At 62.3% G+C, this 83,578-nt stretch carries 85 protein-coding genes and 1 tRNA gene; 37 read left to right on the forward strand and 49 right to left on the reverse strand.

From position 1 onward, the window contains the following. Window positions 1-191: 191 nt before the first annotated feature. Window positions 192-1,346 carry an NADH:flavin oxidoreductase/NADH oxidase gene (locus ACTHLA_RS06840; RefSeq protein WP_440186537.1) on the reverse strand — a complete coding sequence of 385 codons (1,155 nt, stop codon included), beginning with the start codon at window positions 1,344-1,346 and terminating at the stop codon, window positions 192-194. 130 nt (window positions 1,347-1,476) lie between these two features. Between ACTHLA_RS06840 and ACTHLA_RS06845 the strand changes: the two genes are divergently transcribed. Next, window positions 1,477-2,892, forward strand: a complete 1,416-nt coding sequence (locus ACTHLA_RS06845; protein WP_440186539.1) for an ArnT family glycosyltransferase — start codon at window positions 1,477-1,479, stop codon at window positions 2,890-2,892. Here the strand turns inward: ACTHLA_RS06845 and ACTHLA_RS06850 are convergent. The 6 genes from ACTHLA_RS06850 to ACTHLA_RS06875 all read right to left on the reverse strand — a co-directional run bounded on the left by ACTHLA_RS06850 (window position 2,889) and on the right by ACTHLA_RS06875 (window position 7,660). Next, window positions 2,889-3,323 carry an OsmC family protein gene (locus ACTHLA_RS06850; RefSeq protein WP_440186541.1) on the reverse strand — a complete coding sequence of 145 codons (435 nt, stop codon included), beginning with the start codon at window positions 3,321-3,323 and terminating at the stop codon, window positions 2,889-2,891. The genes ACTHLA_RS06845 and ACTHLA_RS06850 overlap by 4 nt on opposite strands. A gap of 167 nt (window positions 3,324-3,490) precedes the next feature. Then, window positions 3,491-4,057: a YSC84-related protein gene (locus tag ACTHLA_RS06855; protein ID WP_440186543.1), complete on the reverse strand. Its 567-nt coding sequence runs from the start codon at window positions 4,055-4,057 to the stop codon at window positions 3,491-3,493. Between the two features lie 99 nt (window positions 4,058-4,156). Beyond that, entirely contained in the window at window positions 4,157-4,531 is a 375-nt protein-coding gene (locus ACTHLA_RS06860; RefSeq protein WP_440186545.1) for a very short patch repair endonuclease, read from the reverse strand. Between the two features lie 16 nt (window positions 4,532-4,547). Beyond that, the gene (locus tag ACTHLA_RS06865; protein ID WP_440186547.1) at window positions 4,548-5,261 is read right to left on the reverse strand and encodes a GIY-YIG nuclease family protein; all 714 of its coding nucleotides are present in this window, start codon (window positions 5,259-5,261) and stop codon (window positions 4,548-4,550) included. Next, window positions 5,258-6,403 (reverse strand): DNA cytosine methyltransferase, encoded by a 1,146-nt coding sequence (locus ACTHLA_RS06870; protein ID WP_440186549.1) that lies wholly within the window; start codon window positions 6,401-6,403, stop codon window positions 5,258-5,260. Before ACTHLA_RS06870 ends, ACTHLA_RS06865 begins: the two co-directional genes overlap by 4 nt. Before the next feature lie 93 nt (window positions 6,404-6,496). Then, window positions 6,497-7,660 (reverse strand): deoxyguanosinetriphosphate triphosphohydrolase, encoded by a 1,164-nt coding sequence (locus ACTHLA_RS06875; protein ID WP_440186551.1) that lies wholly within the window; start codon window positions 7,658-7,660, stop codon window positions 6,497-6,499. A gap of 158 nt (window positions 7,661-7,818) precedes the next feature. Here ACTHLA_RS06875 and ACTHLA_RS06880 point away from each other — a divergent pair, with 158 nt between their 5' ends. Further along, the gene (locus ACTHLA_RS06880) at window positions 7,819-8,148 is read left to right on the forward strand and encodes a HesB/IscA family protein (RefSeq protein WP_440186553.1); all 330 of its coding nucleotides are present in this window, start codon (window positions 7,819-7,821) and stop codon (window positions 8,146-8,148) included. Window positions 8,149-8,155: 7 nt separating this feature from the next. Here the strand turns inward: ACTHLA_RS06880 and hemA are convergent, their stop codons facing one another. Continuing rightward, window positions 8,156-9,379 (reverse strand): 5-aminolevulinate synthase, encoded by a 1,224-nt coding sequence (hemA, locus tag ACTHLA_RS06885; RefSeq protein WP_440186555.1) that lies wholly within the window; start codon window positions 9,377-9,379, stop codon window positions 8,156-8,158. A 197-nt stretch (window positions 9,380-9,576) separates the two neighbouring features. Between hemA and ACTHLA_RS06890 the strand changes: the two genes are divergently transcribed. From ACTHLA_RS06890 to ACTHLA_RS06905, 4 genes are all read left to right on the forward strand, one after another. Beyond that, window positions 9,577-10,125 carry a DUF1697 domain-containing protein gene (locus ACTHLA_RS06890; RefSeq protein ID WP_440186557.1) on the forward strand — a complete coding sequence of 183 codons (549 nt, stop codon included), beginning with the start codon at window positions 9,577-9,579 and terminating at the stop codon, window positions 10,123-10,125. A gap of 88 nt (window positions 10,126-10,213) precedes the next feature. Beyond that, complete coding sequence (gene hemB, locus ACTHLA_RS06895) at window positions 10,214-11,215, forward strand: porphobilinogen synthase (RefSeq protein ID WP_440186559.1); 1,002 nt, start codon at window positions 10,214-10,216, stop codon at window positions 11,213-11,215. A 3-nt stretch (window positions 11,216-11,218) separates the two neighbouring features. Beyond that, window positions 11,219-11,755 (forward strand): hypothetical protein, encoded by a 537-nt coding sequence (locus ACTHLA_RS06900; RefSeq protein ID WP_440186561.1) that lies wholly within the window; start codon window positions 11,219-11,221, stop codon window positions 11,753-11,755. 64 nt (window positions 11,756-11,819) lie between these two features. Further along, window positions 11,820-12,221 (forward strand): hypothetical protein, encoded by a 402-nt coding sequence (locus ACTHLA_RS06905; protein ID WP_440186563.1) that lies wholly within the window; start codon window positions 11,820-11,822, stop codon window positions 12,219-12,221. A 7-nt stretch (window positions 12,222-12,228) separates the two neighbouring features. Here the strand turns inward: ACTHLA_RS06905 and ACTHLA_RS06910 are convergent, their stop codons facing one another. Both ACTHLA_RS06910 and ACTHLA_RS06915 read right to left on the reverse strand, forming a co-directional pair. After that, complete coding sequence (locus ACTHLA_RS06910) at window positions 12,229-13,632, reverse strand: sensor histidine kinase (protein WP_440186565.1); 1,404 nt, start codon at window positions 13,630-13,632, stop codon at window positions 12,229-12,231. Then, window positions 13,629-14,294 carry a response regulator transcription factor gene (locus ACTHLA_RS06915; RefSeq protein ID WP_440186567.1) on the reverse strand — a complete coding sequence of 222 codons (666 nt, stop codon included), beginning with the start codon at window positions 14,292-14,294 and terminating at the stop codon, window positions 13,629-13,631. The genes ACTHLA_RS06910 and ACTHLA_RS06915 overlap by 4 nt, the downstream gene beginning before the upstream one ends. 169 nt (window positions 14,295-14,463) lie before the next feature. Between ACTHLA_RS06915 and ACTHLA_RS06920 the strand changes: the two genes are divergently transcribed. Beyond that, window positions 14,464-15,336, forward strand: a complete 873-nt coding sequence (locus tag ACTHLA_RS06920) for a DUF535 family protein (protein ID WP_440186569.1) — start codon at window positions 14,464-14,466, stop codon at window positions 15,334-15,336. A 115-nt stretch (window positions 15,337-15,451) separates the two neighbouring features. Further along, window positions 15,452-16,147, forward strand: coding sequence for a DUF1223 domain-containing protein (locus ACTHLA_RS06925; RefSeq protein WP_440186571.1), 696 nt, complete (start codon window positions 15,452-15,454; stop codon window positions 16,145-16,147). On the opposite strand, the gene ACTHLA_RS06930 is transcribed toward ACTHLA_RS06925, so the two are convergent. Together ACTHLA_RS06930 and ACTHLA_RS06935 are read right to left on the reverse strand one after the other, a co-directional pair. After that, window positions 16,144-17,013 (reverse strand): NAD(P)-dependent oxidoreductase, encoded by an 870-nt coding sequence (locus ACTHLA_RS06930; protein ID WP_440186573.1) that lies wholly within the window; start codon window positions 17,011-17,013, stop codon window positions 16,144-16,146. The genes ACTHLA_RS06925 and ACTHLA_RS06930 overlap by 4 nt on opposite strands. Continuing rightward, entirely contained in the window at window positions 17,010-17,495 is a 486-nt protein-coding gene (locus ACTHLA_RS06935; RefSeq protein WP_440186575.1) for a flavin reductase family protein, read from the reverse strand. The genes ACTHLA_RS06930 and ACTHLA_RS06935 overlap by 4 nt, the downstream gene beginning before the upstream one ends. A 158-nt stretch (window positions 17,496-17,653) precedes the next feature. On the opposite strand from ACTHLA_RS06935, the gene ACTHLA_RS06940 reads away from it, so the two are divergent. Both ACTHLA_RS06940 and ACTHLA_RS06945 read left to right on the forward strand, forming a co-directional pair. Continuing rightward, complete coding sequence (locus ACTHLA_RS06940; RefSeq protein ID WP_440186577.1) at window positions 17,654-18,559, forward strand: flagellar motor protein MotB; 906 nt, start codon at window positions 17,654-17,656, stop codon at window positions 18,557-18,559. 81 nt (window positions 18,560-18,640) lie between these two features. Further along, on the forward strand, window positions 18,641-19,372 hold the full coding sequence (locus tag ACTHLA_RS06945; RefSeq protein WP_440186579.1) for an arginyltransferase: 732 nt from the start codon (window positions 18,641-18,643) through the stop codon (window positions 19,370-19,372). On the opposite strand, the gene parC is transcribed toward ACTHLA_RS06945, so the two are convergent. The 6 genes from parC to ACTHLA_RS06975 all read right to left on the reverse strand — a co-directional run bounded on the left by parC (window position 19,369) and on the right by ACTHLA_RS06975 (window position 26,523). Further along, complete coding sequence (gene parC / locus ACTHLA_RS06950; protein WP_440186581.1) at window positions 19,369-21,591, reverse strand: DNA topoisomerase IV subunit A; 2,223 nt, start codon at window positions 21,589-21,591, stop codon at window positions 19,369-19,371. The genes ACTHLA_RS06945 and parC overlap by 4 nt on opposite strands. Before the next feature lie 75 nt (window positions 21,592-21,666). After that, a complete protein-coding gene (locus ACTHLA_RS06955) occupies window positions 21,667-22,125 on the reverse strand; it encodes a hypothetical protein (RefSeq protein ID WP_440186583.1) in 459 nt (152 codons plus the stop codon). A 69-nt stretch (window positions 22,126-22,194) separates the two neighbouring features. Continuing rightward, window positions 22,195-22,908, reverse strand: coding sequence for a DNA repair protein RecO (gene recO / locus ACTHLA_RS06960; RefSeq protein WP_440186698.1), 714 nt, complete (start codon window positions 22,906-22,908; stop codon window positions 22,195-22,197). Beyond that, complete coding sequence (locus ACTHLA_RS06965; protein ID WP_440186585.1) at window positions 22,908-24,185, reverse strand: O-antigen ligase family protein; 1,278 nt, start codon at window positions 24,183-24,185, stop codon at window positions 22,908-22,910. Before ACTHLA_RS06965 ends, recO begins: the two co-directional genes overlap by 1 nt. Beyond that, a complete protein-coding gene (locus ACTHLA_RS06970; RefSeq protein WP_440186587.1) occupies window positions 24,182-24,895 on the reverse strand; it encodes a transcriptional regulator in 714 nt (237 codons plus the stop codon). The genes ACTHLA_RS06965 and ACTHLA_RS06970 overlap by 4 nt, the downstream gene beginning before the upstream one ends. 92 nt (window positions 24,896-24,987) lie before the next feature. Next, the gene (locus ACTHLA_RS06975; RefSeq protein ID WP_440186589.1) at window positions 24,988-26,523 is read right to left on the reverse strand and encodes a GumC family protein; all 1,536 of its coding nucleotides are present in this window, start codon (window positions 26,521-26,523) and stop codon (window positions 24,988-24,990) included. Window positions 26,524-26,693: 170 nt separating this feature from the next. Here ACTHLA_RS06975 and ACTHLA_RS06980 point away from each other — a divergent pair, with 170 nt between their 5' ends. Next, a complete protein-coding gene (locus ACTHLA_RS06980; RefSeq protein WP_440186591.1) occupies window positions 26,694-27,410 on the forward strand; it encodes a polysaccharide biosynthesis/export family protein in 717 nt (238 codons plus the stop codon). A gap of 118 nt (window positions 27,411-27,528) precedes the next feature. On the opposite strand, the gene ACTHLA_RS06985 is transcribed toward ACTHLA_RS06980, so the two are convergent. After that, on the reverse strand, window positions 27,529-27,813 hold the full coding sequence (locus ACTHLA_RS06985) for a sel1 repeat family protein (protein ID WP_440186593.1): 285 nt from the start codon (window positions 27,811-27,813) through the stop codon (window positions 27,529-27,531). 415 nt (window positions 27,814-28,228) lie between these two features. Between ACTHLA_RS06985 and ACTHLA_RS06990 the strand changes: the two genes are divergently transcribed. The 4 genes from ACTHLA_RS06990 (at window position 28,229) to ACTHLA_RS07005 (ending at window position 30,944) form a co-directional block, all read left to right on the forward strand. After that, window positions 28,229-29,167, forward strand: coding sequence for an RcnB family protein (locus tag ACTHLA_RS06990; RefSeq protein WP_440186595.1), 939 nt, complete (start codon window positions 28,229-28,231; stop codon window positions 29,165-29,167). Between the two features lie 198 nt (window positions 29,168-29,365). Further along, the gene (locus ACTHLA_RS06995) at window positions 29,366-29,953 is read left to right on the forward strand and encodes a hypothetical protein (RefSeq protein WP_440186597.1); all 588 of its coding nucleotides are present in this window, start codon (window positions 29,366-29,368) and stop codon (window positions 29,951-29,953) included. A gap of 24 nt (window positions 29,954-29,977) precedes the next feature. Then, a complete protein-coding gene (locus tag ACTHLA_RS07000; RefSeq protein WP_440186599.1) occupies window positions 29,978-30,391 on the forward strand; it encodes a hypothetical protein in 414 nt (137 codons plus the stop codon). A 295-nt stretch (window positions 30,392-30,686) separates the two neighbouring features. Further along, entirely contained in the window at window positions 30,687-30,944 is a 258-nt protein-coding gene (locus tag ACTHLA_RS07005; protein WP_440186601.1) for a hypothetical protein, read from the forward strand. A 60-nt stretch (window positions 30,945-31,004) separates the two neighbouring features. Here the strand turns inward: ACTHLA_RS07005 and era are convergent, their stop codons facing one another. From era to eno, 8 genes are all read right to left on the reverse strand, one after another. Continuing rightward, a complete protein-coding gene (era, locus tag ACTHLA_RS07010) occupies window positions 31,005-31,964 on the reverse strand; it encodes a GTPase Era (protein WP_440186603.1) in 960 nt (319 codons plus the stop codon). Further along, window positions 31,961-32,671 (reverse strand): ribonuclease III, encoded by a 711-nt coding sequence (rnc, locus tag ACTHLA_RS07015; protein WP_440186605.1) that lies wholly within the window; start codon window positions 32,669-32,671, stop codon window positions 31,961-31,963. Before rnc ends, era begins: the two co-directional genes overlap by 4 nt. A gap of 10 nt (window positions 32,672-32,681) precedes the next feature. Beyond that, a complete protein-coding gene (locus ACTHLA_RS07020) occupies window positions 32,682-32,894 on the reverse strand; it encodes a hypothetical protein (RefSeq protein WP_440186607.1) in 213 nt (70 codons plus the stop codon). Between the two features lie 27 nt (window positions 32,895-32,921). After that, the gene (gene lepB / locus ACTHLA_RS07025; RefSeq protein WP_440186609.1) at window positions 32,922-33,806 is read right to left on the reverse strand and encodes a signal peptidase I; all 885 of its coding nucleotides are present in this window, start codon (window positions 33,804-33,806) and stop codon (window positions 32,922-32,924) included. A gap of 139 nt (window positions 33,807-33,945) precedes the next feature. After that, window positions 33,946-34,335 (reverse strand): holo-ACP synthase, encoded by a 390-nt coding sequence (acpS, locus tag ACTHLA_RS07030; RefSeq protein ID WP_440186611.1) that lies wholly within the window; start codon window positions 34,333-34,335, stop codon window positions 33,946-33,948. Next, the gene (locus ACTHLA_RS07035) at window positions 34,332-35,081 is read right to left on the reverse strand and encodes a pyridoxine 5'-phosphate synthase (protein WP_440186613.1); all 750 of its coding nucleotides are present in this window, start codon (window positions 35,079-35,081) and stop codon (window positions 34,332-34,334) included. The genes acpS and ACTHLA_RS07035 overlap by 4 nt, the downstream gene beginning before the upstream one ends. A 4-nt stretch (window positions 35,082-35,085) precedes the next feature. Next, window positions 35,086-35,673, reverse strand: a complete 588-nt coding sequence (pyrE, locus tag ACTHLA_RS07040; protein WP_440186700.1) for an orotate phosphoribosyltransferase — start codon at window positions 35,671-35,673, stop codon at window positions 35,086-35,088. A 182-nt stretch (window positions 35,674-35,855) separates the two neighbouring features. Then, window positions 35,856-37,133: a phosphopyruvate hydratase gene (eno, locus tag ACTHLA_RS07045; RefSeq protein ID WP_440186615.1), complete on the reverse strand. Its 1,278-nt coding sequence runs from the start codon at window positions 37,131-37,133 to the stop codon at window positions 35,856-35,858. A gap of 175 nt (window positions 37,134-37,308) precedes the next feature. Here eno and ACTHLA_RS07050 point away from each other — a divergent pair, with 175 nt between their 5' ends. Both ACTHLA_RS07050 and ACTHLA_RS07055 read left to right on the forward strand, forming a co-directional pair. Further along, on the forward strand, window positions 37,309-37,926 hold the full coding sequence (locus tag ACTHLA_RS07050) for a biliverdin-producing heme oxygenase (protein WP_440186617.1): 618 nt from the start codon (window positions 37,309-37,311) through the stop codon (window positions 37,924-37,926). Then, window positions 37,916-40,594: an ATP-binding protein gene (locus ACTHLA_RS07055; protein ID WP_440186619.1), complete on the forward strand. Its 2,679-nt coding sequence runs from the start codon at window positions 37,916-37,918 to the stop codon at window positions 40,592-40,594. Before ACTHLA_RS07050 ends, ACTHLA_RS07055 begins: the two co-directional genes overlap by 11 nt. On the opposite strand, the gene ACTHLA_RS07060 is transcribed toward ACTHLA_RS07055, so the two are convergent. The 8 genes from ACTHLA_RS07060 to ACTHLA_RS07095 form a co-directional block, all read right to left on the reverse strand. Continuing rightward, on the reverse strand, window positions 40,591-42,051 hold the full coding sequence (locus ACTHLA_RS07060) for a M23/M56 family metallopeptidase (protein WP_440186621.1): 1,461 nt from the start codon (window positions 42,049-42,051) through the stop codon (window positions 40,591-40,593). The genes ACTHLA_RS07055 and ACTHLA_RS07060 overlap by 4 nt on opposite strands. After that, window positions 42,051-42,437 (reverse strand): BlaI/MecI/CopY family transcriptional regulator, encoded by a 387-nt coding sequence (locus ACTHLA_RS07065; RefSeq protein WP_440186623.1) that lies wholly within the window; start codon window positions 42,435-42,437, stop codon window positions 42,051-42,053. The genes ACTHLA_RS07060 and ACTHLA_RS07065 overlap by 1 nt, the downstream gene beginning before the upstream one ends. 101 nt (window positions 42,438-42,538) lie before the next feature. After that, window positions 42,539-42,721: a 50S ribosomal protein L32 gene (gene rpmF / locus ACTHLA_RS07070; RefSeq protein WP_440186625.1), complete on the reverse strand. Its 183-nt coding sequence runs from the start codon at window positions 42,719-42,721 to the stop codon at window positions 42,539-42,541. A gap of 151 nt (window positions 42,722-42,872) precedes the next feature. Next, window positions 42,873-43,256 (reverse strand): RidA family protein, encoded by a 384-nt coding sequence (locus ACTHLA_RS07075; protein WP_440186626.1) that lies wholly within the window; start codon window positions 43,254-43,256, stop codon window positions 42,873-42,875. A gap of 69 nt (window positions 43,257-43,325) precedes the next feature. Continuing rightward, entirely contained in the window at window positions 43,326-45,584 is a 2,259-nt protein-coding gene (locus ACTHLA_RS07080; RefSeq protein WP_440186702.1) for a RelA/SpoT family protein, read from the reverse strand. A 219-nt stretch (window positions 45,585-45,803) separates the two neighbouring features. Next, window positions 45,804-46,163, reverse strand: coding sequence for a DNA-directed RNA polymerase subunit omega (gene rpoZ, locus ACTHLA_RS07085; protein ID WP_440186628.1), 360 nt, complete (start codon window positions 46,161-46,163; stop codon window positions 45,804-45,806). A gap of 639 nt (window positions 46,164-46,802) precedes the next feature. After that, window positions 46,803-47,828, reverse strand: coding sequence for an aromatic ring-hydroxylating oxygenase subunit alpha (locus tag ACTHLA_RS07090; RefSeq protein ID WP_440186630.1), 1,026 nt, complete (start codon window positions 47,826-47,828; stop codon window positions 46,803-46,805). After that, window positions 47,825-49,225: an APC family permease gene (locus ACTHLA_RS07095; RefSeq protein ID WP_440186632.1), complete on the reverse strand. Its 1,401-nt coding sequence runs from the start codon at window positions 49,223-49,225 to the stop codon at window positions 47,825-47,827. The genes ACTHLA_RS07090 and ACTHLA_RS07095 overlap by 4 nt, the downstream gene beginning before the upstream one ends. 144 nt (window positions 49,226-49,369) lie before the next feature. On the opposite strand from ACTHLA_RS07095, the gene leuA reads away from it, so the two are divergent. Next, on the forward strand, window positions 49,370-51,061 hold the full coding sequence (leuA, locus tag ACTHLA_RS07100; protein ID WP_440186634.1) for a 2-isopropylmalate synthase: 1,692 nt from the start codon (window positions 49,370-49,372) through the stop codon (window positions 51,059-51,061). Between the two features lie 13 nt (window positions 51,062-51,074). Beyond that, window positions 51,075-51,845 carry a glutaminyl-peptide cyclotransferase gene (locus ACTHLA_RS07105; RefSeq protein ID WP_440186636.1) on the forward strand — a complete coding sequence of 257 codons (771 nt, stop codon included), beginning with the start codon at window positions 51,075-51,077 and terminating at the stop codon, window positions 51,843-51,845. A gap of 8 nt (window positions 51,846-51,853) precedes the next feature. On the opposite strand, the gene ACTHLA_RS07110 is transcribed toward ACTHLA_RS07105, so the two are convergent. Beyond that, window positions 51,854-52,267 (reverse strand): thermonuclease family protein, encoded by a 414-nt coding sequence (locus ACTHLA_RS07110; protein WP_440186638.1) that lies wholly within the window; start codon window positions 52,265-52,267, stop codon window positions 51,854-51,856. A gap of 274 nt (window positions 52,268-52,541) precedes the next feature. Between ACTHLA_RS07110 and ACTHLA_RS07115 the strand changes: the two genes are divergently transcribed. Continuing rightward, window positions 52,542-53,507, forward strand: coding sequence for a DMT family transporter (locus ACTHLA_RS07115; protein ID WP_440186640.1), 966 nt, complete (start codon window positions 52,542-52,544; stop codon window positions 53,505-53,507). 467 nt (window positions 53,508-53,974) lie between these two features. On the opposite strand, the gene ACTHLA_RS07120 is transcribed toward ACTHLA_RS07115, so the two are convergent. Then, complete coding sequence (locus ACTHLA_RS07120; RefSeq protein ID WP_440186642.1) at window positions 53,975-54,547, reverse strand: LabA-like NYN domain-containing protein; 573 nt, start codon at window positions 54,545-54,547, stop codon at window positions 53,975-53,977. A gap of 32 nt (window positions 54,548-54,579) precedes the next feature. Here ACTHLA_RS07120 and folK point away from each other — a divergent pair, with 32 nt between their 5' ends. The 6 genes from folK (at window position 54,580) to ACTHLA_RS07150 (ending at window position 58,595) form a co-directional block, all read left to right on the forward strand. Then, on the forward strand, window positions 54,580-55,080 hold the full coding sequence (folK, locus tag ACTHLA_RS07125; RefSeq protein WP_440186644.1) for a 2-amino-4-hydroxy-6-hydroxymethyldihydropteridine diphosphokinase: 501 nt from the start codon (window positions 54,580-54,582) through the stop codon (window positions 55,078-55,080). 64 nt (window positions 55,081-55,144) lie between these two features. Continuing rightward, window positions 55,145-55,963, forward strand: a complete 819-nt coding sequence (locus ACTHLA_RS07130; RefSeq protein ID WP_440186646.1) for an exodeoxyribonuclease III — start codon at window positions 55,145-55,147, stop codon at window positions 55,961-55,963. 57 nt (window positions 55,964-56,020) lie between these two features. Continuing rightward, window positions 56,021-56,692, forward strand: coding sequence for a hypothetical protein (locus tag ACTHLA_RS07135; protein ID WP_440186648.1), 672 nt, complete (start codon window positions 56,021-56,023; stop codon window positions 56,690-56,692). An 88-nt stretch (window positions 56,693-56,780) separates the two neighbouring features. Beyond that, the gene (locus tag ACTHLA_RS07140) at window positions 56,781-57,515 is read left to right on the forward strand and encodes a hypothetical protein (RefSeq protein WP_440186650.1); all 735 of its coding nucleotides are present in this window, start codon (window positions 56,781-56,783) and stop codon (window positions 57,513-57,515) included. Between the two features lie 67 nt (window positions 57,516-57,582). After that, entirely contained in the window at window positions 57,583-58,269 is a 687-nt protein-coding gene (locus ACTHLA_RS07145) for an NnrU family protein (RefSeq protein ID WP_440186652.1), read from the forward strand. A gap of 149 nt (window positions 58,270-58,418) precedes the next feature. Next, window positions 58,419-58,595, forward strand: coding sequence for a hypothetical protein (locus ACTHLA_RS07150; RefSeq protein ID WP_440186654.1), 177 nt, complete (start codon window positions 58,419-58,421; stop codon window positions 58,593-58,595). Between the two features lie 192 nt (window positions 58,596-58,787). On the opposite strand, the gene ACTHLA_RS07155 is transcribed toward ACTHLA_RS07150, so the two are convergent. Continuing rightward, window positions 58,788-59,735: a Gfo/Idh/MocA family protein gene (locus ACTHLA_RS07155; protein ID WP_440186656.1), complete on the reverse strand. Its 948-nt coding sequence runs from the start codon at window positions 59,733-59,735 to the stop codon at window positions 58,788-58,790. Window positions 59,736-59,921: 186 nt separating this feature from the next. Between ACTHLA_RS07155 and ACTHLA_RS07160 the strand changes: the two genes are divergently transcribed. Then, window positions 59,922-60,833: a cobalamin biosynthesis protein CbiG gene (locus ACTHLA_RS07160; protein WP_440186658.1), complete on the forward strand. Its 912-nt coding sequence runs from the start codon at window positions 59,922-59,924 to the stop codon at window positions 60,831-60,833. Next, window positions 60,830-61,159 (forward strand): YnfA family protein, encoded by a 330-nt coding sequence (locus tag ACTHLA_RS07165; RefSeq protein ID WP_440186660.1) that lies wholly within the window; start codon window positions 60,830-60,832, stop codon window positions 61,157-61,159. Before ACTHLA_RS07160 ends, ACTHLA_RS07165 begins: the two co-directional genes overlap by 4 nt. Here ACTHLA_RS07165 and ACTHLA_RS07170 read toward each other — a convergent pair. The 5 genes from ACTHLA_RS07170 to ACTHLA_RS07190 all read right to left on the reverse strand — a co-directional run bounded on the left by ACTHLA_RS07170 (window position 61,156) and on the right by ACTHLA_RS07190 (window position 66,820). Next, window positions 61,156-61,920: an SDR family NAD(P)-dependent oxidoreductase gene (locus ACTHLA_RS07170; RefSeq protein WP_440186662.1), complete on the reverse strand. Its 765-nt coding sequence runs from the start codon at window positions 61,918-61,920 to the stop codon at window positions 61,156-61,158. The genes ACTHLA_RS07165 and ACTHLA_RS07170 overlap by 4 nt on opposite strands. Before the next feature lie 30 nt (window positions 61,921-61,950). Then, complete coding sequence (locus tag ACTHLA_RS07175) at window positions 61,951-63,315, reverse strand: MATE family efflux transporter (protein ID WP_440186664.1); 1,365 nt, start codon at window positions 63,313-63,315, stop codon at window positions 61,951-61,953. Between the two features lie 94 nt (window positions 63,316-63,409). Continuing rightward, window positions 63,410-64,831 (reverse strand): HD-GYP domain-containing protein, encoded by a 1,422-nt coding sequence (locus tag ACTHLA_RS07180; RefSeq protein ID WP_440186666.1) that lies wholly within the window; start codon window positions 64,829-64,831, stop codon window positions 63,410-63,412. Between the two features lie 56 nt (window positions 64,832-64,887). Beyond that, window positions 64,888-65,571, reverse strand: coding sequence for a glycosyltransferase (locus tag ACTHLA_RS07185; RefSeq protein ID WP_440186668.1), 684 nt, complete (start codon window positions 65,569-65,571; stop codon window positions 64,888-64,890). Between the two features lie 10 nt (window positions 65,572-65,581). Continuing rightward, window positions 65,582-66,820, reverse strand: coding sequence for a class I SAM-dependent RNA methyltransferase (locus ACTHLA_RS07190; protein ID WP_440186704.1), 1,239 nt, complete (start codon window positions 66,818-66,820; stop codon window positions 65,582-65,584). Window positions 66,821-66,980: 160 nt separating this feature from the next. On the opposite strand from ACTHLA_RS07190, the gene ACTHLA_RS07195 reads away from it, so the two are divergent. Together ACTHLA_RS07195 and ACTHLA_RS07200 are read left to right on the forward strand one after the other, a co-directional pair. Beyond that, window positions 66,981-67,529: a hypothetical protein gene (locus ACTHLA_RS07195; RefSeq protein ID WP_440186670.1), complete on the forward strand. Its 549-nt coding sequence runs from the start codon at window positions 66,981-66,983 to the stop codon at window positions 67,527-67,529. 205 nt (window positions 67,530-67,734) lie between these two features. After that, the gene (locus ACTHLA_RS07200) at window positions 67,735-68,226 is read left to right on the forward strand and encodes a glycine zipper 2TM domain-containing protein (protein WP_440186672.1); all 492 of its coding nucleotides are present in this window, start codon (window positions 67,735-67,737) and stop codon (window positions 68,224-68,226) included. Between the two features lie 33 nt (window positions 68,227-68,259). Here the strand turns inward: ACTHLA_RS07200 and ACTHLA_RS07205 are convergent, their stop codons facing one another. Beyond that, window positions 68,260-69,417, reverse strand: coding sequence for a glycosyltransferase (locus ACTHLA_RS07205; RefSeq protein ID WP_440186674.1), 1,158 nt, complete (start codon window positions 69,415-69,417; stop codon window positions 68,260-68,262). Between the two features lie 205 nt (window positions 69,418-69,622). On the opposite strand from ACTHLA_RS07205, the gene ACTHLA_RS07210 reads away from it, so the two are divergent. Next, window positions 69,623-70,798, forward strand: coding sequence for a hypothetical protein (locus ACTHLA_RS07210; protein WP_440186676.1), 1,176 nt, complete (start codon window positions 69,623-69,625; stop codon window positions 70,796-70,798). Between the two features lie 4 nt (window positions 70,799-70,802). Further along, window positions 70,803-72,041 (forward strand): glycosyltransferase 87 family protein, encoded by a 1,239-nt coding sequence (locus ACTHLA_RS07215; RefSeq protein WP_440186678.1) that lies wholly within the window; start codon window positions 70,803-70,805, stop codon window positions 72,039-72,041. Here the strand turns inward: ACTHLA_RS07215 and ACTHLA_RS07220 are convergent. The 5 genes from ACTHLA_RS07220 to glmU form a co-directional block, all read right to left on the reverse strand. After that, complete coding sequence (locus tag ACTHLA_RS07220; RefSeq protein ID WP_440186680.1) at window positions 72,038-73,411, reverse strand: class II 3-deoxy-7-phosphoheptulonate synthase; 1,374 nt, start codon at window positions 73,409-73,411, stop codon at window positions 72,038-72,040. The genes ACTHLA_RS07215 and ACTHLA_RS07220 overlap by 4 nt on opposite strands. A 124-nt stretch (window positions 73,412-73,535) precedes the next feature. Further along, window positions 73,536-74,861 carry an O-antigen ligase family protein gene (locus ACTHLA_RS07225; RefSeq protein WP_440186682.1) on the reverse strand — a complete coding sequence of 442 codons (1,326 nt, stop codon included), beginning with the start codon at window positions 74,859-74,861 and terminating at the stop codon, window positions 73,536-73,538. Then, entirely contained in the window at window positions 74,858-76,234 is a 1,377-nt protein-coding gene (gorA, locus tag ACTHLA_RS07230; protein ID WP_440186684.1) for a glutathione-disulfide reductase, read from the reverse strand. The genes ACTHLA_RS07225 and gorA overlap by 4 nt, the downstream gene beginning before the upstream one ends. A 216-nt stretch (window positions 76,235-76,450) precedes the next feature. Further along, entirely contained in the window at window positions 76,451-77,143 is a 693-nt protein-coding gene (gene rpiA, locus ACTHLA_RS07235; RefSeq protein WP_440186686.1) for a ribose-5-phosphate isomerase RpiA, read from the reverse strand. Then, window positions 77,140-78,498, reverse strand: a complete 1,359-nt coding sequence (glmU, locus tag ACTHLA_RS07240; protein ID WP_440186688.1) for a bifunctional UDP-N-acetylglucosamine diphosphorylase/glucosamine-1-phosphate N-acetyltransferase GlmU — start codon at window positions 78,496-78,498, stop codon at window positions 77,140-77,142. The genes rpiA and glmU overlap by 4 nt, the downstream gene beginning before the upstream one ends. Window positions 78,499-78,593: 95 nt before the next feature. On the opposite strand from glmU, the gene gph reads away from it, so the two are divergent. The 5 genes from gph to ACTHLA_RS07265 all read left to right on the forward strand — a co-directional run bounded on the left by gph (window position 78,594) and on the right by ACTHLA_RS07265 (window position 83,394). Continuing rightward, window positions 78,594-79,265, forward strand: a complete 672-nt coding sequence (gene gph / locus ACTHLA_RS07245; RefSeq protein ID WP_440186690.1) for a phosphoglycolate phosphatase — start codon at window positions 78,594-78,596, stop codon at window positions 79,263-79,265. 74 nt (window positions 79,266-79,339) lie between these two features. Next, window positions 79,340-79,414: transfer RNA gene (locus ACTHLA_RS07250), tRNA-Val, on the forward strand. 37 nt (window positions 79,415-79,451) lie between these two features. Further along, window positions 79,452-81,158 carry a DUF6538 domain-containing protein gene (locus tag ACTHLA_RS07255; protein ID WP_440186692.1) on the forward strand — a complete coding sequence of 569 codons (1,707 nt, stop codon included), beginning with the start codon at window positions 79,452-79,454 and terminating at the stop codon, window positions 81,156-81,158. A gap of 87 nt (window positions 81,159-81,245) precedes the next feature. After that, window positions 81,246-82,355 carry a flagellin N-terminal helical domain-containing protein gene (locus ACTHLA_RS07260; RefSeq protein WP_440186694.1) on the forward strand — a complete coding sequence of 370 codons (1,110 nt, stop codon included), beginning with the start codon at window positions 81,246-81,248 and terminating at the stop codon, window positions 82,353-82,355. Window positions 82,356-82,455: 100 nt separating this feature from the next. Beyond that, a complete protein-coding gene (locus ACTHLA_RS07265; RefSeq protein WP_440186696.1) occupies window positions 82,456-83,394 on the forward strand; it encodes a hypothetical protein in 939 nt (312 codons plus the stop codon). Window positions 83,395-83,578 lie beyond the last annotated feature (184 nt).

The following is an 83,578-nucleotide window of genomic DNA, read 5'->3' on the forward strand; positions in this document are numbered from 1 at the left end:
CGGCAATATGTCGAGGAGGTCGCCGCCTCCTACTGGATCTACCGCCAGCTCATGAATCAGCAGACCCCGACCCTGGCCATGGCGGCCAGCGATTCGCCGGTCATCGCCGTCGGCAAGGACGAAGGCCCCGCCGCGCCGATCCAGACGGCTTCTGTGCAATAGCTATTTAGAGCGCCGATCTGATCGGCGCTCTAAATCTTTGCTTTGTCGCTCTTCCTTATCCAAAAAATGGAACCACTTTTTGGGGAAACGCTCTTAAACAGGTCTTTGACGCCATGCGGCGCTGAACGCAGATATTGCGGCGGCGCCTCGACCTGCGCGCCCAGCTCCGCCGCAGCATGCCATGGCCAGCGCGGATCGTAGAGCATGGCGCGCGCCAGAGCCACGGCGTCGGCCTTGCCCTCGGCGATAATGTCCTCGGCCTGTTGCGGCTCGGTGATCAGGCCGACCGCGAAGGTGGTCAGTCCGGTCTGCGCCCTGACCGCCTCCGCAAACGGAAGCTGATAACCGGGACCGGCGGCGATCTTCTGATGCGGCGACAACCCGCCGGAGGATGCGTCAATGAAATCGACGCCGCGCATCTTCAGTTCATGCGCGAAAGCAAGGGTCTGCTCCAGATCCCAGCCGCCTTCGACCCAATCCGTCGCCGACACGCGCACGCCAACCGGCTTATGCGAAGGATAAGCCGCACGCACGGCGTCGAATACCTCCAGCGGAAAGCGCATCCGGTTCTCCAGCGACCCGCCATAGGCGTCGTCGCGGGCATTGGACAGCGGCGACAGGAACTGATGCAGCAGATAGCCGTGCGCGGCGTGAAGCTCAATCGCGTCGATCCCCAGCCGGTCGGCGCGGATGGCGGCCTGAACAAAGGCGTCGCGCACCCGCGCCAGCCCCGCCGCATCCAGCGCCATCGGCGCTGCATCGCCATCATGGAACGACAAAGCCGACGGCGCATGGGTGCGCCAGCCCGTCGGCGCGTCCGGCGCAATCTGCGCGCCGCCCCGCCACGGCGCCTGGCATGACGCCTTGCGCCCGGCATGCGCCAACTGCATCGCCACAGGTATGTCCGACCAGCGCCGGATCGCCGCCAGGACGGGCTTCAGCGCCGCCTCGCAGGCGTCATCGTAAAGCCCCAGATCATGCGGCGTGATGCGTCCGTCCGCCTCCACCGCCGTCGCCTCAGTGATCAAAAGCCCCGCGCCCGACAGGGCCAGATGGCCGAGATGGATCATATGCCAGTCGGTCGCACACCCGTCCTCCGCCGAATACTGGCACATGGGCGAGATCACGATGCGATTGCGCAAATTCAGGTCACGCAGAGATATGGGTGAAAACAGGACGCTCATAATCATCTCCATATTGGACTAAGGCCAGATATAGAGCTTCTCATCCGCTTGGCCAGCGCTTCAGATGAAACGGATGCGTCCAGCGGCACAGAGGATTTGCCAATCCGTGCGAAACCGGCCACAAGGGCGCATGTTCGCGCGCCTGAAAGCCATCCCCTACCTGCCTCTGCTGATCGGTCTGACCCTGTTGCGGCTGCTGGCGGCGGCGCGCGCAGGGCTCGTGCCGGACGAGACCTATTACTGGCTGTGGGCGCAGCATCTTAGCTTCGGTTATTACGATCATCCGCCGATGGTCGCGTGGTGGATCGCGGCCTTTGCGTTCGCCAGCAAGGCCGCCCTGTGCGTGCGCCTGCCCTTCATCCTCGGCTTTCTGGCCCTGTGCTGGCTGGTCTATGACACAGCCAAAGCCCTGTTCGATCAGACGATCGCCCGCCGCGCGCTGTTGTGGCTCAATGCCTGCCTGCTGCTCAGCGTCGGCACGGTGGTCGCCACCCCCGATCCGCCCAGCGTACTGATGTGGGCGGGCGGCCTGTGGGCGCTGGCGCGGCTTGTAACAAGCGGCGACGGACGCTGGTGGCTCGTCTTCGGCCTGTTCGCCGGTCTCGGCGTCGAGGCCAAATACACCAATCTGGTCCTCGGCCTCGGCGTGCTGGTCTGGCTGATCATGGACCGCGATGCCCGGCGCTGGCTGATTTCGCCTTGGCTATGGCTGGGCGGCGTGATCGCGGTCGTGACTATGGCCCCGAACCTGATCTGGAACGCGCAGCACGGCTGGATCACCGTCGCCAAGCAGTTCGGCCGCATCGAGGCAAGCCACCTAAGCGCGCGTTACCTGCTCGAATTCCTGCTCACCCAACCCCTGCTGCTCAACCCGTTCATCGCCGCCTTCGCAGGTCTGGCCATCCTTAGGTGGTTCAAGGTGAAAACTGCAGCGACGACCCTGCTGATCGCCCTGCCCCTGCCGCTGATCCTTTACCTTCTGGTCCACGTCTTCCACGACCGCATTCAGGGCAACTGGCCCGCGCCGGTCTTTCCCGGCCTCGTGCTGCTGGCGGCGTCGGCGGGCGATGCGTGGGGCTGGGCGCGCAAGGCCGCCGCGCCGTTCGGCATCGGCGTCAGCGTCCTCGCGCTCGGTTTTCTGGCGCTCGGCGATCTGGCCCCGCCTCTGGGCGCGGTGGGACAGACGCAAGGCTGGGACGGACTGTCGCAACGGATCGAAGCCGTCCGCAAAACCACAGGCGCAGACTGGATCGCCAGCACGGATTACGACCTTCAAGGCGAACTGGCCTATCATCTTGGCCCGCAGGACGTGACCGCGACGGCGGAGCGCGCGCGCTACGCCTGGGACGGACGCGATCCGGCGGGCAAGGCGCTGATCGTGGTCGCCGCCGGTCACGCGCCGAAGCTCGACCACTGTTTCAGCAACCTGCAAGACCTCGGCGCCGTCACGCGTGGGCCAACCTCCTCGCGCAAGGCCCCCTCGCATAAGACCGATGTGCGGCTTTACACCGGCCTTCCGCGCGCGCCCGGTTGCGACACCGATTAAACCAGCGTCGCTTCCAGCGTGATCGGCACGGCGGCCAGAGCCTTGGAGATCGGGCAATTGGCCTTGGCGCCCGCTGCGATATCCTGAAACTGGTCGTTATTGATGCCGGGGATTTTCGCATTCAGCTTCAGCGTAATGCCGGTGACCGAAAAACCGCCGTCGCCCGGTTGCAGATTGACCAGCGCCTCGGCATCGATGCTGTCGGCGGTGAAACCCGACGCCGCCAGCGCAAAGGCCAGGGCCATTGAAAAGCACCCCGAATGCGCCGCGGCGATCAGTTCCTCAGGATTGGTCCCGGCCTTGCCGTCGGCGTTCTCGAAACGCAGTTTGAAACTGTAGGGTTGCGCGTTCAGAACGCCGCTTTGCGTGGTCAACTGGCCTTCGCCCTGCTGGCCGTTCCCGGCCCAATGCGCTTTTGCTGTGCGGATCATCGGAGGTCTCCTTTTTGCTGACGCCGAGCTACGGGTAAGCGGTAAAGCGGGTTGGCGCAAGCGTTTGCGCCTCACAAAGCCGGGAGCGAAAAGACCCTCCGGCGCGGGGCCGGAGGGTCTTGTTTTCCACGCTGGCGTTCGGGGGCAAAACCAGGCGGCGGAAAAGCCTATTGTTTGATCTTGGAAATCTTCGTGCCTTCCAGAGCCACGCCCGCCATCAGGCCGGACTGGCTGAAGATAAAGGCGTAGGCGTCGTCCTTGAGCGTCGAGGTCGAGAGATTGCGCGCCACGCCCTGATCGACCACGACGACATTGGGGCCGACGCCGATCTCAAGGCCGGACGAGTCGTGCAGATATTTCAGCGCGTCGTCATTCATCAGAAAGACCGCGTAGGAATAGGACTGCACGCCCGCCTGCAAACCCCAGGAGCCCGAAAAGGAGTTGTAATAGTTCTCCACCCCGCCATTGACCAGCAGTTCGCCCTCGCCATAGGAGCCGCCGAAGACGAGGCCCGCTTTGACGATGCTGGGGAAGATCAGCACGGCCTTGGCGCGCGACCCGATCAGCTTGGCGGTCGGATTGCTGGCGTAAAGATTGTTGAGCGCCGCCTTGGCGTCGCGGTCGATATCGGCCTTGGTCGCCGCCTGCGCCGCCGTCGGCGCCAGGGCGGGCGCCATCGCCGCCGTGCAGAGCGCAAACGCCAGGGCCGCGCCATTGAAGTTGAGCTTGAACATGGGGGGCCTCCGCCGGGGGTGAATGATGCGACGACCCTAGGCGATGGGGCATGGCGATGCGATGCGCGCTTCCGGCGGGAAATATCAGGATAAGGTAAGTCAGGCAGCGTCGAGAAAGGCGCGCAGGCTTGCGCGCAAAATGGCCTCATCCTTCAGTTCGCATTCCCACAACACCAGAACGCGCCAGCCCTGTTCCGCCAGAGCGTTCAGAGCGCGCGCGTCGCGGTCGCGGTTGCGCCCGATCTTGGCGGTCCAGTAATGGGCATTTGTCTTGGGGACGCGCGCGCCGCGACGGCAATCGTGACCGTGCCAGAAACAGCCGTGGATGAAGATCACCTTACGGGGGCCCGCAAAGACGAGATCGGGATGGCCGGGCAGATCCCTGCGATGCAGGCGATAGCGATAGCCCATGCCGTGCAGCAGACGGCGCACGCGCAGTTCCGGCGTGGTGTCCTTGGATTTAACCGCGCGCATGGTGCGCGACCGCAAACTATCCGTCGTCGTCGCCGTCTTCCGCAACCGAGGCCGCGCCTCCCAGCGCTTCATAGCGGCGCGCCGCCAGCCACTGCAAGCGTTTGGCCTGGGTCAGCAGCACGCGCCTCAGCCCCCCTTGCACCTTACGCTCGGAAATCACCTGCGCCAAGCGCGAGATGATCAGCGAGCGCCGCGCAATGCGATAGTCGGGATGGGCGCGCAGGTCGAAGACGCGCTCGGACACCACGCGCGCCCGAAAGGATTGCGGCAGATCGACGATCATGGCGCCGGACGGCGGGTCTTTCTCGTTCAGAATCGCCTTGAAGCGCGAACGCTCGACGGCCTGCGCCGTCACCTGCCGCTCCAGCGCGTCGAGATGGGCGCGGGCGGCGGGGTCCGATGATTTGACGTTCTCAAACTGCGGCAGGGGCCAGACCTCAATCTCGAACACTTCGAACGGGTCCAGCACCGACATGGCGACCGCGTCGGTGCGCTGATTGGTCAGGTGGCGGCGGATGCGCGTGCGCAGGCGCTCATTGGTCTGGCCGACATAGATCGGTTCGCGATCGTAGTCGAAAAAGGCGTACACGCCCCAGCGGAAATGGCCGATCTTCTGCGTCGCGCCGTCCTGCGTGGTAAAAGGCGTATCGAGAAAAGCGGCGAGATTTTCGCGCAGGTCGTTCGTCTCGAACGGCGGCGCGTGGATGGTATCGGGTCCGGGCAGGGTCACGAGACCTGACGCAGCGCGGCGCTTTCCCCGGCCAGCAGCGGCTCGAACAGGTGCTGCGCCAGATGGCGCACCACCGGCACGACCACGCCGTCGCCGGTCAGATGGTAGGCTTCGTTATATTTGTGCGGCAGACGGTAGCTGTCCGGCAGGCCCATCAGCCGCGCCGTCTCGCGCGCCGAGATCAGCCTTGACCGGATCGCCCGGCCCTCGACCACCATGATCACCTGCCGCGACGAACCGCCCGCCGGGGTGCGCAGGCAGCCGGCGACGTCGTCGAAACGCACCTCGGCGCGCTGCACCTTGTCGCCGTTCTCGTTCAGGCGGGTGCGCTTATAGATGGCCCCGACCATGCGCCGTCCGGCGCGGCGGGCGGCGTCCACCTTGTCGAGATTAACCGGCGACATCATGGCCAGCAGGCGCTGCGTTTCCTGCGGCGTGTGCCAGGCGACGCTGTCGGGATGGTCCTCGATCAGGTCGGCGAAGCTGTCGGCGCGGTGCGGCGGCGTCGGCAGGTTCCACCAGACATGACGCGCGCGCACGGCTTTGGGCAGGCGCGCAATGGCGTGACGCACGGCGCGGCTGTGGAACGGATCGAGCGGCTCGCAGGCGGTCAGGGCGTCGCTGGCGACATCGTCGCGCACGCCGACTACGAACAGGCGCGGACGCGACTGCGGCACGAACAGGGCCGCGTCGATGCTTAGGGCGCCGTAACGATAGCCGGCTTTGGCGAAGGTCGCGCAGATCGCCTCGAAATCGCGCCCGCCGTGCGAGGTCAGGGTTCCGACGACATTCTCGATCACCACCAGCTTCGGCGCGCGCCCGTCTTCGATCAGGCCATGCAGCACGTCCCAGAACGGATAAAAGGCGCCGGAACGCTCGCCGCTCAGCCCCTTGCCGACGCCCGCCAGAGACAGATCCTGACACGGGAACGAACCCCAGACCAGATCGGCCTGGCCCGGCAAATCGGCGGCCCGCACCGCGCGCACGTCGCCGACGCGCAATTCGCCGCCAACGCCCCAGTTCGCCTGATAGCTCAGGCCCTTGCGCGCGTCGAAATCATTGGCGAACAGACAGTCCCAGCCTTCGCCCAGTCCGGCGCGCGCCATGCCGCCGCCCGCGAAGAATTCGTAAAAGCTGAACATCTGCGCCCTCATGCCGCAACCCTGCCCTGATTCGACCGCCGCCGAATCGTCAAAACAGAATGTTCCGCAATTGTTCTCAGGCGCCAGCGTTTGTCAACCGCCGAACGAGAACAGGCGGCGGTGCTCCTCGATGGCGAAGGCGTCGGTCATGCCGGCGATATAGTCGCAGACGACGCGGGCGCGCGCCGCCTCCGTGTCTTTCGAGCAGACGAGCTGGAACCAGGCGGTCGGCAGGGTGTCCGGCTCGTGCATGAACTGCTGGAACATCTCGTTCAGAGTGCGCTTGGCGTAGGAGCGCACGCGGTTGATCCTGTAGTGCTTGTACATGCGCTCATAAAGAAAGCCTCGCAGCCGCGACAGGTCGTCATAAACCGGCTTTGAGAAGGCGACCATCTGGCGCCTGGCGGCGCGCGCGTTCTCGATGCTCTGCACGCCGTCCTCGGCCAGCCGTCTGTGCGTCTCGATCATGACGTCCTGCATCATCACGCCGATCATGCGCCGCACGCCTTCCAGCCGCAGCATGCGCGGCTCAAGGTCGGGCCAGTCCTCGCGCACGCTGCGCAGGGCCGCGCCGATCAACGGCACCTCCAGAAGGTCGTCGATGCTGAACAGACCGGCGCGCAGCCCGTCATCGACGTCGTGGTTGTTGTAGGCGATGTCGTCGGCGATGGCCGCGCACTGCGCCTCCAGCGAGGCGAAACTGTCCGGGCGCAAGTCCCACTGGGCGTTGAAGTCGGCCAGCGCCTTCCAGGACGGCTCCTCCATATGGTGCGACACCGGCCCGTTGTGCTTGATCACGCCTTCCAGCGTTTCCCAGGTCAGGTTCAGGCCGTCAAACGCCGGATAGCGCACCTCAAGCCGGGTCAGCACGCGGAAGGTCTGGACATTGTGGTCGAAACCGCCCCACGGCGCCATGCAGGCGTGCAGTTCGTCCTCGCCCGCGTGGCCGAACGGCGGATGGCCAAGATCGTGCGCCAGCGCGATCGTCTCGGCCAGGTCTTCGTCGAGACGCAGCGAATGGGCCAGCGAGCGCGCAATCTGCGCGACTTCGAGCGAATGGGTCAGGCGGGTGCGGAAATAATCCCCCTCATTGGCGACGAAAACCTGCGTCTTGCCCTTGAGGCGGCGGAAGGCGGTGGAATGGATGATGCGGTCGCGGTCGCGCGCGAAGGCCGTGCGCGTCGGACTATCCGCCTCGGCGTGCAGACGTCCCCGGCTTGCGGCGACGTCGGCGGCGTAGGGGGCGAGTTCGGACATCACGGCTCCAGATCGGTTCGGGCCTGTGGATATACTCTAAAATGTAACCATCGCCTAAAAATAAGTCGCCTGGGTGGGTGGAATGTGCGTGTGGGGGGTGATTTTTAGGGCATTTAGGCCCATATTCTGGGCTAATTTGGTCTTTTTGCGTTAAAATCATGAGCCATAACATCACCCTCACCGCCGCCGCCGCCCGCCATCTGAACCGCCTGTCCGATGCGGCGGGCCACAAGGTCATGCTGCGCGTCCAGGTCGAGGGCGGCGGCTGCTCCGGCTTTCAGTATGTGCTGGACCTGACCGATGCAGCCAACGACGACGAAAGCCGCATCGAACATGACGGCGCGGTCGCGCTGGTCGATGAGGTGTCCGCGCCTTTAATGGCCGGGTCGATGATCGACTATGTCGAGGAGCTGGTTGGCTCGCAGTTCAAGATTCTCAATCCGCTGGCGGTGTCGTCCTGCGGCTGCGGAACCAGTTTCGCGTTATAGAATCCGCTCAGGCGACCGAAGGCAACCGCGCTACGTTACAATGCGTCCACAGCTTGTCCATCGCCTGCACCAGATGATCCATCATGCCGTCGTCATGGTCGGGCGACGGCGTAAAGCGCAGCCGCTCGGTCCCCTTCGGCACGGTCGGATAGTTGATCGGCTGGACATAAACGCCGTAGTCATTGAGCAGGATGTCCGAGATCATCTTGCAGTGCTTGGGATTGCCGACATGCACCGGCACGATGTGCGACACCGACGGCAGCACCGGCAGGCCCGCGGCGCGGAAGCGGTCTTTCAGCGCCTGGGCGCGCTCCTGATGCTGGACGCGCTTTTCGTTATGGTCTTTCAACCAATTCACCGAGGCGGCGGCCCCGGCCATGATGGCGGGCGGCAGTGAGGTGGTGAAGATAAAACCCGACGCCCACAGACGGATCGCATCGATGATGTTGGCGTTGGCGGCGATATAGCCGCCCATCATGCCGAACGCCTTGCCCAGCGTGCCTTCGATAATGTCGATCTGATCCATCACGCCGTCGCGTTCGGCGACGCCTGCGCCGCGCAGGCCGTACATGCCGACGGCGTGGACCTCGTCACTAGAGGTCAGGGCGTTGTATCTCTTGGCCAAAGCGATGGTCGCGGCGATATCGGCGATGTCGCCGTCCATCGAATAGACCGATTCAAACGCGATCAGTTTCGGCGCATTGACCGGGGCGGCCTTCAGCAGTTCCTCAAGATGGTCAAGATCGTTATGGCGATAGATGTGGCGTTCGCCGCGACCGTTGCGGATGCCCTCGATCATCGAGGCGTGGTTCAGCGCGTCGGAAAAAACGATCAGGCCCGGCAAAATCTTGTACAGGGTCGAAAGCGCCGCCTCATTGGCGACATAGCCGGACGAAAAGACCAGCGCCGCTTCTTTCTGGTGCAGGTCAGCCAGTTCGGCCTCTAAATGATTATGATACCAGGTCGTGCCGGAAATATTGCGTGTGCCGCCTGAGCCAGAGCCGACCGCGTCAATGGCGTCATGCATGGCTTTCAGCACCACCGGATTCTGCCCCTGCCCCAGATAGTCGTTTGAGCACCAGACCGTCACCGCCTGCTCGGAGCCGTCGTCCCTGATCCAGGTGGCGCGCGGGAACTGGCCCTGATGACGCTTCAGATTGGCGAAAACGCGATAACGTCCCTCGGAGCGCACCTTATCGACAGCGGCCTCGAAAGCGGCATTATAGTCCATTGCAAAACTCCGGCTGCCTGACAAAAGACAGCAATTCTAACGAGATACCCTCCGTGGCCTGTGGACACAAGCCTTCGGTCGGATAAATATCCGGGCCTTATCATCCTAAATTGCGCTATAATGTAGCAGGACGCCACAGAATTTCCACCACTCAGGATGCGCGAATTGCCGCACCCTGTCGCACCCAACGGATCAGCATGAGCGGAAAGATTTGGATCGGGCTTTTTCGCGGCGTCAATGTCGGCGGCAACAACAAGCTGCCGATGAAGGATTTGAAGGCGCTGATGGAGGCCGATGGCTTTACGGACGTGACGACCTATATCCAGAGCGGCAATGTCGTTTTCCGCTCAGGCCTGTCCGAAGCCGACACCTCCGACCGCATCGAAACCGCCATCGAAAAGCGTTTCGGCTTTCGTCCGCCGCTGTTTCTGGTCACGGCGGAACATTTGCGCAAATTATTAGCGGAAAACCCGTTCCGCGATCATGAGCACAAGGGCAAGGCGCAGCATTTCATGTTCCTGAAAGCGCCTGCGACGTCCGCCGATCTCGACGCCCTCGCCGCTTTGAAGGCCAATGAAGAGGATTTCAGACTGACCTACGACGTTTTCTATCTCTACGCTCCCGAAGGCATAGGCCGCTCGAAACTGGCCGAAAAGATCGGGCGCTACATCAAGGCCGACATGACGGCGCGCAATCTCAACACGGTCGAGACACTGCTGGAGATGGCGAAGGATCTGAAAAATTAGCAGACGCTTCGTCAAACCCTCCCTTTCATCCGCTTGAAGCCTTCCGCCAAAGCGCCTAAATCCGAAAGCCTATCGGAGTCGCGCCGCCATGACCTTCACGCCTACCCTCGCCCCGTTTCCTCTTTTGCGTCCGCGCCGTCTTCGTCAGAACGGGTGGATACGCGATCTGGTGGCGGAGAACCGGCTTTCGACCTCCGACCTGATCTGGCCGATCTTCGTACATGACCGCGATGTGGCGCGCGAAGCCATTGGTTCGCTCAAGGGCGTTGACCGGCTGAGCGTAGCGGAAGCGGTCAAGGAAGCGAAACTGGCGCGCGACCTCGGCATCCCGGTCCTGGCCCTGTTCCCGCACCTGAGCGACAGCATCCGCACATCCGACGCCAAGGCCGCCATCGACCCGAACGGCCTGATCGCGCAAACCTGCCGCGCCATCAAGGCCGAGGTGCCCGATATCGGCCTTTTGGTCGATATCGCGCTCGATCCCTATACCGATCACGGCCATGACGGCCTGATTATAGGAGATAAGATCGCCAATGACGCCACAGTCGAGATGCTGGTGCAGCAGGCGCTGGTGCTGACGCAGGCGGGCGCCGATATCTGCGCGCCGTCTGACATGATGGACGGACGCATACTTGCGATCCGCAAGGCGTTGGAGGCCGCCGGACATCAGGATACGATGATCATGTCCTATGCCGCAAAGTACGCCTCCGCCTTCTACGGCCCCTATCGCGACGCCATTGGCGTCAAGGCGTTGAAGGGCGATAAAAAGACCTATCAGATGGACTCAGCCAATACGGACGAGGCCCTGCGCGAGGTCGCTATTGATTTGCAAGAGGGCGCCGACATGGTGATGGTCAAGCCCGGCCTGCCCTATCTCGACATCGTGCAGCGCGTCTCGGATACGTTCCGCGTCCCCACCTTCGTCTATCAGGTCTCCGGCGAATATGCGATGATCAAGGCCGCCGTCGAGGCGGGCTTTATGGACCATGACAAGGGCGTGCTGGAAACCCTGCTGGCCTTCAAGCGCGCCGGGGCGTCCGGCATATTGACCTATTTCGCGCGCCATGTGGCGGAACTTTTGAAAGCCTGATCCATGACCGCTTCCGTTATCGCCAACCTGCGCCAGGCCTATGATCAGGGCGGCTATGTCCGCCTTGAAATCGAGGACGGCGGCCATGAAGGCTTCGTTGTGGGCATGAGCGCGCAGTTCGTCCTGCTGCAAGCCATTTACGAATGGCAGGACTATGGCGCCATGGTCATCCCTATCGAACGCATCGAGGCATGCGAAACCTCGGAATTTCATGACGCGCAGGTGCGCATCCTCGACTTCAACAGCGTCAAACGCACCAAACGCTTCGCCTGGGTGAAGCTGGGGGGCTATCCCGACCTGTTCCGTTCGCTCAAGGCCAAGGGTAGATTCGTCGTGCTGACGCAGGATGACGAAGCCGATGTCGGCGAAATCGTCGAGGTGACCCCGGACAGCGTGGCGCTGAAAGCGGTCGATCCGGGCGGAAACTGGATCGAGGATGAAATCGAGTTCGCCTATGATGACATCAGCCTGATCCAGTTCGACGACAATTACAGCCGTGTCCTGCAACGCTATGTCGCGCGGGCCGCAGCGCTGAATTAACCGGTTTGGGGCTGACAAAACGGCGGGCGGCGCCTACCTTAAAGGTCTTACAAAGGAGGTTCTCATGAAGATGCTCGCTCTTCTGTTCGCCCTGCTGGCCACGCCCGCCGCCGCGCAGATCACGGCGGAAAAGCTTCCGCCCGCGCAACCCTCCACGCCGCCGCCGCCGCAAACCTGGGTGCAGTGCAGCTATTTCGACTTCAACCGCAACCAGTCCTACGAGTCCAATGTCTTCAAGGTTGACGCCAACCTGAAGCCCGACGGCCCGAACCTCGCCATCTTCGCCGAAGGCTTCGAGCAGGCGATCCATGACCAGTTCAAGGTTCCCGTCGATACGCGCCCCGTCGAATGCGACACGGTCGGCGACTGGCGCGTCCAGACCGAGTTGCAGAGGCAGAAGGACATTCAGTCCGGCAAGATCACCCTGGCGCCCGACGATCACCGCGTCGCCTGGCCTGCCTCGTAAGCGCGGCTCAATCCTTCGCGCTGACGGCGAAGTGGACGACCACCCGCAAGCCGGAGCGTCCGTCGCTGCGGTCATCCAGCGATATGCGCGCCGATAGTCGCGATGCGGCCTCCTGTGCGATGGCGAGACCCAGTCCCGCACCGGCTTCGGTGTTGCCAGGCGCGCGCCAGAAACGCTCAAAGGCGTGCGCGCGTTCGCTTTCGCTCATACCCGGTCCGGTGTCGCTGATGACCAGCACACCCTTGGCCAGTTCTATGAGCGCCTCTCCGCCGTCCGGCGCATATTTGACGGCATTGTCGATCAGGTTCGCCAATAATGGATGCAGCAGCGCCTCTGGGCCGGACGTCGCATCTGTGTCATCCATTTCGACAATGATCTCAACCTGCCGACGCGCCGCCACTGGGGCTATGTCGGCGATCACGGAGGACAGAACCTCCTTCACAGGTACGGCGGTCAGGCCGATGGCGCCGGAAGCCTCGACCTGCGCCAGCGCGAGAAGTTGATCGACCATGCCCGAAACGCGCTGCGTAGAAGCGTGGACACCCGCCAGGCGTGTCTGCAATTCCTCCGGGCTCTGGCTGCGCGCGGCCAGTTGCGCTTCGATGCTGAGCCCGGCCAGCGGGGTGCGTAACTGATGCGCAGCCATATCGATAAAACGGCGCTCGCGACCGACCGCGCCCTCAATGCGATCGAACAGACGATTCAGCGTCTCGATCAGCGGATGCAGTTCGCTGGCCCAGTCCTCAGTCCGTGGACGCAGAAAAGGCGGGCGATCCTTCTGTTTGGCCAGGGCGTCGCTGAACTGATCAAGATGGCTGAGGCTGATATGCATGCCGCGCAGCAGGGCAAGGATCAACAGGATTGCGATCAGCAGAAACGGCGCAATCATTTCCAGAGCCATGCGCATGACGATGCGGTTGCGCGCGCCCAGCGGCTCTCCAACCTGCACCACCGGACCGTTGCGCGGCGCGGCGTGGGTGTAATAACGCCACGTCACGCCGTGGTCGCGAACTTCCTGAAACCGGTCATAGGTCACCGGGGCTGGCGCGGACAGGGCTGGCCCCGCGCGCGACGCCCAGCACGTCTTGCCGCCGTACCAGACGCGGAACATGCGCCAGCGCGCATAGTCGATAAAGGCGCTCCGGTCTTCGTCGGACAAGAGCGGAAAATCGCACGAAGGCGGCCTGCGCGGCGTCATAGCGCGCTGCGCCGACAGTTCATCCGCCATCAGGCTGACCAGCATCACGCCGCCCATGCGCAACTGCGAATCAAAACCGCGGTTGACCAGTGACGACAGCGTCGTAACTGCAACAGCGCTGATCAGAATCATGCCCAGAATGACGACGATCACGCCGCGCAGGAAGACGGACCGGGTCAGGGACCGCGCGCGGCGCGGCGTCGCCGGCCTCATCGCCGGACCATATAGCCAAGGCCGCGCGCCGTCAGAATGACCTCGGCGCCGAGTTTCTTACGCAGGCCATAGACCGCCGTTTCAATCGTATTGCTCTCGATATCAGCGGCGTCTTCATAGACAGCGTATTCGATATCGGGCTTGGACACCCAGCGCCCGATACGGCTTGTCAACAGCGACAGGACGCGGAACTCCCTCTGGGTCAAAAGGACGCTGCGCTCGCCTGCACGCACGACCTGACCATTGAGGTCGAGTTCATAAGGACCAAATTGCACGAAATCCGCCGCCATGCCCCACGACCGACGCAATAGCGCGCGCGTTCGGGCCGTCACTTCGTCAAGGTCATAGGGTTTGGTGACATAGTCGTCAGCCCCGGAGTCCAGACCTTCCAACCGCATCTCTCTCTGCGCCGACGCCGTGACGATCATGACTGGAACGCTTTGCCCGTCGCGCCGCAGGGTTTTGAGAAATTTCAAGCCGTCGCCATCCGGCAGGCCCAGATCGAGAAGTATGGCCGCCGGTTGATGACGACGGGCCAACACAGCATTGGCGGCATCCAGCCGATCGGCCAGATCAACGCTGTAACCCGCCTTCTGCAATCCTGTTTTCAGTCCCTCGCCCAGAATGGGATCGTCCTCAATCACCAGCAATCTTGTCGTCACGTCATGCGCCCCGTCACCGCATTTAACAATCTAAGGCTGCAATCAGTTTCACATCAGCAATGTGTCTTACTGTGCCGCCGAATTCTATCAGTCATACAGGCTAACCATGTCTTTTGTGCGTTTTCTGGCTACGGCAAAGCGTATCCGCCAGAAGTTCGGTTTCGGAAAAATGCGTTTTTTCGTCATCAAATACTGGCAGATGTATCCTTGGTCGGCGCGCTGGATCACTTACACCGAAGCCAATCATCTGCTCTACACCGGGCAGGAACCGCCCATAGAAATGCTGCGGACCAAGTTTACGCGCAGCTATTACAGCCGCAAACTGTCGCCACGTCAGAAGCTCTCCCTGCTGACCGGGCATTATAACAGTGAAGTCGACATAATGCGCCCGGACCTTATCGCAAGCCTGATGCGCGGCGACGTCATTCCGTTGGCGCGCCTTGACGACAAACAGGGCCAATCCTACAGTTTCAGCCTGCATCGACATGAACGCTACCGCGCCGAAGGCGAAATCACCCTGTTCCTAAAGGCGGACAGCGAAGATCTGGCCCTGGCGGCGCTGACCTTTCACATCGGACGCGCGGATGATGGCCGCCGCGTTCTCAGGATCGGCGGTCTGCAAGGTCCAGCCGCCGAGGACGCCAAGCAACGCATCATCGCCGCGACGCGCGCCTTGCACGGCTGGCGCCCGAAGGCGGCAAACCTCTATGTCGCCGGGGCGTTGGCGGAACTGTTCGGCGCCGAAACGCTGGAGACCATTCCCGACGCCTGGCACCCCCTACGCAATGCGCGTCACGCCTTCCTGGCCAATAATGAGCAGTTCTGGCTTGAAAACGGCGCCAAGCATCTGGCGAGCGGCTATTTCGAAAGGCCAGCGCGGCGGCCGGAAACGCGCGTCGCAGCCGACATACCGGCCAAGAAACGTAAGGACTGGCAAGCCCGACAAGCGCTCAAGGCCTCGCTCGACCAGCAGATCGCCGCCAGCCTGGCGCCGCTTCTGCTGGCGTCGCCTTTGGTCAGGTCCCGGCAGGAGGCCGCCTGACCTCCCGTCAGGATTTCCGCCGCGCCTCGGAATAGAACTGATCGACCAGCGCCGCTCGCCTGGCCGACATCATGAGCCTGTAACCTTGCGCGTCGCATGTGCGTAATGAGGATATATGCAGCGCCTTATTCCGATCCTTACCCTTATCCTGAGCGCCTGTGCGCCCGCCATTGCGCAGCCGCAGCGTCCTGTCGTCGTCGAACTGTTCACCAGTCAGGGCTGTTCGTCCTGTCCGCCCGCCCACGCCGTTCTGAACGCTCTGGCCGATGAGAAAAACGTTCTGCCGCTCAGTTTTTCCGTCACCTACTGGGATAATCTTGGCTGGAAGGATACGTTCGGCAATCCGGCCTATACGCAGCGACAATGGGACTATGCGCGCGGCCTGCGCCACGCCAATGTCTATACGCCGCAAATGGTGATTGACGGATTTCGCGACACGCCGGGGCAGAATCTGAAGCCGGTCGAAGCCCTGATTGCGCGCGCCCGGACGGAGCAAACGCCGGGACCGCAACTGACCCTGAACGCCGATCAGGTCAGCCTGTCCGCCGCGCCCGCAGGCGGCGCCTCGTCCGGCGTGGTCTGGCTGATCCGCTACGATCCGCGCCTGCAAAATGTCGCCGTCGGGCGCGGCGAGAATGGCGGCCGCACCCTGCCGCAACGCAATGTCGTGCGCCAGTTGCTCAAACTCGGCGACTGGAACGGCAAGGCGACAAGCTTTTCTTTGCAAAAAGCAAGCGATGCGCGTTTCAAGACCGCCATCCTTGTCCAGCAAGACATTGGCGGCCCCATCCTGGCGGCGGCGACGAATTAGGCGTTCTTGCGACGCGCCTCAAGCCGCGCATGCAGACTGGACGTGTCCCAGCGGCTTCCGCCCATGGCCTGCACCTCGGAATAGAACTGATCGACCAGCGCCGCGACGGCCAGATGGGCGCCGTTAGCGCGCGCTTCGTCGAGCGCGATGCCTAAATCCTTGCGCATCCAATCGACCGCGAAGCCGAAATCGTAGCGGTCCTCGCTCATCGTCTTCCAACGGTTCGACATCTGCCACGAGCCCGCCGCGCCCGCCGAAATGGCGTTGAAGACGAGATCAGCGTCCAGTCCGGCCGACCGGGCGAAGTGCAGCGCCTCGGCCACGCCCTGCACGGCGCCGGCGATGGCGATCTGGTTGCACATCTTGGCCGTCTGACCGGCGCCCGCTTCGCCCAGACGGGTGATGGACTTGGTGTAGGGCGCCGTCAGCGCCTTCATGGCCTCGAACTGCGCCGCATCGCCGCCGACCATGACCGACAACTGACCGTTCTCGGCGCCCGCCTGCCCGCCCGACACCGGCGCGTCGTAGAAGACGACGCCCTTATCGGCGCACAGGGTCGCCATGTCACGCGCTAGTTTGGCCGAGGTCGTGGTGTGGTCGATGACCAGAGCGCCCGCCTTCAGGTGCGGCAGGGCCGCCGTGATCGTCTCGCGCACGTCTTCATCACGACCGACGCACAAAAGCAGCGCGTCGGCGCCCTCGACGGCGTCGGAAATGTCCCGCGCCGCGGTTCCGCCGTATTGTGCGGCCCAGGCTTCCGTTTTAGCGAAGGTGCGGTTATAGCCCGTCACCGCATGGCCCGCCTTGATCAGATGCCCGGCCATCGGCGCGCCCATCACGCCAAGCCCCGCAAAACACAGTTTCATAACATCACTCCCGTATCGCCATAGCGCCCGCGAAAGAACAGCAGGCCCGCGCGCTGCGGATCGCTGTCGAAGGCCAGCACCCGACCGATAATGACCAGATGGTCGCCGACCTCGCGGCGTTCATAAAGTTCGCAGTCCAGAAACGCCGCAGCCTCCTTCAAACGCAGGGGTTGCGCCGCTTCGGTCAAGCCCTCGTCCGGCGTAATATGCGCGTTTTCGCGCGCAAACCGACGCGACAGCAAGGCTTGTCCGGCGCCCAGCAGATTGACGCCGAAGCGCGGCGCGTCGGCATAGACGTCGTAGCGGTGCGCCTTGAGATCGAGGCACCACTGCACCAGAGGCGGCGCCAGCGACACCGAGCTGAACGAATTGGCGGTCATGCCGATGACGTGCCCGGACCTGTGATCGGGGTCAGGGGCGGTGATGACGCAAACGCCGGTGGCGAAACCGCCGAGCGTATGGCGCAGGGCCTTTTTATCCATGATCTCAACTTAATAAAACGCCCCCTCCTGTAAGCCGTTCCGAACCCAAAAAGCAACCATTGCGGCGTGTTTTCTCATGCGTAACGGCTTTGTCTTCAACGCCCTGTTAAGGTTAAGGCGGCTAATTTGGCGAAGATTTACCAGCTTCCGCACCGGTCATGGCCAAGCAAGACGCGCCCATCATCATCAAGAAGATCAAAAAAGGCGGCGGCGGCGGTCACCACGGCGGCGCCTGGAAGGTCGCCTATGCCGACTTCGTGACCGCGATGATGGCCTTCTTCCTGCTGATGTGGCTGATCAACACCACCTCGCCGGAACAGAAGCGCGGCGTCGCCGACTATTTCGCGCCGACCAATGTGTCGCAGACCACGTCCGGCTCCGGCGGCATTCTGGGCGGTCAGGCTCTGGGTCAGGACGGCGACAAGAACGCCGGGACCATGTCCTTTATCGACCAGTTGGCGCCCAAGGCGCCGGACGTGCAGGATCCCGACGGCCAGTCGTCGCAGGCGAACGGCAAGGCCGCCAACGCCTCCGACGCCGATTCCGATCAGGAGACCGACGCCCAGAAGCGTGAACAGATGGCCTTCCAGAGCGCGGCGGAATCCCTGCGTCAGGCCTTGCAGGACATGCCGGAACTGGCGGAGCTGTCGAAGAACATCCTCGTCGATCAGACGCCTGAGGGGCTGCGTATCCAGTTGATCGACCAGGAAGGCCGCTCGATGTTCGATCAGAACTCGGCCCAGCCCAATGACCGCGCCAAACTGCTGCTGCGCGCCGTCGCCAAGATTGTCAATAAGTTGCCCAACCGCATCTCGATCACCGGCCACACCTCGGCTTCACTCGGCGCGGCGACGCAGAATCCGCGCGACTGGGCCTTATCCGCCGCCCGGGCCGACGCGGCCAGAGCCGTGCTGCAATCGGCGGGCGTCGATCAGGACCGCATCGCGCAGATTCAAGGCAAGGCCGCTTCGGAGCCGCTCTATCCCGACGATCCGTCCTTGGCTGGCAATCGCCGCATCGCCATCGTGCTTTTGCGCGAAGCCCCGGTCCTGCCGCAGAACTAATCCAAATCCGGCCTTGCCGGATGTAAGGAATTGGGTTCAAATGATCGCCTGTACGGGGCCGCTTCGGGATTCCATGGCCAGATGAGTGAGCATTTTCCAGGACGCAAACTCAGATATTATCTGACGGTCCCCGGCCCATGCCCGTATCTGCCCGGTCAGGAGGAGCGCAAGGTCTTCGTTCACCTGCCGCCGCTCGAAGCGATTGGCGTGAACGATCAGCTTTCCGCCATAGGTTTCCGTCGTTCGCAGAACATCGCCTACCGGCCCGCCTGCCAGACCTGCCGCGCCTGCCAGAGCGTGCGCATCCCGGTAAGGCGTTATGTTCTGTCGAAATCCGACCGCCGCGTGCTGCGCGCCAATGCCGACCTCTCCAAGGCGTTTGTCGAGGCCGAAGCCAGCCGTGAACAGTACGACCTGCTGCAAAAATATATGCGCGCGCGCCATCCTGACGGCGGCATGATGGATATGAGCTGGCCCGATCTGGTCGCCATGATCGAAGACACGCTGGTGCGCACCCATCTGATCGAGTACCGGCTGGGTGAGAAACTGGTCGCCTGCGTGCTGGTCGATGCGCTCAATGACGGCCTGTCGCTGGTTTACAGCTTCTACGATCCAGACCTGTCATCGCGCAGCTTGGGCCGCTATGTCATTCTCGACCATATCGACCAGGCGCGCCGCGCCGGTTACGACCACGTCTATCTCGGCTATTGGGTCAAGGGCTCGCCCAAGATGGACTACAAGGCGCGCTACTGGCCGCTGGAAGGCCTGACCGACCTCGGCTGGCAAACCCTGCCGAAGCCGGAGAAGGGTTAAATGCGCAGCCGTCGCAGTCCCCGCGGCGCGATGCGGCCCGCCGAGGCGCGGCGGCCGATATAGTCCTCCACGTCCTTGAAGTCGCGCGCCTTGCCGGAGCCGTCGTACCAGACCGCGCCCTGGCTCAGGTCGGCGACAGCGATGTCCTTGACGCCGCCATCCTTGTAGGCCTGCAACTTCACGCCCTTGCCGCGCGCCATTTCCGGCAGTTCCGACACCGGATAGACCAGAAGCTTGTTGTTCTCGCCCAGCACGATGATGTGGTCGCCATGGACCGGCAGGGCGGCGAAGGCTTCGGTTCCGTCGGTGTTCAGCACCTGCTTGCCCGCGCGCTTGTTGGCGACCGCGTCGTCCTCGTTCATCACGAAGCCATAGCCCGACTTCGACACCATGACGCGCTTGGCGCCCGGCGTCAGCATGAACAGATCGACGATCTGCGCCCCCTCGTCGATATCGAGCATCAGTCGCAGCGGTTCGCCATGCCCGCGCGCCGACGGCAGCTTATCGCAGCCGAGGGTCAGGAAACGCCCGTCCGAGGTGAAGATCAGCAGCTTGTCGGTCGTGAAGCCCGGCACCAGGAAGCCGAGTTCGTCGCCTTCCTTGAATTTCAGCTCGGACGGATCCTCGACCTTGCCCTTGGCGGCGCGTATCCAGCCGCGTTTCGACAGAATGACGGTGATCGGCTCCTTGGGCAGATAGGATTCGATGGCCGCGACCTCAAAGCCGCTTGGCGCGTCAGCGAAGGTGGTGCGGCGCGCCGACATCAGCTTCTTGCGCGCCTCGACCAGTTGCTGGTCGATGCGCTTCCACTGTTTCTTTTCGTCGCCCAGCAGGTCGATCAGTTCATCGCGCTCCTTGGACAGCTTGTCATGCTCGGCGCGGATGCTCATCTCTTCAAGCCGCGCCAATTGCCGCAGCCGCGTGTCGAGAATGTAGTCGGCCTGCATGTCGCTTAAAGCGAAGCGCGCCATCAGGGTCTGTTTCGGCGTCTCGTCCTCGCGGATGATGCGGATCACCTCGTCGAGATTGAGGAAGGCGATCATCAGCCCGTCGAGCAGGTGCAGGCGCTTTTCGATGCGGTCCAGCCGCCATTGCGACATGCGCTGCAAGACTTCGCGGCGGTGGTCGAGGAAGGCGGTCAGGCATTCGCGCAGATTCATCACGCGCGGCGTGCCGGTGGCGTCCAGCACGTTCATATTGACGGCGAAGCGCGTCTCCAGGTCGGAGATCTTGAACAGGCTCTCCATCAGCACTTCGGGCTCGATATTGCGCGATTTCGGCTCAAGGATCAGGCGCACCTGTTCGTCCGACTCGTCGCGCACATCGCCCAGCAACGGCGCCTTCTTGGCCTCGATCAGACCGGCCAGTTGTTCGATCAGGCGCGACTTCTGCACCTGATAGGGAATTTCGCGCACCACGATGCGCCAGGCGCCGCGCCCCAGATCCTCGACCTCGTACCGCGCGCGTGTGCGGATGCTGCCCTTGCCGGTGCGGTAGGCGTCGTGGATATTGGCGGGGGCTTCGACGCACACCCCACCGGTCGGAAAGTCCGGCCCCGGAATGATCTCCAGCAGTTCGTCCAGAGTGGTCGAGGGCTTGGCCAGCAGCTTGCGGCAGGCGTCGATCAGTTCAGTGACATTATGCGGCGGGATCGAGGTCGCCATGCCGACCGCGATGCCCATGGCGCCGTTGGCCAGCAGGTTCGGAAAGCCTGCGGGCAACACCACCGGCTCCTCGTCCTGCTCGTCATAAGTGGCGCGGAAATCGACAGCGTTCTCGCCGATGCCGTCCAGCAGCATCATCGCCGCCGGGGTCAGCTTACATTCGGTGTAACGCATGGCGGCGGCGTTATCGCCGTCGATATTGCCGAAATTGCCCTGCCCGTCGACGAGTTGATAGCGCTGCGCAAAGTCCTGCGCCATGCGCACCAGCGCGTCATAGATCGCCTGATCGCCGTGCGGGTGGTACGTACCCATGACCTCGCCAACCACCTTGGCGCACTTGCGCGCGGCGGCTTCCGGGGTCAGGCGCATATCGCCCATGGCGTACATGATGCGGCGATGCACGGGCTTCATGCCGTCGCGCACATCGGGCAGCGCCCGGTGCATGATGGTCGATAGGGCATAGGCCAGATAGCGGCGCGACAGCGCCTCGCTCATCGGCTCGTCCAGGATGCGACCGCCATCGTCGCCGCCCGCAGGAATCATCACATCGCTCATGCCGCGACGCTAAAACGGGAAGGTGCGGAAAACAAGAGCGGTTAAGGGTTTGGCGGCCTGAAAGCGTGGACAGGCCTAAAACAAAGCGTCCACTTCGCTTTGCAGGTCGGATTCGACGCGACCGTGAATGTGCGAGTCCATCTCGATGACCAGCGCCTTCATCTCCACCAGACGGGTCTCCAGATCGGCGCGCGCGGCGGCGTCCATCATATGCGTGCTGAGCAGAATGTTGATCGAGGAATCGAACACGCTGAGTGCGCGCGCCACCGAAGCGTCGAAGGCCTCGCGAATCTCGTGCGGCGCATAGAGATAGGCCGCGACCACCACATCCTTCTGCTCAAAACCGGAACGCTCGAAATGCTCGATATAGCCGTGCGGGCGCCAGTCGGTCAGTTCCTCGGCCATGTCCGGCATGTCGAGGCCCATTTCAAATAGCATGACCGCCTCATTGAACAGGTTGGGATAATCGGTGGCCAGTCCGGTGGCCGGATTGACATTGGCGTTGATCAACTGCTGTTCGCTGTAGGGCAGCATGGGGTCGTGATAGTCCTTATTCCTAACGCAGTTATGGCATGGTAAATCTTACCAAACCCTGACCCACCGTCAGCTTAAAGCATCCGCCAGGCGCAAACGTATTTCCGGCAACGGCTGATTGTGCGGATGGAAGACATGCCGCTCAAGGAAAAAACCTGTCAGTTTCAGGCCGTTGACGATGTCGCCCTCACCTAACCCGCCCTGACTGGACAGCATGAAACCTGGCAGAGGCAGCAGCTTGTCACGGTAAGGCGCCCCCGCCGCGCGGCTGACCGCCCTGCCCGATTTCGGGCTGACGAAGATGAGATCGTCATGACCGCCTGTAACCGCGCAGGCGCTCAGGTCCAGCCCGAAGCCGACCGCCTCCAGCAGACCCGCCTCATAGCGCACATAGATGGCGGGCCAGACCTCAGGCATCTCCATCAAGCCCAGCAGGGCCGACAGAGCGTGATAGACGCCCGGATGCGCTTCACGCTCCGGCAAGACCTGCCGTGTCATCACGCACGCCGCCTGCAAGCCGATCAGGGCCAGCGGATCGTCCAAAAGATCGGGCGTCGCCGCGGTGGCCTCCAACCGCGCCGAACCGAGATGGTCGGCGTTACGCGCCTGATACTGCATCTGCACGCGCGCGCCCGGTTGTAAAGCGGCCTTGAGCCGCCGCGAAGCGCCGCCAGCGACGTGCGCGGCCCAGACGCCGTGGCTTTCGCTCAGCAGATGAGCAACCGCGCCGGTCTCGCCGTGCAGCCGCGCTCCCAGCACAATCGCCTCGTCGTCAAACTCGATCATGACTTAAGCGCATCCTTGTCGCCCGGCAGGGACAGCTTGACCAGCACCAGCACGAACAGGCACCAGCGCACATCGTTCCAGCCCAGGGTCATGCTTTCCGTCAGGCTGGACAGGCTGTAAATGCCCAGAAACGGCAGAGCGAAATATCCGCCCTCAGCGCGCGCGGTGCGATAGAGCGCCTTGAGCCAGGCTTCCGCGAACACGCACGCCCAGACGCTTAGTCCGACTATGCCCAGGCCCAGCCAGGTCTCGTACCAGCACGAATGGGCGTGATAGGCGCGAAATCCCGCAATCTGCGTGATGCGCGCCAGCGGCGCATAGGGCGCTTCGTCGGTCCACACCACGCCATATCCATAGCCGAGACGCTGATGTCCTTCCATGACATGCGCAATCCCCTCCCAGATAAAGGTGCGTCCGGTTAGGGTGGCGTCCTTGCCTAAAAGTTTAAACGCAAAGGACGGCTCCAGCAGCAGCACGCCGCCAATCAGCAAAAGCCCGCTCAGGCTGGCCCAGGTCAGCAGGACGGCCAGAACCGGCCCGCGCCGCGCCAGCATGATCACGCCCAGCCCGGCCATGCCGACCGCCAGCGACACCAGCGCGGTCTTCGACGTGGACAGAAGCACCAGAGCCGCCATCCCCGCCGCCATGGTCCACCAGAAGATGCGGCGATGCGGATTGTTAAGCGCCGCCGCCCCCGCCGCTGTAAAGCCGATCGCCATCATGGCGCCGAAATTGTTCTTCTCGATCCACGGCCCGCGCCATGCGCCGACGAACAGATCCTGCATCCGTCCCAGATGCGGAAAAGCTATCGCCAGCACATAGGAGGCCGCCATCATGACGATAAAGGCCGCGCCCAGAACCTCGGTCAGCCGCGCCCAGGAAAACCGCGCCGCCAGCGCATAGGCGGCCAGCACGGTCATGCCGAGCGCCATCAGACGACGCAGAGTGCCGGACGGATCAATCGACCACAGATAGGACGCCGCGCACAGGCCCAGCAGACCCAGCAGCAGCGGCGTGCGCCATAGGGCGCTGGCCATCTGCCGCCAGCTCACCATGGCCAGATAGAGTCCGCCAAGATAAAACGGGTAATAGAAGGCGCGCGCCAGCCCGGAGGCGCTTTCCGGCGTGCCGTTATAGCCGAACAGGGGCGCTTCCCACGCCTGCGAAAAGGCCAGCAGCACGCCGACGCCGCACAGCAGCGACAGCCAGCCGTCGCGCCAGTCCGCGCGCACATCGCGCCAGAATGAGGCGAGACCGCTGTTAAAGCGGCTCACAGCGCGGCGGCGCGTCCCGCCGCGCCCGTCTTCAAGCGGGAAACCCGGCTGGCGCGGTTATAGACCATGCCGATCAGCCGCCCACCCGCGCGTTCGATGGCGCGGCGCAGATCGAGACGCGCCTGAACGTCGCCGTCGTCTTCGCTGACCACCAGAATGACGCCATCGGCAAGCGGCGCCAGTTGCAGACAGGCGCTGTCGCGCGCAAAGGCCGGGGTGTCGATCACGATGGTCTGAGCATGGTCGCGCAGGCCTTGCCAGTAATCGGCCTGCTCGCTCAGCCGCGCCTTGCCGCCCGGCGGCAGCTTCTCGCGCAGGAAGCGCGTGACCCACAGGCGGCGCTCCAGAAAGGGCTGGGCGATCATGAGGCGCGCATCCGGCAGAACGGCGCCGTCCCGATCGCGCGCTGGCGGGGAAACCGTGAAGAAGCTCGACCCGTCAGGCGACGCCTTGCTCAGCGCGCCCGGCGAACCGAAACGCGCCGGATCGTCACTGACGGCGCGCAACTGGCTTTGGCGGGCCAGATCGGCGTCCACCAGCCAGACCGGCCTTTTCGCATAGGCCGCCTCGCAACGCGCATATTCGCGCGCCACGGTCGAAGTTCCCTCTTCGTCAAACGCCGCCACGAACAGAAAGACACGCCCGCGCGTCTGCGCAGGCCGTCCCAGCGCCGTCATCAGCCCTGCCATTTCGTGAGTAAGATCAACCATCGGCGCGTCAGAACGATTCCAAATTTCCAGGCGACTCAAAGTGTCTGTCGAATCGCGCCGCCACTGTCGCAAAGCCGCGCGCTTGGTTCAAGTCAGGCCTTCATCCCGGCCTGCGCCAGCACCGGCAGGTCCAGCGCCCGCGACGCCGCCTCGGCGCTGACGAAGCCCTTGCGCGTATAGACCCTGAGCAAACCCGCGCACAGGGCGGTAAAGCCCGCGAACAGGAAGGCCAGGATCAGAATGACGCGCTTCAGGCTTTTCGGCTTGTCCGGCATGGACGCCTTTTCGACAACGCGCACCGTGTCGTCCAGCCCTTCCTTGGACAGGGCCTGCTGCGCGTCGTTTTCCTGAATGCGCTGCGTGAAGGTCTTGATGTTGTTTTGCAGAGCGTCGCGGTCGGCGCTGAGATTGTTGTACTGCGCCTCGATGCCAAGCAGGGCCTGCATCTTCTGAGTCGCCTGCGCGGCCTGATCCTGTAGCAAGGCGATGCGGCCCTGCTGCGAGGCGATGTCGGCCTCAAGGTTCAATTTCTGCGTCATGGCGTCCTGATAGATCGGATTGACGCCCAGCTTGTGCGCCTGTTCGCCAACGCCATGGCCGGAGTCCATCATCGCCTGATAGGCCGCAATCTGCGCGTCGAGATCCTTGACCGGCTGCGCCGTCGGCAGGTAGCGCGACAGCAACTCCTGACGCTGCTGCTTGAGCGCGAAAATCTTGTTCGGCACGGACAGGTCGAGGTCGCGCTCGGTGGACATTTCCGGCGACAACTGTTTCAGGTTCGCTTCGATCTCAGCCAGCTTGGCGCGGTCGGTCGCCAGTTGCGACTGCGCGTCGTACAGCGACTTGGTCACCGTGTCATAGACGCTGGCATAGGTCGTCTTGGCGGCCTGAAAATCGCCGACGCCATGCTCAGCCAGAAAATTTTGCAAGGCGCGGTCGGCCACGGCCAGTTGCGCGTCGAAGTCCTCTTTCTGCTTTTCCAGCAAGGGCCCGGTGGTGTCGGCGTAAACCGTGCGGCGATAGATCTGATACTCGTCGATGATGGTGTTGAGGATCAGCGCCGCCGCCATCGGATCGGAGTGCTTGAAGGTCAGGCGCACCACATTGTTCTGCGGCGCGGTCGAGGTTTCAAAACCGCTCTGCAACACTTTCAACGCCGCCTGTTCGGCCTCCTGGCGCTGGGCGTCGCTGTGCGGATTCCAGTATTGCGGGTCGTCCGGCAGAATGGTCTTGTAGCCCAGCTTGGCGATGACGCGCTTTTTCAGTTCAGTCGAGTTGAGAATTTCAACTTCCGACTGCACAACCTGGTCGATGGTGGCGATGGCGCCGCGCGCCGCGTCGCCTGTGGCCGGGTCATAGACGTAGTTCTGCGACAATTGCATCAAAAGGCTGGCGCCCGCCGTGTAGTCCGAGGGCATTTTCAACGCGACCAACGCGCCGACGCCGAAAATGACGCAGAAGACGATCAGGATCAGCCAGGTCTCGCGCAATAACATGCGCATAATATCGCCCAGTCCCAGTTGCAGAGCCGGATTGCGCTTCGACGCCGCCTGCCCGCGCGGGCGCGGCCTTATCGTCTCATCGTCCCAGCCGCTGTCCACCTGCATCCCGCCAAATCCCATCGCCATGCGCGCGTGTTTACTGCGATTCCAACGTCCCGAAACCAGCGGAAAATCCCGCCGTGGTTGCATTTAAGAATCGCCCCGCAGAGTTTGAAATTAGTCCGGCGAGCGTTAATGAATGTTTACCATTTTAGGGTTTGTTAAGGGTGTTCTCACCGCTATGGAATCGCGCCGCCATGCTGTCTCGCAGAAGCCTTCTCACCCTGTCGCTCGGCGCTGTCGGCGCGCTTGCGCTCAGGGGAGTTCCGGCGAAGGCGGACAAGCCGGTCAAGGCCAATGAGATCGCCTTCGCCAAATGGACCGATGAGGAGCCGCTTTATCTTTTTTATCCGGGCGACAAGCTGGAGATTAACGTCTCCGGCGCGCCGGAACTGAGTCGTCAGACTCAGGTTGGGCCGGACGGCCGTATTACGCTTGGCCTGATCGGCCAGATGATGGCGGCGTTCAAAAGCGTGCCGGAATTGCAGGACGATATCGAAAAGGCCTATGCCAACGTGCTGCGCGATCCAGAGGTCACCGTCTATCCGGGCGAAACCGCGCCGATGCGCGTTCTGGTCGGGGGCGAGGTGAAAAACGCCGGCTGGGTCGATATGACCGGCGATATGGACGCCTTGCAGGCGGTGATGGCGGCGGGCGGCTTCACGCACGGCGCCAAGACGCATCAGGTGGTGCTGATCCGACGGTCACGTGACGGCCACGCCATGCGCCGCATCATAGATTTACAGAAACCCCTATCGGGTCAATCGGACCGACTGGAGGCGCTGCGGCGCTTCGACATCATCTATGTGCCGCGCACCAATATCGCCGAGGCGGGCGTCTTCGTCGAACAGTGGATCAACAATCTGATCCCAAGTCCGGTGCTGAACTACTTCACCTACCGGACGTTCAACTAAGTATAGCCCGGAAACCGGACTCAAGCTTCGGCATGGAATATGCTGGCAAGCGCGACCGCGGGCCGCGCACATTTGCGCGAAAAGCCTGCGTGGCGAGTGGCCGCCAAAACATTGAGCCTCAGGCGGCGTAGCCGATGCGGCCCTGATCGAGCCACTGACGCGCAGCCTTTTGCGCTTCGGCGATGGCTTCGCGGTCCATCTCACGCGACAGTTCGCGGCGATAAACCGTCGCTTCCATCGAACCGCGCATGGCGGCCAGATTGAACATCATGTGCGCCGAGATCAGATCGACGGGCGCGCCGCCCTGCCCGGTGGAATACATCATGCCGAGGCGGAACAGGTCGTCGCCGCCCATATCCGGGGTCGGCAGAGGCAGGGTTTCAATTTCGTTCATCAAGGTCATCGTTCTGACGCCGCGCCTTATGCGCGTCTCCTTTGAGGGCTGATGAACAGATTTCAGCATTACGCCATGAAGTTAAAGTTAACAACGATATTTAGGCTAAATTTTTTGTGTAAATATTTGCATAACATTAATATTTGCATTTACTATTTGATCTATATTCATTTATTTGTTGCTAATTTTCATGTATTATTTGATTATAAATTATAAATATCCTGATTTTTGCGATCTTATATAAGGATATAAGCATTAACGCGGAAATGTTGCGCAGCAATATAAACGGATCTGACTTGCCAATGCTATCGTCTTCGTTCAGCTTCAGTTCAGCTTGCCCCTGTCATAAACGGCGCAAGACGATAGTTTTATCGCCCCGTGCGCCGGGTCCGCTTATTCGACCCGGAGAAACGATGAGGAGATTATGAACAGCACTTTCGCTAAACGCGCGACGATCTCCGGTCTGGCCCTGGGCCTCGCCCTCGGTCTGGCCGCATCGCCGTCCTTTGCGCAAAGTCGCGGCTATGGCCACGGTCAGGGTCGCGGCGAGCGATCCGAAAGCCGCCAGACCGTTACGACCGACGCCCCGGCGCCGCAACCACGCGCCGTCGCGCCAGCGCGCGTCGATAACAGCCGGGGCCGTGGCGGCGGGAACGACGGCGGTCGCCCTCAAGATCGCGGCGGTCAGCGTCCGGATCGTGGTTCCGGCGGCTGGAACGGAGGTCAGCGTCCAGATCGCGGCGACGGCGGTTGGAATGGCGGCCAGATCCGTCCGTCTCAAACTCAACCGAGCCAGACGCAGACCAATCGCGCTCAGAACGCCCATAACTGGGGCGGCGACTGGAGCCAGAATGGCGGCGATCGCGGACGCCCTGGGGGGAACAACGATGACCGTGGCCATGGTAGAGACCATGGCGGGAACGGCGGCGACCATAACTGGAACGGCGCAGGCCGTCCGAACGGCGACCACAATTGGAATGGCGGCGGGCGTCCAGGCGGCGATCACAATTGGAACGGCGGCGATCGCGACCGTGACCGCGGCCACAACTGGAATGGCGGGCGTGCGCCGCACTATGACTGGCGCACCGACCGGCGCTTCCATGGCTATAGCGGCGTGCGTTATGGATTCTACTTCTTCCCCGGCGTCGGCTATTACAATGTGCCGTCGCAATGGTACGGCCATCGCTGGTATTCCGGCGAATACATGCCGGACTTCTTCTACAGCTATCGCCTGTATGACTGGGACTATTACGGCCTGCCCATGCCGCCCTATGGCTGCGCATGGTTCCTGATCGGCGAAGACGCCGTGCTGGTCGATCTCGACACCGGACGCGTTATCGACGTCTATTACGACGTTTATTAAGCGCCTCTCATAAACTGAAAAAGCCCCGGTTCTCCACCGGGGCTTTTTTACGCCCCCGGCGCCGCCCTGATTTTTTGGCCGCAACAAGCTTATCCGAAGCTTATTTTCACGACACATTTCCGCCCGCCCGATTGCTCAGGCTCAAGCCTCGTCACGATAAAGCCGTGACCGTTCAAAAACAGATCATGAGGCTTCCCAGTGAAAAGCTTGACAACGAAATCCTCCACCCTTCTCGCCACCGCTTCGGCCATCGCCGCCCTCGCCTTCGCGCCCGCTCTGGCGCATGCCCAGCTTCTGGGCGGACAGGCTGGCGGCGGTCTGACCGGTTCGGTCACCTCCGGTCTCGGCAACGCCACGGCGGGCGCTAACGGCGCTCTGCAAGGCCAGGCCAACACGAACGCGCTCGATAAGGCCAGCGGCATGGTGGGCGACGCCGCGCAGGACGCCACTCAGGACGCCAGCCAGATCGGTCAACAGGCGGGTGGCCTGACCTCCGAGACCAAGGGCGCAGCCAGCGCCGACGGCTCGGCTTCCGGCGGAGTCAGCGGCGACCTCAAGAACGGCGTCAACGCCACCGGTCATGCTTCTGGCGACGCCAGCGTTAATGCGGGCGCGGTCACCGGAGCGGCTGGCGACGCGGTCGGCGATGTCAAAAGCGACGCCTCAACCGCCGCAGGTCAAGCCAGCGACGCCGTCAATGGCGCCGTGGACGCCGCCAAGTCCACCAACGCCACGGTGAGCGGTTCAGCCAGCGCCGACGCTAACGCCGGAGCTTCAACCAAATAAGGAATCCAAATAAGGAATATCGTCATGAAGACCCTCATTCTTCTGACCGGCGCCGCTCTGATCTTCAGCGGCGGCGCCGCCCTCGCCCAAACAACCGACATGGGCCAGGACGCCAGTCAGGCGCAATTGCAGCGTGAACACAATCGTGCGGTCAAGGCGGGCGACACCGCCAACGATCCGATGAATTCGTCCAGCAGCGACGCGCTCAATCAGCAACAATTGCAAGGGACGCCTCTCTCCGGCGGCAACGACGCCGGCGGGCCGACGACCGCGCCGAGCACACCCGACATGTCCACCTCTCCGCCCGCACCGGGCGCAGACAGCGGTATGACGCCTGATCGGCCGCCGACAACGGATAACAGCAGCTCAGCGTCGGACTCAAGCTCTTCCAATTCGACGACGACGCCCGCCTCGTCCAACTCCAGTTCGACGATGTAGCCATCGAAACAATTAAGGGTCGGCGTCCTTGCGCCGACCCTTGCAAATACAGTATCAGAAAGCCTACTTAAAATATAAATTTTCCATAAATATAGCATAATTCGAGGCATTAAGGCAAAATTTATCGCCAAATATACGCAAATAGAACAAATTTTAGCCTGAATCGACAACAAAACTGCCTATCGAAGCCGTTGTATTTAAAACAATGCACCAGCCTCACCTGCTAGCTCAGTAATTTCAAGAAATGAGCAAGGTTACAATAAGCACTAAAACCTCCATCGAAAGACATAGAGCCATGAAGTCCATTCTGCCTATCGCCGCCGCCGCTGCTTTGATCACTGGCCTGGCCGTCGCTCCGATGATTTCGGCTGCGCAAGACACCACGCCGCAAACGACGGCCCAGTCCGCCGCCAGCGACTCGTCCTCGACCACCAGCGACGCCGCTGCGAGCGATTCCACCTCGTCCTCGTCCTGGTCGGCGGACGCTTCGTCTTCGGACTCGTCCTCGTCCGCTTCAGATTCCGCCTCGGCGGATTCGTCTTCGTCGATGTAAGACGCCCCCGCTTACATCAACGAAAAGCCCCCGCGTCGCAAGGCCGGGGGCTTATCCTTTTTAGCTATCGTAATCCAGTCCGAACTGGCTGTAGAGCGCGCGGTCGTCGCTCCAGCGCTCATCGACCTGTACATGCAGGAACAGATGCACAGGCCGGTCCAGCAAGACGGCCAATTCCTCGCGCGCCTTCTGGCCGATCCATTTCAGAGTCTGGCCGCCCTTGCCCAGCACGATGGCGCGCTGGCCATCGCGTTCGACGAAAATGCTCTGCTCGATGCGCGCCGAGCCGTCGGGCATGTCCTTGAAGGCCGTCGTCACGACCGCCGCCGCATAGGGCAGTTCTTCATGCACACGCAGAAACAGCTTTTCGCGCGTGATTTCGGCGGCCAGGATGCGCACCGGCGCGTCGGCGGCCTGATCTTCCGGGTAGAGCCATGGGCCTTCGGGCATGCGCGCGGCGAGCATGTCCGACAGGTCCGCCACGCCCTGCCCCTTGTCCGCTGAAATCATCAGCACGTCGCTGAACACGCCGGTCTTGAACAGGCCGTCCGCGACCGCCAGCAGGTTCTCGCGCTTCAACAGGTCGATCTTGTTGAGCGCCAGGATCGCCCTGGCGCCGCTCTGTTGCAGCCCCTCGATAATGCTCTCAACGTCTTCGACCGCCTTGCGGTCGGCGGGCGTCGGTTTATCGCCGCCGGAGGTCACCGCTACCTGCGCCGCCGCATCGACCAGCAGCACGATGGCGTCGGCGTCCTCGGCGCCGCTCCACGCCGAGCGCACCATGGCGCGGTCCAGCCTGCGGCGGGGTTTGAAGATGCCCGGCGTATCGACCAGCACCATCTGCACATCGCCCGCAATGGCGATGCCGCGCACCGGAAAGCGCGTCGTCTGCACCTTCTGCGTCACGATCGACACCTTGGTTCCGACCAGCCGGTTCACCAATGTGGATTTCCCGGCGTGCGGCGCGCCGATAATGGCTACGAAGCCGCAGCGCTGCGCGGTGGATGTCGTTTCGGTCACGATAGGTTTTCTCTCTCAATCAGGCCCAGCGCGGCGGCCTTTTCGGCCTCCTGACGCGAGCGTCCTGTTGCGGTCTGAGGCGCCAGTCCCTCGACGACCGCCTGCATTGTGAAGTGGGGCGCATGATCCGGCCCGCGCCGTTCGATCAGCGTATAGACGGGCGCGCCCTTGCCATGCGCCGCCGCCCATTCCTGAAGATAGGATTTGGGATTGGAGCGCGAAACATTGCCGCTGTCTTTCAGCGCTTTCGCCCACAAGGGTTTAAACACGCGCTCGACCTCGGCATAGCCGCCGTCGCAATAGAGCGCCGCCATAATCGCCTCGCAGGCGTCGCCGAGAATGGTCGGATTGGTGCGCCCGCCGCTTTTTGTCTCTCCCGCCGCCAGCCGCAGCGCCGGGCCGACGCCGATGGCGCGCGCCACATCGGCGCAGGTCTCGCGGCTGACCAAAGCGTGAAAGCGGCGCGACAACTCGCCCTCGCTGGCGTCGGGAAACGCCTCCATCAGCGCCTCGGCGATCATCAGGCCCAGCACACGGTCGCCGAGGAACTCCAGCCGTTCATTGTCGGCCATCTTGCGCGCGCCCTCGGCCACACTGGCGTGAGTCAGGGCCAGCTCCAGCAGGTCCGCGTCTTTGAAGCGGTAGCCGAGCTTGTCCTGTAAGGCCGCAATGGCCTGATGACGTTGATTGTGCGCGCGGGCGGTCATCCGCCAGCGTTTACATCACCCGCCCTTTCAGAGCAAAGGCTAATGTTCTCAGGAAAAAAACCACGGAAAACACGGAAAGCACGGACGGTTCCGGTAAAGCTGGCGAATAGCGCGGTTTAAACGCAAAAAAGACGCGGCCGAAAGCCGCGTCTTCACCTGTCGCCACAATAAGCCGAAAACCGGAAAGCCGAAGTTTGCGCGTCATCGCCGCGCCAGACTCCATGTCCGTACTTTCCGTGGTTCCCCAACCTCAATGGATCGGCTTGACAAACCGGTTCCAGTGGAAGTTCAGCCAGGTCCACGGCTTCCACAGCGAAGAGCCTTCCTTCCACGACATCAGCACCAGAACAGCGCGCCCTTCGAGATTTTCTTCCGGCACCAGGCCGACGCCCGGTTCGTAGGGATCGTCCGGCGAGAAGCGGCTGTCGAGCGAATTGTCGCGATTGTCGCCCATGACGAAATAATGACCCGCAGGCACAACATATTCGCCGGTGTCGTCGGCGGGACCGTTGCTGAAAAAGTCCTGGATCGTGTGGGTGCGACCATTCGGCAGGGATTCGCGGTATTCGGTCGCCTGCCCGCCCGGCGCGTCCTCGGCGCTAATCGGCCCCAACTCGTCGCTGGGGACCAGCTTGCCGTTGATATAGAGCTTGTCCTGCTTCATCTGGATCGTGTCGCCCGGCACGCCAATGATGCGCTTGATATAGTCAATCTTGGGGTCGCGCGGCAGTTTGAACACCACGACATCGCCGCGCTCGGCCTGATGATCGAACCAGCGCCCCTTGACCACAGGGAACGGCAGCGGGAAGGAATATTTCGAAATGCCGTAATTCCATTTCGAAATGATGATGTAGTCGCCCTGATAGAGGTTCGGCTCCATCGAAGCCGAGGGAATGGTGAAGGGTTGGAACAGAAGCGTGCGCAGCACCAGAACCAGCACGAGGGCCACGGCGATGACGCCGAAAATCTCCTTGGCCTCGTCGATGGCGATCTGTTTGGCGCTGCGATTGTCGGTTTCGGGTTCAGGCTTGTCGCTAACGATCTTGGCGGTTTCGACGGTCTCGCTGCGCGCCGAAGCGGCGGCCCCCACGGCTTGTGGTTCTGAGTCCGGCGTCATGTCGTCAGGTGTGGTCATAAGCGTTTCGCCCCGTAAATCTCGCCTGCGCGCACGGTTAATGCCCGCAAAGTCCGTTTCACCTAACCACAGAATATGGCGAGGGCAAGACAATTCCCCGACGGCGCGCCCTGCCCCGGATTAAATATCCGTCACCCGATCAGAGGATTTCGATGGTGGCGAAGGCGGTGGCGTAAGGGTCTTCGTCACTCAGCGACAGGTGAATATGCGCGGTCTTTCCAGGCGGCAGCTTGCTGCGCAGCACCTCCGCCGCCCCGGCGTGCAGCACGACATGCGGCTTGCCCAGCGCATCGGAAAACACCTCGATGTCGATGAACAGAAAGCCGCGCACCCCCGTCCCCAGCGCCTTGGCCACCGCCTCCTTGGCGGCGAAGCGCTTGGCGTAACTCAGATTCGGTTTGGCGGCTTTCTGCGCATGCGCCTGCTCATCCGCGGTGAAGATGCGGTCGAGGAATTTTGCGCCGAACTTGCCGATCGACTCGGCGATGCGGCGCCCGTCCACCAGATCGACGCCGACGCCCAGGATCATGTGCGCGCCGCGTCCATCAGGTCGCGCATACGCCCGATCGCCGCTTCCAGTCCGACGAAAATCGCCTCGCCGATCAGGAAATGGCCGATATTCAGTTCGCGCACCTGCGGCAGCTTCGCGATGAATGGCACGGTGTCATAGTCGATACCGTGACCGGCGTGAACCTCGATGCCCAGTTCATCCGCCAAAGCAACCGCCGCTTTCAGACGGTTGAATTCATTTTCAAACGTGAAGTCCGCCTGATCGCGCCACGCATCGCACAGCGCGCCGGTATGGAACTCGACCACCGGCGCCTTGATTTTCGCGGCGGCGGCGACCTGCTCAGGGTCGGCGGCGATAAACAGGGAGGCGCGGATGCCTGCCTCGTTGAATCTGGCGACAGCGGCGCCGACGCTTTCGATCTGCCCGGCGACGTCCAGCCCGCCTTCGGTCGTGCGCTCCTGACGGCGCTCCGGCACCAGACAGGCGGCGTGCGGCTTCAGATCGAGCGCGATGGCCACCATCTCGTCGGTCACGGCCATCTCGAAATTGAGCGGCTTGCCAAAGGCGTCGCACACCTCTTTCAGCGCCGTGACGTCGCGGTCGAGGATGTGGCGGCGGTCTTCGCGCAAATGGGCGGTGATCCCGTCCACGCCCGCCTGCAGGGCCAGCCGCGCCGCGCGTTCAGGATCGGGCGCATGACCACCGCGCGCATTGCGCACAGTGGCGACGTGATCAACATTGAGGCCGAGGCGAATGCGGTTCATGGCGCTAAGCCTTGGCGAGGCGGCGGCTGCCGGGATCTTCGACCGGAATGGCGGCCAGTTCCGGCGGCAGGTTGTCGGCGGGATAGGCGGGAACTTCCAGCGAGGCCAGGGCGATCAGCGGCACGCCCACATCTGCCTTACCGCCGGAACGATCGACGATGCAGGCGGCTGCAACGACGTTTCCGCCTGCCTTTTGTATCGCGGCGATGCACTCGCGCGACGACAAGCCCGTGGTGACGATGTCCTCGACCATGACGACTTTTGCGCCCGGTTCGATATGGAAGCCGCGGCGCAGTTTGAATTCGCCGCCTTCCCGTTCAACATACATGGAATCGACGCCCAAATGTTTGGCGGTTTCGTAACCGGGGATGATGCCGCCGACCGCAGGCGAGATGGCGACATCGACCTCGCCCGCCTCATGCAGAATCTTCCACGCCAGCGCCTTGCACAGCCGGGCGCAGCGTTCGCCATTCATAAAAACGAGGTTCTTTTGCAGGAACATCGGCGAATGCAGACCGGAGGACAGGACGAAATGGCCTTCGCGTAACGCATTGGCGGCGCGGAATTCGTTGATCACGTCGTCTGAGGTCATGGTCATGGCGCGGCTCCTTTGCGATGGGGCGGTTTATCGCGTTACCCGCTGCGATGTAAAGGGGTCTGGGGTCAATGCCCTCAGTGCTTATCTTCAATAAAAAAAATCCTCACCCAGAGGGCGAGGCTTTTTTTACTGAAAGGGTAAAGACTTGGGGGCAATCGCCCCCAAACCCCTTTACTTTAGCAACGGATAACGCCGACGCCTGCATACACCGCCTCATCATCCAGCAGCGCTTCAATACGCAGCAGTTGGTTGTACTTGGCGATCCGGTCCGAACGCGCCAGCGAGCCGGTCTTGATCTGACCGCAGTTCATCGCCACCGCCAGATCGGCAATGGTCGAATCCTCGGTCTCGCCAGAACGGTGCGACATCACCGACGTATAGCCCGCGCGATGCGCCATATCGACCGCGTCCATCGTCTCCGACAGGGTGCCGATCTGGTTGACCTTCACCAGCAGCGAATTGGCCATGCCCTCGACAATGCCGGTCTCCAGACGGTCGGGATTGGTCACAAACAGATCGTCGCCGACCAGTTGGATGCGATCGCCCAGACGGTCGGTCAGCAGGCGCCAGCCCTCATAATCGTCCTCGGCCATGCCGTCTTCGATCGAGCAGATCGGGAATTTGTCGGCCAGACCGACCAGATAATCGACCATCTGGCCGCCATCCAGCACCTTGCCCTCGCCCGCCAGATTGTACTTGCCGTCCTTGAAGAACTCGGTCGAGGCCACGTCCATGGCCAGCCAGAAGTCGGAACCGGCCTTATAGCCCGCCGCTTCGCCCGCCTTCATGATGAAGGACAGCGCTTCTTCCGCCGAAGCCAGGTTCGGAGCGAAGCCGCCTTCGTCGCCGACATTGGTGTTGTGACCGGCGGCCTTCAGGCCCTTCTTGAGGCTGTGGAAGATTTCCGCGCCCATGCGCAGCGCTTCGGAGAAGGATTCCGCACCCGCCGGAACGATCATGAATTCCTGAATGTCGATGGGGTTGTCGGCATGCGCGCCGCCATTGATGATGTTCATCAGGGGCACGGGCAGGACGCGCGCGGACAGGCCGCCGACATACTTGTAAAGCGGCAGGCCCGACGACAGAGCGGCGGCGCGCGCCGTGGCCAGCGATACGCCTAGAATGGCGTTGGCGCCCAGACGGCTCTTGTTCGGCGTGCCGTCCAGATTGATCATCGCCTGATCGAGACGGCGCTGATCCAGCGCCTCAAAGCCCGAAATGGCGTCGAAAATCTCGCCATTGACCGCATCGACCGCGCCCTTGACGCCCTTGCCGCCATAGCGCTTGGGGTCGTTATCGCGCTTCTCCACCGCTTCGTGCGCGCCCGTCGAGGCGCCCGACGGCACCGCCGCGCGGCCGAACGAGCCGTCGTCCAGGGTCACATCGACCTCAACCGTGGGATTGCCGCGCGAGTCGAGAATTTCACGAGCGGCGATGTCGATGATTTCAGGCATGTTGGCGTCCTTGTGATGACCGGTATTCAGGAACGGAATTTTGCAGCGCCGCCTTAGCAGTATGGGGCGCGTCTGACAAGCTTGCGTAACGGCGCAGGCGATAAGCCGCATTTTATCTTTATAAAATTTCAGCGAGAGACATGGGTAACCATGAACCCGAAACACCGCCTGTTGCATGTCCGTCCTTGAGTCCCTGCGCGCCCACACCCGCCGCCAGCACGAAGCCCTGCACGTCCATCCATTGCTCAAAGGCCTGTCCGACGACAGCCTGACACTGGAGGATTTTTACGACATTCTGCTGGCTTTCAACGCCGCCTACGCCGCGCCAGAGCCCAACCTGCATAAAGTCTTTCCAGATGCGCCGAATGCGCCGGTGCGCGACTGGCTCGCGCGTGATTTAAAGCGGCATGGTCTGACGCCGCTGCGCCCGCTGCTGAAGGCGCCGCGATTTCACACGCCGTCTCGCCTGATGGGCTATCTCTATGTCAAGCAGGGCTCGACCCTGGGCGGCCACGTCATCAGCCGTCACTTACGTGATCATCTCAGTCTTGAGCCGCATGTCGATCAACACTTTTTCGCCGGTTACGGCGTCGCGACGGGCGTGCAGTGGCGCCGGTTCATGACGGCGCTGGACGCCTATGCGTCGGAATTGAACGAAGCCGAGCTTCTGAGCGCCGCCGCCGACGCATTTGATCATATCCGCGCCGCCTGCGACGCCGTCCTCGCCGCCCGCCAGACCCGCGCTACGCCCCTCCTCGCTGTCGCTGAACCCATGGCCGCCCATGGAGTTTGATCCACGCCACGAGCCGTCCGAGGCCGAACTGGAAGAAGCCCTGCGCAGTTGCGCCAGCGAGCCGATCCATATCCCCGGCTCGATTCAGCCCTACGGCATGCTGTTCGTGCTGGAGGGCGAGGCCGACCGCATCATTCAGGTCTCCAACAACATCAAGCAATGGCTGCCGCAACTCAGCGTCGAGGCCGTCCTCAGCCGCCGTCTCGGCGATGTCATCGGGCGCGAACAGGCCGACGCCATCCGGCGCATCGCCGTCGAGCGCAGCCTGCAGCCGATACAGTCAACGATGGTGCAGATTGACGAACGCTGGTTCGACGCCGTTGCGCACCGCGTCGGTCCCAATCTGGTCGTCGAGCTGGAAATCATCGACGATACGCGCTCGATGCGCCGCGACTATTTCTACGACGAACTGCGCGACTTCGCCGTCGGTCTGCGCAAGGCGGACACACTGCCCGACCTGTTCGATTTCGTCACCGACAAGGTGCGCGCCATCACCGGCTTTGACCGCGTCAAGCTTTACCGCTTCGACGAAAACTGGAATGGCGAAGTCGTCGGCGAGGCGCGCGCCGAATTCATGACGTCTTACAAAGGCATGCACTTCCCCGCCTCGGACATCCCCGAACAGGCGCGCAAGCTCTACATGACCAATTACATCCGCCAGATTGCGGACGTGAACTATGCGCCGGTGCCGATCGTGCCGCCGCTGCATCCAGAAACCGGCCTGCCGCTCGATATGAGCCTGAGCGTGCTGCGTTCGGTCTCGCCCGTGCATGTGCAATACCTGCAGAATATGGGCGTGTCGGCCTCGATGTCGATTTCGGTGATTCAGGACGGCAAGCTGTGGGGGCTGATCGCCTGCCACCATAATGACGGCTACCACGTCCCCTATCGCATCCGCATGATCGCCGAGATCATGGGCCACGTCTTTTCGGCGCAGCTTTCCTCGCTGGAATCCATGCTCGACCGCGATGAGCAGGAAAAGCGCAACCTGATCATCGAGCGTCTCTCGGCGGGGCTAAAGACCGATTTCAACCTCGAAGACCTGCTCAAGGGGCGTCAGGCTCTGGCTCTGGGCGCGATGGGCGCCGACGGCATGGCTGTGGTGTCGCGCAAACGCATCCTGCGCATCGGCGAGACGCCCGGCGAGGACGTCATCCGCCGCCTGACCCAATGGGTCCACCAGAAGGCGTCCGGCGTCTATCACACTCAGGAAGCGGCCATCGCCTGCGCAGACGATCCCGTGCTGTCCGGCCTGCGCGGCGGCTTTCTGGCCGCGCCGATCAGTCTGGTGCGCGAAGACTATATGATCTGGTTCCGCGACAGCGTGCAGCAGCAGGTCAACTGGGCCGGGTCGCCGGAAAAGCCCGTCACCCAGACCAAGGCGGGCTATCGCCTGATGCCGCGCGCCTCGTTCGATCTGTGGAAGGAGACGGTCAAGCATCGCTGCAAGCCATGGAAGCGCGAGGATGTGGACACAGCGCAGAACATCGTTCAGGTCGTGCTGGAGGGCGAACGCTTAAGCGCCGAACACGCCAACCACGCCAAGAGCGAGTTCCTGGCCAATATGAGCCATGAAATGCGCACGCCGATGAACGCCATTATCGGCATCGTCTCGCTGCTGGACCGCAGCACGGCGCTCGACGAACGCCAGAAAAAATTGCTCGGGGTTCTGCGCCTGTCGTCCGATTCGCTGCTCAATCTGATCAACGACCTGCTCGACATCGCCAAGATCGAAAGCCATGAACTGATGCTGGAGAACCAGCCGATCAACGTGGCGGACATTGTCGGCGAAGTGCGTTCGATGATGAGCCTGCGCGCGGCGGAGAAGAATCTGAGTCTGACCGCCGCCTGCGGACCGCGCGAGACGTTCGACGTCTATGGCGACGCCATGCGCGTGCAGCAGATCCTCAGCAATCTCGTCTCCAACGCGGTCAAGTTCACCGAGAGCGGCCATGTCAATATTCTGGCCCACGCCGAAGACCTGCCTGACGGGCGCGTGCAGATCGCCATCGAAGTCGCCGATAGCGGCATCGGCATGAGCCCCCAGCAGGTGACGCGTGTGTTCGAGAAATTCGTACAGGCCGATCCTTCGATTTCGCGCCGCTATGGCGGCACCGGCCTGGGTCTGGCCATCACCCGACGACTGACCGAGCTGATGGGCGGCGATATCGCGTTAGAAAGCCGCGAGGGGGCCGGCAGCCGCTTTACCCTGCGCATCCCGTTCCGGCGCGTTGAAAAGGCCACGTCAGCCGACTTGCAGGCGGTTACGCCCGCCCTGCCCGCCGCCCGGCGCGGGCGCGTCCTGCTGGCCGAAGACTATGAGGGCAATGTCATTGTCGCCGCCGCCATCCTCGAAGACCTTGGCTATGAGGTGACGGTGGCGCACAATGGCCGCGAAGCGCTGGAGCGACTGGACGGCGCGCGCTTCGACCTGATCCTTATGGATGTGCAGATGCCGGAAATGGACGGCTATGAGGCCACGCGCCGCATCCGCGAGCGGCAGGCGACCGGTTCTTTGCCGCCCGCGCCCATTATCGGCGTCACCGCCAACGCCCTGGTCGGCGACCGGCAGAAATGCCTCGATGCGGGCATGGACGACTATATATCCAAGCCCTTTACCGCCGAGCAGCTTTCCGTGACGGTCAGCCGCCACCACCCGGAAACTTAAGACCCTTTCGGAACCGTCATCGCGTCGGCGGTCAGTTCGCGCCCGCCGACCTGCATGAGCGCATGGCCGCGGAAAACGACGCCGTCCGCCGTGGTTTCGCTGGCGTCGCCGCTGAACTGCGCATGATAGGCGCGCAAGGGGTTCTCCGACTTGCCGTTCTTCCAGACCTCGAAATGCAGGTGCGGCCCTGCGCCGTCATCGCCAGAGGCGCCGAGCGTCTGATCGGCCTTGACGATATCGCCCCAATGCACGTCGATGCGGCTCAGATGCGCATAGCGCGTCTTGGCGCCGCCGCCATGGTCGATCTCGACCGTCAGCCCATAGCGGCCTTCCGGTCCGGCCATGACCACCTTGCCGCCGCCTGCGGCGTGGACCTCGGTCCCTTGCGGCGCGGCGATGTCGATGCCCTTATGGAAGGCCTGAGCGTTCGTGGTCGGATCGAGGCGCTCGCCATAGGGGCTGCTCAGACGTCCGCTCATCGGCAGATCGACAAGGGCGCCGCCCGCGCCCGCGCTTTGCGACCAGGCGTATTGCGCCGCGCCGCACGGCAGGGCCAGAAGCATCGTCATGGCATAAAGCGCCCGGCGCCGGGGCTTGCGTCCGCCCGCAGCGGGGCGCATAATCTCAGAGAGTCTCATACTGTTATCTCCAGATTTCAGAGGTGAGAAAGCCGCCGGAGCATATGGCCGTATGTCTCCGGCGGCGGTTTTCAGGACCAGGATCAGCGTCTCCGCATAGGCCCTGCGCAAGGCCGGCGCCTTCGCCGTAATGGCGGCGTCGCAGGCCAGTTCCGCCGCCAGACGGCAGCGCTGGGTTTGCTGACGCAGGAACGGGTTGAACCAGCCCACAGCCTCGGCAAACGATAAAAACACAAACCACAACGGATCGCCGCGCCGTAAATGTTCGGCTTCATGCCGCAACACCATCGCCATCTGCGCTGCGCTCAAGCCGCCCAGCAGCCGTTCTGGCAACAGGATGACGCTGCGCCCCCAGCTTAGCGGCGTCGGCGCCGCCGAACTCACCCGCACGCCCGCTCCCAGATCGTCGCGCCGTTGCGCGCGTGCGACCATAGCCTGCAACCGCGCCAGTCCGATAAGCCAGCGCGCCAGCATGGCGAAGCTGATCAGCGCATAACCGACCAGAAGCGCCTGCGGCAGCAGGCCCAGCGTCTTCGTCGCGCGCGGATGATGATGGGCGGCGTGAACGACCGCAACCGGCGGCGTCCAGCCTTCGGCCATATCGGCGACCGGCAGGGGCGCATTGATCACCAGATAAGGACCGAGCAGCCAGAGCAGAACGCCGAGCGCGACCGGGGCCAGCAACAGGACCAGAAACGCCTTTTCAAAACGATCGTCCGGCGCCTTCGGTGCGCCGCGCTCCAGCAAGGTCCGCGCTCCTGACAACAGGGCGCTCCAGATAAGCGGCAGGATCAGGATCGCCAGAGCGCGCGTCACCATCAGGCTTCACCGCCCTCCTCGTCCGCCGCCATCCGCGCCAGCAAGGCTTCCAGCGCCGCGATTTCGTCCGGTTCGACCAGTCGGCTGCCAGTAAAGGCCGCCGCGGGCAGCGGCGCGTCCAGGTCCAGCACGTCGCGGGCGAAGGCGGTCATCAAACCGGCCAAGGTCTCCAGCTTGCCCTGCGCGGCGGCGAAGGTGTTGACGCCATGGATGGGCTGACAACGGACCAAACCCTTATCCACCATGCGGTCCAGCGTCTTGCGCGTCGCCGACAGCGACCAGCCGGTCTCGTCTCGCGTCGCCTCGTGGATTTCGCGCGCGCTCAGGCGGTCATGCCGCCACAAAGTACGCAGAAGTTTCAGTTCATAGTCGCTGGGCTTCACCATGCTACACTCGTCGCATATGTGCGACAGTTGGTCAAGCGCGCCCATGAAAAAGCGCGGCGAACCTAAGCCCGCCGCGCTTCAAGCACTTGACCGGAAAGGACTTAGTCCTTCTTCGGCGTAATGACCTGACGGCCTTTGTACATGCCGGTCTTCAGATCGACATGGTGCGGACGGCGCAGTTCGCCGGTGTCCTTGTCTTCGGTGTAGCTGTTGGCGCCCAGGGCGTCATGCGAACGACGCATGTTGCGACGCGAGGGCGATACTTTTCGCTTGGGAACGGCCATGTCCGTGTCTCTCTTGGGTCAGAAGCCGAAAGCGTCCGCCTTCAGGCACAAAAATAGGATATGACCCACGCTTTGGTGAGTCAGAAGGCGCGCCTTATGCCGCAAGTCCGCATGCGGATCAAGGGCTAAATGGCGCGCAGGCGGGATTAATTCAGTCCTCGACCTGCGCCGAGGCTTCGATCTCGACCAGCCATTCCGGATTGATCAGACCCTTGATCTCGGCGAAGGTCGAGGCCGGGCGAATTTGGCCGAAAATCTCGCCATGCGCGCGCGCGGCGTCCTTCCAGAGCGAAATATCGGTCAGGAAGATGCGCGTGCGGATAATGTGTTCGGCCTTGCCGCCGGCGTCCTCAACCGCCTTGACGATGATCTCCAGCGCCGCCTTGGTCTGCTCATAGCAGTCGCCGACGCCCGCCGTTTTGCCGTCGCGAATCGGCGCCGTGCCGGAGACTTCGATGCGATTGCCGACGCGCACGGCGCGGGAGAAGCCGATCTCTCCCTCAAAAGGCGAACCGGAGGAAACGAGCTGACGCATGGGTGAAAATCCTTTTTTATGCCGTTAAATGCCGCTCGTTTGGCCATTTATGGCGTAAAATTCAAGTTTTTAATGGCCGGGTTCCACCCCACGCACCCGCTCGACGCTCTCGATCATCGGCGAGGTGCGTAAGGCGGCGGCGATATTGATGATATGGCGCGCGTCCAGCACCTCAATGTCAAAATCGATGTCGAGGAAGTCGAGCGGCTTGGCGTGGATGGCGATGCTGACAATATTGCCCCTGGCCTCGCCGATCAGCGTGCAGGCCTGGCCCAGCACGCCGGGCTTGTTCTGCATGTTCACGCGCAGGCGCGCGATCGACAAGGTGTTCTTTTCGGCGTTCAGCGTCCAGTGCAGGTCGATCCAGCGCTCCTTCTCCTCATCGAGCGCCTCCAGCTTTTCGCATTCGATGGAATGGACGTGTACGCCGTCTTCTTCGACAATGCCGACAATGCGGTCACCCGGCACCGGACGGCAGCATGTGGAGAAAAACACGCTGGAGCCATCGCGCAGCGCCGTGCCGCGCACGAAGGCAAGACCGCCCTCGCCGTCGCGGATGCGCGTCAACGTGTCGAGCGACAGGGTCATCGGCAGTTTCAGGCCGGGGAACAGGGCCTCGACCACGCGCGTGACCGGAATCTTGCCGCGCCCGCACAGTTCGTACAGTTCATCCTCGCTGGCGACATTGAACTTGTCGAAGGCCGGGCGCCAACTGATGTCGGTCAGCGATTTTTCGACCTGCGCCGCCGCGCGTTCGACCGCCATGCGGCCCAGCTTGATGAAGTCTTCGCGCTCGGACTGGCGCATATGGCGGCGAATCGCGGCGCGCGCCTTGCCGGTGACGGTCAGCGAGAACCAGTCGGCGTTGACGCGCGGTTCCAGCCCGGTGAGAATCTCGACCTGATCGCCGTTTTGCAGCACGGTGCGAAGCGGCTTGTGCTCGCCATTGATCAGGCAGCCGATGGCGGTTTCGCCAACCTCGGTATGGACCGCGAAGGCGAAGTCGAGCGGCATGGCGCCGCGCGGCAGCGAGATCAGCCGTCCCTTGGGCGAGAAGACGAAGACCTGATCAAGGAACATCTCCATCTTGGCATGTTCGACCCAGTCTTCCGAATCGCCGCCGTTTTCGACGATGGCGACGATGTTGCGAAGGCTGTTGATCGGGTTGCGCCCGCCATTGGCCATCGCGGCTTCCTCGTCGAAGCCGTAGGTCTGGTTCTTGTAGCCCCAGTGGGCGGCGACGCCCTCCTCGGCCACGCGGTCCATCTCCTCGGTGCGGATTTGCAGTTCGATGCGCGTCCCTTTGGGGCCGATGACCGTGGTGTGCAGGGATTTGTAATTGTTCGACTTCGGCGTCGAGATAAAGTCCTTGAAGCGCTCCTGCACGCACGGCCAGGTCCGGTGCAGCACGCCGAGCGCGCGGTAGCAGTCCTCGACGCTGTTCGTCACCACGCGAAAGGCGTAGATGTCGGAAAGCTGGTTGAAGCCGACGCTCTTGCGTTGCAGCTTGCGCCAGATCGAGTACGGCGACTTTTCGCGACCCGACACGCGCGCGAACATGCCCGCCTTTTCCAGCTTGGCCGCCACATCGCGCGCAATTGCTGCGACCGTGTCGCCGCGGCTTTTGCGCATGTCTTCGAGGCGGTGGATGATCGCCTGATGGCCACGCGGATTGATGAAGGAAAAGGCCAGATCCTCCAGTTCGGTCGCAAAGCGGTTGCAGCCGATGGAGCGCGCCAGCGGCGCATAGACTTCCAGCGTTTCGCGCGAAATACGCTCGCGTTTGTGCTCCGGCACGAAATGCAGGGTGCGCATATTGTGCAGCCGGTCGGCCAGCTTGATCAGCAGCACGCGCACATCCCTGGCGATGGCCAGGATGAATTTACGCAGGTTTTCCGAGGACTTGGTGTATTCCGACTGCAATTCCAGCCGGGTCAGCTTGGTCACGCCCTCGACGAGACCGGCGACCTCCTCGCTGAACTTGGCGGCGATCTCCTCGCGCGTCGCCGGCGTGTCCTCGATGGTGTCGTGTAGCAGCGCCGCCGCAATCGCCGCGGCGTCGAGCTTGTAGTCGGTCAGGATGCCGGCGACTTCGATCGGGTGCGCAAAGTATGGATCGCCAGACGCGCGCAACTGCGCGCCGTGCATCTGCATGGCATAGACATAGGCGCGGTTCAGCATCGCCTCATCGACGGTCGGATCGTAGGCGGCGACGCGCTCGATCAACTCGAACTGGCGCAGGAATTTCGGACGGCTGGGCGACGGCGCGGGACGCTCAGAGGGGGCGGCGCCGTCGGGCGGAGCATCGGCAGGCGCGGGATGCGCCATCAGCGTCTCCGCCGCGCTCATCGCCTTATCCGCCACTTTTTCGCCTTCCGACATACGCGTCCGTCCTTAACAAACCCATGCCAGATAAAGCTGTCATGGGTTAAAAGCATCTCACGAACTCGAAAATTCACAAGACTTATTCACAGTAAAAAAGGCCCGACCGCACCGGGCCGGACCTTATTTTACATGGGAAGCCAGCGATAATTCGCCAGTCCTGTTTTAGAAGCGCTCTTCCTGACCGCCATCGCGATCCGATTGCAGGGCGCGGATCAGTTCGCTTTCCGACATCTGCTGATGCTGCGGCTCGGCCAGCAGGGCCAGGGTTTCGGCCTCTTCCTCCGCCTCGGTGCGCTCATCGACCCGTTGCAGCGACGCGATCAGGCTTTCGGTCAGGGTGTCCGGCGCGATCACGCCGTCGGCGATCTCGCGAAGGCTCACGACCGGGTTCTTGTCGTTGTCGCGCTCGACCTGAATGGCCGAACCCGACGAAATGGCGCGGGCGCGGTGCGCGGCCAGAAGCACGAGATTGAAGCGGTTGTCGATCTTTTCGACGCAATCTTCGACGGTGACGCGGGCCATGAAATACCTCGGAAACAGGGACAGCTTCGCTCAGGCCCGATGTTCGTCACACCCGGCCACGGCGAAGCGGCAAGACATATTTGACGAAACCTATAAAGACCTTCGCCCATAATGACAAGGAAAATGCGATTTGCTGGTCATTATGCGCCGCCTGAGCGGAGGGAAACGCAGCAAGGGTTTATCCACAGATTACACAGATATTCTTGGCCATTCCACGCTACCGCTATCGGCGAAGAAAACTGTTATCTTGATGAGCGCTCTGCGCTCGCTATCCGGTCCATCCTGAACGATAGCGGTAGCGTGCAGTTATTCGGAACATCTGTGTAATCTGTGGATAAACCTTCTTACCCCCCCACAGCAACGCGAACACAGTCCTGAAAGATGGCCAAGACCGTCTCACGCCTCGATGATAATCTCCTCACCTGTCACGCGCCAACCTTGACGCAGTATCGCTTGTGAGAGGCGACGTAAGGTTTATCCACAGATCAGCACAGATGTTCATGGTCATTTCACGCTACCGCTATCGCCTGGGACAGCCGCTGTTCAAATGAGCGCTTTGCGCTCGCTATCCGGTCTGCCCTGAACGATAGCGGTAGCGTGCAATCCATCCAGAACATCTGGCTTATCTGTGGATAAACCTTACACTCCCACCGCCGCACGCACCCAGTTCTGAAAGGCGGCCAAAGCGGTTTCGTGTTTGGGCGATAAGCGGCCCGTGTCATAGACGCCTGCGTTCAGATTTTCCTGCACGCGCTCCGCGATCCAGACGTCTTCGGCGGTCACCTGATCGGACATGGCGAGCGTCGCTTCGGAGACGCCCTCGCCCGGCGGCATCAGGTAGACGTAGTCGAGCCGTGTCCGGTCATGCCCTATGGGCGACATGCGCTCGATCATCAGGCCGGTGCTGTAAACATTGATCCCGATATTCGGCCACACCCACCCCCACAAGCCGTCATAGACGGCGGTTTCGTCGCGCGGCGGGGCGTCGTGCAGCACGACCTTGCCGTGCACGGTGACGCAGTACTGCTCGGCCACGATCTCGGCGTCGAGCGACGGGTGCATGGCCGGGACATGGTAGCCTTCGAGATAGTTCTCGACATAGGTTTTCCAGTTGCATTTGAGGTCATGATGGCGAAGCAGGGCGACCTCAAGCCCCGACCAGTCGGCCTCGCCTAATCTCGCATCCAGCGGCGCCATCTGCGCGGCAAGCGACGGCGGATTATCCGCCATGCAGACGAAGACCAGCCCGCGCCACACCGCGACCTGGATCGCAACCAGCCCGTACTGGCGCGGATCGAAATCCGCCGCCGCGCCGAAGTCGCGGGCGCTGCGCAAGCGCCCGTCCAGCGTATATTTCCAGCCGTGATAGGCGCAGGTCAGATAGCCGTCGCACACCCCGCCCGCGTCCTTCGCCAGAGGCCCGGCCCGAGGGCGGCAGACATTGTGAAAAGCGCGCAACACCCCGTCATCACCGCGCACCGCGACCACCGGAAAGCCCGCCAGCACGTCGGCGCGATAGCTGCGCGGTTGGCGAAGCTCGCTTTCGTGCGTCAGGAACTGCCAGTTGGCCGCGAACACCGCCTGACGCTCGCGCGGCCACAGGACCGGGTCGCGATACCATTCGGCGGGCGCGGTGACAGGTGCGGAACCCAGCGGCGCGCTCATGCTTTTTTCCCGCGCCACAGGTGGACGCCGTAGATCAGCGCTCCGATCAGCACCAGCACCAGCGAGGCCACGGCCAGCTTGATAAAGGCCGCCAATGGATGCGGCTCCTCAGGGCTGGGGACCAGACTGCCTGCAATCGCGCTCAGCACCATCAGAGCGCCCAGACCGGCCCAGAACTTCGCCCATTTGCCGCCGCCCGGCGTCTGGAAATCAAGGCCCGCGCCATCGCGTTTCTGCACCAGAAAATAGGCGGCGAACATCCACAGATACGGGATCATGAAGGTGATCACCCCCATGGCCACGACGAAATCATAGGCCCCGGCGACGCTGGATCCCGCCGCGCTCAGGCCAAGCGTGGCGATGGTCAATATGGCCTGAATCCAGATGGCGTTGACCGGCGCGCCGGTTTTTTCGTCCAGCCTGCCGACAAAGGCGGGCAGCATCTTATCCACCCCGACCGCGAACGGCAGCCGCGCCGCCGCGCCGAACCAGGCGCTCAACCCGCCCAGCAAAGACAGGCCGACCAGCAGCAACAGCACGGGCTGCGCGCCCGCCAGATGGATGCGGTCCAGCGCGATCGTGATCGCATCGGGCAGGCCCCCGAGACGCGAGGCCTGCGCCTGCGGCACGATCATCAGCATGGCCGCCGTGCCGAAGCCGTAGCCGACGGCCTGAAGGACGCCCAGCAGGATCAGCGCTTTCACCACCGTCTTCACCCCGCCGATCACCTCATTGCGCATCAGGGCGACGCCTTCGACCCCGGCATAGGCGAACAGCATGCTCGACCACAGGATGGCGCCATTGGCGCTGAGCGGCGGCATATAGCTGCTGTGGGCGAAATCTGTCGCCGACGCGCCCTTGCCCGCCAGCAAGAAGCCGGTGACGAGGAAGAAGATCAGCAGGAGTATCGACATCGACGCGCCGATCACCGGCAGCAGCTTGCCGACGCCGAAGCCGCGCGCATGCATCAGCGACACCAGCACGGTCAGGCCGGAGCAGACGGCGAACGAGCCGAGCGGCTGGCTCATCCACGCCGCGAAAGCCCCGCCGACGCCCGCCGCGACGAGCGCCTTGGCGAAGATATTGACGACGAAGAACAAAAGGCTGGCGAAATAGGGCAGATTGCACGCCCAGTAGATCCAGCCGCACAGGAACCCCGCGAACGGGCCCTGCGTCTCGCGGGTCCAGGCGTAGATGGCCCCCTCCTCTGGGAAGCGCGCCGATAATTCCAGCGTACACAGCACCAGCGGGATCAGGAAGACCACCGCCGCCACGCCCCAGATCGGCAGGGACTGAGTCCCGGTCGCCGCCCCGGTCGCCAGCCACCTCACGGAAAAGTTCATCGCCGCCGCATAGAGGGCCAGCCCGATCAGTCCCGCCTGTTTACGGTTATGCATCCCGCCCTCCGCGCCTTATCCGGCAAGATGATTGCGCCCGCAACAAATCTTCGTCAAGCGCCCTCGCCGCCCTTTCACATCGCCGCCTGTGCGCCGACATGACAATTGACGACGCCGCGCGCGCGTGACACAAGCGCGGCCATTATGACCATGCTCAAGAACCCCGCCGCAAAATACGTCCCTTACGTATTTCCCTTCGATATGTCGGACCGCACCTGGCCGTCCAAGCGCATCGAAAAGGCGCCGCGCTGGCTATCGACCGATCTGCGCGACGGCAATCAGGCGCTGGCCGATCCGATGGATGTCGAGAAGAAGATGACCTTCTTCAACCTGCTGCTGAAATGCGGGTTCAAGGAGATCGAGGTCGGCTTCCCGTCGGCGTCGCAGACCGAATTCGACTTCGTGCGCAAGCTGATCGAGGAAAACCTGATCCCTGACGATGTCACCATTCAGGTGCTGGTGCAGGCGCGCGAAGACCTGATCAAACGCACGTTTGAGTCCCTGCGCGGCGCCAAGCGCGCCATCGTGCATATGTATAACGCCACCTCGCCGCTGTTCCGCCGTGTGGTGTTCAACCGCACGAAGGAAGAGGTCGTCGCCCTCTCCATAGCGGGCATGCGCCTGTTGCGCGAAGAGGCCGCCAAACAGCCCGACACCGAATGGGCGTTTGAGTACAGCCCCGAAACCTTCACCGCCACCGAGCCGGATTTCGCGCTTGAGGTCTGCGAAGCGGTGATCGGGATGGTCGAGCCGACGCCACAGAACCCGCTGATCCTCAACCTGCCCGCCACGGTCGAGGTCGCCGGTCCGCACGTCTATGCCGACCAGATCGAATGGTTCTGCCGCAACATCTCCAAGCGCGATAGCGTGGTGATCAGCTTACACCCGCACAATGACCGCGGCACGGGCGCGGCGGCGGCGGAGTTGGGTCTGCTGGCCGGGGCCGACCGCATCGAAGGCTGCCTGTTCGGCAATGGCGAGCGCACCGGCAATGTCGATCTGGTGACGCTGGCGCTCAACCTCTATACGCATGGCGTGTCGCCGGAGCTGGACTTCTCGCACATGCGCGAAGTCGTGCAGACGGTCGAATACTGCAACCATATCAAGGTGCATCCGCGCCATCCTTATGCGGGCGAGCTGGTGTTCACCGCCTTTTCCGGCTCGCATCAGGACGCGATTCGCAAGGGTTTCGCGGTGCAGGAGCAGCGCAATGACGGCATCTGGGACATGCCCTATCTGCCGATCGACCCGGCGGACCTCGGCGAATCGTATGAGGCGGTCATCCGCGTCAATTCGCAGTCGGGCAAGGGCGGCATCGCCTGGGTGCTGGAGCAGACGCACGGCCTGAAGCTGCCGCGCCGCTTCCAGATCGACTTTTCCAAGAAGATTCAGGATATTACCGACGCCTCTTCGCGTGAACTGTCATCAGCGGAAATCTGGGACGCCTTCCAGTCGAGCTATCATCTGAACGGCGAGCAGAAGTACGGCCTGATCGAGTATGAGCAGACCGGGCCGGTGCGTTCGGGCGCGTCCCGCACCTTTGTCGGGCGCATCAGCCATGACGGCGTCGAAGCCTCTGTGGTCGGGCATGGCAATGGCCTGATCTCCAGCGCGGTCAAGGCGCTCAACGACCGCTACGGCCTCGATCTCGACGTGGTGGACTATGCCGAACACGCGCTCAAACAGGGTTCAGCCATCAAGGGCGCAGAGGGGCAGGCCGCCGCCTATGTCGAGGTGCGCACGCCTGACGATCGCCATGTTTTTGGCGTAGGGATCGACGATGATGTCGCCACCGCCTCGGTCAAGGCCGTCTTGAGCGCGGCCAACGCCCTTTAGGATAAGGACATATATGAAGCTACGCGCGGCCCTTGCATCCCTCCTTCTGCTGGTCGCCGTGCTGGCGGGCCCGGCGTTCGCCCTGACGCCGCGCTACAGCGTTCAGATCGTCAAGACCTATCCGCATGATCCCAACGCCTTTACCGAGGGCCTGTTCTATCTGAACGGCGATTTCTACGAAAGCACGGGCCGCAACGGTCAGTCGTGGATTCGCCAGGTCGATCCCGCCACCGGCAAGCCCTTGCGGCAGGTCAGCGTCGATAAGCGCTATTTCGGCGAAGGCATCGCGCCGTGGAACGGCCATATCGTCAGCCTGACCTGGCAGGCGGGGACCGGTTTCGTTTGGTCGCAGTCCTCGCTCAAGCAATTGCGCAGCTTCCGCTATACCGGCGAAGGCTGGGGCATGACCGCCGACGCGAAGAACCTGATCATGAGCGACGGCACCGCAACGATTCGCTTCCTCGATCCGGTCACGCTCAAGACCGCGCGCACCATCACCGTCACGTTGGACGGTCAGCCGCTCGATCAGATCAATGAGCTGGAATGGGTCAAGGGCGAGTTGATCGCCAATGTCTGGCGCACACGGCAACTGGTGCGCATCGACCCGAAGACCGGTCATGTCACTGGCATTGTCGATCTGTTCAACCTGCCTGAAATCGCCAGCCCTCCCCCCGATCCCGACGCGGTCGCCAACGGCATCGCCTATGATCCGGTCAAGGACCGCCTGTTCGTGACCGGCAAGTTGTGGCCGCACCTCTATGAAGTGCGCTTCGTCCCCGAATAGACGACTGACTAATTATGCGGATGCGTCCGGCGCCAGTCTTCGGGGCTGTCGAAGCCGTAGGCCCAGGCGCCCTGACGATGCGCCTTCGCCCATTGCTCATCCGGCAGATAGCGTAGCGAATAATGCCGGTACGCCACGGCCAGACCGGCGCGCGCCATGACCTGTCCCAGATCCTCGCCCCCGACGCGGCAGATCGCCACCATGCGGCCATAGGGATCGACATCCTGCTGCGCGCAGCTCACGACCTGCCCTTGCAGCCGCGCGCGCAACACCCGCGTCGCCGCCTGCCCGCAGTTGAAGCGCCCGCAGGTCTGATCGTGCTCGAAGGCGTCAACGCCGAACAGGCGGATATGCCGTCCGCTGATGACGAGCGTGTCGCCGTCGATCGCATAGGCGCGTCCCGTCAGAGTTTTCGCGTTCACGCCCGTCGGCGCCATACACGCGAGAACGGTAACGCAAGTTGACGCTATCCACAGGTTGATTTCGCGCCTGCGAAAGCGTACATGCCCGGCTATCATGTTTACAAATTTCGCCAACAGCTTCGTGCTCACACGTCTCGACATCCTGTCCAACCTGATCTGGGCGGCCAAGCGCCTGCTGGCCTTCCGCAAACACCAGGGCGTTTAAGAAGACGAATTCGCGCCCGTCGTCAAATACCGGGCGCATCTGTTATCGGCGCCCTGATCAGGAAGTCCGATGTCGGCACCCCAATCATCCTCTGGCAGAAACTGGACCGGCTATGCGCTGGCCTTTTTCGGCTCCTTCCTGTTCGCCACTAAAGGCATCTGGATCAAGCTGGCCTATCGCTACGGCATTGACGCCAGCGGGCTTCTGTCTTTGCGCCTTGGCATCGCCATGCCGTTCTATATCGGCATCGGGATTGCGACCTGGCTGCGCGCCAAAAAGGCGGGCAAATCCGACCTACCGCCGGTCCTGAGCCGTCCCGGCCTCTATCTTCAGGCCATGCTGGTCGGCGCGCTTGGCTATTTCGTCGCCTCCTATACCGATTTCGTCAGTCTGAAATCGTTGTCGCCGCAGTTCGAGCGGCTGATCCTGTTCACCTATCCTCTGTTCGTCATCCTGTTCGGCGCCGCCTTTTTCGGCCAGCCTCTGCGGCTGAAGTCGATCTGGACCTTTCTGATCGCCTATGCGGGACTGGCTCTGGTGTTTCTCACCGACCTGAAAACGGGCGGTTCGGCCATCGCGGTCGGCGCCCTGTGGTGCGGCGCCTCGTCGGTCAGTTTCGCGCTTTACCTGCTGCTGGCCAAGCCGATGATCCGGCGGCTGGGGCCGTCCCTGTTCACCTCATGGGCGATGTGCGGCGCAGGTCTGGTCACCCTGATCCAGTTCTTCGTCCTGCACCCGCATGGTCTCGGCGTACCGCTGTCCATGCCGTTGCTGCTGCTCAGTCTCGGCCTGTCCCTGACCGCCACGGTCGCGCCCAGCTATCTGATCAGCTTCGCCCTCAGCCGCATCTCGTCGCAGGCTAATGCGGTGATCGGCTTCGTCAATCCAGTCTTCACCCTGATCATGAGCGTCGCCATTCTGGCCATACCGGTGACCGCGTCCGACATCAGCGGCACGGCCCTCGTCCTGCTGGGCGTCGGCCTTTATGTCTGGCTGGATTCTCGGGCGCCCCGCGCTCAAGGAGCGAAGCGTTAGCGCACTAAAAAACTGCTCAAGGAGCGAAGCGTTAGCGCACTAAAAAACTGCTCAAGAAGCGAAGCGTTAGCGCACTAAAACCTGCTCAAGAAGCGAAGCGTCGGGTCGGATCGGCATTCAGAATGCTGTCCTGAGCGAATGGCGCAGATGGCTCAGGTTTAAGAAGGGATTTTAACCACGGATGACGGCCTTCAGCCGTCTGCACGGACCGCCGCTTACGCGGCGTACACGGATGAAGATGAGCGCGCGAAAAGCGCAGCGCCTTGCCTTATCCGTGCAGATGGCCAAAGGCCATCATCCGTGGTTTCCGTGGTTAATCCAAATCTGCAAAATCTGCGTCGTCTATGACGCCAATAAGGGGTGAGGCGCAGGAAACCGAATGTCGATCCGGCCTCGCGCGCAGGCGCGTCCCAGACCGTCGCTGGAGGCGCAGACAATCGCGTAGCGGCCTGTGACGCTGAGATCCATTATTCGTAGTCGTCGTCCTGGCCCGGTCTGGGCGTGGTCTGGCTGCGCGGGCGGCCAACCACGGTTTGCAGATCGGCCAGATCGACGAAGGTGTCGGCCTGACGGCGCAGATCGTCGGAGGTCATCGGCGGCTGGGTCTTGACGGTCGAGACGACGGTGACGCGCGCGCCCTTGCGCTGCACCGATTCAAGCAGGCGGCGGAAATCGCCGTCGCCGGAGAACAGCACCAGATGGTCGCAATGTTCGGCCATCTCCATCATGTCGCAGGCGATCTCGATATCCATGTCGCCGCGCCAGCGCTTGCGGCCCTGCGCGTCGGTGAATTCGCGCGCCGTCTTTGTGATCAGGGTGAAGCCGTTATAGTCGAGCCAGTCCACAAGCGGGCGCACCGGCGAATAGTCGTCGCCTTCGACCAGAGCGGTATAGTAATAGGCGCGCACCAGCACGCCGCGCTTCTTGAACTCGTCGAGCAGCTTGCGGTAGTCGATATCGAAATTGAGCGCCTTGGCGGCGGAATAGAGGTTGGCCCCGTCGATGAAAAGCGCGATACGGTCGCTGGGATAGAAGCTCATAATATACTCTCTCGAACTATAAGCGGTTGAAAATGGCGGGAACGATTATCGTCGCCTGGGGCGCCAATCTGACGCCGCCGGGCGTGACGACTTCGCAGGCTTTTGCCGGGGTTGTCAAGGCGCTCGAAAGCCGCGGGCTGCGCATAGTGCGCGCGTCGCGGCTGTGGCGCTCGCAGGCGTGGCCGAACCCCGATGATCCGCCCTATCACAACGCCGTTCTGCTGGTTGAGAGCGACCTGGCGCCGGAAGCGGTGATGGCGCTTTTGCATGAGGTCGAAGCCGAGGGCGGGCGGCGACGCGAAGCGGGCGTCGTCAACGCGCCGCGTTCGCTCGATCTCGACCTGATCGCCTATGGAGACGTGGTGCGGCAGGGCGCGCTCACCCTGCCCCATCCGCGCGCGCATGAGCGCGGCTTCGTCATGGGGCCTCTGGCCGAGATCGCGCCCGACTGGGTGCATCCGGTCCTGCGCCGCACGGCGACGGAGCTTTATGCCGAGGCAGGCGTCGGACGCGACGCGACGCCGGTTGCCTGATATGTGAAGCCGCTCTGCGCTTCCCCGCTTGCCCGCGACGGCGAGGCTCGCTACATCTGGCGGCATGAAGCTCGCCACCTGGAACGTCAACTCCGTAAACGCCCGCCTGCCGCTGGTCCTGCAATGGTTCCGCGAGGCCATGCCCGATGTCTGCGCCTTGCAGGAACTCAAGTGCGTCGACGAGAAGTTTCCGCGCGAAGCATTTGAATCGCTTGGCTATAATTGCGCTGTCTTCGGGCAGAAGACGTGGAACGGCGTCGCCATCCTGTCGAAATATCCACTCAGCGACATTCGGCGCGGCCTGCCTCTGAAGGACGACGAGTCGGACGAGCAGTCGCGCTATATCGAGGCCGTGGTCGAGGCGCCGCAGCCGGTGCGCTTCGCCTCCATCTACCTGCCCAATGGCAATCCGCTCGGCACGGACAAGTACGCCTACAAGCTGCGCTGGCTGGAGCGGCTGCACGCGCACGCCGCGTCCTTGCTGCCGCTGGAGGAGATCACCGTCCTGACCGGCGATTTCAACATCATTCCGGGCAAGGACGACTGCTGGAGCGAGGCGCCGTGGCTGGACGACGCCCTCTATCAGCCCGCCGTGCGCCGCGCTTATCAGGGGCTGAAAAATCTCGGCTATACCGACGCCTTTGAAAGCCATTTTGAGGCAAGCCTGGCTCCTGAGGGCAATCGCTACACCTTCTGGGATTATCAGGCCGGGGCGTGGCAGAAGAATCAGGGCATCCGCATCGACCACCACCTGTTGTCGCCGCAGGCCGCCGACCTGCTGCGCGAGGTCGTGATCCACAAGGAGACGCGCGGTCAGGTCCATGACGAGGCCAAGCCGTCCGACCACGTCCCGGTTGAGATTTTCCTGCAAACGCAATCTTAACGGCTGATCCGGTAAGGATTCGTTAGTCCTGTTTTTCAGTATGGCGTGACTCCGACCATGGCCCATGCCGCGCGTGTCTTTCTGTATTTCTTTTTCGGCGGGATCGGCCTGACGCTGATCGCGTCCGGCCTGATGTGGTGGTTCGAGGCCTCGCGTCGGCTGGCGCGCGCCCTGCGCTCGTCTTTGGGCAAATCTCCCGACGCGATTGTGTATGATCTCAGCAACCGCAAGGCGGCGGGGCTGGATTTCACCGCGGGCGATCTGGCGATTCTGTGGAACACCGGCGCGCAGGGTCTGGTCTTCGCCTTCGATGAGATCGACGGCGCCGAGCTGATTGTCGATGAGCGCGTGGTGGCGCGCGCCCAGCGCGGCGAAAGCCGCAAGGTGCTGAACGAAACGCACGCTCAGGCCGCGCATGTCACGCTGCGGCTGATGTTCGACGACGTGCAGACGCCGGAATTTGAACTCAATCTCTTTGGCGACCAGATCAGCCATAGCCCGGTTCACGCCCGCACCGCCGCTGAGGCCGTGCGGCTGGGGCGCAAGTGGCTGTCGCACATCGACGCGGTGATCAAACGCACGCCGGAAGCCACGCCCGCCGTGGCGGCGCGGCCTGCGGAGGCGGCGCCTGAAGCGAAGGTCGCCGCCAAGGAGCCGCCTCCTCCCGTCGCCCAGCGCCCGCCGTGGGAAGACGATGACGATGCGGATCAGGACGATTTCCACGCCTGAGTTTCGTCAATACGGAGAAGTCCGCTTAACCTGCGCGCAAAAACATGGTTAACTCGCCGCCGGTGTGAATTTCACAGGTGTCCGAAGCGTGCCGCCGTTCCTGCCCATCCTGATCATCCTGTCCGCCGCCGTTCTGGCCATACTGGTGGTGCTTTACCGTCTGTACGAATCGCGCGTCGAGCAGCCCAAGAAGCTGGAGGACGAACTGCGCGAGGGGCTTGGCGGCTTCAAGGCGGACGTGCAGGCGCTGGAGCCGGTGCGCAAGGCGGCGGCGGCCTCGTCCTGGGACGGCGATCGCGTGGTGATCGTGCGCAATTTCGGCAAGATTCCGCACAAGCCCTATGCGATGAGCGAACTGATGGGCATTGAAATCTTCGTCGATGACAAGGTAGTCGGGCGCGTGGTGCGCGGCGGGCCGACCAAGCTGCTCGACGACATCGCCCCCAGCGTCCACCGCGTCACCATGCGGCTGATGTTCGACGATCCGTCCGATCCCGACTTTGAGCTGGTGATCTGGGATCCCAATGACGCCATGACCGCGCGCGCCGATGGGCCGCGCGCCGCGCTCAACACTGCGCGCAAATGGTTCTACCACGTCGAAGCGGTGCTGCGCCGCACCGTCACCGGCGCGCGGCCCGCCAAACCGCCGACGACGCCGTTGCCAATCTCCCCCGCGCCCACGCCATCCACCCCGTCCCCGGCGCATCCGCCACGGCTTGAGCTTTCCGACGCGCCGACGCCGCCAAAACCGGAAGCCGCCAAGCCGGAAGGCGGCAAACCTGAGGGAGACGTGCTGAACGCCCCTCTGATCCCGTATTTGTGATCTGCGGCTTGGCGCGACGGGGCGACGCATGTTAGGCAGGGTCAAGAAGTCACCCGGAGTCGTCTGAATGTGGATGCTTGCCCTGGCCTGCGCCTTCTTCCTGGCCATCCATCTGATGATCAGCGCCACTGCGCTGAAGGACCGGGTGATCGGCAGGATCGGCGGGACCGCCTATTATATCCTGTTCGCGCTTATGTCTCTGGGCGGTCTGATCTGGATGGGAATCGCCTTCGGCATGGCGCTCGGCGATCCGATGAACGTCGTCCTGTGGAGTTCGGGCGCGTTCCTGCGCGTCATCGGCATGCTGGGTAATTTTCTGGCCTTCCTGCTGGTGGTGATCGGCTACACCTCGGCGTCGCCGACCAATATGGTGGCGCTCTGGCGCATGCCCGACCATCCAGTCACCGGGATTATCCGCATCACCCGCCATCCGGTGCTGGCCGGGATCGGCCTGTGGGCGCTGACCCATATGGTGTGCAACGGCAATCTGGCGGCGTGGATCTTCTTCGGCTCGCTGCTGGCCCTGTGCGCCCTGGGCGCCAACACCATCGACCGCAAGCGCACCCTGCTGATGGGCGAGGTCTATGAGAAGATCAAGCGCCGCACCTCGATCGTGCCGTTCGTCGCTATGCTGGAAGGCCGGGTCGCTTTCGACGCCAAGGAGATCGGTATTGTGCGACCGCTGCTGGCCACGTCGATGTTCTGCGTTTTTCTCGTCCTGCACGAACTGATCTTCACCGTGCGCGCCATCTAGGCGAGGCCGGTTTACGCAACTGCGATATATTTGCCGAAACCGGCGCCTCCGGGCCGGAGTGCGACGAATTTACCGTTGATCTTGTCACGGTAATTTGAACAAATGCGGCTAGGCTATGCGGATTGCAGTGGGTGGGCGCGCGTCAGATCATGAAGCTGAATGCTTTTACATTGCTGATGTTCTTTGTGGCGGTCGCTCTGGTCAGCGCCAGCCTGATCGGCCATTTCCGCCCCGTACCTTATCTGAGCGACTATCAGTACTGGCTGATGACCGGCGGCTTCGGCGTGCTGGCCTTCGGCATGATCTTCAAAGGCCAGTCGTCCTGAGATTTTCTGACGGTTGAAGGAAAGAGGAACCGCAGATTTGCGCAGATTTTTCAGCGCTATGCGCTGTCAGTTTCAGTTTCGCGATAGAATGGACGCGGCGCGCAGACGTAAAAATCCTCACGAACAATCTGTGTCAATCTGCGTAATCTGTGGTTCCCTTACCTTATCCAACGCCATCGAGCGGTAGAAATCCTATCCCCGCATATCCGCCACGTCCGCGTCGATGGCGAGCGCCAGGTCGAGCGCGCGCAGGGCTTCTTCGCCCGTACACAGCGGCGCTTCGCGTTCGCCGCGCACGGCGGACAGGAAGCGCGACACGCTGGTTCCCAGCGGATCGCGCGCGATCTCGGCCTCGGCGAAGTCGGGATTGAGTTTGAAAGGCGTGGTGTTCTCAAAGGTGCGGTTCAGGAAGTCGATCTTCACCTCGCCCTGAGGATAGACGATGCGCATGGTGCGTTCGCGCGCCTCGGCCATACGCGAGGCGCGGAAGATCGCCTTAACGCCATTGTCGAAATCGACATCGGCCAGCACCTCATCGGCGCCGGTCGCCTGATAGCCTTCAGCTTCGCTATAGCGCGCGCTGGCCGACAGGCCGCCCGGATGCGCGCCCGCCAGCGAAATGGCCAGGTCGAGATCGTGAATCATCAGGTCCAGCACAACCGAAACGTCGAGATTGCGTGTGGACGCTGTGCCATTGCGCACCGCCTCCAGCCGCAGCGGTCGTTCCGGCGCGCCGTAAAGCCCGATCGCCTCGAACACGGCGCGCTCCTGATGACCGCACGCCAGAACCAGCCCCTTGTCCGCCGCCATGTCGACCATGCGCGCGCCGTCGTCGCTGACAATCGCCAGAGGCTTTTCGGTGTAGACATGCACGCCCTTCTCAAGCGCCTTCACGGCGATGTCGGCGTGAGCGAAGGCGGGCGCCGCGATGGTCACGGCGTCAAGCTGCGCGAGGAAGGCGTCCAGATCGTCACCGCCAAAGGCTTTGACGCCGTGCTGCGCGGCCAGAGCCTCGGCGCGCTCCGTGTCGAGATCATAGACGCCGACGAAGTCGAGATCGGGCAGTTGGCGATACTTGTTGGCGTGATAACCGCCGAATACGCCCGCGCCCGCCACGCCGACCCTGAGAATCTTCGTCATCGTTCAAACTCCTGCAACCGGGGCCCCTGATTAGCAAGCTTCGCCGGTTGAGTTCAAAGCTTAAATTGTGCAAAGGCGAAGCCGGCGGCCATTATGCCCTTTTGCGGCGCGGTCATTCGCGTTAAAAGCGCGGCCATCTTATGCGCGCTCCGTACGCGCCCTTCCCCTGCAACGCCGGAGGTTTCCGTGGCATCCCGTCTGTTTGGCGCATACGTCGTGGTCGATTACAGCGCCGCCGAAGGCAAGAAGACCGGCGAGTCCTCGATGTGGATCGGCGTGATGAAGCGCGACGTGCGCTTTCGCCTGTCCTATGAGGCGCACAATCCGGCGACGCGCGCTGCGGGCATGGGCGTCTTGCGCGAGGTGCTGGCCGATCTGCATAAGCGCGGCGACCGCGTCCTGTTGTGCGTCAACTTCCCGCTCGGTTTCCCGCGCGGCGCGGCGCAGCGCCTGAGCCTGACCGGCGCGGCGTGGTCCGCCATGTGGGACTTCCTCGCCAAAAACATCGTCGATAAGGCCGACAACACGAATAACCGCTTTCAGGTCGCCGCCAAGATGAACCGGCTGATGACCGATCAGCCCTACCCGTTCTGGGGCTGCCCGAAATCGGCGGCGCAGAAGTGGCTGGCTTCGCTCAAGCCGGACTCCTACGGCGATTTTCCCGAATTTCGCCTGACCGAAGAGGCCGTGCGTGCGCGTAAACTGCCGCTGGCGGCGCAGCCCAAGAGCCTGTGGCAGATGCACGGCGCGGGCGTGGCGGGCGGCACGGCCATGCTGGGGATCACGGCCTTACGGACTCTGCGCAACGATCTGGGCGACGCGGCGAAGATCTGGCCGTTTGAGACGGGCTTTGGCGCGCTTGATGTCGAGGCGCTGGACGGGGTTGCGACCCTGATCGCCGAGACGCATCCGCCGCTGTTTGGCGGCAAGCCCGAAACCGGCGAGGTCAGGGACGCCGCTCAGGTGCGCGCCGCCGCTACCGCCCTGGCCGAAATGGACGATAAGGGCGAACTGGGCGACGCCTTCGCTGCGCCGAAGCTGGACGAGGCCGGTCTGGCCGCCGCTGTGACGGAGGAAGGCTGGATTTTGGGAGCATGATCCGGTCGCTGATCCTTTATGCGCTGGCCGCCCTGTGCGAAATCGCGGGCTGCTACAGCGCATGGATGGTCGTGCGGCTGCATCGCTCGCCGCTGTGGCTGTTGCCCGGCGCGGCAGCGTTGTTCGTCTTCGCCGGTCTTTTGACCCTCATCGAGTCGAGCGCCGCCGGACGCGCTTACGCCGCCTATGGCGCCATCTATATCGCCGCCTCGATAAGCTGGCTGTGGCTGGTCGAAAAGCAGCGCCCCGACCTGTGGGATGCGAGCGGGCTCAGCCTGTGCCTGATCGGCGCAGCCATGATCCTATTGCCGCACCGGGGCGCCTAACCGCCGTAGAACTGACCGCCATTGATGTGGAGAATCTGGCCGGTCATGTAGCCGCTCATCGCGTCCGAAGCTAAGAACAGCACGGGGCCGACGCAATCCTCAGGCGCGCCGAGGCGACCCATCGGGATGCTGGCCTGCATGATTTTCATGCGTTCCGGCGGCGTCTGGTCATGGAACGGCGTCCTGATCACGCCCGGCGCGACGGCGTTGACGCGGATGTTCTTCTTGGCGAGGTCGGTCGCCATGTGGCGCGTGACATTGTGGATGAAGGCCTTGGCGCTGGCGTACATGCCGCTGCCGGGGCCGCCGCCATTGACGGCCGCAATCGAGCCAAGATTGACGACCGCGCCGCCGCCCGCCTTTTCCATATAAGGCGCCGCCGCCAGGGTGGCGTTCAGCACCGAGCGGACATTGAGGTTCATCACCTCGTCGAACAAAGCGTCTGTCCAGTCCATCATCAGGGTGCGCGTCATCATCGCCCCGGCATTGTTGACCAGAATGTCGAGCCCGCCAAGCTGCGCCGCCGCTTGTGCGACCATGGGCGCGGCCTGCGACGGGTCGCCAAGATCAGCCTGAATGAGATGGACTTCGCCGCCCGAAGCGCGGATGTCGGCGGCGACGGCTTCGGCCTCATCCTTGCGGCTGTTATAGTGGAGGACGACCTTCGCGCCCGCACGGGCGAAGCCCTTGGCGACGGCGGCGCCAATGCCGCTGGACGCGCCGGTGACCAGCACGCGTTTCTTCTTCAGGTCATTCAGCATCGCATCCTCCGAGTCTAATTATCGTACTTATTAGATCGGCGCGCGCCGCTTATCCAGCCATAAAAAGCGTCCGGTCTGGAAGACGCCGGAAATCAGCGACGCCACGGCGATAGCCAGCACCAGTCCCGGCACGCCGAGGCCGAAAGTCAGGCTGAACAGGAAGCCGAGCGGCAGCATGATCGCGCCATAGGAGACATAATGGATGACGGTCGGGGCCAGGATATCCTTGCGCGCGCGCAGGGCCTGCGCCGCCACGACCTGCAAACCGTCGGGGATGAAGAACAGACAGGACAGCAAAAGCCCTTCCTGCACCACCGGGATCAATTGCTGATCGTGGGTGTAGAAGCGCGTCAGAACGCCGGAAAACAGCAGGACGCTCACCACCACAAGCATCATGAATGCGCCCGCCGAGATAAAGCTGACCCGCCCGGTGCGCGCCAGCCCTTCCCGGTCGCCCGCGCCGAAGGCCCGCCCGACCAGCACCGAACAGCCCGCCGACAGGCCCATCGGCACCATGAAGACCACGCTGGCGAAGTTGAGCAGGATCGCCCAGCTTGCCGCGGCGTCCTCGCCGATATGGCCGGCGAACACGGTCATGCCGCCAAACGCCGCGACCTCGATGAAATAGGCCGCGCCGGTGGCGTAGCCGATATGGCGCTGTTCAACGGCGGCGGCGTGATCGTCCGGCTGTTTATCCTTCAGGCCATAGGGTCTGGCGGCGGGCAGCCAGATCACATAGAGCAACATGCCGATGGCCTGCGCCGTGCGCGCGATCAGGGTCGCCGTCGCCGCCCCCATCGCGCCGTGAAAGCTGACGCCGAAAATATGCGCGTGGCCGGGAACCAGCACGAACAGCAGGACGATATTGAGCGCATTGGCCAGCAGGGTGGCGATCAGCACGTCGCGCGTCCGGCCCAGCGCTTCGAGAAACTGCGAGGCGACTGCGCCGCACAGAAAGACCGGCATGGAGGCGGCGAACAGGATCAGCGGCAGGTGCGAGCCCTGCGCAATCTCCGGCTGGACGGTGGCGCGCAGGAACGGCGGGCCGATCAGCAGCAGCAGGGTCATGAAGCCGAGGCCGAGCGTCAGCGCATAGCCGAGACCACGCTGGAAGACCGCCCCGACGCGATGTTCGTCGCCGGAGCCGATAAAGTGCGCGGTCTTGACCTGCACGCCCATAAGAAGGCCCATGCAGGTCAGGCCGAACACCCAGTAGAGCGACTGCGCCTGCATCAGAAAGCCCAGTTCCGCCGTCGAGGTCTGGCCGACCACAATGGTGTCGAGCAGCGACATCAGCATGATGCCGAGGCGCGACATCACCACCGGCCACGAGAGTCGGAAAAGGGCGGCGAACGCCGCCCTCGTTTCGGGGGTTATGTGCAACCGGGATGTCATGCCCGCGCTTGTATCCGATGTGATCACATTTGCCTAGACGCCGTCTCATGGCAACGCGCTGGGCAACGCGCTGGGCGACGCGCTGGGCGACGCGCTAGGCGACCTTGTTCACCGGATGCTCGGCGGCGTCAAAAGCGATGGTTCCGGCCTGAGCGTCGGTCTCGATCCGGTCGATCGCCAGTTGCAGCGCCTCAAAGCACGCCGGGTCGATGGCGTCGCCGACGCTGTCCGCGATGATGTCCAGCGCCTTGCGGATCGGCATGGCCGCGCGGTAAGGCCGGTCGGCGGTCAGGGCGTCGAAGAAGTCCGCCGTTGAGATGATGCGCGTTTCAAGACTGATATCGTCGCCCGCCAGACCGTGCGGATAGCCCTTGCCGTCCAGCCGCTCATGGTGGGCGCCTGCGATGCGCGCCAGTTCGGCGAAGGCGCCGATGCGCGACAGGATGGTTTCGGTATAAAGCGCATGGGCCTGCATCTGTGTCCATTCCGCTTCGTCAAGCCGACCGGGCTTATCGAGAATCGCATTGGACACGCCCAGCTTGCCGACATCGTGCAGCAAGGCCCCGCGCTTGAGCCAGCGGCGCTTTTGCGCGTCCAGGCCCATGACCTCGGCCATCATGTCGGCGTAAAGCGCGACGCGCGAGGAGTGACCGGCTGTGTAGGGGCTTTTGGAATCGACCACCTGACCGAAGGCGATGGCGATGTCGTCGAGATAGTCCTCGTCCAGCACGACCTCGTCATGAGCAGGCTCCATAGCCTGCACCCTCTGCATCAGATCGGGCGCCGCCAGCCCCTCCCAGAAGCCGTCGCGCGCGCAGACCTCGAAAAAGGCGTCGGCGGCTTCCGGCTCGAACCAGATGCCGGAGCGTTTGAGAATCTCGCGCATGGCCGCGTCGCGACCGCGGCTGGTGTAAAAAACATCGGCGCACTGGCATAAAAGCGCCACGCGCGCATAGGGCGATATGTCGCGCTGGCGCAGCCCCTGCGGCTGGCCGCGTCCGTCCCAGTGTTCGTCCAGATCGCGAATGCCGATAGCGACCGCTTCGGGGAAGCGCAGCTTGCGCGCAATATCGGCGCCGCGCGTGCAGCGCGTCTCGATCAGCTCGCGTGAAATCTCGCCGCCGTTCTTGAAGATGTTCGCCACGGCGCGGAAACGCTCGGCCAGATCCGCCTTCAGGCCGGTGTGGGACAGGATGAAGGCCAGGACGTCGGACAGGCCGGTGTCGATGTCCTTGAAGTCGCGTTTGAAGCTCAGATCGTCGGTCATATAAAGCTGGCAGATGCGCGCCGCATTGGACGAACAGCCCAGATCCTTGAGCAGCAGGACATAGTACAGCTCCCACATCTGCGACGGCGTAAAGCCAAGTTCGGCGCCGATGTGCATGCCGATATAGCAGCAGCGGACGCAATGGCCCTCCGGCTGGCCTTCGGTAATGTCGAGCGCATAGGAAAAGGCGCTGATCAGCTCTGACAGCTTCAGGCGGTCGGGCGCAATATCGGGCAGTTTCGGCGGCATGGTCAGACGGCCTCTTTGGTCGCCTTTTACCCTAGCCTGTTTGCTTTAACGGCGCGTTACGCGTTTACAGGGCGGCGGCCAGCGGGAGGTTTGGGCGGAATGCCGAGCAGATACAGCACAAAGCGGAAGCTCTTGCCGACGAGGCCGAACGCCCAGCCGCGCTCGTGAAAGCGGGCGGCGCTGGTGGTCAGGGCGGCGGGCATGGGACGCAGCCGCGCGCGGCCCAGCGCCATCGACAGGGCCACGTCTTCAAACGCCGCCTGATCCTTATAGCCGCCCGTGCAGTCATAGAGGGCGCGCGACAGCAAGAGGCCGTGGTCGCCGCTGGGCATGGCCAGCCAGCGCGCACGCAGAGCCAGCATCTCGGCCCACAAAGCCACCAGCCAGGACGGATCGTCGAACCTGAGATGAAAATACCCGGCCCGCAGCGGATAATCGCGGATATGGGCCTGCACCTGTTCCATCCAGCCCTCGCCCAGCGCCGAGTCCTGATGCAGGATCAGCAGCCAGTCGCCGCGCGCCGCGCGGCAGCCCTGCCACAGTTGCAGGCCGCGCTCGGCGTCGCCGTGGATGATTACGCAGCCGGTCGAATCGGCGATCTCCAGCGTGGCGTCGTCCGAACCGCCATCGACCACGATCACCTCCTTGATCAGGCCCTCGACCACGCCCGGCACCAGAGCCGACAGGGTGCGCGCCAGCGTGTCTTCGGCGTTGAGCGTGGGCATGACGACGGAAATCATCGGACAACCTTTACCGGGAAAAGACCGCGACCAATTCGAGGTGGGCGGACCACAGAAACTGGTCGATGGGCGTAACCGTGTCCAGTTTAAACCCCGCCTCGGTCAGAATTTGGGCATCGCGGACAAAGGTGGCCGGATTGCAGCTCACCGCCACGGCGCGCGACAGGTTCGAGCGCGCGATCTCGCGGCTCTGCGCCTCGGCGCCTGCGCGCGGCGGATCGAAGACGACCGCGTCCAGCCCCTTCATCTCCTCGGCCAGCAGCGGACGGCGGAACAGGTCGCGCGCTTCCGCCGTAATGGTCTTGAGGCCCGGCGCCGAGGCGATGGCGCTTTTCAGCGCCGCGACGGCGGGCGCGGCGCCGTCCAGCGCCAGCACCGTCGCCTGTTCGGCCAGCGGGAAGGTGAAGGCGCCCGCGCCGCAAAACAGGTCGGCGACGCGCTTCGCATCGGCGACGCCCTCGCCGACCCGACGCGCCATCTCGATCTCGGCGTCGCGGCTGGCTTGCAGGAAGGAGCCCGCGGGCAGAGCGACGCGCGCCCTGCCGAAGGCGATCATGGCTGGACGCGCCTGATAGAGAATGTCGTCGCCCATGGTGACGCGCGCCAGATCGGCCTCGCCCGCGATCATGGCGATGCGCATGCGCGCATCCGCCGACAGGCCGCCGCTTTTGCTGCGTTCGACGCCGGAAATGTCGATGTCGAGGCCGGTCAGCGATGTCGTGATGTGCAGGATCGGCGCGGACTTGGGATGCTCGAACAGGGGCGCGGCCAGTTCGCGCAAGATCGGCAGGGCTGCGACGATGGCGGGCTCAGCGATCACGCAGGTCTCGATGGGGACGAGGCTCCATGACCGGCGCGCCTTGAAGCCAAGCTGCACGGCCTTGCCGCTTTTGCGCGCGTGCAGGCCGACGCGGCGGCGGCTGTGCGGCGGGACGGTGAAGATCGGCGCGACTTCGGCGTCGAGACCGGCGCGGCGCAGGTGGGCGATGACGACCTCGCGCTTCCAGTCGCTGTAGGCGGCCATGTCCCAGTGTTGCAGAGCGCAGCCGCCGCAGGCTGTATAGTGCGGGCAAGGCGGCGTCACGCGCTGCGGCGACGACGACAGAATGTCGAGCAGCTCCAGACGCTCCTTGCCCCGGCGCACACGCACACGCTCGCCCGGCAGGGCGAGCGGAACGATCTGGCCGTCCGCGCTCAGGCCGTCGCCCTGAAAGCCGACGCGCGCGATATCAAGATCGAAACTGTCCATGAGGTCCATGCGGAAAAGCCGCCCGCTTACCCTATCGACGGGCAAACCGCAACCGCCCGCCGCCGCGCGTCCTGATCGGAAACTTATAAATTTACCGCATCCCCCTATTCCGGTTTTTCAATTTTTCGGCGATAATGGAAACAACTGGAGGGGGATTCCCATGCCACGTTTGCGTCTTTTCGCCCTGACCCTAACCGCAGCGAGCCTTGCGCCGTTCATGGCCATTGCACAGGGTTACGGCTGGGGTCATGGCCCGGATAACGGCGCCTATGACGATGACCGCGCCCGCCCCACCGCTTACGACCGCGCCTATAATGATGACGACTATGCGCGTCAGGGCGACGCCCGCGACGACAGCGGCGTTCCTTACGCCGGTCGCTATCTCGGTTATGATTATGTGACCGACCGTTATTACCGCTGGGACGGCCTGCCGCCGCAGGACCATCGCGCGCGCGAACAGGACGGCTGGCGCGACGGTCGCGTCCACACCCGGACTGTGCGGTCTTATGGCTGGCGTCGCTACGACCTGTGCGGATGCGGTCGTTACAGCTACTATCGCATCGATGATTGGCGCGGCGACGGTTGGCGCGGGCGTCACGCCTATGTCCAGCTCGATCCGCGTCAGCGCGACTATACGCCAAGCTACGCCTATTCGCCGCAATCCTACTATCGAAGCTGGATCACGCGGCGCAGCGATTTTCCCTGGTAAGCGTATCTCTTCCTCCCCCGACCGACTGACCGCCCCTGCTATGGGCGGTCTTTTTTTTCGCCGTCTGTGTCAGTCGCGACATGAACGAAGATGAACGCGCCGCTCAAATCCCGTTCAGATTGGCGCCGCTATAGTTAAGGCCATGATCCGGAACAAGGCCCCGGATACGAGACGATACGAAGATGAAAATTTAGGAGATGTCCCTATGAAGACCCTGCATAGCTTCGCCATCGCGACCCTGGCCGCCGCCGGAGTCGCCGCCGCCATCCCCGCCGTCGCCTCAGCGGACTGCTACCGCCGCAGCGAGAACGGAACCACCGGCGCCATTGTCGGCGCTCTGGCGGGCGCGGCCATAGGCAACGCCGCCTCCGGTCGTCATGACCGCGGCGCGGGCACGGCGGTCGGCGCCGTCGCAGGCGCGGCCATCGGTTCGTCGATCGCGCGCAACAATACCGACTGCTATTATGACGGCTATGGCTATCGCGAAAGCGGTTATCGGCAAAGCTACAATCAGGGCTACTACCGCCCGGCCTATCGCAGCTACAGCTATGAGCGCGTCTATGTCGAACCGCGCCGCAGCTATGACTATGGCTATGATGGCTATGATCGTCGCCGCGACGATTGGCGTCATGAGCGCCATGAACGCCATGAACGCGAAGAACATCACGAACATTATGAGCGCTATGATCGCTGGTAAAGAAAAAGGCCCCGGACAACCGGGGCCTTTTGGTTATTTCTTATCGCGCCAGGACAGGAGTTTGGCGCCGTAATAGTTCCAGATCGAACTGATCAGCGCCGCGCTCACGCCCGCCACGAGCCAGTGGATATGCAGATGATCCTTCATGAACATCGACAAGGCCAGGCTTAACAGGGCGCCCAGCGAACAGGCGACATAGAAGCCCAGCAGGGCCTGAAACACCCGCCAGCCCTTGAGGCGCTTGTCGCGGAAGGTCAGGATATTGTTGAGAAAGAAGTTCCAGGTCATCGAAATCCAGATGGCCAGACTGTAGCTGATAATGTCGTCGAGCCGGTATTGGTAACGGTAGATCGGCGCCCCATGACTGCTTTTCAGCAGATAGTGGCACGCGATCAGGACCGCCGCATAGACGAAGACGCCGGTGACGCCGACACCTGCGAACAAAACGAAGCGCGCGGGCAGCACGCCCTTGGTCGCCTTTTCGATCAGAAGGGCGCCGAGATCGGCCACCACGCGCAGGTCCAGCTTGGACTGACCGCCCTGACGTTGGCGCAGCGCCGCCTTGACCTCGCCGAAGCGCGGCTTTTTCGGCGCCGAGGCGGCGATGTCGAGCAGGATTTTAAAGCCGATCCCGGTCAGCTTGGGCCGCGCCGACAGATAATAATCGCGCGTCATTAAAAAGCAGCCGCTCATCGGATCGGACAGAGGCACTTTCAGCACCAGTCCGGTCGCGTAGGTCGCCGCCTTGGAGCCAAGATCGCGGATGCCGGACAGGCCGGTTTCCGTCGTTCCCAGATAACGCGACACGCAGACCAGATCCTTGTCGCCCTGCATGATCATTTCGGCCAGGGCGCGGATCGCGTGCGGATCGTGTTGACCGTCGCCATCCATGACGCCCAGATAACGACCGTGGGCGATGTCCCAGCCCTTGATCGCCGCCGAGGACAGGCCGCGCTCTCCGACGCGCACATGCAGACGGACATTGGGGCGTTGCGCGGCGACCGCCATGACCTCATCCGCCGTGTTGTCGGCGGAGTTGTCGTCAACGACGATGATCTCGTGGCTTATGCCGCGCAATGTGTCGGAAATTTCCTCGATCACCCCGCGAATGGCGACGCCTTCGTTCAGCGTGCAGATGATCAGGCTCAGATCGGGCGCGTCTGCGTCCGCGCGAAATTCGGTATCGGCCAAATAAGTACTCCCCGACGAGCGGGCCGGTCCCATCCGGCGCCGCCGCTTCAGCGTCGCTTAAAAGGACGAACGGTGGCGATTCTATGATCGGCGCGCCGCAATTGGCGCCAGACCTGAAACACGCCGGTCAAACTACCGTCGAACCCGCCCGTTAAGCGGCGATAAGCGAAGCCCGCTCCTTTATCGCTTTCAACGACGGAAGACAATGTTTAAACGCCTCCCGCCTTTCGCGCCTCCGATCTCGCCCACCTTAGCCCGTCACGCCATCTGGTTGTTCGCCCTGCCGCCCGTTCTGGGCGTGGCGGCCAAGCTGATGCGCTCGAAGCTGTGGTTCACCGATTATGAGGCGGTCGCCTGCGCCGGGCAGAAGGCGCTGACGGGGCAGCCAATCTATGACCTCAACCTGACCTGTCCAGGCATGCATGCCGCCAGTTTCGTGTATCTGCCCGGTGTGGCGCAAGCGGCGGGCGCCTTGCAGACCCTGTTCAGCCTTCCGGGATTTTTCTTTTTATATCTGGGACTTTATCTGATCGCCACGGCGGCTCTGGTGCTGACGCCGCTGCGTCTGGCGCCCGTAAGCGACGCGCGCGTGCAAATTCCCTTCCTGAGTTTTCTGAGCGGCAGCGCCTTTATGGGCGGCAATATCGCCGTGCTGCTGCACGGCGGCGTTCTGCTGGCGGCGCTGGCCTGGCTGGAAAGCGCGCCCTGGCTGCTGGTCGCCGTCATCGTGCTGGCGGCGTGGGTGAAACCGGTGTTTCTGACCTATCTGGCGCTGGTTCTGGTGGCCGATCTGTCGTGGCGCAAGCGCCTCGGCATGCTGGTCGGCGGCGTTGCGGCGGGGCTTGCGCCCAGCCTGATCTTCGCGCTGAACGGCGGCGATTTGGCGCAGCAATGGATGTCGCTGCTGTCGCATTTTGTCTATGATGAAACACCCGGAAACGCCTGGTTCGGCTGGCTGCAACTGGCGGGATTCGTGCCCGCCTCACTGGCGGCCAAGATCGGCTATGTCCTTTACGCAGGCGCGCTGACCAGCGCAGGTTTGGCCCTCGCCCAGATGCTGGCGCTGAACCGCCGCGAACGCTTATGGTTGGGCTTCAGTCTGGCTGTGCTGCTGATTCCCCGCCTGATGAGCGAGGATGTCTTCCTGCTGGGGCCGGGCCTGCTGATCGTCGCCAGCCGCGCCACGGCGGCGGGCGTAACCCCGCGCGGCGATGCGGTGATTCTGGCCCTGTGCTGCCTGTGCCTGGGTGGCGGTCTGAGCGAAATGGCGAGCGTGACGACGCCGCTGGCCCTGCTCGGCTTTGCGCTCTACCTCATGTGGGCGGCGGGCGCTTTGGGTCTGCGGTATCTGCGCCCGATCGGCAATGTGGTGAATGGGTGAGATCATGCTGACCACGCTCCGCGACGACGCCATCGCCTGTCTCGACCGCATTACGCAGACGCGCTGGCGGCGGGTCGCCTTCACCCTGTTTTTTCTGTTACCGATTGTCGGCAATCTGATCGCCCGCCTGCGCAAACATGGCTGGTGGCTCAACGATTTCGATGCGCTGATCTGCGGCGCCGACCATGTGCGGCGCGGCCTGTCGCCCTACGATCTGCATCCGGCATGCGCCGGAACCTGGCCCGCCGTCTATGTCTATGCGCCGCAGGTGGCGCAGGTCTTCGCGCCTATGTCGGCCTGGGGACTGGGCGTGGCGCGGCTGGTATGGTGGATCCCCAGCCTGATCGCGATGGGCTACCTGCTGTGGTATGCGGTGCTGACGCCGGTGAAGGACGCGCCATGGCGGCTGCGGCTGATGACATTGGCCGCCATCGTCGGCAGCGTCTATGCCTGCGGTAATATCGGCCTGATCCTGCACGCGCTGATCACGGCGACGGCGGTTATGTGGCTGGCGGACGCACAGCGGCCCAAGAGGTGGCCATTCGTGCTCATGGTGGTTCTGGCCGCCCTGATCAAGCCGGTCATGCTGACCTATCTGGTCGTTCTGCTGTTCGAGCGCCGCCCCTTGCCGCATCGCCTCGGCGGCGCCGTTCTGACCAGCGCGCTTGGCCTCTGCGCCATCGCCGCCGAGATGCTGACCGCTGGAACCTTCGGCGACGACTGGCGCCGGACGCTCAACATCATCGTCATGACGCAGCAGCCGGGCGTCAGCTATTTCGGCTGGCTGAACTGGCTGGGCCTGCCGCCGGGCGATCACCTGACCCTTGTGCTGGTCGCGCTGCTGATGCTGACGACCCTGCTGGCGGGCTGGATTCTGGCGGAAAGCCGCAAAGACGCCATGAGCCGGGTCGCTATCGGGCTTGGGATGGCGCAACTGCTCAATCCGCGCCTGATGGATTACGACATGATGGCGCTGGCGCCGCTGATGGCCATTGTGGTTATGGCGTCGCAAGGTCTTGGAAAGCGCTTCTTCTGGGCGATGAGTTGGGGCTTCACCCTGATCCTGGGCGTGGACGTGCTGACCAACATCTTCGAGATCAAGTCGTTCGCGCGCTCGCCCGTCACACTGTTCATCTACTGGCTGATGCTGCTGGCCGTCGCCGTGCGCATCGCAATGACGCAAAAACGCCCGGAAGGGCTTCCGGGCGTTTTCAAAGCGATATTGCAGGGTGCAGGCGTTTAGGCCGCGGCGCGCGCCTTGACCTTCAGATTGTGCAGCCTTTCGGCGACGAGGAAACTCAGCTCCAGCGCCTGATCGGCGTTGAGACGCGGGTCGCAATGCGTGTGATAACGCATGCTCAACTCGTCCTCGCTGAGCGCAAAGGCGCCGCCCGTGCATTCGGTGACGTTCTGGCCGGTCATCTCCAGGTGCATGCCGCCCGGATGTACGCCTTCCGCCGCCGCGATATCGACGAAGCTGCGCACCTCGCTGAGGATGCGGTCGAACGGGCGTGTCTTGTAGCCGTTATTGGCCTTGACGACATTGCCATGCATCGGGTCGATCGACCAGACCACCGGAACGCCGTGGTCGCGGGTCGCCGCCATCAGACGCGGCAGGCGCTCCGCCACCTTGTCCGAACCGAAGCGGCCGATCAGGGTCAGGCGGCCCGGAATCGCGTCGGGGTTCAGAGCGTCGATCAGGCGTTTCAGATCGTCGGGCTCCAGCGTCGGGCCGCACTTGACGCCGATCGGGTTCTTGATGCCCTTCATATAGTTGACGTGCGCGCCGTCCAGTTGCCGCGTGCGCTCGCCGATCCACAGCATGTGCGCCGAAGTGTCGTACCAGTCGCCCGACGTCGAATCGACGCGCGTCATCGCCTGTTCGAAATTGAGCAGCAGGGCTTCGTGCGAGGTGAAGAAATCGACCTGACGCACCTCCTGCTGGCTTTCGGACGAAATGCCGATGGCCGACATGAAGTTCAGCGTCTCGGAGATCTTGTCGGCCAGTTCGCGATAGCGCTCGCCCTGCGGGCTGCCGGTGACGAAACCGAGCGTCCACTTGTGAATATTGTAGAGGTCGGCATAGCCGCCGTTCGCAAAGGCGCGCAGCAGGTTCAGCGTCGCCGACGACTGATGGTAGGCCTTGATCAGGCGCTGCGGGTCCGGCAGGCGCGCCTCAGGCGTGAACTCCATGCCGTTGATATTGTCGCCGCGATAGCTGGGCAGGGTCACGTCGCCAATGGTCTCGGTCGCCGACGAACGCGGCTTGCCGAACTGGCCCGCAATGCGGCCGACCTTGACGACCGGCTTGCCGCCCGCAAAGGTCAGGATGACCGCCATTTGCAGGATCAGACGGAAGGTGTCGCGGATATTGTCCGCCGAGAATTCCTTGAAGCTTTCGGCGCAGTCGCCGCCTTGCAGCAGAAACGCCTCGCCCTTGGCGACCTTGCCGAGCGCCGAGGTCAGGCGACGCGCTTCACCGGCGAAGACCAGCGGCGGCAGTTGCGCCAGTTCGGCTTCTGCGGCGCTCAGGGCCTGCGCGTCAGGGTAATCGTTCGGCATATGCAGGGCCGGCAACTGGCGCCAGTCCTTGGGGGTCCACATCTTTTTCATCTGACTATCTATACTCACGCCCGGCTGTGGCTCAACCGGAAAAGCCGACGCCTTAACACAGATTGCTTATGTAGGGATATAAAATCAGCTTTAAAGGGAACAAGTTGTTGTTTAATTTGCAACCTTATGTCTGTGGCTTTCTGGCGGCGCGAACCGCCAGCAGGCCGACGATGACCGCCAGGGCGCCGGTCGAATAGAGCCAGTCGCGCCAGACGCCATAGCTGATGGTGTTGATCAGGTAAAAGACCGTCGCTGCGGCCAGCCAGTACGGTTGCGGATCGCGGACTGCAGGCGCGACGACGTTTTCCGCGCCGATTTCGATCAGGTCGTTGCTGCGCGCGGGCGCGTTCTCGCCCGACCCTTTCAGCATCCAGAAGACGCTGAACCAGAAGCCCGCCAGCAGAACTAGGCCCGGCAGGCCCAGTTCCAGCCACGCCTGCAAGGACATGTTGTGCGGGTGGTCGGGAATAATGGGCTCGAAATTGCGCGACGCCTCAAAGCCCCAGCCCCAGACCGGTTTTTGCAGCGCCTTGCCCGCCGCAAAGCTCCAGATGTCGATACGCGCCGCCCAGGACGGCAGCAGGTCCGTCTCGATCTTGTGCGCCAGACCGGACCGCATCAGCCAGACGATCAGCGGCGGAAAGGCCAGAACGGCGCCGCCGGCCAGAACGGCCAGAACACGCTCCGGCTTGACCGGACCGGCGCGCCACGGCCAGTATTTGGCGACGAAGAAGACCACGGCTGAGGCCAGCATGGCCAGAACCTGCGCATTGGTGTCGACCACAAAGGCGCAGCCGATAATCGCCGCCGCCGCGCCCCACAGAACAGCATAGTTGCGCGTCTGAACCAGGTGATAGGCCATCGGCCAGAACAGGAACATCAGCACGGCGTTGGAGTCGGACACCAGCACCACGACCATTTCCGGGCGGTTTCCGCCGAAATACTGGTTGTTGATCGCGTTGCGCAGCCCCATGAAGGACACAGTGTCCAACAACTGAATCACGGCCAGCGCGGCGAACGCCCACATCAGCCAACGCACCGGTCCGAAACTGCGCTCCGGCGGCAAACGCCACGCCGCCATAATCGCGGCCCAGCAGGCGACCCATTCAAACATCGGCGCCTGAAAATAGCGCAGCGACTTATGATAGGCCGCGCCGAGGCTCATGCCCTGGCGCACATAATCGATAAAGTCCGAGCGCGCGAACCCCAATAGCAACAGCAGGCCGAAACAGGCCGCCGGCGCCCACATGACGCCGATGGAGCGTATCTGCCCCAGCAACAGCGCCCCCATCAGGAAGGTCAGCAGCGCCATTTTGTCCGGTGCGAAAAAGGCGAACAACAGTAGGAAGGCAGCGCTGAGGCGCAGCAGCCACGGCGTATAGCCGTCATGAACGCGCCGCCACAGGCTGTGGTTGCGATCGGCGGTCAGTAAACCGGCGCTGTCTCTCATGCGCGTTTGTCCTTCAGCGTCACCAGTTCTTCGGCGGCGGTCGGATGCACGGCGCAGGTCGCGTCCCATTGCGCCTTGGTCAGTTTCGCCTTCACGGCGATCCCGGCAAGCTGGATGATCTCGCCCGCATCGCCGCCGACCATATGGACGCCGATCACGACATCGCTTTTGCGCTCAACGATCAGCTTCATGAAGATGCGGCTGTTCCCGCCGACAAAGCTGGTCTTCATCGGTTTGAAGCGCGTCGTATAGACGTCGAATTCGATGCCCTTCTCAACCGCTTCGGCTTCGGTCAGGCCGACCGTGCCGATCTGCGGCTGCGAAAACACAGCGGTCGGGATGTTCTCGTGATCATAGGCGGTCGGATTGGCCTTATAGACCGTCTCGACAAAGGCGATCGCTTCGCGGATCGCCACCGGCGTCAGATTGGCGCGGTTGGTGACGTCGCCGATGGCGTAAACATTCTCCACCTCGGTGCGCGAGAACGGATCGACCGGAACGGCGCCGTGCACGTCCGGCTTGATGCCGAGGGCGTCGAGATTGAGCCCTTCGGTCTTGGGCTTGCGCCCGGAAGCGTACAGCACCTTGTCGAAGGTCGCCGTACCGCCGGTATTGAGCGTAACTACGGTGCGCCCCTTTTCATCGAGATGCAGCTTGACCGGGTCGCATTCGGTATGAATCTTGACGCCGCGCAGGGTCATCTCGTTGCTCAGATGATCGCGCACCTCGTCGTCGAAGCCGCGCAGGATCTTCTGGCCGCGATAGAGCAGAGTCACATCGACGCCGAGGCCGTGCATGATGCCGGCGAATTCGACCGCGATATAGCCGCCGCCAACAATCGCCATGGTCTTCGGCAGTTCCGGCAGCAGGAACATGTCGTTCGAGGTCAGGCCGTGCTCGGCCACGCCCGGGCAGTGCTGCGGCAGGAAGGGCCAGCCGCCGACCGCAATCAGGATGGTGTCGGCGGTGACGCGGCGCTGGCCGCCCGACTTCGTGGTCAAAACAAGCGTATGCGCGTCCGCAAAGGCGGCGTGGGCGTTGACGATCTCAACCCCCGCCTTGACCAGATTAGCCGAATAGATCTGCGACAGCCGCGTCAGTTCGGCCTGATTGCGGTCGCGAAAGGCGTTCCAGTCGAAGCTTCCCGCTTGCGCGTCCCAGCCGAAGCCGCGCGCATAGTCGATCTGTTCGGGGACTTCGGAGGCATAGACCATGAACTTTTTCGGCACGCAGCCGCGCAGCACGCAGGTGCCGCCGGGACGGTCCTCCTCGGCCACGGCGACCTTCTTGCCGAGTTGCGCCGCCAGCCGCGCCGCCCGCACCCCGCCGGAACCGGCGCCGATCACGAACAGATCATAGTCGTACTTGGTCATAGCTTACTCCGGGCGCGCTCGCGCCTTGGATTATAAAGGTTTTTGGCCACGAAAAGCACGAAAGGACACGAAAGGGCTTGAGAACCTGGTCGGCGCTCTGAGAAAACGCCTGACATTTAACGGGGGCTTTACCGCCAAGTCTTTTTTGCTGTTATTAATGCAAGCATCTCTGCCCGCCTTTTCGTGTTCTTTCGTGCTTTTCGCGGTCAATACGACTTACGGCTCCAACGTCTTGACGCCGTCCGGGCCGCCGATCAGCGCGACCTCGGCCAGGTCGAGGAACAACCCGTGATCGACCACGCCGGTCACCGATTTGAGCGCATGCGCCAGCCCCACCGGGTCTTCGATCCGCCCGCAGGCGATATCGAATATAAGATTACCGCCGTCGGTGACAAAGGGCTGGCCGTCCTTTTTCCGCAGCACCGGCAGCATGGCGATATCGAACTCGGCCAGCACGTCGCTGATCCGGTTCACCGTGCCCTTATGCGCGAACGGCTCGACCTCGACCGGCAGGGCGAATTTTCCGAGCGTATCGACCACCTTGCCCGCATCGGCGATGACCACGCAGGTTTTGGCCTGCTCCCAGATCAGCTTTTCGCGCAGCAAAGCGCCGCCGCCGCCCTTGATCAGGGCCAGTCCCGGCCCGACCTCGTCGGCGCCATCAACGCAGACGTCGAGCGTCCCGACATCGATGATGTCCTTGATGCTCAGGCCAAGGCTTTGCGCCAGTTGCGTTGTCTGCACAGAGGTTGAAACGAGCGTCAGCTTCATGCCGTCCTGGACGCCCTGCGCGATGGCTTTGACGAACCAGGCCGCCGTCGAACCGGTGCCGAGGCCGACCTTCATGCCGTCCTTAATATACCGCATGGCGGCATCGCCCACGGCCTTCTTTTGCTCGTCGGAAGTCATTTGCCCGCCTTTTCCGCAGATTTCTGCGCCCTGAACGCCGTCGCCCAGCCCGGCTTGTCCGCCTGCTGGCCGCGCGCAATCGCCATAGCCCCCGGCGCTACGTCGCGCGTGATCACCGACCCGGACGCCGTCATCGCGCCGTCGCCGATCGTCACCGGCGCCACCAGCGACGAATTGGAGCCGATAAACGCCCTTTCGCCGATAATGGTCTTATATTTGAAATAGCCGTCATAATTGCAGAAGATCGTCCCCGCCCCGATATTGGCGCTCGCCCCGACCGATCCGTCGCCCAGATAGCTGAGATGATTGGCCTTGGCGCCCGCGCCGATCGCGACATTCTTGACTTCGACGAAGTTACCGATATGCGCGTCCCTGCCGATGTCGGCGCCGGGACGCAGACGCGCATAGGGGCCGATCTGCGCCCCCTCGCCGACATGCGCGCCCTCCAGATGCGAAAACGCCCGGATGACCGCGCCCGTGTCAATGGCAACGCCTGCGCCGAACACCACGTTCGGTTCGATGGTAACGCCTGAAGACACCTGCGTATCCCACGAAAAAAACACGGTTTCCGGCGCAGGCATATGCACGCCTGCATCCATAAAACGTCGGCGTACGCCGTCCTGCCAGACCCGCTCCGCCACCGCCAGTTCGGCCTGCGAATTGGCGCCCAGCACGTCGTCTTCGCTGGCGAAACAGACACGCGGCGTCAACCCGCGATGACGCGCCAGCCCCACCACGTCGGTCAGATAGTATTCGCCCTTGGAATTGTCGTTCTTGACCTCGGCCAGCAAAGAGAACAGCACGGAGCGGTCGCAGGCCAGTATGCCGGAATTGCAGGCGGTGATGCTCAACTGCTCCGGCGTGCATTCGCGCGCCTCGACAATCGCCTCCAACTGATCCCCATCCAGCGCGAGGCGACCGTAAGCGCCCGGATCGGCGGCCTCAAAGCCCAGCACCGCCAGATCGGCGCGGCGGCCCAGCTCGAACACCTTACCCAGCACCTCGGCGCTGACCAGAGGCGTATCGGCGTAGGAAACGATCACTGCGCCGTCAAATGCGGCCAGAGCATGCTTCGCCGCATTGACCGCATGGCCGGTGCCCAACGGCGGATCCTGCGTGACGACATTGTCGGCCCCGACGCGCTTTTCGGCGGCGACGCGCACCTCGGGGCTGTGATTTCCCACCACCACAATCACGCGGTCGCAGCCCGCGCCCTGCGCCGCGTCGATGGCGCGGTCGAGCATCGAGCGCCCGCCGACCTTATGCAGCACCTTGGGCAGCGGGGATTTCATCCGTGTACCCTGACCTGCGGCCAGAATCACGGCGGCGCGGCTTTGCGGGGAGTTTTCGGTCATAGGGCGACTCTTTTCGGCGTCTACAGCTTGCGTCGTCAGGCGATTTAGCCCAATTGATCGGCGAATTCGACGGAAATATGGAGCGGGCGGCAAAAATGGACTTGAGCGGCTACATCATCGCCTTCGATCTGGACGGCACTCTGGTGGACAGCGCGCCGGACATTATCGGCGCGCTCAACAAGGTGCTGCATGAACAGGGCGTGCAGCCCTACCATCTCGACGACGCGCGCCCGCTGATCGGTCGCGGCGCGATGGAGCTTCTCCGCCGCGCCTTCGCCCTGGCCGGAGCGCCGCTGGCGCCAGAGCAGGAAAAGCCGCTGCTCGACCTGATGCTCAAACATTATGAGCGCAATATCAACGAGCTGACCCGGCCCTATCCGGGCATGGAGGCTGCGCTCGATACGCTGGCGGCGGCGGGCGCGCGTTTTTGCGTCTGCACCAACAAGCATAACTATCTTGCGGTCGAACTGTTGAGCCGCATGGGCCTGTCGGGCCGTTTCGGCGCCGTCAGAGGCGCCGATGTCGTGCCGAACAAGAAGCCCTCGCCCGACCACCTGATCGCGGCGGTCAGCGCCATGGAGGGCGACATGAAGCGCGTGATCATGGTCGGCGACTCCGAAACCGATCACCTGACCGCGCGCAACGCGCATGTGCCGTCGGTGCTGTTCACGCATGGCTATAGCGAACGCCCGCTCGGCGAACTCTATCCCGACGCCCTGCTCGACGGCTTCGATCAGTTATCCGACGCGGTCGCAAAGCTGATCTGATCCACAGTTTTGCGAAAAACCGGCTTGCCAGCGCGCCAGCCCCGCGCTAATAGCACGCCCCTCGCACCGGTTCAGGACGTGTAGCTCAGCGGGAGAGCATTCGCTTCACACGCGAAGGGTCACAGGTTCAATCCCTGTCACGTCCACCATTCCTCCCCAATATCATCGCTAAATGATCTCAAACCGTTGTTTATTAACGGTTCTGATCATCCGCACCTCATCGTCTCCACACACCATCCCGATGCTTGTGCGGGTGGAGTGTTCCGATTTGATGATCGAGGAAGAGAGAATCCCTTAATAGAATCAAGGACTAACAGCCTTTCGGCTGTACCGATTCTTTGTACCGATTCTGTGTTCCAATCATGCGAATCCACCCTTCCAGAAAAGGATGGCGAGAACGATCAGAACACTGACGATTTTAAACGCTTGCGAGAACGCTCCGGAAAGCTTTTTGGAAAGCCATCCGGGAAGGCTTCAAAACCAGAAGCTCGCCCCAGATCGTTGGGGAGACGATCCCGCAGAGCGGGCCTGATCGTCAGGGGCACGACCTACTACGTTCGTTTGAGCGTCCCGAAATCGCTTCATGGGATCGTCGGCCGCAAGGAGTTCGTCAGATCATTAGGAACGGGACGATGCCTTGAAGCGGCGCGCAAGGCGCGCATCGTGGCTGCCGATTTCGAAAGATGGCTCACAAGCCACACAGAAGGCGATGTGGCGGCTTCACCGCCAGTCGTGGCCCCAGAAAGGGTAGCAGCCCCCTCGCCTCCCAGCTTCGCCGCAAAGCCTTCTGGGAAGACTTTGAGAGAGGTGTGCGAGGTGTTCCTGTCCGATCCTACCAAGAACCGGTCGGCAAAGGCGGCGTCAAGTTATTGGAATGCCGTCGAGATCGCCGAGGCGGTGCAAGGCAAAGCTAAGGTCATTGCCGATTATGATCGCCAGTGTGCGCGCGACATCGTGGCTATGCTGAAATGGATTCCATCCAATGCGAAGAAGCGGTTCCCAAAGCTGGACTACCGGCAAGCCGCGGAGAAAGGCCGCACCGGGCGATACCCCCTGCTGAGCGCCAAATCGGTCAATGACTACATCATCAAACTTTCCACGCTGCTGAATTTCGCCATCAATGAAGGATGGGTTGATCGCAACCCGTTCCGGGGACTTCAACTGAACGATGATGTCCATCCTCGCGACAAACGGCATCCATTCAGCAATGACCAACTGAACCGCATTTTCAATGCGCCATTGTATCGTGGATGTCAGAACGATGAAGCGGGCTACGCGACGCCCGGAAATGCGCATCCACGCCGGGGTCGCTTCTGGATACCCCTTATCGCCTTGTATAGCGGGATGCGCCTGAATGAGATTTGCCAACTTGATGTCAAGGATATCGTCGAGATTGAAGGCATCTCGTGCTTCTCGGTCAACACGGAATGCATCCGTGGGCGCGATGACAAAAAGCTGAAAACCATAAGCAGCCGTCGGATCGTGCCAGTCCACGCCAAGCTAATCGAAATTGGATTCATGGATTATGTCGCCGAACAGCGGCGTAAAAACGGCAAGAAGCTGTTCCCGGAACTGACATTGAGCACGACCGGATATTATAGCGACCCATTTTCCAAGTGGTTCGCGAGGTTCCTGAAAAGCTGCGGGGCGAATAACGCTCGAACCAGCTTCCATTCTTTTAGACACTGCTTTCGTGACGCGCTTCGTGCATCTGGTTTGGATCACGAGATCGGCCTAGCGCTCGGAGGTTGGGCAGACCAAGGTGCGAGAATGTCGGTGGCCTCGTCATTTTATGGCAACGGTCATAGCGTTGCAGCGTTGAGGGCCGCCTTGGACCGTTTGGCCTTTCCCATGCTAATTCTTCCGTGCATCGTTCAAAAAAACGCATTCTAATTCAGGTTGCGAGTCAATGCTTGGTTGCATATCGCGTCCCGCGTGTAATGATACCACCTATCGATTCTTCGAAGGTCGAATTTCATTATGGCGTCGATTCTTACCAATAATAGCGCCTTGCTCGCGGCTCAGTCGCTAAATGCCAGTAATAAGTCCTTACTGGAAACTCAAAAACAGGTTTCCACTGGACTAAAAGTGTCGTCTGCGAAAGACAATGGCGCGACTTACGCAATTGCCCAACATTTAAGGGCGGAGCGTGACAGTTGGTCAGCAGTTCAAGGTAGTTTGTCACGTGGTAAGTCTATTTTGGATGTTGCCGCCAGCGCTATCGGAAATATTCAGGACGTACTTCTCAAACTTCAAAAGGACGCAGTAAGCCTGAACGATACGTCGCTCGACAGCCAGAGCCGAACTACGATTCAAAATGAGATGCAGACCCTCATCGGACAGATGGATCAGTCTGTGAATGCCTCATCGTTCGACGGTGAAAACCTTCTGAACAGGAGCGGCAGCGCCGTTGCGGGCGAAGTTAGCTCCTTGCAACAATCCGGCCCCACACTTAGCTTACATCTTGACCAAGGTTTTGCTGCGTTGGGCGCTTGGGCACCCTTTGGATCAAACGTCACCTCGGCTTGGCATGTCGCGGATGCAGGTGGCGCTATTACGTCAATTTCAACCCCGGCCATGTATCCATCTGGAAACGGCGACCAGCACGTTGATTGGAACGTCACCCCCCCTCTACCCGCGGGAACGGTCTACTTCACATTCAACCCGGCGACAGGATATTTCGGCGTGGGTGCTTTGGGAGCCGGTGCGCCACCCGTGAGTGTTCTCTCCGATCCGTCGGGAAACTCGATTAGTCTCGGTTCGTGGGATTTGCGCAGTCAAGCCATCGGGTTGTCCGCTCTGGATTGGACGAACCCAAAAAGTGTCCTAACCGCAATAAATTCCGCTCAACAATCTGTCATGGATGCGGCGCAGGCAATCGGGTCAAAGCAAAATTTAATCGACCAAAGCATAAAGGATGCTACGTCCCAGCAAGATCAATTGACTAGCGGTATTGGCAATCTAGTGGACGCAGACATGGCGACGCAAAGCGCCAAATTACAGGCTCAGCAGGTGCAACAAGCACTGGCAACGCAGAGCCTTTCGATTGCAAATTCCCAGCCCAAATGGATTTTGGACCTCTTTAAATAGGTTGCCGTGCAATATTCGTATGAGGTGACTTTCAAGCGCAATTGGATATCCGTGGGCAAATTAGGTCTATGGATGTCTACTATTTGAAGGCAAAGGCGAGATGACCGAGTTTTTTAGAAGAGGACATGTGCGCAATGGAAGTTGGGTCGAGGGGCACAAGGTCCGCCGAGTGGATTGGAACCGGTCAGGTGGAGCCGGTTATATCCCTCCGAGAGAAGGCCATTTCCTTCCTCGGAACTCCGACTCATTCATAAACCCAAATGCGACATGTCGCATTTGCGGTAAAAAAGTTTATTATTTCCAAAATGATTACGGCAGCAAAGTATGGTTTGACAGCTTATGGCCTCATTGGGAAAAGCATCCGTGCTTTTACAAAGCCGCCGGAGAATTATATAAAAATTCACCTGTTGAACCAGCGTCATACGATACAGAAGGAGAATCTTCTTATAGACAAAAAATTACTATTCTAGTTCGAAGAAATTTTAATACATTCTTCCGTTTGACTGAAATTATTTCAGACCATTCGACGACGACATATCACAGCACACCCACCGACATGTCTAGAAAGAATCTCGATCATTTTTTTATCTGTAAGCATGGATCGGAGATATTTACCTTGGACCCCCGCAGCCTTGAAAAGGAACATCTACCTACAACAACATTTTCAGCACGTGCGGAATGGCTTTTCTTTGCTAAGCTCGGCAGAGAAAACATTGGTGATATAGAATTTTTCAAGAAATATTTAAAGAAAATAAAAATTCTGCCGAGTAAGGATCAGCTCCACATTGCCTCTTGGCTGTATGACAACACAAAATGGAATTTCAAATACATATCTATATTTTCAGGGGCACCTATTATTGAAATTGAAAAAATTTCAAACGATGGATTTCCAAAAAATAGTCCATTCTACTACAAGTTAATCGATGAACCAAAGTTTGAATTTATAAATGAAATAATTGAGAAGGGATATTTTGAATACTTTACTTTCTTAATGGAATACCCCTTGCGGAACACTCCACCCGCACAAGCATCGGGATGATGTGTGGAGACAGTGGGGTGCAGATGATCAGAACCGTTAAAACACAACGGTTTGAGATCATTTTGCGATGATTTTGGGGAGGAATGGTGGACGTGACAGGGCCGCCGCGCGGCCTTATCCAGTAAGGGTTGGAAGACGGTCATGAGCCATGCTTTTTCGACGATTTTGGTAATCGCCATCTCAG

Source organism: Asticcacaulis sp., assembly GCF_051956075.1.
Lineage (GTDB): Bacteria > Pseudomonadota > Alphaproteobacteria > Caulobacterales > Caulobacteraceae > Asticcacaulis.

Bases quoted from the DNA above. Each gene is read 5' to 3' on its own strand.
- ACTHLA_RS06840 (WP_440186537.1), bottom strand. From the start codon at position 1,346: ATGAGCGTCCTGTTTTCACCCATATCTCTGCGTGACCTGAATTTGCGC.
- ACTHLA_RS06845 (WP_440186539.1), top strand. From the start codon at position 1,477: ATGTTCGCGCGCCTGAAAGCCATCCCCTACCTGCCTCTGCTGATCGGT.
- ACTHLA_RS06850 (WP_440186541.1), bottom strand. From the start codon at position 3,323: ATGATCCGCACAGCAAAAGCGCATTGGGCCGGGAACGGCCAGCAGGGC.
- ACTHLA_RS06855 (WP_440186543.1), bottom strand. From the start codon at position 4,057: ATGTTCAAGCTCAACTTCAATGGCGCGGCCCTGGCGTTTGCGCTCTGC.
- ACTHLA_RS06860 (WP_440186545.1), bottom strand. From the start codon at position 4,531: ATGCGCGCGGTTAAATCCAAGGACACCACGCCGGAACTGCGCGTGCGC.
- ACTHLA_RS06870 (WP_440186549.1), bottom strand. From the start codon at position 6,403: ATGTTCAGCTTTTACGAATTCTTCGCGGGCGGCGGCATGGCGCGCGCC.
- ACTHLA_RS06875 (WP_440186551.1), bottom strand. From the start codon at position 7,660: ATGTCCGAACTCGCCCCCTACGCCGCCGACGTCGCCGCAAGCCGGGGA.
- ACTHLA_RS06880 (WP_440186553.1), top strand. From the start codon at position 7,819: ATGAGCCATAACATCACCCTCACCGCCGCCGCCGCCCGCCATCTGAAC.
- hemA (WP_440186555.1), bottom strand. From the start codon at position 9,379: ATGGACTATAATGCCGCTTTCGAGGCCGCTGTCGATAAGGTGCGCTCC.
- ACTHLA_RS06890 (WP_440186557.1), top strand. From the start codon at position 9,577: ATGAGCGGAAAGATTTGGATCGGGCTTTTTCGCGGCGTCAATGTCGGC.
- hemB (WP_440186559.1), top strand. From the start codon at position 10,214: ATGACCTTCACGCCTACCCTCGCCCCGTTTCCTCTTTTGCGTCCGCGC.
- ACTHLA_RS06900 (WP_440186561.1), top strand. From the start codon at position 11,219: ATGACCGCTTCCGTTATCGCCAACCTGCGCCAGGCCTATGATCAGGGC.
- ACTHLA_RS06905 (WP_440186563.1), top strand. From the start codon at position 11,820: ATGAAGATGCTCGCTCTTCTGTTCGCCCTGCTGGCCACGCCCGCCGCC.
- ACTHLA_RS06910 (WP_440186565.1), bottom strand. From the start codon at position 13,632: ATGAGGCCGGCGACGCCGCGCCGCGCGCGGTCCCTGACCCGGTCCGTC.
- ACTHLA_RS06920 (WP_440186569.1), top strand. From the start codon at position 14,464: ATGCGTTTTTTCGTCATCAAATACTGGCAGATGTATCCTTGGTCGGCG.
- ACTHLA_RS06925 (WP_440186571.1), top strand. From the start codon at position 15,452: ATGCAGCGCCTTATTCCGATCCTTACCCTTATCCTGAGCGCCTGTGCG.
- ACTHLA_RS06930 (WP_440186573.1), bottom strand. From the start codon at position 17,013: ATGAAACTGTGTTTTGCGGGGCTTGGCGTGATGGGCGCGCCGATGGCC.
- ACTHLA_RS06935 (WP_440186575.1), bottom strand. From the start codon at position 17,495: ATGGATAAAAAGGCCCTGCGCCATACGCTCGGCGGTTTCGCCACCGGC.
- ACTHLA_RS06940 (WP_440186577.1), top strand. From the start codon at position 17,654: ATGGCCAAGCAAGACGCGCCCATCATCATCAAGAAGATCAAAAAAGGC.
- ACTHLA_RS06945 (WP_440186579.1), top strand. From the start codon at position 18,641: ATGAGTGAGCATTTTCCAGGACGCAAACTCAGATATTATCTGACGGTC.
- parC (WP_440186581.1), bottom strand. From the start codon at position 21,591: ATGAGCGATGTGATGATTCCTGCGGGCGGCGACGATGGCGGTCGCATC.
- ACTHLA_RS06955 (WP_440186583.1), bottom strand. From the start codon at position 22,125: ATGCTGCCCTACAGCGAACAGCAGTTGATCAACGCCAATGTCAATCCG.
- ACTHLA_RS06970 (WP_440186587.1), bottom strand. From the start codon at position 24,895: ATGGTTGATCTTACTCACGAAATGGCAGGGCTGATGACGGCGCTGGGA.
- ACTHLA_RS06975 (WP_440186589.1), bottom strand. From the start codon at position 26,523: ATGGCGATGGGATTTGGCGGGATGCAGGTGGACAGCGGCTGGGACGAT.
- ACTHLA_RS06980 (WP_440186591.1), top strand. From the start codon at position 26,694: ATGCTGTCTCGCAGAAGCCTTCTCACCCTGTCGCTCGGCGCTGTCGGC.
- ACTHLA_RS06985 (WP_440186593.1), bottom strand. From the start codon at position 27,813: ATGACCTTGATGAACGAAATTGAAACCCTGCCTCTGCCGACCCCGGAT.
- ACTHLA_RS06990 (WP_440186595.1), top strand. From the start codon at position 28,229: ATGAACAGCACTTTCGCTAAACGCGCGACGATCTCCGGTCTGGCCCTG.
- ACTHLA_RS07000 (WP_440186599.1), top strand. From the start codon at position 29,978: ATGAAGACCCTCATTCTTCTGACCGGCGCCGCTCTGATCTTCAGCGGC.
- ACTHLA_RS07005 (WP_440186601.1), top strand. From the start codon at position 30,687: ATGAAGTCCATTCTGCCTATCGCCGCCGCCGCTGCTTTGATCACTGGC.
- rnc (WP_440186605.1), bottom strand. From the start codon at position 32,671: ATGACCGCCCGCGCGCACAATCAACGTCATCAGGCCATTGCGGCCTTA.
- ACTHLA_RS07020 (WP_440186607.1), bottom strand. From the start codon at position 32,894: ATGGAGTCTGGCGCGGCGATGACGCGCAAACTTCGGCTTTCCGGTTTT.
- lepB (WP_440186609.1), bottom strand. From the start codon at position 33,806: ATGACCACACCTGACGACATGACGCCGGACTCAGAACCACAAGCCGTG.
- acpS (WP_440186611.1), bottom strand. From the start codon at position 34,335: ATGATCCTGGGCGTCGGCGTCGATCTGGTGGACGGGCGCCGCATCGCC.
- ACTHLA_RS07035 (WP_440186613.1), bottom strand. From the start codon at position 35,081: ATGAACCGCATTCGCCTCGGCCTCAATGTTGATCACGTCGCCACTGTG.
- pyrE (WP_440186700.1), bottom strand. From the start codon at position 35,673: ATGACCTCAGACGACGTGATCAACGAATTCCGCGCCGCCAATGCGTTA.
- eno (WP_440186615.1), bottom strand. From the start codon at position 37,133: ATGCCTGAAATCATCGACATCGCCGCTCGTGAAATTCTCGACTCGCGC.
- ACTHLA_RS07050 (WP_440186617.1), top strand. From the start codon at position 37,309: ATGTCCGTCCTTGAGTCCCTGCGCGCCCACACCCGCCGCCAGCACGAA.
- ACTHLA_RS07055 (WP_440186619.1), top strand. From the start codon at position 37,916: ATGGAGTTTGATCCACGCCACGAGCCGTCCGAGGCCGAACTGGAAGAA.
- ACTHLA_RS07060 (WP_440186621.1), bottom strand. From the start codon at position 42,051: ATGGTGACGCGCGCTCTGGCGATCCTGATCCTGCCGCTTATCTGGAGC.
- ACTHLA_RS07065 (WP_440186623.1), bottom strand. From the start codon at position 42,437: ATGGTGAAGCCCAGCGACTATGAACTGAAACTTCTGCGTACTTTGTGG.
- rpmF (WP_440186625.1), bottom strand. From the start codon at position 42,721: ATGGCCGTTCCCAAGCGAAAAGTATCGCCCTCGCGTCGCAACATGCGT.
- ACTHLA_RS07075 (WP_440186626.1), bottom strand. From the start codon at position 43,256: ATGCGTCAGCTCGTTTCCTCCGGTTCGCCTTTTGAGGGAGAGATCGGC.
- ACTHLA_RS07080 (WP_440186702.1), bottom strand. From the start codon at position 45,584: ATGGCGCATCCCGCGCCTGCCGATGCTCCGCCCGACGGCGCCGCCCCC.
- rpoZ (WP_440186628.1), bottom strand. From the start codon at position 46,163: ATGGCCCGCGTCACCGTCGAAGATTGCGTCGAAAAGATCGACAACCGC.
- ACTHLA_RS07090 (WP_440186630.1), bottom strand. From the start codon at position 47,828: ATGAGCGCGCCGCTGGGTTCCGCACCTGTCACCGCGCCCGCCGAATGG.
- ACTHLA_RS07095 (WP_440186632.1), bottom strand. From the start codon at position 49,225: ATGCATAACCGTAAACAGGCGGGACTGATCGGGCTGGCCCTCTATGCG.
- leuA (WP_440186634.1), top strand. From the start codon at position 49,370: ATGACCATGCTCAAGAACCCCGCCGCAAAATACGTCCCTTACGTATTT.
- ACTHLA_RS07105 (WP_440186636.1), top strand. From the start codon at position 51,075: ATGAAGCTACGCGCGGCCCTTGCATCCCTCCTTCTGCTGGTCGCCGTG.
- ACTHLA_RS07115 (WP_440186640.1), top strand. From the start codon at position 52,542: ATGTCGGCACCCCAATCATCCTCTGGCAGAAACTGGACCGGCTATGCG.
- ACTHLA_RS07120 (WP_440186642.1), bottom strand. From the start codon at position 54,547: ATGAGCTTCTATCCCAGCGACCGTATCGCGCTTTTCATCGACGGGGCC.
- folK (WP_440186644.1), top strand. From the start codon at position 54,580: ATGGCGGGAACGATTATCGTCGCCTGGGGCGCCAATCTGACGCCGCCG.
- ACTHLA_RS07130 (WP_440186646.1), top strand. From the start codon at position 55,145: ATGAAGCTCGCCACCTGGAACGTCAACTCCGTAAACGCCCGCCTGCCG.
- ACTHLA_RS07135 (WP_440186648.1), top strand. From the start codon at position 56,021: ATGGCCCATGCCGCGCGTGTCTTTCTGTATTTCTTTTTCGGCGGGATC.
- ACTHLA_RS07145 (WP_440186652.1), top strand. From the start codon at position 57,583: ATGTGGATGCTTGCCCTGGCCTGCGCCTTCTTCCTGGCCATCCATCTG.
- ACTHLA_RS07150 (WP_440186654.1), top strand. From the start codon at position 58,419: ATGAAGCTGAATGCTTTTACATTGCTGATGTTCTTTGTGGCGGTCGCT.
- ACTHLA_RS07155 (WP_440186656.1), bottom strand. From the start codon at position 59,735: ATGACGAAGATTCTCAGGGTCGGCGTGGCGGGCGCGGGCGTATTCGGC.
- ACTHLA_RS07165 (WP_440186660.1), top strand. From the start codon at position 60,830: ATGATCCGGTCGCTGATCCTTTATGCGCTGGCCGCCCTGTGCGAAATC.
- ACTHLA_RS07170 (WP_440186662.1), bottom strand. From the start codon at position 61,920: ATGCTGAATGACCTGAAGAAGAAACGCGTGCTGGTCACCGGCGCGTCC.
- ACTHLA_RS07175 (WP_440186664.1), bottom strand. From the start codon at position 63,315: ATGACATCCCGGTTGCACATAACCCCCGAAACGAGGGCGGCGTTCGCC.
- ACTHLA_RS07180 (WP_440186666.1), bottom strand. From the start codon at position 64,831: ATGCCGCCGAAACTGCCCGATATTGCGCCCGACCGCCTGAAGCTGTCA.
- ACTHLA_RS07185 (WP_440186668.1), bottom strand. From the start codon at position 65,571: ATGATTTCCGTCGTCATGCCCACGCTCAACGCCGAAGACACGCTGGCG.
- ACTHLA_RS07190 (WP_440186704.1), bottom strand. From the start codon at position 66,820: ATGGACAGTTTCGATCTTGATATCGCGCGCGTCGGCTTTCAGGGCGAC.
- ACTHLA_RS07195 (WP_440186670.1), top strand. From the start codon at position 66,981: ATGCCACGTTTGCGTCTTTTCGCCCTGACCCTAACCGCAGCGAGCCTT.
- ACTHLA_RS07200 (WP_440186672.1), top strand. From the start codon at position 67,735: ATGAAGACCCTGCATAGCTTCGCCATCGCGACCCTGGCCGCCGCCGGA.
- ACTHLA_RS07210 (WP_440186676.1), top strand. From the start codon at position 69,623: ATGTTTAAACGCCTCCCGCCTTTCGCGCCTCCGATCTCGCCCACCTTA.
- ACTHLA_RS07215 (WP_440186678.1), top strand. From the start codon at position 70,803: ATGCTGACCACGCTCCGCGACGACGCCATCGCCTGTCTCGACCGCATT.
- ACTHLA_RS07220 (WP_440186680.1), bottom strand. From the start codon at position 73,411: ATGAAAAAGATGTGGACCCCCAAGGACTGGCGCCAGTTGCCGGCCCTG.
- ACTHLA_RS07225 (WP_440186682.1), bottom strand. From the start codon at position 74,861: ATGAGAGACAGCGCCGGTTTACTGACCGCCGATCGCAACCACAGCCTG.
- gorA (WP_440186684.1), bottom strand. From the start codon at position 76,234: ATGACCAAGTACGACTATGATCTGTTCGTGATCGGCGCCGGTTCCGGC.
- rpiA (WP_440186686.1), bottom strand. From the start codon at position 77,143: ATGACTTCCGACGAGCAAAAGAAGGCCGTGGGCGATGCCGCCATGCGG.
- glmU (WP_440186688.1), bottom strand. From the start codon at position 78,498: ATGACCGAAAACTCCCCGCAAAGCCGCGCCGCCGTGATTCTGGCCGCA.
- gph (WP_440186690.1), top strand. From the start codon at position 78,594: ATGGACTTGAGCGGCTACATCATCGCCTTCGATCTGGACGGCACTCTG.
- ACTHLA_RS07260 (WP_440186694.1), top strand. From the start codon at position 81,246: ATGGCGTCGATTCTTACCAATAATAGCGCCTTGCTCGCGGCTCAGTCG.
- ACTHLA_RS07265 (WP_440186696.1), top strand. From the start codon at position 82,456: ATGACCGAGTTTTTTAGAAGAGGACATGTGCGCAATGGAAGTTGGGTC.